Source organism: Brucella oryzae (assembly GCF_041929965.1).
GTDB lineage: Bacteria > Pseudomonadota > Alphaproteobacteria > Rhizobiales > Rhizobiaceae > Brucella > Brucella oryzae.
Genome location: NZ_JBHEEO010000008.1, coordinates 1 through 115343, shown reverse-complemented (window position 1 = coordinate 115343; position 115343 = coordinate 1). Strand labels below are relative to the sequence as shown.

Sequence of the window (115343 nt, the reverse complement as noted above, 5' to 3'; positions counted from 1 at the left end):
CGGCGCGAAACCTTCTGCTATTGCCAACCAAGACGGCAGCGCAGACCGTTGCGGATGAATTTACCGCTCAGGAAAAGGTCATTGATCCGGCAAAGATGCCTGCTACCCGCCTCGTCAATACAGCGATTGACGGAATTGCGCAGGATCCGCAAGCAGTATTCGAGGATATTTTGCGTTTTGCAGGGACTGACATGCTTTGCTATCGCGCCGATAGCCCACAAGAGCTCGTTTCTCGTCAGACCCTGCAGTGGGATCCGCTTATCGACTGGATGGAAGGCCTTGGCGCTCGTTTTTCACTTGCGGAAGGTGTGATGCATATCGCGCAATCGCGTGAAACGATAGCGGCATTCGGTGTTCATCTGACCGCCTTCAAAGACCCAATTGCGCTGGCGTCGTTGCATACGATGACGACGCTGACCGGGTCGGCGATCATTGCACTGGCTATAGCGAAGGGTGAAGTTACCGCGGAACAAGGCTGGAAGCTGGCACACCTCGATGAGGATTGGACCATTGAACACTGGGGATCGGACGCGGAAGCCGTGGAGCGGCGCAAGAACCGCGAAATCGAAATGATGATGGCCGCCCGCGTGCTTGAAGCACTTTAACTATCAGGTCTATCGCATTGGTCTAATGAAGAAAACCCGGCGATGCCGGGTTTTCTTTTGCGCGCGCAATCATCAAAATGTTGCGCGTCGTTCCCCTCGGTGAAAACAAAAGAAACCGCGCGGACGGATTAGCGCCCGCGCGGTTTTCTTAAACCGAGTAGTACATGTCGTACTCGACCGGATGCGGCGTCGTTTCATAACGCATCACTTCGGCCATCTTGAGTTCGATGAAGCTGTCGATCTGATCGTCGTCGAAAACGCCGCCGGCCTTGAGGAACTCGCGATCCTTGTCGAGCGATTGCAGGGCTTCGCGCAGCGAACCGCAGACGGTCGGAATCTCCTTCAGTTCCTTCGCAGGCAGATCGTAAAGATCCTTGTCCATGGCCTGACCCGGATGAATCTTGTTCTTGATGCCATCAAGACCAGCCATCAGCAGGGCAGCAAAGCACAAATAAGGGTTTGCAGCCGGATCGGGGAAGCGAACTTCCAGACGTTTCGATTTCGGCGAATTGCCAAACGGAATGCGGCAGGAAGCTGAACGGTTGCGAGCCGAATAAGCCAGCAGGACTGGAGCTTCATAGCCTGGAACCAGACGCTTGTACGAATTTGTCGACGGGTTAGTGAATGCATTCACAGCCTTGGCGTGCTTGATGACGCCGCCGATGAAGAACAGGCAGTTTTCCGAAAGACCGGCATATTCATTGCCGGCAAATGTTGGCTTGCCGTCTTTCCAGATCGAGAAGTGAACATGCATGCCTGAGCCATTGTCGCCGAAAATCGGCTTTGGCATGAAGGTTGCTGTCTTGCCATAGGCATTGGCAACCTGATGCACCACGTATTTGAATATCTGCATCTTGTCGGCGTTGCGAACGAGTGAGTCGAACTTTACACCGAGTTCGTGTTGTGCCGCCGCCACCTCATGGTGGTGCTTTTCAACCGTTACGCCCATTTCCGTCAGAACAGTGAGCATTTCGGAACGCATGTCCTGAGCGCTGTCGATCGGCGGAACCGGGAAGTAGCCGCCCTTGACGCGCGGACGGTGGCCGAGATTGCCGGTTTCATAGTCGGTGTCATCATTGGACGGCAGTTCGGTCGAGTCGAGCTTGAAGCCGGTATTGTACGGATCGGCTTTGTACTTCACGTCGTCGAAGACGAAAAATTCGGCTTCTGGACCGACGTAGACCGTGTCGCCGATGCCAAGCGACTTCATGTAGGCTTCGGCCTTCTTTGCGGTCGTGCGCGGATCACGACTGTAAGCTTCACCGGAGATCGGGTCCAGAATGTCGCAAAGAACGACCAGTGTGGACTGGGCGAAGAACGGGTCGATGTGGGCTGTCGTAGGATCGGGCATCAGAACCATGTCGGATTCGTTGATGGCCTTCCAGCCAGCGATCGAAGAGCCGTCGAACATAACGCCATCAATGAACATTTCTTCATCGACGAGGCCGATATCCATCGTGACGTGCTGGAGCTTGCCCTTCGGGTCGGTGAAGCGAAGGTCGACGAACTTGACGTCGTTGTCTTTGATTTGTTTGAGAATATCGTTGGCAGTCGTCATTTTAATTTCCTGTTTGCACGACGATGGATTGTACGCAGGTATGATCAGATGGCATCCACGCCGGATTCACCGGTACGGATACGGATAACTTCTTCGATGTTGGAGACGAAAATCTTACCGTCGCCGATGCGCCCTGTCTGGGCAGCCTTGCGGATGGCTTCGATAGCACCGTCCACGGTTTCATCAGCGACGATGACTTCAACTTTCACTTTGGGAAGGAAGTCGACTACATATTCGGCGCCTCGGTAAAGCTCGGTATGCCCTTTCTGTCGTCCAAAGCCTTTGGCTTCAATGACGGTGATCCCTTGCAAGCCGACTTCTTGAAGGGCTTCCTTCACTTCATCTAGCTTGAAAGGCTTAATGATGGCTTCGATCTTTTTCATCAGAGAATGGTCTCCGCTTTTCTTCGGAAATGGACATTGTGCCCGCTTCACCAATAAAGAAGCATGAAGTGTGCCAGTTTGAGGTCCTGTGTGAATTTTCTTCGATTTCACTCATCCGGACGCACAGTGGCACTATTAACAACGCTTGTGCAAGCGGGACTCCGCTGAGGGATAATGAAATAGATTCTACCATTCCAGTGAGGTTGGCTAAAAATTAGTCATATTGCATCAAAACAGGGCAAACTTGCATAAAGTTCGGCGCCGCGTATTTAATCATGCCTCGAAACCGTTTTGAAAAGAGACGTGATGTACGAGTTGCTGACACCGCAGGAAATGGCAGAAGCTGATCGCCAGACCATCGCGAGTGGAATCAAGGATGGATTCTCGCTCATGCTTGCGGCGGGACGCGCTGTCGCGGATGTGGCAGAACGGATGTTTCCGCGCAAAGCACCTGTCGCTGTCCTGTGCGGGCCGGGCAACAATGGTGGCGACGGCTATATCGCGGCACAGTTCCTGCTGGAGGCGGGTTTTGAAGTCGTATGTTTCGCGTCGGCATTACCTCGCAAGGGTTCTGACGCCATGCGCGCGTCGCTTTTCTACAAGGGAACCGTTTCCAATTTTAGCGAATTTTCAGCCGCGAGTTTTGGCGGTGTAATCGATGCCTTATTCGGTGCAGGATTGGATCGTGGCATTCACGGCGCCGAAGCTGTGGCGATCGATGCAGTCAATGCATCCGACCTGCCGGTCGTGGCGGTTGATTTGCCAAGCGGCATATCGGGAAAAAGTGGCGACATACTGGGAACGGCAATTCGCGCGCGGGCGACGGTCACGTTTTTTCGTAAAAAGCCGGGGCATCTTTTGCAGCCAGGAAGGGGACGTTGCGGTGTTCTTCATGTCGCGGATATTGGTATTCCCGATCACATACTTGCCGCGATCGAACCGCATGTTTTCGAGAATGCTCCGGAGCTTTGGGAAAGCACCCTGCCGGTGCTTGGTGTTGATGCTTATAAATATAGTCGCGGCCACGCAGCAGTATTTTCCGGTGGTGCTCATTCGACTGGCGCTGCACGTCTGTCAGCGCTTGCTGCGGCTCGTAGCGGGGCCGGTGCGGTAACGCTTTTGTCTCCCCCCGACGCAATGGCGGTCAATGCCGCGCATCTGACCAGCATCATGGTCCGAGAAACGCGCGGTTTAAAGGATGTTCGGCTGTTCTTTGCCGGACGCAAGGTCGCTGCCGCAGCACTCGGGCCAGGATTTGAAAATCCGGCATTCGCGCGTGACCACGCCTTGTTTCTCGCAAGTAGTGAACTGGAAGGATTTCACGGTCTGGTTCTGGATGCCGACGGGATTACGGCTTTTGAACAGAAACCAACTGAGCTGTTCGATAGGCGGCAACATGCTAAGACTGCGCTTGTCCTGACGCCGCATGAGGGAGAGTTTCGGCGACTGTTTCCAGATATCGCAAAGAGTTCTGCATCAAAGATCGGCAAGGCCCGTGAAGCTGCAAAGCGTGCCAATGCGATCATTATATATAAAGGGCCGGATACTGTGATTGCTGAACCGAATGGGTTGGCGGTGGTCAACGCCAATGGAACCCCTTTGCTGGCCACAGCGGGGTCAGGTGATGTTTTAACGGGTATTGTATGCGGTTTACTTGCGCAGGGCATGCCTGCATTTGCGGCTGCCTGTGCATCCGTATGGATACATGCAGATGCCGCACGCCGCTTCGGTCACGGTCTTATCGCCGATGATTTGCCTGCTCAGCTTCCGAAGGTACTATCGGCGTTAGAACGGTCTTCTCGGAATTAACGACCGGATATCCTGCTGTTCTTGGTGCCGACATCTATTGTGATACTGCCAGAAATCGAAACGTCAGTATTGCCCACACGAAAATTCTTCCAATTACCGTTTGGTGCCTGATCCGGTTCAGGAGCAGCTGGCGGAGCGGATACGATGGGTTTTTGAGCCTTAACGCCCGGCAGGCCCGGTGAGCCATTATTTGCAGACGCTGTTGATAGTATCGACGAGAAAGCGATGCCAAATATAAGAAAACGTTGCGCTATCATGTGCCATTCTCTCTCTATACAGGGTCTGTGACCGCCTCGATGAGTTGTCGGGCCATTTCGAGGGTGAACTCGTCAAAATGCGAAATAACGCGGCTCGGATCGTAATGCTGCACGGGAAGATCGGTATATCCGAAGTCAACGGCAATAACGGGGATACCGGCCGCTTTTGCCGTATCTATATCGGTGCGGCTATCTCCAACCATGATGGCGCGTTCGCGATTACCACCCGCCCGCGCGATTGTTTCGGTAAGATGGCGCGGATCAGGCTTGCGATAGGCGAAGGTATCAGCGCCGCAAATCGCCGCAAATCGCCCCGCTTCACCCATTGAAGTCAGGAGTTTGACCGACAAGGCTTCAAACTTGTTGGTGCAGACGGCCAGTTCGTAACCATGTGCCGAGAACCGGTCCATTACTTCCAGTGCGCCTGGAAAGAACGTCGAATGTCCCGGCATATGATCGGCATAATGTTCGCGGAACTCTTCTACCAGATTGTCGAGTTGCACTTCATCGGCCTGTTTTTGCTGCGCTGCGAAAGCCCGCTCGATCATAACACGACCACCTTGGCCGACGAATCTTCGCAACGATTCACGGTCGGCTGTTTGCAGGCCTGATATGGCGAGGCAGTGGTTGAGGCTGTCGAGAAGGTCGGGTGCTGTATCGATGAGGGTTCCGTCGAGATCGAAAACGATGATGGGCTTGAGATTAGCAGCGGACATTAGCTTCTCGTGTTTGAAATGAGGAATAAGGAATTCCTATCTGATTGTCGTCTACGGCTCAACCTCGTGATCAGATTTGCTTAAAACCCGAAATTCTGCGTCATAGTTCGAATAGGCGCTTTGTTGTGCTGCGCCCGCATGCTAGAGGCGAACCGGATGATAATGAGAATCCGCAGGGATTATCGGGAACTTGGGTATGGATGAAGCTCGCAAGCTGAAAATTGCAGCCGCCGCAGAAGCACTTACGCACGTCAAGGATGGAATGCGGCTGGGGATCGGTACCGGTTCAACTGCCGAGGAGTTCGTTCGTCTGCTTGCCGAAAGGGTAAGTAGCGGCTTCAAGATCATTGGCGTACCCACCTCTGAACGCACTGCGAAGCTTTGTAAGGAGCTGGGCGTTCCACTGACGACACTCGATGAAACGCCTCATCTCGATCTTACCGTGGATGGTGCCGATGAAGTCGACGCCGATCTTTCGCTCATCAAGGGCGGCGGTGGAGCTCTTCTTCGTGAAAAGATTGTTGCCGCCGCATCGGATGCAATGATCGTTATTGCTGACAGCTCGAAGGTGGTGGAGACGCTTGGGCGTTTCCCTCTACCTGTGGAAGTCAATTGTTTCGGTCTCGGCGCAACCATGCGCGCGATTGAAGAAGCAGCTGCAAAGTGTGGTCTTGCAGGCCCGCTGGCGCTGCGTTTAAAGGATGGCTCGGCCTTCGTAACAGATGGTGGCCATTATATCGTGGATGCATCTTTTGGCCGCATTCCCGATCCAAAGACACTATCTAACGCTCTCTTCGCAATTCCAGGCGTTGTCGAGCACGGACTTTTCATCGGACTGGCGCGTGCGGCAGTGATTGCTGGCAACGACGGCATCCGCACCATGAACCGGTCTTGAACTGATTGAACGGAGTATTGACCTATGATCCCGGCAACTGGCTTTCGCCGTCTGATTGCACCGTTTTCCGCGCTCGTACTGATGTCGGGCATTCATGCGGCATCTGCACAGGAAATCAGCGAATCTCATCTGGAAGCTGCCCGCGCTGCTATTTCTGCAATTGATGCTACCGAGCAATTCGACGAAATTCTACCGAATGCTGCCCGCGCCCTGAAGGGCGAACTGATCCAGAAGGATCCAAATCTGGAAGCCCTCATCACCAAGACGGTCGATGACAAGGCTCTTGCTCTTGCTTCCCGTCGTGCCGATCTCGAAACCGAATCCGCCCGAGCCTATGCGAAAGCTTTTTCTGAAGATGAGCTGAAAGCCATTGCAGCATTCTATACGTCGCCCGCGGGAAAGAAGCTCCTGTCGGAAGGTCCGATCGTAACGCGTGAAGTGGTGAAGGCTGCGAATATCTGGCAGAACGGCATCGCCCGCGATCTGGCAACCGGCGTGGCCGAAGTTCTGGCCGCTCAGGCTGGCGCTGCAGCTGCTCCAGCACAGCCTGCACAGCAGTAATTTGGTGCGGTAACGCTGAATTTGAAAGCCCGGTCTCTTGGCCGGGCTTTTTCTTTTGCCTACATATTGGCCAACGTAATATTTATTGGAGAATTCCATGACCGGCTATGACTACGATCTTTTTGTTATTGGCGGCGGTTCCGGTGGTGTCAGGGCAGGACGTCTTGCCGGGGCAATGGGGAAAAAGGTCGGTCTTGCGGAAGAATATCGCATGGGTGGGACCTGTGTTATTCGCGGTTGTGTGCCAAAGAAACTTTTCGTCTATGCTTCCCAGTTTCCCGAATATTTTGAAGATGCAGCCGGTTACGGCTGGGATGTTGGCACTTCGACATTCGATTGGAAGAAACTAATCGATGCTAAGGACAGGGAGATTGCTTGGCTTGAGGGGCTCTATACCAGAGGGCTCGAGAAATCCAATGTCGAGATTTTCACTGGCCGTGCCGAACTAATTGATGAACATACGATCGAATTAAAGGCAGACGGTCGCCATGTCACGGCTGACCAGATATTGATTGCGACAGGTGGGCATCCAAGCATGCCTGAAACTCTGCCTGGCCATGAATATTGCATCAGCTCCAATGAAGTATTCCATCTTGCTGAACTGCCTAAAGCGATTGCCATTGCGGGTGGCGGATATATTGCTGTTGAGTTCGCAAACATATTCCATGGCCTTGGTGTCGAAACGACACTTGTTTATCGAGGCAAAGAAATTCTCTCCCGTTTCGACCCGGACCTGCGCCATCTTTTGCATGAAACGATGGAAACGAAAGGTATCCGCGTCATTTGCGAAGCCGTTTTCGAGAAAATCGAAAAGCAGTCCAACGGCACTCTGAGAATTTCGCTGAACAATGGCGAAACATTAGAAGTCGGTCAGGCAATGATGGCTATTGGGCGCAGGGCCAATACGACTGGTCTTGGGCTGGAAAGAGCCGGAGTGAAGACGGACGAAATCGGCGCTATACCGGTCGATGATTATTCGCGTACCAATGTCGCGAACATCTGGGCGGTGGGTGATGTTACAAACCGCGTTCAACTAACGCCAGTGGCAATTCATGAAGCCATGTGCTTCCTCGAAACTGCCTTTAAGGATAATCCGACAAAGCCGGATCATGAGTTGATCGCAACAGCCGTATTTTCGCAACCGGAGATCGGTACGGTTGGCTTGCCTGAAGATGAGGCCGCGAAGAAGTATCCAGAGATCGAGGTTTATAGAGCGCTGTTCCGCCCGATGAAGAACACGCTGTCCGGCCGCAATGAAAAAATGCTGATGAAACTCATCGTCGACGCGGCGAGCCGCCGGGTCGTCGGCGCCCATATTATGGGACCTGACGCCGGTGAAATGGCTCAACTCCTGGGCATTTCGCTCAAGGCCGGTGCCACCAAAGATGACTTCGATCGCACTATGGCCGTGCATCCGACCGCAGCCGAAGAGCTGGTCACGATGTACAAGCCGACCTATCGTGTCGTGAATGGCGAGAAGGTCGAGGGTTGAATCTTTCGCCACCGGTTTCTTCGGTTAACGAATATTGCTGGCATAAAGTCTCAGCCTGCATTATATCAGCCCGATCACGCGCGCCGGATTTCCGGGGCAGGCTGTCATCCTTGTCAGATGCAGGCTGCCGCTCAAGGAATTCCGGCTTTCGTGTAAGGAGGATATAATCCGAGAGAAATCGAGCGGATAGAAGCAACAGGTGCTCAAATGACGAAGAACTGGACCCCACATTCCTGGAGAAACAAGCCGATCAAGCAAGTGCCATTTTATCCGGACGCACAGGCTTTGAACGACGTTGAGTCCCGTCTTCGCACCTATCCGCCGCTGGTTTTTGCAGGTGAAGCGCGCAAGCTCAAGCAGCAACTGGCCCAAGTGGCGGAAGGCAAGGCTTTTCTGCTCCAGGGCGGCGATTGCGCCGAAAGTTTCGCCGAACACGGCGCGGATAATATCCGCGACTTTTTCCGCGTCTTTCTTCAGATGGCTGTCGTGCTCACATTCGGTGCTTCGAAGCCAGTCGTGAAGGTAGGCCGTATTGCGGGTCAGTTTGCCAAGCCACGCTCATCGGACATGGAAACGCTGAATGGCGTGGAACTGCCGTCTTACCGTGGAGACATCATCAACGGTATTGAGTTCGACTCGGCATCGCGCATTCCCGATCCGCAGCGTCAGGATATGGCATACCGCCAGTCGGCGGCTACGCTTAACCTGCTGCGTGCATTTGCGCAGGGAGGCTATGCTAATCTGGAGAATGTTCATCAGTGGATGCTCGGCTTTGTCGGCAAGAGCCCTCAGGCAGAACGCTATGCAGCTCTGGCGCAGCGTATTTCCGAAACCATGCACTTCATGCGTGCGATCGGCATTACGGCTGACAGCAATCATTCGCTGCGTGAAACGGATTTCTACACCAGCCATGAGGCTCTGCTTCTTGGATATGAAGAAGCGCTGACCCGCGTGGACTCCACTTCCGGTGACTGGTACGGCACGTCCGGCCACATGATCTGGATCGGCGACCGCACACGTCAGGCCGATCATGCCCATATCGAGTACTGCCGCGGCATCAAGAATCCGCTCGGTCTCAAATGTGGCCCATCTCTGCAGCCGGATGATCTCGTTCGTCTGATCGATCTTCTGAACCCGGAAAATGAAGCTGGGCGATTGACGCTGATTGCACGCTTTGGCTACGATAAGGTTGGCGATCATTTGCCGCAGCTTATTCGTGCCGTCGAAAAGGAAGGCCGCAAAGTCGTGTGGTCATGCGATCCGATGCATGGCAATACGATCACCGCCGGTGGCTACAAGACGCGTCCGTTCGACCGCATCCTCAAGGAAGTGGAATCGTTCTTCGCGATTCATCGCGCTGAAGGTACGCATCCGGGCGGTATCCATGTCGAAATGACCGGCAAGAATGTGACGGAATGCACCGGTGGCGCGCGTGCGATCTCGGCAGAAGATTTGCACGACCGCTATCACACGCATTGCGATCCACGACTCAATGCCGATCAGGCACTGGAACTGGCGTTTCTGTTGGCTGAGCTTCTCAAGAAGGAGCGTGATGCTGGAGTTGACAAGCAGGTCGCGAGTGCCTGACCTGTTTCTAACATACTAGAGCTTGCAGGGCGGAGGTTACGATCTCCGCCCTGTTGCATTTCGGAGAAACTCACCTATTGATTGCCTTAGGGGGCATGCCTCCGAACGGTTGCATAAGTGCCTTTATGCTTTCCGTAAATCGATCCCGATCTTTGAACTGATGCTATAACCAATTTGATTGAGGGTAATGATGCAGCGCATTTTTCTGGCTTTTCTCAATTCCATGCGAGCATTGAAGTATCTTGCGGGACATGAAAAGGCTGTTCAACAGGAACTGGTGCTGTTTCTTCTATCTCTGCCGGTGGCGTTCTTTCTCGCACCGACCTGGCTTGCATTTCTCTTCATGACCGGATCGATCCTCTTCCTAATCCTTGTGGAAGTACTGAACACGGGTATTGAGGCGACGTGTGACGCCGTTTCGCGGGATTTTCACAAGGAAATTCAGATTGCAAAGGACTGCGGCTCGCTCGCTGTTCTGATTTCCATTGCGTTCGTCGTCGCGATCTGGGGCTATATTCTCGTCAATACATATCTGGCCTGACAAACAAAGGGATCGTTGTTTGCTTCCGTTGCATTTGCTCGCCCAAGCGCGCTAAAGCTTGGGCATGTTAGCCTCTCACGAGAATCTTGCCATGCTCCGTATTGCCATCGCGCAGCTTAATCCCGTTATGGGCGATATCGCCGGAAACCTCACCAAGGCACGCGCGGCACGCGCAGAGGCCGCCAGGATGAAGGCCGATCTTATTTTATTCACCGAACTGTTCATTTCCGGTTATCCGCCGGAAGATCTGGTTCTGAAGCCGTCCTTCCTCGAAGCTTGCGAAAAAGCCATACGTGAACTTGCAAGTGACACGGCCGATGGCGGGCCAGGTGTCATCATCGGAACACCACTCAATCGTGAAGGCGGACTTCACAACTCCATCGCAGTTCTGGATGCCGGAGAGGTGATCGCTGAACGGTTCAAGGTTGATTTGCCCAATTATGGCGAGTTCGACGAGAAGCGCGTATTTCAAGCTGGCCCAATGCCAGGACCGGTTAATTTCCGAGGTGTTCGAATTGGGATTCCCATCTGTGAAGATATTTGGGGTGAACTCGGTGTAGCTGAAACGCTGGCTGAGAGTGGCGCAGAGATTTTGCTCGTACCGAACGGTTCGCCTTATCACCGCGCCAAGATGGATCGACGTCATCAGATTGTCCTGAAGCAGGTAATCGAAACCGAATTACCGATGGTCTATGCCAATCAAGTTGGTGGACAGGATGAACTTGTTTTTGATGGTGGATCGTTCGCATTTAACGCCGACCGATCGCTCTGCCTGCAAATGCCGCAATTTGCGGAGCAGATCACGCTGATCACCTGGCACAAAGAGATTGATGGCTGGCGCTGCGAAGAAGGTGAGAAGGCCACTCTTCCTGAAGGGCTCGAAGCTGATTATTCCGCGTGCATGCTGGGTTTGCGAGACTATGTGAACAAGAACGGCTTCAAGGATGTAGTACTGGGCCTTTCCGGCGGCATCGACTCGGCAATCTGTGCAGCTTTGGGTGTAGACGCCTTGGGCAAGGATCGCGTGCGCTGCATCATGCTGCCTTACCGCTACACATCCGACGAATCTCTGAAAGACGCCGCTGATTGTGCAAAAGCGCTCAGTGTACGATACGATATCGTTCCAATCTCTGCGCCAGTTGAAGGTTTTCTGGAAGCATTGCAGCCGCTCTTCGAGGGAACCGAGAGCGGGGTGACGGAGGAAAATCTGCAGAGTCGCGCACGTGGCACCATTTTGATGGCCGTTTCGAACAAGTTCGGTTCGATGGTCGTCACTACTGGCAACAAATCGGAGATGTCGGTGGGTTATGCGACGCTTTATGGTGACATGAACGGCGGCTTCAATCCAATTAAGGACGTCTACAAGATGCAGGTCTATGCGATGTCAGAATGGCGCAACAGCCATATGCCGGACGGAGCTCTTGGTCCGTCAGGCGAGGTGATTCCGCATAATATCATTTCCAAAGCGCCGTCTGCCGAACTGCGCGAAAATCAGACGGATCAGGATAACTTGCCACCTTATCCGGTTCTGGATGATATTCTTGAATGTCTCGTCGAAAACGAAATGAGCAACACTGAGATTGCCGAGCGTGGGCATGCGCTCGAAACCGTCCAACGGATCGAACATTTACTCTATCTGGCTGAGTACAAGCGTCGACAATCGGCGCCCGGTGTCAAAATTACCAAGAAGAATTTCGGACGTGATCGCCGCTACCCTATAACGAACCGCTTCCGCGACCGCTGAAAGACAATGAAATGACCGTAACCGTTCGTTTTGCTCCGTCGCCGACGGGCTATATTCATATTGGCAATACGCGTACAGCGCTTTCAAACTGGCTTTTCGCGCAGAAAAATGGCGGCAAATTCATTTTGCGCTATGACGATACTGATGTTGAGCGCTCCAAAGAAGAATATGCGCAAGCAATTGCCATCGATCTCGACTGGCTGGGCGTTAAGCCTGATCGTGTCGAATATCAGTCGAAGCGTTTTGACGTTTATGGCGAGGCGGTGGAGAAGCTCAAGCAGGCTGGTCTGCTTTATGCCTGCTATGAAACTGCCGACGAATTGGAGCGTCGTCGCAAATTACGCTTGGCTCGCCGTCTGCCGCCGGTATACGGCCGCGAAGGTCTAAAGCTGACGGAAGAAGAGAGAGCAGCCTTTGAAGCCGAAGGGCGCAAACCACACTGGCGTTTCCTGCTGCCAAATTTCGATACCGATCCGTTCGATACCAAGCGTACGGAGGTCCATTGGGACGATCTGGTTCGCGGTCCTCAGACTGTTGATCTGGCCTCAATGTCCGATCCAGTGCTGGTGCGCGAGGACGGCACATATCTCTACACGTTGCCGTCGGTGGTCGATGATATAGATCTCGGCGTTACGCACATCATCCGCGGTGACGACCACGTAACCAACACCGGCGTGCAGATTTCAATCTTTGAAGCTCTTGGAGCTAAGGCACCCGTTTTCGGGCACCACAATCTGCTGACGACGATTTCGGGCGAGGGGCTTTCCAAGCGAACCGGCGCCTTGTCAGTCGAATCGCTCCGCGAGGCCGGATTCGAGCCGATGGCAGTCGCCTCGCTGGCCATTCTGATTGGCACGTCGGAAAATGTTTCGGCAGCACCCAATATGGCAAGTCTCGCGGAGCGTTTTGATCTGGCTTCGATATCGAAGTCCTCGGCAAAGTTCGATCCGGCGGAACTGGATACGCTCAATCGATCCCTTCTGCACGAAATGTCCTATTCGGATGCTCAATCGCGTCTGGCCGCGTTGGGTATTTCGGGCGATAAGGCCGAGCCGTTCTGGTTGGCCGTTCGAGGCAATCTCGATCGTTTCAAGGATGTTACGCATTGGTGGTCTATCGTTGATGGTGATCTGCAAGAAATGCCGGACTTCTCAGAAGAGGATCGCGCTTTCCTGAAAGAGGCTTTCGCTCTTCTGCCACCCGCCCCGTGGGACCGACAAACCTGGAAAATCTGGACTGAAGCCGTGAAGGCTGCGACGGGACGCAAGGGCAAAAATCTTTTCATGCCTTTGCGGCTGGCGCTTACGGGACAGCCTCATGGACCGGAACTGGCTGACTTGTTAATGCTGATTGGTCGGGAAAGAATTCTGACCCGACGACCCTGACTTTTGCATTCGCCGTATAGGGGCGTTCCAAAGGTGGGGTTATTGCAGCGGGTGCAACATAGACTGGCGCTGTCGAAATTGGCACTGTTGAGGACGGTGTGTGGTCCACTTCTTCGGCTTCAATCGGTGTGGGAATTTCATAGACAGGCCGTACAATCGCGCTGGCCATTTTGACGTGCGATTGGGCTATTGCCTTAGGCTTCCGCTGTGGTACGTGAACAATTTTTGATTGCGGCTTCTGAGGGGATACTACCCACGAGGCTTTGCACGATTTGACATGCTTAGACGGTGACGTACGCCCAACAAGCGCCAGATCCAGTTCGTTGAGGCGCTCACGCAGAATTTTTGTTTCAGTTGCAAGCCGCTTTGTTCTCACCAGCAGTTTCGTGCATCGGGCTGATTTGACAGCTGGCGTAAGCAAACTCCCCACGCAATGATCCTCAGCCGCGTCTTTTCGCGAACGAGAAAGTTCGGCTTCCTTGCGATCTATGAGTGATTGGGTGGCGAGGAGTTGCCTTTTTAGCTGCCTCTGTTCGGTCGGTGTACAAAGTTTTGTGGAGGGTATAGTTGTGCAGCCTGTCAATAGCCCCGCAAACATCAGGAGTATAGGGTAAGATAGTCTTCTATTATGTTTAAATGAAATACTAGACATAATAACCTCGAAAATGGTGTGAGTGTTATCATGCTTTTAAAATATAGTTAATTAAATATTAACGGCGAGTATATTTAGTTGTACTCGCCGTTAAAGGTTTGTATTTGTTGTTTCTAACTCAGTATGCTTGATTTATCTCTTCTTCCGAAGAGTTTCTCCCGATTTCTGCAAGGCTTCTACAACCGCTAACGCAGTCATATTGACCACACCACGCGAAGTGACGGAAGGGGTCAGAATGTGTGCAGGGCGTGCCGCGCCAAGCAGAATTGGGCCCACATGCAGAGCGTCCGTAACCGTCTTGACCACATTCAACGTGATGTTTGCAGCATCGAGGTTCGGGAAGACAAGAAGGTTGGCTTCGCCTTTCAAGCGCGAATTCGGGAATACACGATCGCGCAGCGCCTGCGAGAGAGCTGAATCACCATGCATTTCTCCATCAGATTCTAGCTCTGGCGCCTTCTCGGCGAGAATTGCCGCTGCTTCACGCATCTTTTCTGCGCTGACCGACTCTTTCGATCCAAAATTCGAATGCGATACCAAAGCTGCCTTTGGCTCAATACCGAAGCGGCTGATTTCCTTTGCCGCAAGGATTGCCATTTCGGCCACTTCATTTGCGCTGGGTTCTACGTTGACATAAGTGTCTGTGAGGAAGAGGGCACCACGCTGAGAGATGAGCAGGCTCAAAGCGGAATAGTCGCGGATGCCAGGAACCTTGCCGATAATCTGGCGCACCACGCGGAGGTGGCGTTCGAAGCGACCTTCAAGACCACAAATCATGGCATCAGCTTCGTCACGCATAACGGCAAGAGCGGCAATTGCGGTCGAATTCGTGCGGACAATGGTACGTGCCGCTTCCGGTGTTACCCCCTGTCTGCCGGTGTAGGATAAATAGAGATCGACATAGTCGCGATAGCGTGGGTCATCTTCAGGATTGATGAGCTCGAAATCTGTTCCCGGGCGAATCTTGAGCCCGTAGCGGCGTAATCGCGTTTCAATAACCTGCGGGCGTCCGACGAGGATGGGAGCAGCGATGCGCTCTTCGATTACGACCTGTGCAGCGCGTAACACCCGCTCATCTTCGCCGTCAGCATATATGACGCGCTTCGGCTTTTCCTGCGCGCGGGCTGCGGCAAAAACCGGCTTCATGATGAGACCGGAGCGGAAGACGAAGCGGTTCAGACGATCAAGATAGGCTTCCATGTCTTCGATCGGGCGCGTAGCAACGCCTGTGTCCATAGCCGCCTTGGCGACTGCCGGTGCAATGCGCAGAATCAGGCGCTGATCGAATGGCGACGGAATGATATAGTCGGGTCCGAAAGTAGGCGTATCGCCAGAATAAGCCCGCGCCGCGACGTCCGAAGGCTCCTCACGGGCAAGGGCAGCGATCGCTCGAACGGCTGCAAGCTTCATTTCCTCGTTGATAGCAGTCGCGCCAACGTCGAGGGCACCGCGGAAGATATAAGGGAAGCAGAGAACGTTGTTGACCTGGTTCGGATAATCTGAACGTCCGGTGCAGATCATGGCATCAGCGCGGGCCGCACGAGCCTCTTCCGGCATGATCTCCGGCTTCGGGTTGGCGAGAGCCATGATGAGCGGGTTCTCAGCCATCTGCTTCAGGAGTTCAGGCTTCAGCACACCGGCCGCCGAAAGGCCAAGGAAAACGTCGGCACCGCCGATGACATCCGCCAAAACACGCGCATCCGTCTTCTGTGCGTAAACTTCCTTCCAGCGATCCATCAGCGTGTTACGGCCTTCGTATACAACGCCCTCAATATCGCAGACCCAGATATTCTCGCGCTTGACACCGAGTTTGACAAGAAGATTGAGGCAGGCAAGGGCTGCAGCGCCGGCGCCTGATGTAACAATCTTGGCATCACTGATTTTCTTGCCGGCAAGCTCCAAACCATTTAGCACTGCCGACGCAACGATGATGGCTGTGCCATGTTGGTCATCATGGAAGACAGGGATGTTCATTTTCGCGCGAAGCTGTTCTTCAACCTCGAAGCACTCAGGCGCTTTGATGTCTTCAAGATTGATGCCGCCGAAGGTCGGTTCTAAAGCGGCAACGACGTCGACAATGCGACCGATTTCATGCGCATCGATTTCGATGTCGAATACGTCGATGTCGGCGAATTTTTTGAAAAGGACGGCTTTGCCTTCCATGACCGGTTTGGATGCAAGTGCACCAATATTGCCGAGGCCCAGAACCGCGGTGCCGTTCGACACTACAGCAACGAGATTGCCGCGGGCGGTATATTCGGCGGCAGTTGCGGGGTCTTCGTGAATTGCGAGGCAGGGAGCGGCTACGCCGGGCGAATAAGCCAACGCTAAATCTCGCTGGTTGCCAAGGGGCTTTGTCGCCTGAATTTCCAGCTTTCCGGGCTTAGGATAACGATGGAAGAACAGGGCTGCTTCATCAAAATCTGAACGGGAAGTGGAAGGTGTTTTTTTGGTCATGGTCGCATCGCTTTCCAAAATTTCTCGTGCAGAGCTAGAGCTCGTTTGCACGTGGAGCGGCGTTCGCATACAGGTTCTGCATGTAGATTCCGCACACCGGGCCATTATTGTTCTTAATCTATCGGCTCAAATCTCAGTAGGCCCGTTTTCGAGAATGAGTTTTTCCAAATCTGCTGATCTATCGGTTGTTGCTGTTAAAATGCACTCTGATATGCGCCGCCATCGATAACGAGATTCTGCCCGGTAATGAACCCGGAATGTTCCGAGCAAAGGAAGGCGCAGGCTTGACCGAACTCTTTCGGCTGGCCAATCCGTCCCGCAGGAATCGCCGCTGCCCGCTTCGCAGCTTCCATCTCCGCTGTTGTGCCATTTTTCTCGGCTGAGAATGCAAAACCACCGCGAAGACGGTCCGTATCGAACGCACCAGGCAGCATGTTGTTGATTGTCACATTTGAGGCAGCGACCGTGCGGGCGATGCCAGCGAGAAATGCTGTCAGGCCCGCGCGGGCTCCCGACGAGAGATCAAGACCGGGAATAGAGGCGTATACCGATGTCGATGTGATGTTGACGATGCGGCCAAAACGGCGCTCGACCATCCCATCAATAACAGCCTTGATCAGCTCGATGGGTGTAACCATGTTTTGTGTCACACCTTGAAGGATGGCGTCGCGATCAAGAAGACGGAAATCCTTGAAAGCCGGACCACCATTATTATTTACGAGAATGTCTGGTGTCGGGCAGGCGGAAATCAGTTTAGCCTGCCCTTCAGCGGTAGATACATCTGCAGCAACGACTACAACCTTTACGCTAAATGTCTTGTGAATTGCGTCTGCTGTCGCAGCGAGCGTTTCTTCATTTCGTCCATTAAGAACAATATCGCATCCAGCTTCGGCAAGCGCCTCAGCGCAGGCTCGTCCAAGCCCTTTGCTGGAAGCACACACAATTGCTTTTCGACCCTTCAGGCCCAAGTCCACAGCTTGATCCTCGCATTTTGTTCAAGTTTTAGAGACATGCCACCAAGCAAGCGGTTCGATCAACCGGATTCTGGTTCATGGGTGCATATGTCCACCTTTTACAGGTGAAAACGCTATCCAAGTGAACAATACTTGGTGAACATTTCTATTCCAGGGGCGGAGTGAATTCCGCTCTCGGTCTTATAAACGATCCGTTATCGACCTGCTCCAGCGCATGAGCCAGCCAGCCAACAACACGCGCTAGAGCAAACAGAAGCAGCGGCGCATCCAGAGGCAAATCATAGACTTCTGTTGCGGCTGCGAGCGCGAAGTCGACATTGGGTTTCTCGCCGAGAATATCCGTAGCGCTTCGTTCCAGATCGCGGTAGGGGGTAGGCAACTCCAGATGTTCCAGCAATGCGGATGCGCGAGCATCGCCTGTTTCGCGATAGAGTGGGTGACCGAAGAAGTGGAATTGTGCCCCTTGTCTAAGCTTGTCTTTGATTGCTGCTTCCGCTCCTATTTCCCGGGCCTGTACAACAATTGCGGCAGATGTGGCAGCAGCGCGTCCGTGTCGCGGGCCGATCAATGTTGATAGTCCGGCGAGAGTCGCCGCAGACAGTGGCGCGCCCGTCGACGCCGCGACGCGGGCGGCGAATGTTGATGCATTGAGTTCATGGTCTGCAAGAAGAACCAGTACACGCCGGATCAGATCGCTTGCCCGTGGCCTTTGCCAGGCTAGCGCAATGCGCTCGTGTATTGGCATATTGGATGACGGTACACCAAGTACAGTATTATGGAAAAGTTGTAACAGGCCGAAAGCCTCCCGCTGCAGAATCGCTGCGGAACGTCCAGAACTCGGCAGATCGTTAGCGGCGCGAAGACCAAAAACAGCAAACAACCGTTCTAGTGGCGTGGTACCGATTTGGTTGCCAACCATATTTGTTTCATTGTTGCCGATGGTTAAATTGTCGAAATCCATCTGCCACAACAGTGCCGCCACCTCTTCCAGTGTGGCAGTTTCAGATAGTTCGGCAGCGTCACATCCACGATAGAGAAGCCGGCCATCGATAATAGTAGAAATGCCCGAGCGCATGATTGGCAGCCCCCAGCGAATGGTATCAGCGGCAACCGCACTGTCTCTCTTGCGTCCGGGACGCCTGCTGGCAAGGCGATGCACGTCCTCTGATCGGTATAGGCTGCGTCTGGGATCGTCAGGCAATGGTTTGGAACGGATGCGTCCCCGACTAACGTTTGCATAAAGTGTCTGCGGCTTTGTCTGAAGAACGGCGAGGGCTTCTTCCGCTGTTAGCCAGTTCATTATTGCACCCTATATTGATCTATTTCATCAAGATTGACGTCAATTATACTTGGATTCAATGTCCGAAAGCAAACAAGGAGAATTGCCATGAACAGCGGACTTGAAGATGTAATTGCTGCCGAAACCGTGTTGTCAGACGTTGATGGGCTTGCAGGCAGGCTGGTTATTCGTGGTCGATCGCTGGACGATTTGGTTCCGCAAAGCAGCGTTGAGGATGGGATCGAGCTTCTGTGGAACGGTTTTTTTGAAGACCTACCCAAGGGTGTCGAACTACAGAAAGCGCTTGGCGAGGCGCGCTTGCAGGTGTTTCATCATGCGGATGCGCTTGATGATACATTGATGGAACTATCACCTGTGGAAGCGCTTCGCGCATTGATGGCTCGTATCGCTGACGAGGATGATCTGACTGCAGCCTTGTATCTGATGGCAGCGCCGGCTGTTTTTACAACGGCCATTTTGCGCGCGCACAAGGGACGACGTCCTGTTCGTCCTGACCCGGCGCTTCCGCACAGCGCAGACATTCTTCGCATGATGAATGCTAGAATGCCTAATGAAGCAGAAGTCGCTGCGTTAGACACTTACCTCATGACTGTTTCTGACCATGGATTGAACGCCTCGACTTTCGCCGCGCGCGTAGTCGCCTCGACGCGTGCCGGTTTGACCTCTTCGCTACTTGCGGCGATTAGTGCCTTGAAAGGGCCATTACATGGCGGGGCTCCAGGTCCGGTACTCGATATGCTGGATACTATCATGAGTCCTGACAACGCTGAACGATGGCTCGAAACCGCCGTCGCCAATGGAGAACGGTTGATGGGGTTCGGTCACCGGGTTTATCGTGTACGCGATCCCCGTGCAGATGCCTTGAAAGGTGCTTTGAAACGCATCGAAATCGTTGGGAACGAACGCGAAAAACATCGCGTGGAATTGGCCGAAGCGGTGGAGAAGGCTGCTATTGCGGTTCTCAAACGCCACAAGCCGGACCGCTCTCTCGAAACGAATGTCGAGTTCTATACCGCTCTGTTGCTTGAACAATTAGGTTTCCCGCGTGAGGCGTTTACCTGTGTATTCGCAATGGGAAGAACGATGGGTTGGATAGCACATTGTCGTGAACAGATGGCAGCGAACAAGCTCATTCGTCCGCAATCGCGGTATGTCGGCGCAAAGGTAGAACTCGTTGCTTAAAACGGGTGTTGGGAGCGGTGCGGAAGCCTGTCCGCGTGTTAAAATAAGCCGTCATATCTTTGTGACATGAATCGGGTTTTCTGTGCTCAGATCAGGTTGCCGTCGAAAGGGACAACCAAATGAGCACCGACGCTCCACAACACAGAAAACTCCGGACTCTGTTTATTTCGGATGTACATCTGGGTTCCAAAGCCGCACAGGCCGAATTGCTTCTGGACTTTCTCCGTTATCATGAAGCTGAGACGATCTATCTCGTAGGGGACATTGTCGATGGCTGGCGTCTGCGGCGCAACTGGCATTGGCCTCAGGAACACAATGATGTGGTCCAGAAGCTGCTTCGCAAGAGCCGGAAGGGCGCCAATATCATCTACATCGCCGGTAATCACGACGAATTCCTACGAAATTTCCAAGGGACGCACTTCGGCGGCATCGAAGTCATGAACCGGGCGATCCACGAAACGGCGGATGGCCGCAAGTTTCTCGTTATTCACGGCGATCAGTTTGACGTGGTGGTGCGCAATGCCCGCTTCATCGCTTATCTGGGCGATTGGGCTTACGATACGGCGATCTGGATAAATACGATTATGAGCCGGGTCCGCTCGATGTTCGGTCTGCGCTACTGGTCATTTTCAGCCTGGGCGAAATTCCGCGTAAAAAAAGCAGTCAATTTCATCGGTCAGTTCGAGAATGTGGTTTCGGAAGAAGCGCAGCGGATCGGAGTGGATGGTGTGATTTGCGGACATATCCATCATGCCACGATCGAAAGCATGAATGGCGTCGAGTACATCAATACGGGTGACTGGGTGGAGAGCTGCACAGCGGTGATCGAGCATTTTGACGGACGGATGGAACTCCTCGAATGGACGGAACGCCGTGATCGCCGCCCAACGACAGGGAGCGTTGTTTCTGATGGCGAAGAGCGTGACGAGGGCAGTGTGATCCAGCTGCCTCGCCCGGTTCGTGAATTGGCGATTTTTCGCTAATGAAGAAAATCGTCATCGTCACCGACGCCTGGCACCCTCAAGTCAACGGCGTTGTACGCACGTTGACCAAATGCCGCGATCTGATGATTGAGCGGGGATACGATGTCACAATCATATCGCCGCTTGATTATCGTTCAGTCCCGTGTCCGACCTATCCGGAAATCCGCCTTGCCTTGACGACGCCAGGTAGCCTAAGACGGCGTTTGACGGCTATGAGGCCGGATTATGTGCATATCGCAACCGAGGGCCCGCTGGGGGTCATGACGCGGCGTGCATGTCTGAAAATGGGCTGGTCCTTCACGACGAGCTTTCACACGCGGTTTCCAGAGTATTTGGAGGAACGCTTTCCTATTCCGCCGCGCTGGACCTACGCATTTCTACGACGTTTTCATAATGCGGCTCAACATACGCTGGTGCCGACTCAATCCATTCTGGATGACCTCAAAGGGCAAGGTTTTACACGGCTGGAACTCTGGACGAGAGGTGTTGATCGTACACTGTTTTATCCTCGCTCGGAGAGGATTAAGGAGCTGCCGCGACCGGTGTTCATCTGTGTGGGGCGCGTTGCTGCGGAAAAAAACCTGCCAGCATTTCTGGAACTTGATCTTCCCGGCACGAAACTCATCGTCGGAGACGGCCCCTCTCTGAACGATTTGCGTGCGCGGTTTCCAGAAGCAGCGTTCGTCGGTAAACGGGAAGGTGAAGCATTGGCAAACACTTATGCCGCAGCCGATGTGTTTGTTTTTCCAAGCCGGACAGACACGTTCGGTCTCGTTTTGCTTGAAGCGATAGCCTCTGGCTTGCCGGTTGCAGCCTATCCGGTGCCAGGATCGCAGGATGTTGTCGGAGCAACCGGTGCGGGTATCCTCTCTGAAGATCTGAGAGAGGCATGCCTGGCGGCTCTGCAAATGGAGCCGTTTGAACCCGCACAAGTGCTCAAATCATTCACATGGGACGCTTGTGCGGACATTTTCGAAGGCGCTCTCGCTCCTATCCATGAAGCCGTGGACGAGAGCTGTCAACGTGCAGGTCAACCCCAAACGGCGGCTTTTGGCGGATAAACCAGCGCGCCTTCATAGCGTAGTCCCGGGTCACGATCATGTGCGAGAAGCAGCGGGCCATCAAGGTCAACCACATCAGCTTTCTGGGCAAGCAGGACCGCAGGTGCCATGCCGAGCGACGTTCCGACCATGCAGCCCACCATGATCTGAAGGCCGAGATCGATTGCCTTATTTCGCATAAGAAGGCCTTCAGTTAGTCCACCTGCCTTGTCGAGCTTGATATTGACGGCGTCATAGCGCTTGGCCAGTTCCTCAAGTCCAATCGATGTATGAACGCTTTCGTCGGCACAGATAATGACAGGTCGTTCGATTTCGCTGAGAATATGATCATTATTTGCGGGTAAGGGCTGTTCGATAAGAATGACGCCCGCGTCCGCTGCTGCTCGCATGTTCCCGGCGATATTCTCCGCTGTCCAACCTTCATTCGCATCAATGATTATGCGGCTATTCGGTGCCGCATTGGTGACCGCGTGGATTTTTTCGATATCGTTTTCGCCGCCCATTTTTACCTTGATGAGCGGATAGTGAGCGACCTTTGCTGCTGATTCCGCCATCTCGGAAGGTGACCCGAGCGAAACGGTGATTGCGGTTTCAAGTGGACCGGTTGGAGTGCCAAGCATCGCGGCGACACTTTTGCCCGTTTTCTTGGCTTCAAGGTCCCATAAAGCACAATCCACAGCATTGCGGGCAGCACCTGCTGGCATCAAATTCTGGATATCCTGCCGCGAGGCTCCATGCTCGATAGCAGGGCGAACGGCTTCTATCTGTGCGAATACACTTTCGATGCTTTCCCCATAACGTGCATAGGGGACGCATTCGCCGTGCCCTTGATGGGCACCGTTGCCGATCACACACACAACGACAGCCGCTTCCGTCTTGGAACCTCTGGAGATTGTGAATTTTCCGGCGATGGGATAGCGTTCTACGATGATATTCAAGGTATTGTGCATAGAGATGCCCTCAGGGACGCAGTATTTCGGTCGTTCAACGACTCGTATATGAGGTAGGCCATGTTGACCGACACTGCCGACAAAGCAAGAGCTACCGATAATCCTGCGCCGAAGATTGATTTGGTGGAGGAGGATGGTGCGCGGCGTATTCGGTTGAGTGGTCGCTGGGTCTCGCAGAGTGTCAATCTTGTTGATGACAGAATGCGCAGTCTCGAAAACGCAGACGAACACAAAGCCACGATAATTGACGTCTCTGGCGTATCCAGTCTTGATACGGCCGGTGCTTGGCTAATTGAACGGATGCGGCAAAGGCTGGAGACAAAGAGTGCTGATGCGCAACTCGAAGGTGTGCATAAATCCTGGCTTCCTCTAATGGAGGAAGTGGGGCAGGCCGTCCAACGCACTCTGGATACTCCGCGTCAGAAAAAGCCTTTCTTTTTCATTTCGTTTCTGGCTGCGCTTGGCGGTGGCGTTATCTCTATGGGTAACGACTTCAAGATGGCAATGCACATCCTTGGGGCCACGATCCGCGGAGCCCAGCTGAAATATGGACGTGGAAGTGGTATTCCCGTTGCAGCTATCGTCACGCAAATGGATCGTATGGGTGTTGGAGCGATTCCCATCATCATTCTGATGTCGACGATCGTTGGGGCCATCATTGCTCAGCAGGGTGCATTTCAGCTGCGCTATTTTGGCGCGGAAATCTTTGTTGTCGATCTGGTGGGCATTCTGGTCTTGCGCGAACTTGGCGTTCTTCTGACAGCAATCATGATTGCAGGCCGTTCCGGTAGTGCGATTACAGCGGAAATCGGCTCCATGAAAATGCGCGAAGAGACCGACGCTTTGACGGTTATAGGCCTCAATCCTGTGGGGGTTCTCGTGTTCCCCCGCCTTGTTGCGCTTGTCGTGGTCTTGCCATTGCTCACGATCATTTCAGATATTGCCGCCTTGGTCGGGGCAGGTGGGGTTGCCTGGTTCTACTCGAATATTTCCCCTGATGCTTTCATCAGCCGTTTACATGACGCCGTTGCGTTGAACACCTATTTTGCGGGTCTTATCAAGGCTCCGTTCATGGCCATGATCATCGGAATCCTCGCTTCGGTAGAGGGGATGAAGGTCGGCGGCAGTGCAGAATCACTGGGTCGTCGCGTTACGGCTTCCGTTGTGAAGGCAATTTTTGTGGTTATTGTCGTGGACGGTTTGTTCGCGATGTTCTACGCGGCGATTAATTTTTAGAAGCGGCTTATACTCTTTGTTTTTAATGGGTTCTTTGAGACACAGTTGCACAAAAAATTGACCCCTCAATCGTGTTCAACGGTTCAGTCCGAAGTCAAGCTCGGTTAAAGAATGGTTATGGAGAACGGCATCGACCACCGGTCGCAATCGCAGGACGAAGACAACCGCCAGACGGCCGTACCGATGATCTCGGTGCGCGACGTGACGGTTTCTTTTGGGCGTCAGACGGTGCTCGACAAGCTGTCGCTTGAGATTTACCAAGGCGAGGTTCTGGGCTTTATTGGTCCTTCCGGATCGGGCAAATCCGTGCTGATGCGGACCATTCTTGGTCTCAACAAAAAGCAGTCGGGTGAGATCGAGATTCTTGGCCGGGACATCGATCAGCTGAATGAGCTGGAAAAAATGTCTATCGACATGCGTATGGGTGTCTTATTCCAGCACGGAGCGCTATTTTCGGCGCTGAATGTTCTTGAGAATATTCAGGTTCCGATGCGCGAATATCTCGATCTGTCACCGAAACTGATGGACGAGTTGGCGCGACTGAAAATAGACCTTGTCGGTCTGAAGCCGGATACGGCAGAAAAGTTCCCGTCCGAACTGTCTGGCGGCATGATCAAGCGCGCCGCCCTTGCGCGTGCTCTGGCGCTGGACCCGGACATACTGTTTCTTGATGAGCCGACATCGGGTCTCGATCCTATCGGGGCCGCAGAATTCGATGATCTGATTGCCAATTTGCGGGATACGATGGGACTGACCGTCTATATGGTTACTCATGATCTCGACAGTCTTTTTGCAATTTGCGATCGGATTGCTGTTCTTGGAAACAAGAAGGTACTTGTCAGCGGCACCATTGAAGACATGCTGACGGTAGACGATCCGTGGGTTAAATCCTACTTTCGGGGCAAGCGTGCGCGCCAGATCGATCCATCGGCGCCAACGAGACGGCGGCCCGGCAGCCGCTTGCAAACTGGATAAGATATGGAAACTAAGGCCAATTATGTACTGGTGGGTGTCTTTACGCTGATCGTCAGCCTGTTGGCTTTCGCATTCGTGTTCTGGATTGCCCGTTTCGGGGAAGCACGCGATTCTTTGGAGCTCGATGTTCGTATCCCAGGTTCTGTTACCGGCCTTTCGATCGGAAGTCAGGTTCTGTTCAACGGTATCAAGGTTGGTGATGTTCGGGCGCTGCATCTAGACGAGACCAATCCGGAAATGGTGATCGTCAAAACGCGCGTCAACGCGACGACGCCTATTACTCGATCAACCGCCGCAACTCTTGGTTTTCAGGGGCTGACCGGGCAGGCTTATATCGAGCTGAAGGGTGGTCGTCTTGACGAACCCAATCTTCTGACCGAGGCTGCGAAGGTAGACACGGTTGCCCGTATTGATGCCGATCCATCTGCCGTCAACAATCTTCTTGCCACCGCTCAGGATATCGCAGCACGTGCAAATTCGGTGCTCAGTCAGCTGGAAGGCTTCGTAAAGGATGCGCGTGGACCACTGACGGATACGATCAACAACACAAAGACCTTTACCGATGCTCTGGCAAAGAATGCCAACATCATTCAGGAACTTGGCGAAAACACCGGAAACATCAACCAGATCGTCACTGACGCAAAGGACATGATGGCTCGCTTGAACGCGGCTTCCGTTCGAGTCGATGCCATTCTGGCGAAGACCGATAAGCTTTTGTCGAGCGACGACAAGAATGGTGTTGTCGCACAGGCAAAAGCAACGCTGGAATCGATCCGTCAGGCTTCCGACAATCTCGACAAGCGGCTTGGGCCAATTGCGGACAATCTGCAACGGTTTTCCGGTCAGGGTCTGCGTGAAGTGCAGGGCGTGGTTCTTGATAGCCGCCGTGCCATACAGCGCATAGAACAAGCCGTTACCGAACTTGAGCGTAACCCCCAGCGCCTTATCTTCGGCGGGCCGGGTAGCGTGCCTCAATATGATGGGAGGAAGCGTCATTGATTTCCAAAGCTAGGTCCAATGACATGAAATCACGAGGCATGTTCCGTCATAAAGGTTCCGTTTCGATCTTGTTAGTCGCGTTTCTGGCGGGGTGTGGCACTACTACGCCGCTGGATACGTTCAATCTGTCAGCGCCACAGCCCGGCGTGACTTCGCCAAGCCGCAAGAGCACTCAGTTGCTGGTTCCGACGCCAACAGCTCTCAAGGCGCTCGACAGCGAGAATATCGTTGTCAGTTCCGCGCCCGGCTCTATCGAATATCTCAAAGGCGCCCAATGGGGTGACAGGCTGACGAATATCGTACAGTCCCGTCTGGTACAGGCCTATGAGAACACGGGGGTCTTTGGCGGAATTGGCCGTCCGGGAGATGGACTGGCGATCAACTATCAGATCCTGACCGATCTCCGCATGTTCGGCATTCAGGCCTATGCTTCACCAAAGCTTGCCGTGGTCGAACTGGCCGTGAGGTTGATGAACGACAAAACCGGCGAAGTTCGCGCGACCCGCGTGTTCCGTACGGCCATCCCGGTGAGCGGTACAACAAACGCAGCCTACGTGAAGGCGCTCAATGCGGCTTTTGAACGGACTGCTAGCGAGATTGTGAGTTGGACAGTGACAGCGCTTTAAACCGAGGCAAGATAAACAATAAAAAGGTCGGCGTGTTGCGCCGACCTCAGATTGATTACAAACCCCTCGATTTTTGGAAGCAGTCAAAAACGAGGGGTTTTGATTCCGATTTGTTCACGTTCTGAATATGGGACGTTCCGTGAATCTGAGGTCATTTTGACCCTGCCGGAGGTTTGTCAGCAGCTTGAGGTCGGCGTGTTGCGCCGACCTTTTTTCTTGAACGGAACCAACCGTTGTAATTTCTGTCAGTCAAGCAAAAACGCGACCCGAAGGCCGCGTTTTCTTTGAGTTCTGGTCTTAGCGGAGACGACCGCTTGCATGAGCAAGCATGGTGTAGACCTTGCCGGTGTCCGAGGTGAGATAGGTCCGCGTTACCATGTTATCCCGGTCATTGCGGGCTACATCTTCAAGCAGGCGCTGGAAGTCATCCATGTAGCGGTCAACAGCGCGGCGGAATTCACCATCTGTCTGATACTTGCGCTTGATATCGTCAAACGTCTGCTGACCCTTCAGCGTATAGAGACGACGGGTAAAGACATTCCGTTCGCCGCGACGGTAACGGTCCCAAAGTTCCACCGAAGCTTCGTGGTCGATAGCGCGAGCAATATCCACCGAAAGCGAATTCAGCGATTCAACGACATGGCTCGGTGAACGAGGCGTCGCGGTCGGCTGAGCCTTTGGCTGGGCTGCTTCTTCCTCCTCGCGGGAAGCGCGGGCAAGGAGATCGGACACCCATCCGCGCGGCTTTTCCGCCTGCGTGGCTGCCGGAGCAGGTTGAGCCTTTGGCGCATCGTAAGCGCGCTGACGGATTGCAACATCTGCCTGCGCTACCGGTGCTTGAATCGGAGCTGAACGAGGTGCGACCGCTGCCGGACGCGAAACCGGACGATCTGCACGGCTTTCGCCGACATCGACCAGACGACCAGACTTGTTGACAATTTCGGCCAGTTCCTTGAGCGCGTTGATCTGTTCGCTCACGGCCTTGCGCATGGCGGTCGTGGTTTCCTTGGCTTCTGCAGGCATGTCGAGAACACCGCGCTTCAGCTCGCCACGGGTCGTGTTGAGCTCGTTGCGGATTTCGCTTGCCGTGCGACGGATATCGTCGGTTGCCGCAGAGAATTTCTGTGCAGCCTGCTCGACGATTTCCGAAACGCTTTCGCGCATCTTCTCGGCAGACGAACGGGTCTGGCCTTCGGCGCGCTGGAAAGCAGAAGTCACCAGCTCCTCGAAGGACTGCATCAGCTTTTCGACGCCTTCCGACTTCTCGACCAGGCCCGATGCTAGTTTGTCGAGCGCCTGATGGCGATCTTCAAGCGTGCTGACGAGGCCGTTCTGGGCCGTATTGATCATGTCGGAAGCCGAGGAGAGAACCTTTCCGTGCTCTTCGAAGCGGTCGGCAATGTCTGCGATCTGCGACAGCGTACTGTCGGAGAGTGCGCGCAAAGTACCGATATTGTTGTCGATCAGACCGGTGGAAGCCTGGAACATCTGCGCTGCACGATTGGTGTTCTCAACGAAGCTGGAAGTCGTGTCTACAAGACGACCATCGATATCCGTGAGATTGCGCGTTGCGGCATCGATCAGCTTGCCCAGTTCGCCGTTCGACGCAGCAAGGCGGTCGATCAGCTCGCTAACATTGTCGGAGAGACCAGTCTTGGCCTGCTGAACGGCGGCAATTGTTTCTGCCGTGCGGCTTGCAAGTGCATTGACCAGAGCGGCATTTTCCGAACGAAGTCTGTCAGTAGCAGCGTGGGTTGCTTCTTCAAGCTGCTGTGCCAGTCCACGACCGCTATCAGCCAGCCGCTGTACAAGCGGTTCTGCCGTATCGTTAAGAATCTTGGTGATTTCCTGCGAACGGGCTGCGAGAACGGCATTAAGTTCACGGGTACGTTCTTCCAGCGTCACCGCAGTCGTGTCGGTGACCTGTGCAATACGTGCCTCGACGGAACCCAGTTCCATCGTGATGCGCGAACCGATATCACCCAGACGGGTTGCAATCGCATCTGCGCGTTCTGCAAGGCGCGTTTCGGTACCGGCGAGATTGTCGGCAACGCTGGCCGAGAACGACTCGCTATGACCCGCAAGTGTTTCGCTCGTCTTGGATGCCGTATCTGCGATCCGGGCCTCAATCGAGCTAAGTTCGCCGGTGAGGCGGCTTTCGATTGCTTCAAGACCGCTGGCGATGGCACTGGCGCGTTCGTTGAGGCGTGTTTCCGTGCCAGCCAAATTGTCGGCAACGCTCGCAGCAAAGGCTTCGCTATGGCCAGCAAGTGTTTCGCTCGTCCTGCTTGCCGTGTTCGCAATCCGGGCTTCGATCGAGCCGAGTTCGCCGGTGAGACGGCTTTCGATCTCGCCAAGACGACCGGCAATCGCATCGGCACGGTCGCCGAGACGGGCCTCGGTGCCCGACAGGTTGTCGATCAGGCGGGCGCTGAATACTTCGCCGAAACCGTCCAGAGCTTCACCAGCCTTGGCTGCTTCAGCCGAAAGCGTGCTCGCGGCTTCACCAATCTTCTCGCGCAGCGAGCCAGCAACGATGCCAGCGCTCTGCTCTAGCGCACGACGAACATTGTCGACGCCGATGGTGAGTGCCTTTTCCATCGTCTGTGTGCGTTCTTCAATAATGCCGGTCTGGCCTTCGAAAGCGCGGCTGATGGTCGAACTGCTGTCGGCGATTGCATTGTGCAGGCTGGCCGTGCGCTGTTCCAGAATGTCGCTGTGATCCTGCAGTGTCTTGCTCAGCGATGCTGTGCTGTCGCTCAAAGTCGAGCGGATTTCGGCAGCACGGGTTTCGATGGTACGTTCGTGACCGTCCAGAATGCCGGAGAGGGTATTGTTGTGGTCATTCAGGACAGTGTGAAGGCCGTTCGTGTGTTCCTCGACCTGACGGACATGTTCGCCGATAGCGGCGGCGAATGCATTGCGACCGGCACTGATGGATTCATTCATACTGCTTGCGCGTTCATCAAGAATACGTGCGAGCGTGTTCTGATTGTCTGCAATAAGCGCCTGTAGTGAATTTACTCGTTCGTCGAAGGTACGAGCGAGAACTTCACGGTTTTCATTGAAGTTATCGCGCATTGCAGCGGCGCGCTCATCCATCAGTTGAGCAAGCATGGTCTGATTGCCAGCAATGACGCCATGAAGCGCGGTCGCGCGCTCTTCCAGGGAACGGGCATGGTCTGCAAAGCTCGCATCAAGCAATGCGGAGTGGCTTTCCATCGTCTGGCGCAGTGCGTTGGTCCGCTCTTCCAGAATTGCCGCATGATTGTCGGCAACCGAGTTGAGGGCTGACGCACTGGCATTGACCGCATTTTCGATGTCGCTCGTGCGTGCAGCAAGCGTATCGGCATGGCCGCGGATGACGGAGGAAACGCGTTCGGTTTCGCCTTCCAGCGACGCAGCGAGTACGTCGCGGCTTTCAGCAAGCTTGCCTGCAAAGGCATCGGCCTTTTCACCAAGAATATTGCCGACGCTTTCACCGATAGACGTCAGATCTTCGCCGATCTTCGTCTTGGTTTCGTCGATCATCGTGCTCAGAGACGTGCGACCGCTGGAGAAAGTTTCCGCGATTTCGCGAGTACGAGCGATCAGGTTTTCGTTGATCTGGCGCGAACGGGTTTCGAGAGCTGCATTGAGTTTTTCAGTGCTGCTGTCGAGAGCATGCGCGCGAGCTTCAAACTCGGTTAGAAGCGACCGGCCGCGCTCGGAAAGGGTGCTTTCCAGATTGGCAAGACGGGTATCGAATTCGCCGACCATCGACTGCGTCGCATTGCCGAGCAGATTGGCGATACCGGTGGTACGTTCGTCCAGAGCCTCGGCGAGACGATCGGACACCGTGCGCGACTGTTCGTCGAGCGTCGCGATCCGCGTATCGAGCAGATTTGCGAAAGCTTCGCCCGATGTCGTAATGCGCGAACCGATGTCGCCTGTGCGGGTTTCGATGGCTTCGGCAATGGCGCCGCCGCTTTCATTGATGCTGCCAATCAGGCGCTCGCCCGATTCGCTGAGCAGGGTGCTCAATTGCTGCGAAGCTGAAAGAACGTTGTCGCGGATGATGTTGGAAGCGCTCGAAAGCTCTTCCTTCAGCTGTTCATGGGCACCGGAGATGGACGAGCGCACGCGCTCGGCATGGCTGACGACGGCTTCGCGCTCATTGCCAAGGTCGCTTACCAGCGAACGAATACGAACCTCGTTATCACTATAGGCGCGTTCAAGCTGGTTGACTTCCGACTGGACGAGTGTTTCCAGCTCGACGGCCCGCGCCAAAGTGCGTTCAATGCCTTCGTTCATGGCGGCGACTTCGCGGCGCACAGCCTGTCCAAGGGTCGAAACGCGGTCACCGGATACAGCTTCCGGCTGGAGCAGCCGCATGGCAGCTTCCGACATGCTACGAGCTGCCGTATGCATTTCCTGTGCACGTTTCACGAGCTGTGCAAAGCCCCAGAACATTGCGACGGGCAGCGCAACACCCGCAATGACGCCGAGACCGGCAGGCGAGGTGAAGAAGTCCTTGGTAGCCTGAAAGCTTGCGAAGACATCGGGATTGATGGCCTTGCTCAGTGCAACGCCGCCAGCAGCCCACAACACGCTGATTGCGGTTGTTGTCCAGAAAAGCTTCGAGGAGTTTTCCGTCGCGCGGCGTGGAGCAGCAATAATCGTCTTTTTGCTGCGGGAATCGTCATTTGCTGGCGTGAAAGTAGGAGATGCGACGTTGGCGGCGGTCGCGGCAGGTGTAGCGGCAACAGGCTTGCTGACAAGAGGTTCAGGCGTCGGCGCTGCAACATTCGACGTGTTGGCAGGCTTGTGCTGAACGCTGGCCGTGGCTTGCGAAACTGGTCCGGCGGCTTTCACAACCGGCGGGACCGGTGGTGCTGCTGGCGTTGCAATCACTGAAGCAGTGGTGACGGCTACTTTCGCAGCGGTCTCCACAGGGGAGACAGCAGCCGGTTCGGCTGTCTTGGTCTTCTGTTCGGCAACCAGTTCTTCAGCTGCGCGCGAAATCTGCTCTTCCAGATCGTCGACCGAGAAGCCGTCATCGAACGCACTCAGGTCCATGTCGATATCAAGATCGTCGCCGAAATCGATATCGAGTGCCTGTTCCAGTGCCTTTTCAACCTCAAGATCGAGCTTCTGTGCCTTGGATTTGGAAGCCATTGTTTGCCTACCTCGTACTCAATACTGCGACGGCCGGACCATAAAAAGGCCGTTACAAAACTTTCTCCGCCATTTTGCATCGTATCGGCTCGGGCTTGTTAAGGAAATAGGCGACTTCTGCCGATACCTAAAACTTTAAATACAAGGTTAACGGAAACCGGCTCAATTCGTGAAAATTCGACATTTCCGGGCTTTCCGCGTTTACCAGCAAGTTGTGGAAATCGGTTCAGGCTGTTTCCTTCATCCGACAATGCTCTACGGATTTATTAATAAAAATACCCGTATAGAATGCCTGAGTAATATTCTCTCACTTCATGGTTGCGCCGACCGAATGCGGGATTCTATCCATCATTCCTCACTGTCTCTCAATTCACATCATATGATGCACTTCCTGCAGACGGCAAGGAAGAGTTTACCGGCTTTAGGCGCAACTGTCAGATTTGGCAGGCATGCAAACTCTCAGTTGATGCACGGCATATTGGCGCAGTTACAGGCTTGAGTGCGGTCAAGGTTGAAACTATTTGCAGAACGCCGTATCTGCCATTCCGAGTTTACTTGCGTTTTCCGTCGGAACGGTGACGAACGCCAAAGATGAAGATCGCGCGGAACTTGCGTGTTTCAAGGAATGAAAATGACGAAGATCGTATTCGTATCAGCTGATGGCGCGACCCGGACCGAGGTTGAAGCCGACAACGGATCCAGCGTGATGGAAGCTGCCATTCGCAACGGCATTCCAGGCATCGATGCGGAATGCGGCGGCGCTTGCGCCTGCGCAACCTGCCATGTCTATGTTGATGAAGACTGGAGTGACACTGTCGGTGGCCCCGACGCGATGGAAGAGGATATGCTGGACTTCGCCTATGAAGTTCGCCCTACCTCGCGCCTTTCATGCCAGATCCGCGTGTCGGATGACCTTGAAGGCCTCGTCGTGCAGGTACCTGAGCGCCAGAACTAAATTATTGAAGAAATGGTGATGCGATGGGTGTAGAACCGCATAATGATATTGTCATTATCGGCTGCGGGCCCGTCGCACTTTTCTCTGTTTTTCAGCTTGGGCTGTTCGGATTCAGGTGCCATCTCATCGATGCCAGTGATCGGCCCGGTGGTCAATGTACGGCGCTCTATGCCGACAAGCCGATTTACGACGTGCCCGGTTTTCCCGAAATCATGGGCGGGGAACTCGTAGAACGGCTTCTCAGGCAGATCGAGCCGTATAATCCCGTTTTTCATTTCAACAAGATAGCGGCCAGCATCGCAGTCGATGACGACAGTGTGGCCGTTGGCATTCGTAATGGTGACAAGCTAAAAGCGCGCGCAGTGGTGATTGCATCCGGTCTTGGTGCGTTCAACGGGGACGGACAGGTCATCCGTCCCGACCCGCTGGCCGAGCTTTCTTTTATTAAGACGGGTAACATGCTGGCTGTGAGCCCCGAGACCTTCAGAACTTCAAGTCCGATGGTCTACGCTATTGGGGATGCCTGCCATTATCCGGGGAAACTGAAACTCATCCTGTCCGGATTTCATGAAGCCGCTTTGATGACGCAGGCTATAAGGCGCGAATTGTGCTAGTTTCGGCACATCGTTACTTGGAAGCCTGCTGGGCGCGTTCCATGCGATAAGTCAACAAACGTGCGAAACGATTTTCAAAGTTGATCGTCTCAACCCGGTCAAATCGCTGCTGCTCCTTGTCATGCGCTTCCATAAGGCGCGCAGTCACCTTGTCGATATCAGCGCGAAGCACAGCACAATCTGCGCGGGTGCGCAGCCCCCTTATGTCCCGTTCCATCCGGCTTGCAAAGCTGCGGGCGATAACGATGTGACTTTCTTCGTGGCGGCGAATGTCCTGCAACAACGTATCCCAGATCAGCGCCAGTTCCGGCGTTGCCTTGCGACGCTGTTTCCAGCGGGGCAGGGAAACCTTTGCGTGAACATTCACATAGACGTCTTGCACCTTGCATGCTTTTCCGGGCTCGCGACCGTAACGTACTTTGGCATCGAAACGGATTTCGGCGGCGCCGGGATGATGCTGGCCAGTCTTCTTGAGGAAAGGGCCGTTACGGGAAAGAGCCTTGTCGAGGTCGGCTGCTGTTTTGCCGCTCACGGTATAGTAGCTGAATTCGCGAAAGATTGCCGCTGCCTCAGCCTGGGGAGCTACGATAGCGAGAACTGTACTAAGAGCCAGAACCTTCTTCCTCAAATTCATGTCCTGGCACCTCTTTCTAAAAAACCAGTAAGAAATTCGCTTTTTGTTGCCGCGAGCATGGCATGCAATCGTCAAGAGAACTATAACGCCCTTCACAAAATGACTTCAGACGAAGTTGGTTGCAACCTCGCCGCAATGAAATGCCCCGGGCACATGACACAGGAACAGTCCGCTATGACCAAAGAATGGCGTCTTGCGCATGGACGGAGCCTTCAATTGGGGGATAGGTCCGTAATCATGGGCATACTGAATGTCACGCCGGACTCATTTTCCGATGGCGGTCAGCATGACGAGCTGGAAAAGGCCATCGACGTGGCCGGCCAGATGCTCGCCGACGGAGCGACGATCATCGATGTGGGCGGGGAATCCACTCGTCCTGGAGCCGCTGCCGTCGATTCCGAAATGGAGATCGCGCGTGTTGTTCCGGTAATCGAGGCGTTGGCGAAGAAATACGATTGCATCATCTCTATCGACACTTACCGTGCGGTGACAGCGCAGGCCGCAGTCAATGCCGGGGCACATATTGTCAATGATGTCTGGGGGCTGCAACGAGAGCCTGAAATCGCTCATGTTGCCAAAAGCAGCGGCGCAGGATTGGTCATCATGCATACCAGCAGGGATCGATCAGTTCTTGCCGATGTCATCGAAGATCAGTTCTCGTTCCTGAATGTTTCGCTGGATATAGCGAAAAAGGCAGGTATTGGAGAACCTCGCATTGTGCTTGATCCGGGTTTTGGCTTCGGCAAGAACAAGGATGAAGATATTGCGTTGTTGGCCAGAGCCGGCGAATTGCAAAAATTCGGATTTCCGTTGCTCGTCGGCACGTCGCGCAAACGTTTTATCGGCGGCATGACAGGCAGGGACAATCCGCTCGACCGCGACATAGGAACCACAGCAACGTCGGTCGCACTGCGTTTGGCAGGTGCCGACATCTTCCGTGTCCACAATGTCGCTTTTAATAGAGATGCACTTGCCGTTGCAGATGATATCCTGCAATCCAGACGTAGTGAAAACAGAAAGTGAAGCCGTGTACACGATCCGAATGATGAATTGCGCATTTTTCGCGCACCACGGCGTTTTCGATGAAGAGCACAAGCTCGGTCAGCGTTTCTACGTCGATGCTATTCTCGATGTCGATCCGGGCAATGCGCTGGAGAATGACAATATCGACGGTACTGTGCATTACGGTATCGCCTTTGCTGTCATTGAAGACATTATCACCGGTCGTCAGCGCTATCTGATCGAAACGCTGGCTCTCGACGTCGCCAAGGCGCTGACTGCACGGTTTCCGCAGGTAAAGCGGACTGAAATTACCGTTCGCAAGCCGAATGCGCCTGTTCCGGGTGTACTGGACCACGTTGAAGTGACTGTGGTTTATCCGCAGTGAAAGCAGACAGCCATTATCGCGCTTGGCTGGGGCTTGGCGGAAATATCGACGATCCTGTCGCTTCGATGGGCAAAGCGTTGCGCCTATTGGGCGAGAGAGCCGACACGAATGTCGTCGCGGTTTCTCCGGTCTATCGCACGCCGCCATGGGGAAAGACGGATCAGGCGTGGTTTCACAATGCTTGTGCTGAAATCGAAACCACGTTGCAACCTTTGGAACTGATTGCGGCCTGTCTTGATGTAGAGCGTTCTTTGAAGCGCGTCAGGCTCGAGCGATGGGGGCCACGTATCATCGATATCGATATACTGGCAATGCAGGATGATGCTGGAAAGGCTATCGTTATGACAGATGCTGCTCTGGAGCTTCCACACCCGCGCATGCACGAACGAGCCTTCGTTCTCGTGCCCTTGAACGATATTGCACCATCACTCAAAATTGCAGGCAAGACGGTCGCTGCCTGGACTGCCGAAATCGAACGATCCGGAATAGAAAAAGCCCGCACGAATACGGGCTGGTGGCGTGAATAGACTTTCTCGTCAGTTTTTGGCGATGCTGCCGACAGCAATATTATCGACACGCTTCAGGCTCATGCCGATGACAGGAACCAGTTCCTTGTCAACGCGAACGGAAACCGTCACATTCATCGTGTTCTGATCGGAAACACGCGCCAGCATGGCACCGTTGAGTTGCTTGCGATTCAGGCCGAAGACGACCTTGTTGCCGCTAACGGAACCTGATGTAACGTCAAGTCCCTTGCCCGCTGCGCCATCGTTGAACTTGCCTGAATAGGCAGAGCCCACACGCGTCACGGTGGCTTTCATCGGTTGTGAAAAGACGCCAACGCGGCATGTGCCGTCAAGCGTCATGCCAACTTCTTCATCCGGTGTCGAGCCAGCAAGATTGCAGACGAACTTCGTGCCCTTGTACTTTCCGGCGACGATTTCACCTGGCCCCGACCATTGGCCTTCGATCGTTTGAAAAAACTGCTTGTCCTTGTCGGCAGCCAGAACCGGCGCGGCAGAAAATGACACGGGCAGCAGCGTCAGGCAGGCGGCGATGCAATTCTTCATATTCAGCTCTGTCCCGGATTCACGACCTTGATCGGACGTCATTCCTAATCGTTGTTTTTCAGCATGTCACGACCAAAAGCTGGTCGCGCCTTGCAAACCGTCGGATATTCCGACGCTGCCATAAGCCGATTGAAAGGTAAGGGCACGATTCAGGGGAGTGTGCCAATACACCGGATCGCTCGATTCTGGCGCTGATTTCTATCCGCTTATAATCGACGCGAATGGTTAACGCTTCGGAAATGTGTTACTCTTTTCTAGGATACTTTCTATCAGTTCTCTCGCCGCTTATCTTCGCAAGATCGCCGATAAAGTCGCCGATTCCGGGGCGCTTTTCCGAATTAAAGGGGAATGGACGCACCACATCCATAGCTGCGATACCGATACGGGCTGTCATCAGACCGTTGACGACACCTTCACCAAGCTTGGCCGAAAGCCGTGATGCGAGGCCATGACCGACAAGCTGCTGGATGACGCTGTCGCCCATGGCCAACGTTCCCGTCACCGCCAGATGAGCAATGACACGGCGGGCAAGTTTCACAAAACCCAGTGTACCTGGTCGACCCCCGTAGAGCTGTGAAAGCCGGCGGATCAGCCGGGCTGATTCAAAAATGACATAGCCGATATCGACGAGCGCACGCGGGCTGATTGCAGTGACAATCGAAACGCGTTTTGAAGCATTCAAAATGAGTGCGCGCGCTTCGCGGTCGAGAGGACGAAGGATTTCCGTTTCGGCAAGCTGGATCAGATTTTGTCCGTCAATGATATCGTCGGTCAGACCGTCCAGAAGCTGCCGCCCGCGCGCTGTCTCGGGCAACCCCGCCGCAATCGAGCGCAACGAGTCCACTGCTTTTCTGGCTGCCGCCATATCGTCTCGCTCTGCCGCATCTGCGGCGTCCTTGCGAAGGTGCTGCACAGACGCAAGGCGACGCAATGCGATCAGTTCACGAACGACGATGGCTATAAAGGTGGTAAGCGCAATTATAGCGACACCCAGAGCGGTCCATCCCAGCCATTCTGCGCGGGAGAACAACGCCCGAATAAGATCTTCGGTCCAGATACCGATTGCGAATGAAACAAGAATACCGAGCGCGCCAAAAAGTATTCTGCTGAGCGACCAACTCCTTCTTTCAGGAGTTTCAAACGACGGATCAAGAATTTCCAGCTCTGCCGCTTCCTCCTCACTCAATGCAAAAACATCCGGTTGGGGGATAACAGCATCAAGATCCCGCACCGCACGAGGGCGGCGCGGCTCTTTATCCTCCGTTTCAGGATGGGTGGATGGCTGGTTTATCGTGAACGAAGCCGGTTTACGCGGCGTCTTCTCTGTCATGCGAGACGATCCCCAATCAAAAACTGCAAGGCGCGATCCAGCCTTATATGAGGTAAGGACAACGTGAGGCCTTCGGCGTTGCGCTCGAGCCGGGGTGGCCGAAAACGGACAAAACGGATGGCCGGATCATCCTGTGCAAAAGACTTTTCAAAGATTGTATTGGGATTTTTAGGTAAGTCACCGGGGAATATGGCAGTTTCGGTTTCGCCATCGAATAGCTGGCCGTCGATTCTCTCGCCTTTCAACGGCGTGCCGACGATGACGGGAAGAGTTTCCTTGCCCTGCGTGACGGTTGCCTCGCGGGTGGCGCGAACTGCGGCCATTGCCAGCACATCGATATCCGCACCGGAAAAATCGGCGCGCTCGATAGCCCGCTCCACGAGACGCCGCACGATGGCCTGCAAACGGTCGTGGCTTTCATGATGCAGATGATCGGCTTTGGTAGCAGCGACAAGAATACGCCCGATCCGACGCTGGATCAGGCCGGTCAGCAGGTTCGAACGGCCCGGACGGAAGCAGGACAGGATATCGGTGAGGGCGCGTTCCAGATCGGCAACGACTGCGCCGCCTGCATTCATCGCCTGCATGGCATCGATAAGCACGATTTGCCGGTCGAGCCGTGCAATATGTTCCCGAAAGAACGGCTTGATGACATAGGTTTTATAGGCTTCGTAGCGCCGTTCCATCATGGCGCCCAGAGAACCGGGCTTCAAATCGTCCGGTTTCAGATTGGGCAATGGAGCAAATGTCAGTGCCGGTGAACCCTCAAGGTCGCCCGGCATCAGAAACCGCCCCGGCGGCAAGGTCGACAAAGCGCGTTCATCGGCTTTACCGGCCCGCAAATAAGCCGTGAAGCTCTTGGCCAGACGCTGCGCGGTCAGTTCGTCTGCCTTTTCGGAAGGGACAATGAAAGAAGCTTCGGCGATCCACGCCTGAGCCAAATCCTTGTGCGTCGGCTCATGGGCCAGAGCAAAAGAATCGGCGCTGAATTCTGCATATGATTTGCCAAGCAAGGGCAGATCGAGCAGCCATTCACCGGGATAGTCGACAATATCGACCGAAAGCTTGCCCGGTGACAGCCAACGCCCCCAGGCAGAGGCTGATTCATATTCTATTGTCAGACGCAATTGCGAGATAGCGCGGGTGGAATCGGGCCAGATGCGCTCATCGATCAAAGCCGATAGATGCTCTTCATATTGAAAGCGAGGGACTGCATCATCTGGTTGCGGTTCGAGCAACGCGCGTGAAATGCGGCCTGATTTATAGGCTTCGAACATGGGGAGCCTGCCACCATGCAGCATGTTGTGAACGAGGGCTGTGATGAAGACCGTCTTTCCCGCACGAGACAATCCGGTTACGCCGAGCCGCAAGGATGGAGACAATAACCCGGTCGCACGGTCTGCCAATGTATCGAGTGCGATCTTCGCTTCGTCGCCAATACTTGTCAGCTTAGCCAATTATCCCTCGCCGAATTCAGTGGTCTGCCAGCACTATAGATAGGGTCGCGTCTGTCATCTTGACAAGGAATGCCGTTGCACTTGCGGAAAAACTACTGGGGCAGCATGAAGCTTTCGAGATAACCCGCGCCAGATTCAAGCTCGCTTAGCGAATCGGGGAAGGTGATGTTCGCCAGTGCGGCTGTCGGAAAACCGGCGTGAAGTTTCAGAAGACTGTCTTTTTTGCCGTCGCCACACAAGGCAAGCGCCAGATCTTCTATGCTGGGATTGTGCCCCACGAGCATGACTGTCGGCACATGGTCATATTTACGGATGGATTGCATGTAGTCGGCAGCACCGCCGCTATAAATTGTGTCATCAATAATGGTCTCGACCTCGATACCGAGACGCTCAACAATGCCGCAGGCTGTTTCCCTGGTTCGGCACGAGCCGGAAACGATCACCAGGTCAGGATAAAGGTCGAGTGATTTCATGGCTCTTGCAAGCTGGTCGAGCGAGGCTTTTCCCTCTTGATCCAAGGGGCGATCGAAGTCCTTCATTCCGGGTTTTGCCCACATGGCTTTGGCATGTCTTAGGAGAAGCAAACGACTCATCTCTAACGTTCCAAGTTGAATGTTCGCGGCGATTCTTGTCATAGTTTGAGCGCGAATGAGCAAGCTGTTTGCTCATTCTCCCGATTTTTTGATATCTGTCAGCATTATTTACAGGGGATGTCTGCCTAATTATTAGGCTCGTTATGCTGCTATAGGTTGATGCTATCTGTGAGTGGAAAATATATCCATTTTATTGGCAATTGATTGAAGTCATTCTGGAAATTCTAAGAACAACTATTCGCATGCATTTTCAAACTGCATAATTTTAATGCAAAATCATACAAAATTGATGCACTAAAAAGTAGTGAAGTATGCTTGTTTGATGTTGTGTCCTTGTTGCTATGGAACTATATAACCGCTCGCGTCTCCTAGATGTGGGGTAATTCAAAATGAGTGAATTGATTGACCTTGACTATAGGCCCACTGAAGACGAGCCGTTCATGAATGAGCGGCAGAAGTCTTACTTCCGCACGAAACTGGTCGCGTGGAAGAATGATATTCTGCGAGAAGCGCGTGAAACGCTTGAGGCGCTACAGCAGGAAAATGCCAACCACCCGGACCTGGCGGACAGGGCATCCTCCGAAACGGATCGGGCAATCGAGCTACGAGCTCGCGACAGACAGCGCAAATTGATATCCAAAATCGATGCAGCATTGAGCCGCATTGATGAAGGAACATACGGCTTCTGCGAGGAAACGGGAGAACCTATTAGCTTGAAGCGGCTTGATGCGCGTCCGATCGCTACGCTATCCATCGAAGCGCAGGAGCGCCACGAGCGTCGTGAGAAAGTTTATCGCGACGACTAAGCTTCGAGACGGTTTAAAAAATTATAGGCTGCGGTTTCCGCAGCCTATTTTCTTTGGGTTAGGATAAATCCCAACCGAGATATCAGCTTCGGCGAATTTCATCCTTGGTCAATTCGCCGAGAAGCTTTTCCATCTCATCCTCGATGTCATCCTTGGCCTTGTCTTCAATAGTGTCGTCCGTAGCGGAAATATCAAGTGAACTCAGAAGTTCATTTTCGAAGAACTCTGCGTCAAACGAAATGGCGTCATTGGCGTCATCGCTGGCGGCACTGTCCGAATTGACGTCCGCGGTGATCGAGCTGTGCAACGCACCGCCGAGGTTGGTCAGATCGTCGCTCGACGTTTCGGCTGTAACAGCTTCGGATTCTACCGGCTTTGGCTCTGCAAGCGTGATTTCAGGCTCGATGCGGTTCGGTTCCGAAGGAGTGCTGAACGCAGGTGCCGCGGTTGAGGAGACCGTGGGCCCGGTCACATCAACCGAGGGAGATTTATCCGTGGCCGTTGTTTCACGCTCGGGAACGATGCTGCCAAGATTTGCAGAAGTAACCGATGCGGCGGCGGCAACACCAGCAGCGGCGGTTGCGCCGGAAGAGGTTGAACTCAGAACGCCGCGTGAAACCTGGCTCAACGGATAAGCCGGGTGGGCGCGGGTTGACTGCGGCTGAGCTGGAGCGGGACGGGGCGGCAATACGGTGCGGGGCTGTGGCGGATAATTGGGCGCGGGGCGTGGTTGTGGTCGAGACTGGACCGGCTGAGCGGATTTCGGCTCGACAGGCGAGCGCGGTGGGATTGGGGCAGCCGGCGGGGCCTGTGGCGGAACACGAACAGGCGCAGCAGCCTGCTGGACAGGCTCTTCCCGCGCTGGCTCTGGCTTGCGATAAGCCGGTGTTTCGATCGCGGATGTAAGCTGGATCGCTTCGTCTTTCTCTTCAACTTGCGGTGTTTGCAGCGGAAGAGCAGGGCGCTCTGCCTTTTCATTGGTCAGGGTCGCTTCATGCTGCTTGAAGCGTTCAATGTGCTCCGGCTCTATGCGTGCAGCCTGCACGCGCGCATGGGCGCGCGATTCCATGACGATGTTTTGTTCCACTACAACGTCGGTCGGCCCACCGATGAGCAGCAGATGTTCCACATCGTCACGGCGAACGAGAACGAGCTTGCGCCGACTGTCGACTGCTGCAGCATCCATTACCGAAAGACGGGGCTGCCGTGTGCGCCCGTTCGAGACGAAAGTACCTCCGCTGAAACGACGAATGATACTGAGAACAACGAAAATTCCGCCAAGAATGATCGCAAATATTAGGATAAAGCCGACAATATTAGCCGCGCTCTCTCCAACGATGCCGCTGAGCCATTCTTTCATGCGGATACCCTCTTATACAATAAACGAAAAACCTGTGACGAATGGAGACTGCGCTTCCCCCGACATTTCGCATCATCACATGTTTGGTACATTAATTGAATTTCTATGCCTTGGGAATGTTTCTTGGAAATGCGAGAAATATATGATCCCCAGGCAAAACGGTGCAAAAAAGTCCAATTTGCACCGTTTCAGTGCAGCAATGCTTGTACTGCTCGCCGATTAAAGCATTCTGCGAATCGGATATACCCTGACATATTGGCTGCGCGTTCTCACGCGATGGCTGAACTGCGCAGAAAAGTGCATTCGGGAAAATCGGATATGCGGATGATTGAAATGACGTCCTGGCTGATCGAAAAAACACATGGCACGCCGATGCCTGTTGGTGAGCGGCCACGCAACATGGAAGGGCAGCAGGCTTGATGTCGCGACAGACGGACAACGCTTACCCGAAACCGCTCGTAATGCCCAAGCGCAATCGGAGCGGTGCCCTTCGCCTGTTGATCGTCGGCATTTTGCTGACCATCGCCGCAATCGCCTATTTTGTGTTCCGCGACCAGTTGGGGGACGGATTTGCCCTCGTTCTGATGGGCATTCTTTCGATGGTTGGCGTTTTCTATCTTTTCGGCGCTGCAACCGGCCTCATTCAGTTCAGCCAGAAGAACGGTGAGCAGGACCTCGCTCATTCGTTCATGGATTCGCAGCCTGAAGGAACGGTTATTTCCGATGCGCGCGGCCAGATCGTTTATGCCAATCAGGCTTATGCCGTGATGACCGGCGTTGCGAATGCGGAAGGGGTTCGCTCACTGGATAATGTGCTGACGGCGGAGTCGGCGGCCTCCGATGCCATTTATCGCCTGACGAATGCCGTTCGCGATGGTCTGTCAGCACAGGAGGAGGTACGCCTTTCCGGCGGTCTCTCCCGCGAAGGGCATGGTTCTCTGGCACCCGTCTGGTATCGCATCAAGGCGCGCCCCATCGAGGCGGGGCAGGAATTCAAAAGCCCGCTCGTTGCCTGGCAGATTGCGGATATTTCCGACGAGCGCGCGGAGCAGGAGCGATTCTTTCAGGAACTGCAAGAAGCCATCAATCATCTGGACCATGCACCTGCGGGCTTCTTTTCCGCCGATCCTTCGGGCCGGATCATCTATCTCAATGCGACACTGGCCGAATGGCTCGGCGTCGACCTGACTCAGTTCACACCGGGATCATTGACGCTCAACGATATCGTGGCGGGCAGTGGGATGGCGCTTATCAAGGCCGTGAAAGCCGAACCGGGCACAAGCCGTAACACCGTTATCGATCTTGATCTCATCAAGCGCAATGGACAGAGCCTTGCCGTGCGTTTCTATCATCGTGTTCAGGCTGCGCGCGATGGAACACGCGGTACGAGCCGTACCATCGTACTGGATCGTGCGGAGGGTGAAGATTCATCAATGGCGCTGCGCTCCGCAGAAGTACGCTTCACGCGTTTCTTCAACTCGGCTCCGATGGCTATCGCTGCGGTCGATTCTGGCGGACATATATTGCGCACCAATGCGCGTTTCCTCGATATTTTCGCTCCCGTTGTCGATCGTGATGCGATCGACGGCAATGCAAAGCTTGAGATCGTCGTGCACGAGCGCGACCGTGAGACTTTCAACAGAGCACTTGCAGCCGCCTTTGCAGGGCAGGCAAGCATTTCGCCTGTCGATACGGTTTTGCCGAGCAATGAAGAGCGGCATATACGTTTTTATATGAGCCCCGTAACCGACCTGGGCGGCGAGCGTGCCGAAGAGGCAGCGATTATCTCGGCAGTCGAAACGACCGAGCAAAAGGCCCTCGAAAACCAGATGGCGCAGAGCCAGAAGATGCAGGCGGTCGGCCAGCTGGCGGGCGGCATCGCACATGACTTCAACAACGTTCTGACCGCTATCATCATGTCGTCGGATTTGCTGCTGACGAACCATCGCGCATCGGATCCGTCCTTCCCAGATATCATGAACATAAAGCAGAACGCCAATCGCGCTGCCTCGCTTGTGCGTCAGCTGTTGGCATTCTCGCGCCGTCAGACACTTCGCCCCGAGGTGCTCGATCTGACGGATGTTCTGGCTGATCTGCGCATGCTGCTGGCACGTCTGGTTGGCAAGGACATCGAGCTGAAGATCGATCACGGACGCGATCTATGGCCGGTCAAGGCAGATCTCGGACAGTTTGAGCAGGTTGCCGTCAATCTGGCAGTCAATGCGCGCGACGCCATGCCGGAAGGCGGTGAAATCACGTTGCGCACGCGTAACGTATCAATGCAGGAAGCTACAAAGCTCCATTATCGCGATCTGCCTGAAGCGGATTATGTGGTCTTTGAAGTGGAAGATACAGGAACGGGTATTCCTGCAGACGTGCTTGAAAAGATTTTCGAGCCGTTCTTTACGACGAAGGAAGTGGGCAAGGGCACCGGGCTTGGCCTGTCCATGGTCTATGGCATCATCAAGCAGACCGGTGGTTTCATCTATTGCGATTCCGAAGTCGGAAAAGGTACGACTTTCAAGATCTTCCTGCCGCGCCTCATCGAGGAAAAGCGCGCCGACGATGCACCTGTGGTCGTGAAGGAAAAGAAGGTCGAGAAAGCAACCGATCTTTCCGGCTCGGCGACAGTTCTTCTGGTGGAAGACGAGGATGCGGTCCGTATGGGCGGCGTGCGCGCGCTTCAATCACGCGGATATACGGTTCACGAAGCGGCTTCCGGTGTGGAAGCGCTTGAAGTCATGGCTGAGCTGGGGGGTGAGGTCGATATCGTCGTGTCGGATGTCGTCATGCCTGAAATGGATGGCCCGACGCTTCTGCGCGAACTGCGGAAGACCTATCCTGACATCAAGTTCATCTTCGTATCGGGTTATGCGGAGGATGCATTTGCACGCAATCTTCCAGCTGATGCCAAGTTTGGTTTCCTGCCAAAGCCGTTCTCACTCAAACAGTTGGCTACCACAGTTAAGGAAATGCTGGAGAAGCAGGATTAATGCCTCGTCGAAGCTTTGATCGTGATGCCTAAGGGCAATATCGCCATTCTCGGAGGCGGCCCATCTGGTCTGATGGCCGCCGAAAGATTGTCCGCACGGGGCTACCGTGTAACGGTTTACGAGCAGATGCCCACGGTTGGTCGCAAGTTCCTGCTTGCTGGCAAGTCCGGTCTGAATATTACGCATTCGGAAGATTTTGCAGCTTTTGCGCAGCGTTTTGGCTCAAGCCGTGACCGCATATTGCCAGCCTTGACGGCGTTTGGTTCAACCGAACTGCGTGCCTGGGCGGATGAACTCGGCGCCGAGACTTTTGTCGGTTCATCCGGTCGTGTTTTTCCCAAGACAATGAAGGCGTCGCCGCTTCTGCGCAGCTGGAAAAAACGACTGGAAGATCAAGGCGTCCGCATCCTCACCCGACATCGCTGGCTTGGCTTCGAGGGCAATGGTCTCCGTATCGAGAACCCGGATGGTGTTCAGACGATTACATGTGACGCTGTGCTCTTTGCTTTTGGCGGGGGAAGCTGGTCGAAGCTCGGTTCCAACGGCCTCTGGATCGATGAATTTTTACGACAATCAATCGATATAACGCCGTTTCAACCCGCTAATTGCGGCTTTGATGTTGCCTGGAGTGATTTCTTTGCCGAACGCTTCGCCGGTGAGCCGGTGAAGTCGGTCACCGCGACGTCCAGTGCAGGCACGACACAGGGCGAGTTCGTTATTACACGCGGTGGAATTGAGGGAAGCCTCGTCTATGCACATTCCGCAGCTCTGCGCGACAGCTTGCAGGAAAACGGAACGGCGTTTTTTACACTGGATCTTGTTCCGGGACGAACTCTCAAGCGGCTGGAAAGCGATATTGCAAGGCAGAACTCAAAGCAAAGTTTCGGCAATCTTTTACGAAAAGCCGCGGGGCTCACCAGTGTCAAAGCCGCTCTGTTGACAGAGTTCACGCGTGATAGAAGTCCGCGAGCGCTGGCCGCAACGATCAAGGCACTTTCCATTCCACTCCTTCGTCCACGCCCACTGGACGAAGTGATATCGTCGGCAGGCGGTGTTCGCTGGCTTGAAATCGACGAGAACTACATGCTGCCGAAGCTGCCCGGTATTTTTGTTGCCGGAGAGATGATCGACTGGGAGGCACCGACCGGCGGCTATCTCCTGACTGCCTGTTTCGCAATGGGCCATGCGGCGGCGGCGGGTATCGACGCATGGCTTAAGGCAAGCAACACGCTCCGCGAGAAATAAGCCAGCACTGAGTTTTAAAACTTGATCTTCTGTGGCGGATTTACTGGAAATGGACATACTGACAACGACTATCATGCTGGTCGTGAGTATTTGGGAAAGGCGCAACAAGCGGCTACGTCGTGCCGTGATCTAGCAGGCGGACTTTCAGTGACGTCGTCCAATACTTACCTACGGATCAGATCATATTTTGAAAGTTTATCGCACATCATGTCAGATACACAGCCCGTCGATCAGAAACCAACTCACAATGTCCATGTGAAGGTCGCCCGCAAGGTCGACATTGTGGTCATCGGAGCCGGGCAGGCAGGGCTCTCATCGGCCTATCATCTAAATAAGCTCGGGCTTGCAGAAGAGCAGCAATTCGTGGTTCTCGACAAGGCCACGGGGCCGGGTGGAGCCTGGCAATTCCGGTGGCCTTCGCTGACGCTCAGCACTGCGAATGCCATTCACGATCTCCCCGGCATGAAGTTTGAGGACATTGTTGAAACGACCAACGGCGAAGTGCGCGCATCAGTTGCCGTCCCGCAATATTATCGCGCATATGAAGAAAAGTTCGATCTTCCGGTGCACCGCCCTGTTACGGTGAAGGTGGTTTGTGATCGTGGCGAGCGGCTTCGTGTGGAAACGGATCGGGGCAACTATTCGGCACGCGGGATCATCAACGCAACGGGTACGTGGGAAACGCCCTATATTCCGCCTTATCCCGGTGCAGAACTGTTCAAAGGCCAGCAACTTCACACACGTGATTATCAAACAGCGGATGCCTTCAAGGGCAAACGCGTTCTGGTCGTCGGTGCAGGCATTTCGGCTGTACAGCTTTTGGACGAGATATCACGCATTACAGAAACTGTATGGGTCACGCGGAGGGAGCCTGCTTTCCGCGAAGGCCCGTTCACGCCGGAGTTAGGCCGCGCTGCTGTAGCCCTGGTCGAGGAGCGAGTGCGCCGAGGTTTGCCACCAGGATCAGTGGTTTCAGTAACAGGTTTGCCGTTGACGCCGGCAATCGAAGCAGCCCGCGCTCGGGGTGTGCTCAAGAGGTTGCCCATGTTCAGCGAGATCACGGAAACCGGTGTTCGATGGGAAGAGGGAACCGAACAATCCTTCGATGTTATTTTGTGGTGTACGGGGTTTCGTAGCTCGCTGGACCATCTTGCTCCGTTGCAATTACGTAATGCGGAAGGCGGCATCCTGATGACCGGTCGTCTTGCAACACAAGTAGCCGCCGATCCCCGGATACATCTGGTTGGTTATGGTCCGTCGGCGTCTACGATTGGTGCAAACAGGGCAGGCGGTGCCGCCGCGCGGGAGTTGGCAAGCTATCTTGGCCTGATATGATCTGACATACGATTATTTGCGAGGGGCAGCATGAAGCGTATTTTGAAGTTTGTCGGTGGTCTTCTGCTTGCCATTGTGCTTGGAGCAATTCTCTGGCTGGCCATTAAACCGCCTGAACTCTTGCGTGTGGGAACCGGCTATGCCGCAAAGATTATTTGCTCGAACGTTTTCGTTGCAGGCCGGGATGCTGATGCCGTCCTTGCAGATGATGTTCAGGCACCGGGAAACCCGCTTCTGCGATTTCTGAACGCCTCTCTCGACGAGAATGACACCAGCGTGACGGTGCGTATTTTTAGCTTTTTCGCACCGAGTACTGCAACTTATCGCCCCGCGCTTGGATGCGCGAATATCCAGAAACACGATTTGCGTGTTGAAATTCCAACAGGCCCGCAGGTACCGGCGGAGCCGATCCGGATCGAGCCCGATCCGACGGTGCAGACTGTGATTGAGGATCAGGCACTTGCTGGTCCAGGTATGCGTGCGATTGCGGTCATCCACGACGGCAAGCTGATCGCCGAGAATTACGGTTCAGGTTTTAATGCCGATACGCCTTTGCTGGGTTGGTCCATGACCAAGTCCGTCATTGCGACATTGATTGGTATGCGGATTGCCGAAGGGCGCATGAGTTTGGAAACCACCGCGCTTCTGCCGGAATGGAAAAGTGATGAACGGGCGAAGATTTCTCTGGCAAACCTGATGGCGATGAATAGCGGCCTGCGCTTCGATGAAGATTATGGCACTGTTACTGACGTCACGCGCATGCTTTATCTGGAGCCAGACATGGCCGGTTTTGCCGCGTCTTTACCGCTGGAGGCTGCGCCTGGGACGAAATTCAATTATTCCAGCGGAACGGCCAATATTCTGTCAGAGCTATTCATGGACAGTTTCAAGAGCCGTGAGGAAGCTCTGGCCTATCCGCGATTAGCGCTTTTCGGTCCGCTTGGTATGAGTAGCGCCATTCTGGAGACGGATGCATCGGGTGTCTTTGCCGGCTCTTCCTATATGTACGCTACGGCCCGTGACTGGGCGCGGCTCGGTGCATTTCTCGCGGATGGCGGAAATCTGTACGGAAAGCCTGCTCTGCCAGCGAACTTTATTTCATTTATGCGCAAGCCCAGACCAGAGTCCGAAGGACGCTATGGTTCGGCACAGGTCTGGCTGCAGATTAGTGGTGTGAAAGCAGGCCAGGACGGCATTCCCGAAGATGCCTTCTGGATGTCAGGTCACGACGGGCAAAGCGCGATGATTGTTCCATCGATGCGTCTTGCCGTAGTCCGTCTTGGCCTGACACCATCTCGCACTCGCTACAATGTTCAACGCCTGAACGCCAAGGTTATTGAGGCTGTTCAACAGGCGCGCTGATCGTCAGTTTGCGAAAATCATTGCCGCTCGGATTCTGGAAGGCGCTGAGGCCAAACTCCGGCAAAACCGCATAAAGGTGATCGAAAATGTCCGACTGGATCTGTTCAAACGACGCCCAGACAGTTGTGTTCGTGAAACAGTAGATTTCAAGCGGCAGGCCTTCAGGCGTGGGATCCATCTGACGCACCAACAGCGTCATGCCTTTATGTACACCAGGATGATTGCGCAGATAATTGTCCACATAGGCACGAAATGTACCAATATTGGTGAACTGTCGCCTATTGACCGGGTTATTGGCGCGCTCGCCGAGCTTCTGGTTCCATTCGGCAATTTCCTTGGCTTTTTTCGGCAGATAATCCGCGAGCCAATTAACTGTGCCAAGTCTGGTTCGCTCCTCATCCGACAGAAAACGAATAGTGTTCTGATCGATATAAAGTGCGCGCTTGATGCGACGCCCACCGGATTCTTGCATACCGCGATAATTCTTCATCGGCTCGGTTATGAGCTTGCGGATTGGAATGGTGGTGATCGTCTTGTCGAAATTCTGGACTTTGACGGTATAGAGCGCGATTTCCGTGACATCGCCATTGGCGTCGAGGTTTTTCATTTCGATCCAGTCACCGACGCGGACCATGTTGGAGGAGGCGATCTGCATACTGGCGACCAATGAAAGCAACGTATCCTGAAAGACCAGGATGAGCACGGCTGCCATGGCGCCGACACCCGAAAGAAGGATAACCGGCGATTTATCCAGTAATGTCGCGATGATGAGAACCGTCGCGATGATATAGACTGCCAGCTTGGCGACCTGAATATAGCCCTTCATGGGGCGGAATCTTGCCTCTGGACGGCGATGATAAAGGGTGTCGACAAGCCCGAACACTGCGTTGACCGCCAGAGCCAACGTCAAAATGATGAAGGCTATCGCCACATTTCGGATGACGGTAATGACGCCCTCGGGAAGACCCGGCACCGCCATGATTCCAGATGAAATGATCAAGGCCGGAACGATATTGGCAAGGCGGCTGATGACGCCGTGTTTCTTTAGCTCTTCGTCCTGCCCGAACGATGTTTTCTGGACAATACGATCAAGCAGTTTCAGCAAGATCGCCTTGATCAGAAAGTTTGCAATGAAAGCTGAAAGAAATAATCCCCCGAGTGCGCTAAGCGTTTCCGCCCAGGGATTAGCAATAAAAAATTCCGACAATAGACTTTCCTGAGATTAACCTGCGGAGATTTTAAGGGCTGTGTTACGACGTCTGTATTGCGTTCTATCAGGAATTAAAGCAGCCGTATGAAGATTTCAACCGCGAGCAATGACTATCTGCATCAAAACCCCGACCAAAAGGCCGGGGTAGACTTGTTGTATTGGATATCGAGACGATATTACTGTGCTGGAGGTGGCGATGTGGGAGCCGTATCGCTTGCCGGCGCGTCAGTCGTCGGAGCATTCGTCTCGTTTGCTGCTGAAGGATCGGCTACACCATCCGCAAAAAGTTTCGAACGGTCAAATGCCGGTGCATCGGTCAGCTGTTGTTTGGTTGCCTTGATGACCAGCCATTTTTTGCCGTCACTGCGCGTTGCGAGCTGCAACTGGTCCGGGCTTACTGCAACGTCCTTTTCACCGATGCCAAGAAAACCACCCACACCGATCACTGCAGCCTCAATTTCACCTTCGGGGCTGACGATGAGGTCATTCAGCTTGCCGACGGTTTGTGCGTCGGCCGCGTCACTTTCATAGACGTTCTGGCCTATGAAAGAGGAGACGAGAAGCTGGCCTTCTTTGGGTTCAAGAAAACCGACCTTGTTGGTCTCACCCGATGTGGGATTGCCAAACATGTCCTTGGATGAAACCGGCATCTCTTCTGCGGCAGCCGGTGGCTCGGCAGGGGCGGGCGCAGGCGCGGTTGTCTGAGCATAAGCTGCGCTGCCAACCAGCAATGCGCACGTCGTCAGAAGTGTAGTCCTGAACATAACTATCTCCTTTATACGTTCGGTTGCTTAGGATGAACGTCGGAATAGTCAGTTCGTTCCGAGTTTCATTAAATGTTACATGAGGCCATACGATTACAATCGGTGTGCAACTTGTCTTTCTATAGACACAAAATACAGAAAAGCCCGCACCAGGCGGGCCTTTCTTACCCGCTTTTATATCAGCTAATCTTAGCTACAGCCGCTCGTTGCGCCACAAGTGTCACACTTCAGGCAAGTGCCATTACGAACCATGGTAAAGTTCTGGCACTCGGTGCAGCTATCGCCCGTATAGCCCTGCATCATTGACTTGATGCGGCGATCAGCTTCCAGCCTCTTGGCGGCATTTGCACTTTCGGCCCGAGCTGAGGCAGCATCCGCTGCAGCCTTATCCGAGAAAAGTTCGGTGGCCGATGAACTTTCCTGCTGTTGCGCTGGAGCAGGCTGTTCCTCGAACTCGCGCTTGAACGCCGTCGCACCGTCCGTCACCAGACCGATCGTTGCCGGGCGGTGGTTGCCCGTCGGAGCGGTCGACTTCAAGGTTGTGACATTGGAAGCCTGCGGTGCAGAATTCGTAGATCCCTTGGCTTCGTTACCCGAGTTCGTCACCAGCGTAGGCTTGTAACCGCGCGTCCAGCCGGTCGAAACCAGATTGGTCTTGCCTTCCTTTATACCCTTGCCGAGCGCGGTATTGCCGAAATCGCTTGTATCGACATGGGCGAGGTCATTGCGACCGAGATAGGACACGGCCAGTTCGCGGAAGACATAGTCGATGATCGACGTTGCGGTCTTGATGGCATCGTTGCCGATGACCATGCCAGCCGGTTCGAATTTCGTGAAAGTGAAAGCTTCCACATATTCTTCGAGTGGCACGCCATATTGCAAACCGAGCGATACGGCGATGGCGAAGTTGTTCATCATCGCACGGAAAGCAGCGCCTTCCTTATGCATGTCGATGAAGATTTCGCCGAGGCGTCCGTCACCGAATTCACCGGTGCGCAGATAGACCTTGTGTCCACCGACGACTGCCTTCTGGGTATAACCCTGACGACGGTTCGGCAGCTTATCGCGCTCATGCACGATCTTCTCAACAACCTTCTCGACGATGCGTTCCGTTACCTGAACGGCACGAGCAGCTGCCGGTGCTTCGATCAGCGCTTCAACTGCATCATCGTCGTCTTCATCATCCGCAATAAGCGCGGCATTGAGCGGCTGCGAAAGCTTGGAACCGTCACGGTAAAGCGCGTTAGCCTTAAGAGCCAGCTTCCAGGACAGCATATAGGCGTTCTTGCAGTCTTCGACGGTTGCGTCATTCGGCATGTTGATCGTCTTGGAGATCGCACCCGAAATGAACGGCTGCGCCGCAGCCATCATGCGGATATGGCTATCCACCGACAAGTAACGCTTGCCGATCTTGCCGCACGGATTGGCGCAATCGAACACCGCGTAGTGCTCTTCCTTAAGGAACGGCGCACCTTCGAGGGTCATCGCGCCGCAAACGTGGATGTTGGCAGCTTCGATGTCCTTCTTGGAGAAACCCAGCGTCGGCAACATTTCAAACGAGAAGTCGTTCAGCTGTTCGTCGGTGAGCTTCAGCACGTCCTTGCAGAAATCTTCGCCCAGCGTCCACTTGTTGAAAGCGAACTTGATGTCGAAGGCGCTCTTGAGCGCTGCATTCAGTGCTTCGATCTTCTCATCGGTGAAACCCTTGGATTTCAGCGACGAAGGATTGATGCCTGGAGCCTGATTGATGTTGCCGTGACCGACAGCATAGGCTTCGATTTCGGCGATCTGGCTTTCCGAATAACCGAGCGTACGGAGTGCTTCCGGTACGGCACGGTTGATGATCTTGAAGTAACCGCCACCGGCCAGCTTCTTGAACTTCACCAGTGCAAAATCAGGTTCGATGCCGGTCGTGTCACAGTCCATGACGAGGCCGATTGTACCAGTCGGCGCGATGACAGTGGACTGTGCATTGCGGTAGCCGTGCTTTTCGCCAAGTTCCAGCGCCTTGTCCCAGGCCGCGCGGGCATGGGCGATCAGATCCTGGTCCGGGCAATCCTCGGCAATCAGCGCCACCGGATTAACGGCGAGGCCTTCATAACCTTCTGTCTTGCCATGGGCGGCCAGACGATGGTTGCGAATGACGCGCAGCATATGCCCGGCGTTTGGCTCATAGCTTGGGAAGGTTCCGAGTTCCTTTGCCATTTCGGCAGAGGTCGCATAGGCCACACCGGTCATGATAGCCGTCAGCGCGCCGCAGATTGCACGGCCTTCGTCGGAGTCATAAGGAATACCGGAAGTCATCAGCAGGCCGCCAATATTGGCGTAGCCGAGACCGAGTGTACGGTATTCGTAGGACAGGCGAGCGATTTCCTTTGAAGGGAACTGCGCCATCATCACCGAAATTTCGAGAACGATGGTCCAAAGGCGTGCCGTATGTTCATAGGCCGCGATATCGAACGAACCGTCCTTGTTGCGATATGTGAGCAGGTTGATCGACGCCAGGTTACAAGCCGTATCGTCGAGGAACATATATTCCGAGCACGGATTGGAGGCGCGAATCGGACCGGCAGCCGGGCAGGTGTGCCAGTCATTCATGGTCGTGTTGTAGTGCAGTCCCGGATCGGCGGACGCCCATGCGGCATAACCAATCTTTTCCCAGAGATCGCGCGCCTTCAACGTCTTCATGACGCGACCGTCGCGACGAGCCGTCAGGTCCCAGTCGCCGTCGTTTTCGACCGCGCGCAGGAATTCGTCTTTCAGCGAGACGGAATTGTTGGAATTCTGGCCTGAAACGGTGAGATAGGCTTCCGAATCCCAGTCTGTATCATAGGTCTTGAACTGAATGTCGGTGTAGCCCTGACGCGCGAACTGGATCACGCGCTTGACGTAGTTTTCCGGAACCTGATTCTTCTTCGCGGCCTTGATTTCGCGCTTCAGGGCAGGGTTCTTCGAAGGGTCGAAGCAATCATCATTATCGGCTTCGCAGTTGACGCAAGCCTTCATGATGGCAGTCAGATGCTGCTTGACGATCTTGGAGCCGGTGACAAGCGAAGCAACCTTCTGCTCTTCCTTCACCTTCCAGTCGATATATTCCTCGATATCCGGGTGATCGATGTCGACCACCACCATCTTGGCGGCGCGGCGGGTCGTGCCACCCGACTTGATGGCACCCGCAGCGCGGTCGCCGATCTTGAGGAAGCTCATCAGGCCGGAGGACTTGCCGCCGCCGGAAAGCTTTTCACCTTCGCCGCGCAGATAGCTGAAATTGGAACCTGTGCCGGAACCATATTTGAACAGACGGGCTTCGCGGACCCACAGATCCATGATGCCACCTTCATTGACGAGATCGTCGCCAACGGACTGGATAAAGCAGGCATGCGGCTGTGGATGTTCGTAGGCCGACTTGGACTTAGTCAGTTTACCGGTCTGCCAGTCGACATAGAAATGGCCCTGGCCAGGACCATCGATACCATAGGCCCAGTGGAGACCTGTATTGAACCATTGCGGGCTGTTCGGCGCCACGCGCTGGGTCGCGAGCATATAGGCAAGCTCGTCGCGGAAGGCGAGGGCATCTTCTTCAGACGCGAAATAGCCGCCCTTCCAGCCCCAGTACGTCCAGGTACCGGCGAGACGATCAAAAACCTGGCAGGCATCCATTTCGGAGCCGTAGCGTTCGTTTTCAGGCAGTTTGGCAAGTGCCTCCTCGTCGGCGACCGAGCGCCATAGCCACGAAGGAACGTCGTTTTCCTCGACCTTCTTCAGCTGCGCGGGAACGCCAGCCTTGCGGAAATATTTCTGCGCGAGAATGTCAGCGGCAACCTGGCTGAACTGCGCGGGTACATTGATGTTTTCGAGGCGGAATACGATGGATCCATCGGGATTCTTGATCTCGCTGGTCGCAGTCCGGAACGCGATGTCCGCATAGGCCGACTGATTCTCTTTCGTGAAACGGCGTTCGATCTTCATCTGTCCCATCCAAACGTTCTATATATAGTAGCTCTAGTGACGGTTTTCAGCCACGGCCTGTCTGTATCGCGTCTCTGTCAAAACTGCTCTTCTGCGAGGAGGAGCGTCTTGTTGGGGAGAAAACTCCCGAAAATCCGCTTCTGCTTCATCTAGAGTTCACGAAAAAACGCCTCAGGGGAGCCCAATTGCAACCTTGCTGGCACTATCGCGGTCCAAAATCAGCAGAACGGAAAATACCTTATCTTGTACGAAGCATGAGCGCAAATACTAAATCTAGTGTTAACGCTGTTTCTGCTTGATGCTGCATCTGCTGCCTCAGAGAAGGTTGAGCCCAGAATCTGGACGCGAAAAAGCACCGAGCGACAACCACACTTTCAAAGCGTAACGCCCGTTCGATACTCAACTTGACCGAAAAAAAGATCGGCAGATTACAACACCCGATCACGTTACTTCCGCAACGATAGCCTCATAAAAAACGACTCGGCTTCGAGCGTCAAGCAATGGTTTGCTGCAACGCTTAAGCATCTAGATATTGTGCGTAACCGCATGGGGCAAATGTGGATAACGGGGAGAAGCGATGCTTTTATGAACCAAGCCGGCTATATGGTTTTGCGAGTTGAGGCCGGCGCTTCTATCGCCAGCCTAGGGGATAAAACCAGCAGCATCCACCACCTAAAAGGGGAAATCTCCGTAATACGACGACGATCCAGAGCTATATTGCGCAACAAGCGGGCAGCATGCAGTCTACTCGGCAGCTGCGGCGATCCCCGAATCACCAAATTGATTCAATATCTGCTTTAGTTCTGTCTCTTCGACACGCTTGGCCGCTTCCTGGGGCGACACCCATTCGCAGATGCGCTGATCCCGTTCAGGCCAGTCTTTCTCCTGCCCGGTGAACTGGACCGCGAATACCGCTGCCGTGAACTGGTTTATGCGTTCGGGTGGAAGGTCCGTCTTGCAGTAGCAGAAGCTACCGATCGGGATCGGAGAAATCTCACCACGAATGCCAGCTTCTTCATATGCTTCACGAAGTGCGGTTTCCGCAAGCGTACGCCCGACCTGTGGCCACCCCTTCGGTATGATCCAGCGGCCCGTTCCGCGACTTGTGATGACAAGAACCTTGAGAGAGCCCATATCGCGACGATAAACAAGCGCTGCAACCTGCTGCAAACGACCGGAAGGCGTCAAAATACGCTTCTCGGTTGCAATCAGTTGTTTTACTTGCGACTTCACCGCGAAAATCCCCTTTTTCTTTATAACATGATCCGATTCGCCAAAATAACAACTGGTTAGTTAGGCCGCAGACCTTTGAGAATATCTAAAAAAATCTTTTATTTTAAAGGTATTACTGAAATTTCGGGGTAGGAATAGCAGCTTTGAAAATGCAATCCGCCCTTAACCGGCGTTAATTCGATACGTTTTCCATAAGACGCGATTGCGGCGGAAATATCACCGCAATCGCGTTCGTTTGCTTTCGTTTTGTGGTATTTGAGCTGGCGGGTGGAAGACCGCATCAGGTTTACCTGAGGCACAACTGATGGGTTGCCACTTCAATCTGACTAGGTCGGACTTCAGCCGCGCTTATCGCCTGCGATCGGCTCCTGATAAGTGAAACCCATATCCCAAGGGAAGTAGATCCAGGTGTCCTGAGACACTTCCGTTACGAAGGTATCGATCAGCGGACGACCTTTGGGCTTGGCATAAACGGTAGCGAAATGTGCCTTTGGCATCATTTCGCGAACGATGGCTGCGGTCTTGCCGGTATCAGTGAGATCGTCAACGACGATGACGCCTTCTCCGCCGTTGTCCAGCAATGTCTCACTTACACCCTTGAGAACCTGCATCTCGCCCTGCGACGTGTAATCATGATAGGAAGCGATGCAGACAGTTTCGATGAGGCGAATGCCAAGCTCACGGCAAACGATGGCAGCAGGGACCAGACCGCCGCGAGTGATGGCGACAATTGCGTGCCATTCACGACCCATGCCGGAAATCCGCCAGGCGAGGGCGCGGGCATCGCGGTGGAACTGATCCCAGGAAACGGGAAAGGCTTTATCTGGCAAGGACATCGAAACGCTCCGTGGAACGATCCGGAGTTCGTTCTCCGGACCTTTAGAAACCAAAAATGCGCTGTGACGGATTGCCAAGCGCTGTAACTGTCAGGATCTGCAGCTTTTCTTCATCCGTGCCCATTTCAGGCGGGCGGCGGGAGAGGAAAAGGCTCTCCACCCGGCACAGTCAGCGCCGGGTGATGCTGATAACCGCAAAAATGGTGTTCTTGCAAGCGTGTCGTGTCATCAGATGGCAGTTGTGGGCCAGTTGTCGGATCAAACTGGCTTTAATCGTGTCTTCTAACGCGAGAAAAGCGTGAGAATGGGAAGCTCGTTCAACATGGAGCGCGTTACACCACCAAAGACCAGCTCTCGCAGCCGGGAATGACTGTAAGCGCCCATCACAAGAAGATCGGCGCGTTCCGCGATGATATGTTCCCGCAACGCATCCTGCGCATAGCGTCCGTTGGATGCGATAGCCGTAGGAGTTACGTTAATGCCATGCCGCGATATTGACTCTGCAATATCATGGCTCGCCAGAGCTTGATCCTCCCCTTCGATTTCCGGCGGATCAATCCAAACGATTTCCGTTCTGTCCGCATGTTTCATCAAGGGCAGGGCGTCAAAAGCGGCTCGGGCTGCTTCCCGCTTGCCATTAAAGGCAACGACGATGCGGTCAAGTGAAACCATCTGCAGTACAGGCGCATAGGGAACCAGCAAAACGGGACAGCTCGAATTGAAGACTATCGTATCGGCGGTTTCGTCATTGGTGGCAGGGTCGTCCGGATCGGGTTGCCCGGCGACCAGCAGCTCGGCTCCAAGACATGCAGTGAGCACTCCGTCTGCAGCTGTGCCCGTTTCCGAGCGTGTGATGCGATACTCATAGCCGATGCCCTGGCGACGCATCTCTTCCTCAAAGACATGTTTCAGTCTTTCGGAAAGTTCCTTGTGCTGCTTGTCATGCAGTTCGAACATTCCCGGATCTATGAAGCCGTTAGGATCGGCATAAACGATGGGGGAAGGGATTGAATATAGCCCGATGACATGAATGTCCGGCACCTTCTGCTTCAAAAGTCCAACGGCGGACACGACCCGTTTCAACTCGGATTCACTGCGAGAATAGGCAACCACCGTCTTGTAGGACATGACCGAACTCCTTCCAGCTGTGTTTCTATTTTAGCATATAGTGCAACGAGTTGCGCGGGCAAAAGGTTGCAGAGGATTAAGCAGCCCCTTCAGTCTCGAGCGACGAGATCATTTTTTCGATTGCAAGGATTGCTATATCGATTTTTTCAGGATCGCTTCCGCGTACGACGAGTTCAGTGCTGAAACGTCCATTCTCGAATTTCGGATAGGAGCCGATGATCGTGTCGGGGTTTTCTTTCTGGATTTCCGTCAGAGGAGCGCCGATCACACCCTCGCCAAAAGGACAAAATACTGATCTGGACAGAAGTTTGCGGCCCGTCTTCAATGTGGGCAGCACATTGTCGAGCATCGCCTGAAAGACGGACGGCACGCCCGCCATCACATAGACATTGCCGATATGAAAACCGGGAGCAGCGGAGATGGGGTTCGCTATATGCTCCGAACCTTGCGGCATGCGCGCCATGCGCTTGCGTGAGTCGGTGAATTCCAGTCCGCGCTTTGCATAATTGTCGCCGAGCAGCTTCATGGCTTTCTCGTCATAGATGCATGGGACGCCAAAGGCTGCGGAAACCGCATCGGCGGTAATGTCATCATGGGTAGGGCCTATCCCGCCTGACGTGAAGACATAGTCATAATGCGGCCTCAATGCATCGAGAGCCGCTACGATGGCCGCTTCCTCGTCCGGAACGATCCGCACTTCCTTGAGATCAATGCCTGCTGCTGTCAGGACGTCAGCCAGATGCCCGATATTCTTATCCTTGGTGCGGCCCGAGAGAAGCTCGTCGCCAATTGCCAGCATGGCGGCTTTGACGGCTTGCTGCGGATTGTTGGTCATATCCAGACTCCATTTCTGACATCAGTTAAGCGCCGGCAGGACGAGGCTGCAACTGCTTTATTTCAGCATTTCTTCCGTTTGCGAGAAGTTGTGTCTTTCCAAAGGAGGTCACCCCCCTAATTGATCCTGTCGAGGTTGAGCCTCACAAAACGGGATATGGAGACGTCACATGGTTAAAGTGCTGGTGCTGTATTATTCGGCCTATGGTCACATGGAACAAATGGCCAAGGCCGCCGCTAAAGGCGCGCGCGAAGGCGGTGCGGAGGTTACCATCAAGCGGGTTCCCGAGTTGGTACCGCCCGATGTCGCGAAAGCCTCGCATTATAAGGTTGACCAAGATGCACCAATCGCCACGCCAGCTGAGCTTGCGGATTACGACGCCATTATCATCGGTACCGCCACCCGCTACGGCATGATGGCGGCCCAGATGAAGAATTTTCTCGACCAAACCGGCGGACTTTGGGCAAAGGGCGCGCTCATCAACAAGGTGGGATCGGCGATAGTTTCAACAGCCACCCAGCATGGTGGGGCGGAACTGGCGCTTATTTCCACGCAGTGGCAGATGCAGCATCACGGTATGATTATCGTCCCGCTTTCCTATGCTTACCAAGGGCAGATGGGTAACGATGTGGTGCGCGGCGGTGCTCCTTATGGGATGACGACAACCGCCGATGGTGATGGTTCTCGCCAGCCTTCGGAACAGGAACTGGACGGAGCCAGATTCCAGGGTAAACGCGTTGCGGAAATAGCAGAGAAGCTTCACGGTTGATTGCGTTTCAAATAGAGAAGCCGCTATCTGATAGCGGCTTTCCAACTTGTTTATGATGCCGCGTTGGCCTGCTCCGCCTTATCCGGCGCTGCATTGTGATAAGTTACCTGCGGATAGGGAATATTAATCCCGGCTTTGTCGAATGACGTTTTCACGGCTTTCACCGTATTCCATGAAACTTTCATGTAATCTGCACTATTGATCCAATACCGACAGCACAGGATGACCGAACTGTCGGCCAGTTCCGATACAAAGTAGACTGGTTCCGGTTTTGCAAGAACGCCTTTCTGTGCCTCGACAATCTCCTTGATGATGGACAAGGCTTGGCCAATATCGTCCTCGTATCCAATCCCAACCTTGAAATCATGCATCCGAGATTTCATCCTGCTGTAATTGGTGACAGGCGTATTCCACAGCGTAGAATTGGGCGCAAGGATGTACAGTCCATCGTAAGTCTTCAGCTCGGTGGCAAAAAGGCCAATTTCCTGCACGGTCCCAACAACTGTTCCGGTGCTGATGTATTCGCCAACGCGAAATGGTCTGAGAACCAGAAGCATAATGCCGGCAGCAATGTTTTGCAGTGTGCCCTGAAGGGCGAGACCGATCGCAAGACCGATTGCTCCAAGGGCAGCGAGAATGGAAGCGGTCTGGACGCCGAATTGTCCGAGGACCATTACCAAAATGACAATCAGCACGGCATATCGAACCATCGTTCCGAAAAAGCCAATGAGTGTCGGGTCGAAACCGCGAATTTTTGATAGCGACTGTATCGTCCATTTCTGAAGGATTCCGGCCAGTATCCAGCCGACACAAAGGATAATCAGCGCCCCCAGTGTGGAGACCGAATATCGTATGAGAAGGTCGTAGATCTGGAGAACGAATGCGTTGGTATTTGCGATAATCTGTGTGGCTTGCTCTTCCATTGTTCCGTCTGCATCTGTTTCGATAAGGGGAAGACAGGAGGATAGGGCAGCAAACCGCCAAGACGAGGTTGTCCGAGACCGATAAGGGAAAAACAGAGGCAAAAAAGGAAAGATGGTGCGGTCGGCGGGACTTGAACCCGCAAGTCTAAAAGACGACGGATTTTAAGTCCGTTGCGTATACCAATTTCGCCACGACCGCAGCAACTGCCATTGTCTATGTCATGATTTGTATCATGAATTCAAGCCACAAAGCCTGCTAACATCAACAGTTAGCATTGCCGAATATATGCTTACTCTAAATCGTTGAATTAACGGCCTGACCAGCTTCAACCTTGTCTGCATTGTCAAACCCATGTAGCGATGGGCAAAATCCCGCAGGAAATGCAGAAAGTCGAATAATGACCGCCTTCGTCAAATCCGTATCTCAGGCCGAAAAGGCAATGCGCGCGCTGTTTCCCGAAACGCCGCTGCAGCTCAACGATTACCTGTCGCGGAAATACGGCGCGGAAATTTGGCTGAAGCGCGAAGACCTGACGCCTGTCCGTTCCTACAAGATTCGCGGTGCCTTCAATTTCATTTCCAAGGCGGTCGAAACAACCGACAAGAATGTAGTGTTCGTTTGCGCTTCCGCAGGCAATCATGCGCAGGGCTTTGCATTTGTCTGCCGCCATTTTGGCCGCAAGGGCGTCGTGTTCATGCCGGTTACAACGCCGCAGCAGAAAATTGACAAGACCCGCGCTTTTGGCGGCGAATTCATCGAAATCAAGCTGGTGGGCGATATTTTCGACGTTTGCTATGCCGCCTCGCAGGAATTTGCCGCAAGCCATAAGGGCGTGATGGTGCCACCTTTTGATCATCCCGGCATTGTCGAAGGACAGGCCACGGTAGCGCTGGAGATCGAACGGCAATTGCCGGAAGGGAAGAAGCCCGACTTTATCCTGCTGCCTGTCGGTGGCGGCGGGCTGTCCGGCGGCGTTACACAATATGTTTCCGATCGCGGTTGGAAGACGAGTTTCCGCTTTATCGAACCACAGGGCGCGGCGAGCCTGAAAGGCAGCCTTGAGGCAGGCAAGCGTATCAAGCTCGCCCATGTCGACAATTTCGTCGATGGCGCGGCTGTTGCCGAGATCGGCAAGGAAAACTTCAAGCTTCTCAAAGGCTTTGATCCGAAAACTGTCATAACGGTTCCGGAAAACCGGCTTTGCGCGACCATCATCGAGATGCTCAATATCGAGGGTGTCGTGCTTGAACCTGCGGGCGCACTCGGCATCGATGCGCTGAAGGATTTCAAGAAGAGCGATATCAAGGGTAAGCGGGTTGTCATCGTCGTTTCAGGTGGCAACTTCGATTTCGAACGCCTGCCGGACGTTCGTGAACGTGCGCTTCGCTTCGAAGGCCTGAAGAAATATTTCATCTTCCGCTTTCCGCAGAGGCCGGGCGCGCTGCGCTCGTTCCTCGATCTTCTGGGACCGGAAGATGATATCGCGCGTTTCGAATATCTGAAGAAATCAGCGCGCAATTTCGGTTCTGTGCTGATTGGCATCGAAACGAAAAACGCGTCAAACTTCAAGCTTCTGGAAAAGAAATTCGCAGAAGCGGGCTGGGCCTATCAGGACATCACGGACAATCAGGTACTTGCTGATTTCATCATCTGATTTCGGTGGTTTAAGCAAAATCGGTTGCTTTTTCGGTGAAAACACCCCATATGCCGCGTCAGGCGCATGGGCCGACGTGTTCGTCGGCTTTCCCGGCATTGGACTTGTTGCGTCTCGCCTCTGTCTTCCGGAATGGTCCGGAAGCGGGGAGACCCGAGAAAATGTTCGGGCACGGCAGCGCAAGTCGCCAGGAGTTTACAAACTTCGGCGTCCCGTCGTTATCATTGAACAGATAGAGTTCGGCAAGTTGCGCTTGACCGGCATTTGGATGCGGACCATGACATCATGGTGCCGCCGAAAGAGATTGAATTGACAAAAGAAATTACGGGCGGCTTTGCCGCTCTCGGCGTTACCGGCATTTTGCTCAAGGGCGTCGAAGCCGCTGGCATGACCGAGCCGAAGCCTATCCAGTTGCAGGCGATTCCACACCAGCTTGAAGGTCGCGATATTCTTGGTATTGCGCAGACGGGCTCCGGCAAGACTGCGGCTTTCAGCCTGCCTATCCTGCAGAAAATCATCGGCCTCGGCGACAAGCGCCGTCCGAAGACGGCACGCGCTTTGATCCTGGCGCCGACGCGTGAACTTGCCGTGCAGATCGAACAGACAATCCGCAATGTTTCCAAACACGCGCATATCTCGACGGCACTTGTTCTTGGCGGCGTTTCCAAACTGTCGCAGATCAAGCGTATCGCGCCGGGCATCGACGTTCTGATCGCCACGCCCGGCCGTCTGACCGATCTGATGCGTGACGGTTTGGTAGACCTTTCACAGACGCGCTGGCTCGTTCTCGACGAGGCTGACCGTATGCTGGACATGGGCTTCATCAACGACGTGAAGCGCATCGCAAAAGCGACCCATTCCGATCGTCAGACCGCATTGTTTTCGGCAACAATGCCGAAGGAAATCGCATCGCTGGCTGGAAGCCTGCTGCGTGACCCGGTTCGCGTGGAAGTTGCTCCGCAGGGAACGACGGCTGCAGAAATTACGCAGGTCGTCCATCCCGTGCACACCAAGGAGAAGCGTCGTCTTCTTTCGGCACTGCTGGGTGACAAGGCCATGCGTTCGGTCATCGTCTTCACCCGTACGAAGCACGGTGCCGATGCAGTCGTCCGTCATCTGGAACGCGATGGCTATGAAGTTGCCGCCATCCACGGCAACAAGTCGCAGAATGCACGTCAGCGCGCGCTGAACGGATTCCGTGATGGATCGCTGCGGATTTTGATAGCAACCGACATTGCTGCACGCGGCATCGACGTGCCGGGTATCAGCCACGTCGTGAACTACGATCTGCCAGATGAGCCCGAAACCTATGTGCATCGTATCGGACGCACTGGCCGTAATGGCGCCAGCGGCGCATCGATTACGCTCTACGACCCGGCAGCGGAAGAATCCAAGCTGAAAGCGGTCGAGCGTGTGACGCGCAATAAGCTTCCGATCAAAGATGCACCTGTGGAGCTTGCGCCGGCTCCAGCTCCGCGAGCCGCTACTCCGGGCGAGCGTCCGCAGAAGACCGGGCATCGTAAAGGCGGAATGCCACAGAAGCCGCGCCGCGCCGCGCCGAAGGCTGGGGAACATCGCGGAAGCGCTCACGCGAGCGGTGAAGGTGCTCCGAAAGCGAAGCGTCCGTTCCGCCGCAAGCGTCGCAATGCCAATGGCAATGGCGGACAGCGCGCAGCATAAGCTGCTCACCTCAAACATTTTTCCAAAAAGCCGCCCATTTCGGGCGGCTTTTCTATTTATAGCCGCAAAACGGGTTTCGATTTGCGTATCGGACAGGAAAAATATTCCATGCTTGCTTGAAGGGCAGGGCGCTTCCTCATAACTTCCTCTGCGAAACAGGAAGGACGTAAGCCATGTTCCAATCGGTGCTCGACGCTATCGGCAATACGCCATTGATCCATTTGAAGAAAGCGTCCGAGCTGACTGGCTGCGCAATTTACGGCAAGGCTGAGTTTCTCAATCCCGGCCAATCGGTGAAGGATCGGGCAGCGCTCAATATTATTCGTGATGCCGAAAAGCGCGGGCTTCTGAAACCCGGCGGTGTCATCGTTGAAGGCACGGCTGGCAATACCGGCATTGGACTCACTATGGTCGCGAAAGCACTTGGCTATCGCACCGTTATCGTTATTCCCGAAACGCAGAGTCAGGAAAAGAAGGACGCCCTGCGTCTGCTTGGCGCGGAACTGATCGAAGTTCCAGCTGCACCCTATCGAAACCCGAACAATTATGTGCGTCTGTCCGGACGCCTGGCCGAACAACTGGCAAAGACCGAGCCTAATGGTGCGGTATGGGCTAACCAGTTCGACAATCCGATCAACCGGCAAGCCCATATCGAAACAACGGCAAAGGAAATCTGGCGCGATACCGATGGCAAGGTCGATGGGTTTGTCGCCGCTGTCGGATCGGGTGGAACGCTTGTCGGCACAGCATTTGGCCTGAAGGACCACAATGCCGGTATCAAGGTCGCACTTGCCGATCCCTATGGAGCCGCACTCCATTCCTTCTATACGACAGGCGAACTGAAAGCCGAGGGCGACTCGATCACCGAAGGCATAGGGCAGGGCCGCATCACCGCCAATCTTGAGGGCTTCACGCCCGATTTCTCCTACCGCCTTTCTGACGCGGAGGCGCTCGATATCGTGTTCGATCTCGTGGAAAATGAGGGGCTTTGCCTTGGTGGTTCCTCAGGCATCAATATTGCAGGCGCAATCCGGCTTGCAAAAGATCTCGGGCCGGGCCACACAATTGTGACGGTGCTTTGCGACTATGGTAATCGTTACCAGTCCAAGCTGTTCAACCCTGCCTTTCTGCGTGGCAAGAACCTGCCCGTACCCGGATGGCTGGAGAAGAAGACCGAGATAGACATACCGTTCGAGGGATAATCATGGCATACGAGACCGAAGCGCTTTTCCGCGAAGATTCCTATCTTTCAACGGCGGAGGGCACGGTGCTCGCCATGACCGACACCGGCGGGATCATTCTCGACCAGACGAATTTTTATGCGACCTCCGGCGGCCAGCCGGGGGATATCGGTTTTTTTGAGCGCGCTGACGGTTCCCGCATCGAGATAGCGGCGACTGTCACCGGCGAAAACAAGAACGAAATCATTCATGTTCCGGCAGAAGGGCAGGCTGCTCCCACAATCGGCGAAAAGCTGGTCCTGCATGTCGACTGGCCGCGTCGCTACAAGCTGATGCGTATGCACACGGCCTGTCACCTGCTTTCCGTGGTCTGCCCGTTCCCGATCACCGGCGCAGCCGTGGGGGAGGATGAAAGCCGCGTTGATTTTGACCTTCCCGACCCGACCTACACCAAGGAATTCGTGACCGAAAAGTTGATGGAGCGCGTCAACGCCAATGACGCGGTTGCCATTCGCTGGATTAGCGATGAAGAGTTCCTTGCAAATCCTGATATCGTAAAGTCGAAGAATGTGCGCCCGCCGGTAGGCCTTGGCCGCATACGCCTTGTCCTGATTGGTGAAAACGGCGTGGTGGATTCGCAACCTTGCGGCGGCACGCACGTTTCCGAGACACAGGAAGTGGGTGAAATCCACATCGGCAAGATCGAAAAGAAGGGCAAGGAGAACCGCCGCTTCCGCATTCGGTTCGGTGCCTTGCCAGAAGCTTAGTTTTCGTTTTTCGCATGTTTCCGTCTTTGGAGGCGCATGCTGCAGGAGTGACCCATGGTTGAAAAAAGCGCTTTCGTTGTTTCGCGGGACTGGTTGAAAGAACGGCTTGGCAAGCCCGGCATCGCGATTGTCGATGCTTCCTGGTATCTTCCCACCGCTGGGCGCGACGGCGAGGGCGAATACAACGCCGCGCATATTCCGGGCGCTGTTTTTTTCGATCAGGACAAGATCGCCGACAAGGAGTCCGGTCTGCCGCACACGCTGCCCTCGCCTGAGCTTTTCGCCCAGCATGTCGGTGCAATGGGCATCACCGCCGATGAAACAGTCGTTGTCTATGACGGGCCGGGCATGTTTTCCGCGCCGCGCGTCTGGTGGATGTTCCGGGTTATGGGCGTGAAGAACGTCTATGTTCTCAATGGCGGCTTCGACAGATGGAAAAAGGCCGGTTATCCGGTGACTGATGAGCCGACGAAGATTGCATCCACGCTGTTCACGCCATCCTTCAACGAGAAGGCAGTGGTCGATTTTGTGGAGATGCGCGAAATCGTGGATGAACGCCGCTCGCAGATCGCCGATGCGCGTGCAGCCGGACGCTTCACCGGACGTGACGCGGAACCGCGTGCCGGTATGCGCTCCGGCCATATGCCCGGTGCGCGCAACGTGCCTGTCGGCACTTTATCTGAAAACGGTGAATTGAAGGATATTGCTAGCCTGCGCAGGATTTTTGATGAGGCCGGTGTCGATCTTTCCAGGCCGGTGGTGACAAGTTGCGGGTCGGGCGTCACCGCCGCTGTCATCACGCTGGCATTGACGTCGCTCGGCCACACGGATAACCGTCTTTACGATGGTTCCTGGAGCGAATGGGGTAGTAGGCAGGATACGTCCGTCGTGACCGGTGAAGCCGAATAAGCATGTCCGAAAAACTGACTGCCCGCATCACGCATCTGGAAATGTCGACCCGTCAGGCCGTTGCTGTGCCGGTACCTTCCGGTATCCGCCTGGCAATCATGCGCGCAGGCGATATGCCCGTCCACTATTACCGCTATCTCTATGAACGGGTTGGCCGCAAACATCACTGGATGATGCGGCGTGTTCAGACGGATGTTGAGGTGGCGGCTGCGATTCATGCCGATACGACCGAAATTCACATCCTCTATGCAGAGGGCTGCCCGGCAGGTTTTGTCGAACTTGACCTCTCGGCTTTGCCGGAAGCTGCCGAGATCGTCTATTTCGGCCTTATCGATGACTTTCAGGGACGAGGGCTCGGCAAATTCTTCCTGAGTGAAGCCATTTCCGCGGCCTGGGCGCATATGCCGGAAAAGGTAACGATCCACACCAATACGCTCGACAGCCCGCGCGCATTGCAGCTCTATCAGAAGATGGGATTTGTGCCGGTTGGATGGTCCGAAGAGGTCATCGAACCCTGGAAATGAAGTCGGCGCTATCCGCGCGCTACTTCACGAGCACTTGCGATCGAGACGACAGACGCGCTGGCCAGGCGCCCACTTTCCTCATCGAAGACCACACAATTGCGTCCGCGCTGCTTGGCCATATAAAGGCAGCGGTCTGCGCGGCTGAGTACTTGCGAGTTCGTCTCGTTTTTCGGTGCAGATGCAACACCGATACTGATCGTCAACGGATAGACTTGGTACTCGGTGGTGTGAAACGGCGTGTTTTCCACTTCCGCGCGTATGCGCTGTGCAACGCGCATACCGGTTTCTCCACTGGCCCCCGGCAGAAAAACGCAGAATTCCTCTCCACCGATGCGTCCGACGAGGTCACCTTTTCGGGTTACATTTTGAAGCGCGAATGCGATCAGTTTCAAGGCGCGATCGCCAACGCCATGGCCGAACGTGTCGTTGATCGCCTTGAAGTGATCTGCGTCGACGACGAGCAATGTCCCGGTCTCAATACGGGAGCGGCTGATCTTCATAGCCTCGAAAAGCGCCTCGCGATTGAGAAGACCAGTCATGTGATCGATTCGCGAGCGTGCCTGCAGTTCGACATGCGCTTTCTCGAGCTGGAGATATGCATCTCTCAGCTTGCTGTGCTGATGAAAAATATAGGCAAGGGATGGGAACGCCGTAGCCATGGGGATGCCTGCGCTTAGAGTAAGTGCAACGACGCCCGGGCTTACGCCAGCGGAATAAGCCGCTATCGATGTCGCTCCTACCGAGAACAGTACGACAGACAGCGTTATCAATGCTGCTTTCAAAAGAGCAGTCTTCTTCATGCCCTCGCACTCCCAACCCTGAGTGAGGATGATCAACGACCCCGCCTGAACCCCAGATGAACGGGCTCTATTTTGCGGGCCTTATAAAAGGAACGCCTGAGAGGGGAAAGGTATCACCATGCGCCTCCTACAATTTTTTGTTTATGAGTGCCATTAATGACACAATCATAGGTAGCATGATGGTTATATGTTACGAGAAAATGTAATTAAGCACAACTATGTTTAAAAGAAACGCCTCAAGAAGACATAAATCATAACTATCTAATATAAATCAGGAATTGCCTTCAGCAAGGCATTATAAAGAATCCCGGAGCGGCGAGGGACCTGACACTCCGGGATTTTGGCCGGTATTGTGGCTGTTGATGGCTTGAATCAGAAGACCGCCAAGTATTTCAGAAGCGAAATGATGCCGATGATGATCACGATAACTTGAGCGATCTGTTTGACCTTGGCATCCAGAGGCAGCATGTTGATGAGGTAAAGTACGAGGAAGATAACAAGAATTGTTATCAGAAGGCTGATGAGGATGGACATAGGCGGTCTGATCCTTCCCGGAACTTGGGGTTGCGTTGCTTAACCGGCGACCGTTCCTCCGCGCCGCCCGATTGAGCCCGTTCAAACCGGAAGGAAGAGCAGGGCTCTTGCAACCGGCACATCGTCTCCAATCCAAAAACAATGTGCTGGTCAACGTCTCAAGGAAAAGAAGGTTCCGCTTTATAAGCAAGAACTTAAATCAAGCTGGCACCAGGCAGCGCAGGACCTTCCAGATAATCAACTGCGCATGCTGCCCGTCTCGCGGCGGCGATGATGCCAGCTGAAAGCCTCTTCGATCAGGTGAGGCGTGTGTCCGCCACGCGCGCATGCACGGTCGAAATAATCGTTGAGCTGTGGGCGATAATCCGGATGTGCGCAGTTATCAATGATGACACGTGCGCGTTCGCGCGGGGCGAGGCCACGCAGGTCGGCGAGACCTTGTTCAGTGACAAGAATATCCACGTCGTGTTCGTTGTGGTCAACATGCGTAACCATCGGAACGACAGACGATATGGCGCCGTTCTTGGCTTCGGATTTGGTGACAAAGATTGAGATAAAGGCGTTACGGGCAAAGTCGCCTGAACCACCGATCCCGTTCATCATATGTGTGCCGTCAACATGCGTGGAGTTCACATTGCCGTAAATGTCGAATTCCAGCGCGGTATTGATGCCGATAATGCCGAGACGGCGGATGACTTCCGGGTGGTTGCTGATTTCCTGCGGGCGCAGAATGAGCTTGTCCCGGTAACGGTCGATATTATTAAAGACACGCTCTCCGCAGGCGGGGCTGAGCGTGATCGATGATCCGGATGCAAAGTCGAGCTTTCCGGCATCGAAGAGATCGAAAGTGCTGTCCTGCAGTACTTCGCTATACATACGCAGATTGTGGAACGGGCTATCGGCAAAACCGTTCAATACGGCATTGGCAATGGTGCCGATACCGGCCTGAAGCGGGTTGAGTGTCAGGTCGAGACGTCCGGCAGTCACTTCCTGCATCAGAAATTCGATCAGATGGCCCGCAATGGCTATCGTTTCGCCGTCGGCCGGTTCCACGGTCGATGCGCTATCATTTTCCTGCGTGATGACGATGCCTGCGATCTTTTCCGGCGGAATGGGAATGTAGGGCAGGCCGACGTGGCTGTCGCATGCCGTGACCGGTATCGGATCGCGGGAAGGGCGCTTCGTTGGGATATAGATGTCGTGCAGACCTTCAAGGGCCATGGGCTGGTTGAGATTTACCTCAACGATCACCTTTTCAGCCAGAATGGCAAAACTTGCCGAGTTGCCGATCGATGTCGTGGGAATGATCCCTCCGCTTTCGGTAATGGCAAGAGCCTCGACTACGGCGTAATCAATCGGACCTATCTGGTTCGAGCGCAACTGCTCGACAGTTTCGGAAAGATGCTGGTCTATGAACATCACTTCGCCGCGATTGATGGCGGCACGCAGAGTTCTGTCGACCTGAAATGGCATTCGCCTTGAGAGCACATGGGCTTCGGTGAGAAGCTTGTCGACGTCGTGACCGAGCGATGCACCAGTAATCAGCGTGATCTTGAAGGGATCCGTTGCAGCACGGGCGGCCATGGCAACTGGCACAGCCTTGGCGTCACCGGCGCGGGTAAATCCACTCATGCCAACGATCATGCCGTCATGGATAAGACTCGCGGCTTGTTCCGCGGTAATGATCTTGTTCCGAAGCGAAGTGTTTCGAATACGTGCTTCCAGCATCTTTAAATCTACCTTCCTTCCCATCCGGGCCGTCCCATTCGGGTTTGAGCCGGAAATGGCGCTCGCCGTCTCGAAAGCAAGATACTGCTACCGACCATTTGCGAAATACGCCGTCGCTCGGGTAATAGCGCATATGAACCGTCAGCACACGCATGCTTTGGTCTTAGATACCAAGACGGATTGCCCTGATACGGAGTGTATTTCTCACGCCGTACGATTCTTCGAAATGATTGAAATCAACAATGCAAAGCGGGCTGGTGCACGGTCCAGTTGGCATGAAGAGCAGGATATAAAGGGCTGATGCTCGATGATACATATTGATCGCATAAGATAGATTATGGAACTATCCGATATCAGTCCGGCTTTGAGTATGCCAAACTTATGCGTAGCTGAACTTCTTCAAGGCTCGATGTGTGCCCTGAATTGGCAGCCGAAGATACTAGTGTGGCGAATCCGAAAATCGCCTCACTCGGGAGCAAGATTTTGTACAAATTTCGGATTCAAATCCACCACACTAGCGGTGTCGAGCGATATAGAGATGTCCCGGAACTGGCGATCCTTGTTCGCTGCGCACGACAATATCTTCACAACGCACGCAGTCCATTCCGTGATTGTCGAGCATTGCTCGGACATAGGATTGTGCGTGCGCAAAGCGCTGATAGTCACCAACCATGAATGCGCGCCCGGCCAGTCGCGTATCGTCGAGCGTCTCGCTGGAAAAGCCGAAATGTCCGCCCGACGACAGATGTGCGGCTACACCTGCGAAGAACTTGTCGAGTTCGCCCATATAAGGCAGAACATCCGTGGCAATGATCAGATCCCAATCCGGTTCGTCGGTGGTTTCAAGGAAACGCACGGCCTCACCAACGAATAGCGCCTGATAATCGCCTTTCTCGTAGGCCACTTCGATCATGTTCTCGGAAATATCGACGCCGGTTTTATGTTCAGCCATGTCATCGAGTGCATCGGCGGACAGCCCCGTACCGCACCCCAGATCGAGCATGCGTTCTGCGAAAAACGCTTCATTCATCTCAAGAAGCATTTCGCGCAGCTGCAATGGAACGTCGTAACCGAGCTGATCAACGAGGATCGTATCGAACATTTCTGCATGCTGGTCGAAAAGTGTAGAAACATAGGCATCCGGAGCCTTGAGCGGAACCGCGCCGCGTCCCATGCTGGCAAGCCGCACGGCAGCGCCGCCGTGATCCTCGGGATCGATCCGCAGCACATCTTCATAGGCCTTGGCAGCAGCGTCGAAATCGCCGGCTTTTTCCAGCGCAAGCGCCCGGTTATAGGCTTCTGCAAGCGCTTCCTGATCGAAAGCCGCCTTGTCGTTCTCAGCCATAAAGGTAGGCCCTTCTTCTGTCCGTGTCACTCGTTAGGTTCGGCATGTAACTATTTGTAAAATCAGAATTTAGTTCAAAGAACATTCGATAGCGTAGGGCAGGAAGAATGTCCCTGCCCGTTTCCTACGCTTATCCGGTAAACCTCGCAAGCGGTTCCGCTCTGATCGGAAAACCTTGCCTATTCCGCAGCAGCAGCGACGCGCTCCTCATGCCCTTTGTGATCAGCAAGTTTTCGGGCAATCACGGCGCAAGCCATAAGCTGAATCTGATGAAAAAGCATCAAGGGCAGAACGATGCTGCCGACATTTGCACCAGCGAAAATCGCGCTTGCCATCGGTGCACCGCTGGCGAGGCTCTTTTTCGACCCGCAGAACATAATCGTTATGCGGTCCGGACGGTTGAAACCGAGCCATTTACTGCCGTACCAGGTGGCGAGCAGTATGGCGACCAGCAGGATAATATTGACGCCGACCATCATGCCGAGATCATCCCACGAAACGGTACGCCATAGGCCTTCGACCACGGCTTCGCTGAAGGCCAGATAAACCACCATCAGGATCGAGCCGCGATCAACAAAGCCGAGTGCCTTGCTATGGCGGCGCATGAAATTGCCGATCCATGGCTGGAGAATCTGTCCAAGAACGAATGGTGCGAGCAGTTGCAACAGGATGGATTCCAGTGCGTCGATCGATATTCCGCCGCCGCCTTTGACAGCGAACAACAGGCCTACCAGAAGCGGTGTGAGAAACATGCCAAAAATGTTCGATGCTGACGCCGATACGATTGCGGCTGAGACATTGCCGCCTGCAATTGATGTGAAGGCGATGGACGACTGGACAGTCGAAGGCAAAACGCAAAGAAAGAGAATGCCTGTGTAGAAAGCTGATTGCGACAATCCCGGAATGGACCAGCCTGCGGCCAGGCCGAGGATCGGAAACAGGATGAACGTCGAGGAAAGGACTACCAGATGGAGTCTCCAATGCGTTATGCCTGCAACCACAGCCTCACGCGACAGCCGGGCCCCATGCAGGAAGAACAAAAGCCCGACCGCGAATTTCGTCGCCAGTGCGAACCAATCTGCAAATTCACCGTGCACGGGAAGCACCGACGCAATCAAAATGGTCACGATCAGCATGCTTGTGAATTTGTCAGGCAGGAAACGCATCATATCGTCCAATCTTGCAGGCATCGCGGAACGCGACGCCCGCTTCATTCATAAAGCTATTTCGGCCCGATTTGGTTCACTCGTAGCCGTTCGGATTCTTGGATTGCCAATGCCACATATCCTGGCACATTTCGCGCAGGTTCTTCTCTGCCGACCAGCCCAGGAAATCCCGTGCGAAACTCGGGTCAGCGTAGCATTCCGCAACGTCGCCCGGACGGCGTGGTGCAATCTCGTATTTGATCTCGCGGTTCGAGACATGTTCGAATGCTTTGACCACATCCAGAACACTATAGCCCTGCCCTGTACCCAAATTCACTGAGAAACACTGCGGCTCGTCGAGCTTCTTGAGTGCCTTCAGATGGCCTGCAGCCAAGTCTACCACATGGATATAGTCGCGAACTCCAGTGCCGTCGGGCGTCGGATAGTCATTACCCCAGACATTCAGCTTTTCGCGACGACCGGTGGCGACCTGCGCGATGATCGGCATCAGATTGTTCGGAATGCCCTTTGGATCTTCGCCGATCAGGCCGCTCTCATGCGCGCCGACCGGGTTGAAGTAACGCAGGATGGCAATCTTCCAGCTATTGTCGCCATTGTAGATATCACGAAGCATATCCTCGATGATCAACTTGGTACGGCCATAGGGGTTCGTTGCCGATAGCGGCTGATCCTCGGTGATCGGCAGTTTTTGCGGATCGCCGTAAACTGTGGCCGATGAGCTGAAAACCAAAGTCTTCACGCCCGTAGCTTCCATCGCCTGCAGCAGACGGAGCGTACCCACCACATTGCAATCATAATAGAGCATCGGCTTTTCGCTCGATTCTCCAACTGCTTTCAGACCTGCAAAATGAATGACGGCGGTGCATTTGTGATGCCTGATCACCTGTTCCAGAAAGGCACGATCTCGAATATCACCTGCTTCACGGCGCGGCGTGCGCCCTGTAATCTGTTCGATGCGATGCAGGGCTTCCGGGTGGCTGTTGTCAAAATTGTCGACCACAACGACGTCGTGGCCTGCTTCCAAGAGCTGAACGCAAGTATGTGAGCCGATATAGCCAGCGCCGCCAGTCACAAGAATTGTCATCGTTTATGTATCCGCTTGTTGAACATACCGCCCCGATATGCGATCCCCGGCTGACTATGCAAAATCAGTAACAGACTTCAAGCCATCCGGCGCGATTCTCTCGAATTGACAGCCACGGATTAGCCAAGTTTGATGGAGCAAAGATGAAGCCATCCCGCAATATTGATCGCCTTCTGGAAATTATGGCAGCGCTTCGCGATCCGAAAACCGGCTGCCCGTGGGATGTGGAACAGAGTTTCGAATCCATCATGCCTTATACGCTTGAGGAAACCTATGAAGTCCTTGATGCCATAGAGCGCAACGATATGGACGATCTGCGCGAGGAGCTTGGCGATCTGCTGTTGCAGGTGGTGTTCCATTCGCGCATGGCCGAAGAACAAGGCAGTTTTGCATTCGGTGATGTTGTCGAAGCCATCACGCACAAGATGATACGACGTCATCCTCACGTCTTTGGCGATGCTGAAGCCAGAAGTGCAGGCATGGCCAAGGGTTCGTGGAATCGCATCAAGGCCGAAGAAAAGGCCGAACGAGCCGAGCGACGCTCAAAACTCGGGCTGGAAACAACCGAGAAGAATGGCTTTCTGGACGATATTCCACAGGCCTTCCCCGCTCTGCTTCGTGCGCTGAAACTCCAGCAAAAAGCCGCAAAGGTCGGCTTCGATTGGTCGGAAGCTGTACCTATCCTCGACAAGATCGCTGAGGAAACTGCAGAGCTGAAGGAAGCCATGGCGGCGAAGGAACGCGCGGATATCGAAGAGGAATATGGCGACCTGCTGTTTGCCATGGTCAATCTCGGTCGCCATCTTGAGATCGATGCAGAAACTGCACTCATCGCTGCCAATGAGAAGTTCAGGCGGCGTTTCCATTTCATCGAAAAGACGCTCGTTGAAACCGGAAGCGATCTCGATGCCGCGACCCTTGATGAAATGGAAGCAATCTGGGGTGAAGCCAAGAAAAAAGGCCTCTAATGATGCCTATTTCTCGTCTTCCCATTTCGGGCGGAACATCTGGTAGACACTTTCCGTTGTGGCAAAATCCATATAACCGAGCCTGCTGACCGGTCTGGCTTTCGCAATATCGATGAGACCGTCGGTCAGAACCTGTTCATCGATATGCACGCCGACGACTTCGCCAATCACCATGTAATTGTCGGTCGGCCTGCCCTCCTTGTCCTGCAGTCGCTTGATTTCCACCGCAACACATTCAAGAGCGGCATAGGCTTCCTTGACACGCGGCGCTGCGATAAGCCTGCTTGGCGCTCTGGTGAGCCCGGCATATTCAAACTCACTGATCCCGCGAGGTGCGTTGACGGATGACGTATTCATCTGGGTTCTCAAATGATCGCTCACCAGATTTGCGGTGAACTCGCCGGTTTCCTCGATGAACGAAACGCTGTCCTTCGCACCGCTCGATGAAAACATGACCATAGGTGGCGTATCGCAGATCGCGTTGAAGAATGAATAGGGCGCGAGGTTAACAGCGCCCTCCTTCGACTGCGCCCCGATCCAGCCTATGGGGCGTGGTGCAACAATTGCCTTGAACGGATTATGGGGCAGCGAATGCCCCTCCCTCGGTTCGTAAAACATATTTTTATCCGTTGATTAGCAAGTCTTGTTGAAGTCGGTTCTAAGCTTGCGTCCATGGCCCGGAATAATCAGTTACGATCTTGTCCATATCGGCTCTCGGACGTTCCGGCATCTTGTTTGCTGCCGTTCCGATATGAACGAATCCGGCGACACGTTCATTGGGCGCCAGCCCCAGAAAAGCGCGGGCGGGAGCGTCGTCGGCATACCAGTTGGTAATCCAGTTGCTGGCATATCCAAGCGCGTTGGCAGCCGTGCAAAGGTTCATTGCGACAGCTCCAGCGGAAAGGAATTGTTCCCATTCCGGAATTCGTTCGTGCGCGACGGGCGATGACACCACGCCGACAACAAGGGGCGCGCGTGAAAAGCGTGTCAACTCTTTTTCCTTCCGCCCTTCAGGCATCGGACCTTCAATTTCTTCGGCACGATGGGCCAGATACTCGCCGACTTTGAGGCGCGCATCGCCACGGTACAGGATAAAACGCCAGGGCGTCAGGCGTCCGTGATCAGGCACGCGTGCTGCAACTTTCAGCAAGGCTGCAAGTTCCTCGCCCTCTGGCGCTGGCTCGGAAATCGCCGAAATCGGGGTGGAACTGCGCTGCGCCAGAAAATCAAACACTGGGTGGGCCACGGATAACCTCGTTATTAAAATGCTGCTTATATTGCTCCACTTATTCGGAGCTGCCTCTTCTCGCCCGTTGCATCTGAACTGTAAAGTCAAAATTCAGGAATGAATTAAATGCTGGAAGTTGGAAAAATGCGAGCACGGGAAGCGATTTGGCCTTGAATTCGCCACCCGCATAGGCTCAAAAATACAGCATGTCGGATTGCTTGAACCTGTTTTATCCAAAGAGAAAAATCGCCCTGCACGGCGGATCGTTTGTAACAGCGGTTTTGCTTGCCGTCAGTGCAGTGCCATCGGTGGCTCAGGGCCTTGATCCGCAGACAAATATTCCGCAATTGCAGACCACCACGACCGGCCTGCCCGATCTGCCGCAGCCGACGCTCAATCTCCCGACACTGAACACTTACGCCTCTCCGTCCAGCCCCGAGAACAATCCGCTTGTCCAGACGCATGAACTCGATCTCAAGGCGCGATTGAGTGAAAATGGCGGTGACATTCCGACAGGTCTCGTATGGCGCGTATTCTCGCCCGATGTCGGAGCTGACGGTCAGTTGCCGCTGATCGCAAGCGCGCAAGGCGGCAGTGCTGTTTTCAATCTGCCCGAAGGCAGCTATCTGGTGCATGTGGCCTATGGGCGTGCAGGCGCCACCAAGCGGATTACCGTCGGCAATGCGACCCGTCATGAAATAATGATGCTCGACGCAGGTGGAATGAAGCTCAGTGCGATTCTGCCGGACGGCGGCAAGATCAATGACGATCTCCTGCGTTTCTCCATCTATGCCGACGAAGACAATAACGACCGTTCGCTGATTGTACCTGACGTCAAGCCGAACACAGTCATTCGCCTCAACAGCGGCACCTATCATGTTGTTTCGAACTATGGCACGGCAAACGCCACCATTCGGGCCGATATTCGTGTGGAAGCGGGAAAGCTGACCGAAGCCACCGTGCAGCATCGCGCCGCGGAAGTGACGTTGAAGCTGGTGCGCGAGCGCGGTGGCGAAGCGCTTGCTGATACCTCGTGGTCTATCCTGAATGCTTCCGGCGACGTGGTTCGCGAAAGTGCGGGCGCTTATTCGTCGATGGTACTTATCGAAGGCGATTATGTCGCCGTCGCCAAGAACAAGGACCGAATCTATCAGCGGGACTTCAAGGTTTCGTCCGGCAAAAATGAGGAGGTCGAAGTCGTCGCCAATGGCGAGTCCGAATCCGTCGTAGACAGCATGGATTGAACTTAAGCTATCTGCAAAAGCAAAAGGCCGCGCAATGCGCGGCCTCAGACTGCTGACAAACCTCCGGCAGGGTCAAAATGACCTCAGATTCACGGAACGTCCCAGATTCAGAACGTGAACAAATCGGAATCAAAACCCCTCGTTTTTGACTGCTTCCAAAAATCGAGGGGTTTGTAATCAATCTGAGGCCGCGCAATGCGCGGCCTTTTTATTGTCAGCCACCATTCTTGAGGCGGAGCAGATCGGGTGGTGTCGCCTCTTCCACCAGCCGCGCGATGGCTTCATCGAGCGTCATGGATTCCTGATCCCGCGAACCGAGACGGCGCATATTGACCGTGTTTTCTTCCGCCTCGCGCTTGCCGCAGACGAGGATCACCGGAACTTTCTGCAAGGAATGTTCGCGAACCTTGTAGTTGATCTTCTCGTTGCGCAGATCGGTCGCAACCTGCAGTCCGGCGGCTTTCAGCTTGGCTGCAGCCTGCGCTGCATATTCGTCGGCATCCGAGGTGATCGTGGCAACGACGACCTGCACCGGGGCAAACCACAACGGCATGTGACCGGCAAAGTTTTCGATCAGGATACCAAGGAAGCGTTCCATCGAGCCGCAGATCGCGCGGTGGATCATGACCGGCTGGCGCTTTTCCGAATCCTTGTCGATATAGAAGGCGCCAAAGCGTTCCGGCAGGTTGAAGTCCACCTGCGTGGTGCCGCACTGCCATTCACGCCCAATGGCGTCCCTCAGCGTATACTCAAATTTCGGACCGTAGAACGCACCCTCGCCCGGCAGAATGCCGGTCTTGATGTTGTTCGACTGCTGTTGAATCTTTTCCAGCACCGACATCATCACGCTTTCGGCGCGATCCCAGAGATCATCCGAACCGACGCGCTTTTCAGGACGAGTCGAGAGCTTGATGGTGATCTCTTCAAAACCGAAATCCTTATAGACCGACAGGATCAAGTCGTTGATGCGCAGGCATTCGGCCGCCATCTGCTCTTCGGTGCAGAAAATGTGCGCATCGTCCTGCGTAAAGCCGCGTACGCGCATCAGGCCATGCAACGCGCCCGAAGGCTCGTAGCGGTGCACATTGCCGAATTCCGCAAGCTTGATCGGCAGGTCGCGATAGGACTTGAGGCCGTGCTTGAAGATCATCACATGGCCGGGGCAGTTCATCGGCTTCAACGCAAAGACGCGATCGTCGTCGGTTTCTTCACCGGCGACGGTCACCTTGAACATGTTGTCGCGATACCAGCCCCAGTGGCCCGAGGTTTCCCAGAGCGACTTGTCGAGCACCTGCGGCGCGTTCACTTCCTGATAGCCGTGGCTGTCGAGGCGGCGACGCATATAGCTCACCAGATTCTGGAACATCTTCCAGCCCTTGGCGTGCCAGAACACAACGCCCGGCCCTTCTTCCTGAAAATGGAACAGGTCCATTTCGCGGCCAAGACGGCGATGATCGCGCTTTTCGGCTTCTTCAAGCATATGGAGATAGGCCTGAAGATCGTTATCATTCGCGAAAGCGGTGCCATAGATGCGAGTCAGCATCGGATTGTTGGCATCGCCGCGCCAGTAGGCACCGGCAACCTTCATCAGCTTGAAGGAATTGCCGATCTGGCCGGTTGAAGCCATGTGCGGCCCGCGGCAGAGATCGAACCAGTCACCCTGATAATAAATCTTAAGGTCCTGCCCGGCGGGAATGGCATCCACCAGCTCGACCTTGTAGTTCTCGCCCTTGTCGCCAAAAACCTGCTTGGCCTTTTCACGCGACCAGACTTCCTTGGTGAAAGGCTTGTTGCGCTGGATGATCTCGCGCATCTTCTTCTCGATCACCGGCAGATCGTCGGGCGTGAACGGTTCATTGCGCGCGAAGTCGTAGTAGAAGCCGTTCTCGATGACGGGACCAATGGTGACCTGCGTGCCCGGAAAAAGCTCCTGCACAGCTTCGGCCAGAACGTGCGCTGTATCGTGACGGATGAGTTCAAGCGCGCGCGGATCTTCGCGTGTCAGAATCTCAATCTTGCCGGAAGCGCCGAGAGGATCGGAAAGATCGCGCACGGTGCCATCGACGGCATAGGCCACAGCTTTTTTGGCAAGAGATTTGGAAATCGATTCCGCAAGGCCTGCGCCGGTCATCGACGCATCGTATTCACGCACAGAGCCATCGGGAAATTGCATGGAAACGGTATTCGACATTCTAATCATCCTTATCCAGTCCCGCCAACGATTGCGGGTGGGTTCATGCGTATGAAAATGAAGGTTGGGTTCTAGTCTTTTTTGCCCAGCCAGTAAAGCGCAACAGACTGACAGCGTCAGCTCGCGCCTGTTGACGGGAAAATGATAGAATCAGTTCCGGATCGGAAGGCAGTCGATCTTCTGCTGCTTCAGCTGAGCACATGCCTTTTCGGCGGACGCCGAATCCTTGAAACCCGAGAAACGCGCGCGATAGACCTTGCGGCGCTTTTCGGCAGGAGAAATTTCGGCCTTCAAACCCGGCGCGACCTTGTCGACCGCCGGACGATACTTGGCTAGCAGCTCCTTCGCACCGGCAAGCGTCGGCGGCGCGCCAAGCTGGATCGTCCAGGCCGACGCACTCGCGGTCGAAGCAATCAGGAAACCGCCGTCGCCCTGCTCAATGCGGGAATCATCGATCAGGTCGGCGACTGCATCTACCTTCGGCTGAGCGGCGGCAACGTGCTTTGCGACCTGCTGCGGCTTGGCCATAGCAACCAGCTGTCCCTTGGCCTCAGCGCTTTCGGTGCCAAAGCGTGTCAGCAACTTGGCCATCTGGTCGTCGCGCTGCCGCGCCGATCCAGCACCCAGAACGACGCCGACAAGATGCTTGTTGTTGATGATAGCAGACGAAACGAGGTTATAGCCGGATACATCCGTATAACCGGTCTTGATGCCGTCCACACCCTGATAGCGATACATCAGATTGTTGTGGCCGTTGCGAACACGGTCGCGGAAAGTGAAGGAGCGCTGTGAAAACAGCTCATATTGTTCCGGGAAGTCGCGGCGCAGTGACATGCCAAGCACGGCCATGTCGCGCGCCGTGGTCAGCTGGGTTGACTTCGCCGTCAGTCCCGACGGATTGACGAAGAAAGTGCTCTTCATGCCGATCTGGCGCGCACGCTGCGTCATCAATCGGCCAAAAGCCGCTTCCGATCCGGCGATATATTCTCCCATCACCGTTGCGGCATCGTTGGCCGATACGATAATCATGGCATTGACGGCATCGCGGACTGTGATCGTTTCACCCGGCTTCAGCCAGAGCTTCATGCGAACCTTTGCAGCGGCGTTTTTCGACACAGGCATTGCATCGTCCCAATGCAATGTGCCGGTCTTGAGACCTTCAAATGCAAGGTAGAGCGTCATCATCTTGGCCAGCGAGGCTGGCGCGCGCTGCACATTGGCATCGTCCTGCCCGAGGATTCGCCCGCTATCGGCATCGAAAACAACCCATGACGTGTTTGCCATCGCCGCAGACGTACAAAGCACACTCGCACCGAGTGCCAAGGATGCAATGAGACGCGAAAGGCGGGACGATGAAATCAGCATAACAGCTCACAGGAATAAGGACGCCGGGGGGACATGCAGGCAAATTGCGGCCCGAAAAAGACCACAGCACTGCCTTAAATTCCAATTCTCAATGAAACGTTGATATCGTTAATGATTTATAATCAGCTAAATAAAAAACCGTCAGAATTCACAGCTGCGTTCACTACGTTAGAGCGCCGTGCAACGCCAATACCGCCAGGGCAGATACCATTTTAGATCGCTGGAGAGTGTGCGAGGTACCGGATCGAAACCGTGGGTTCCGAACGGTCCGCAACGCATCACGCGAAAAAGCCCCATCCAGCCGCCGCTCCAAAGGCCATGGCGGGCAATCGCTTCATAGGCATATTCGGAACAGGTCGGCAGATGGCGGCAGGAATTGCCGATGAGCGATGACAGCGTGATCTGATAGAGCCGCACGAACGAAGTGCCGATCAGCCTGCCCGGCGTCTTGCGCCACGGATCGGTAAAATTCCGGCTATAGCGCTTTCGCCCACCCTCGCTCGTGTGATTCTTATCGCAGACACACATCAGGCAGCTTTGGCCTTTTCCTCGATCTGTCGGATGCAATCGACAACCGCGTCGAAAGTAAGCAATGTGGAGGCGTGGCGGGCTTTGTATTCGCGAACAGGCTCGAAATATTTCAGGTCGGCAAAACGTCCTTCCGGCGCCGGGCCTTCTTCCTTGAGCATTTTGTACATCTCATCGCGAACCGCTTTCAGCTCTTCCGCTGAAGCACCGATGATATTGCGCGCCATCACGGAGGAAGAAGCCTGCCCAAGCGCACAGGCTTTCACCTCATGCGCGAAATCCGTCACGATACCGTCAGCCATTTTCAGATAGACGGTAACGGTCGACCCGCACAGCTTGGAGTGCACCTTGGCAACTGCATCGGGTTCAGGAAGACGCCCCAGGCGCTCCATGTTTCCAGCGAATTCCAGAATACGTTTGTTATAAATATCATCGATCATGGAGGCGAACCTTCCGCTCTGCCGGAGAAAAACAAAATTTTGTCGCGCGGCTGCGGTTTGAAGTTGCAATTTATTGTCTATATAATAGGCAGGTAGCGTCTGCGCCATGGGTAACATTAGCACAGACCCGGGGGCAGTCGCACGAAAACCTGTCCGGTGGCCTCAAGCACCGGATCAATACATCGCCCGCTCGCAAAGCGCATCGTTGTATTGTCCGTTTAACTCGTCTCCTCCTTGAAGGAGACTACTGGAGAATACTGATGGACGCTCGTATCCTCAAAGAAGATGATGAATCCGGCCTGCCCAACAAGCAGGCAGATGTAACTCTTTTGCATGGCAAGCCGACGCAAGCCGATGCAGAAGCCGCTGTACGCACGCTGTTGCTCTGGGCCGGAGACGACCCGGAGCGTGAAGGGCTTCTGGAAACGCCGAAGCGCGTCGCCAAGGCCTATAAGGAACTGTTCGCAGGTTATACGGAAAGCCCGGAAGAAGTCCTCGGCACGGTGTTCGAGGAAGTCGGCGGCTATAACGATCTTGTCCTCGTGAAGGATATTTCGTTCCATTCGCATTGCGAGCATCATATGGTACCGATCATTGGCAAGGCGCACGTCGCCTATCTGCCTGATCACAAAGTGGTTGGCCTTTCCAAGATTGCACGCGTCGTGGATATTTTTGCGCGTCGCCTGCAAACGCAGGAAAGTATCACCGCGCAAATCGCCGATAGCATCCAGCGTATTCTGAACCCCCGCGGCGTTGCCGTCATGATTGAGGCCGAACATATGTGCATGGCCATGCGCGGGATCCGCAAGCAGGGTTCGACGACCATCACCACCACGTTTACCGGCGAAATGCAGGTGAATGCGGAGGAACAGGTTCGCTTCATGACCCTGACTCGCAGATAAGCAGCAGACAATGAGCTTCTTTCCCGCCCAGCCTTCTGACAAGAAGGCCATTGAAGAAGGCGCGGCATTCATGCCGCGTTTCGATGCATCGGGGCTCATTACAGCAGTCGTTACCGATGTGCGTGACGGCGAATTGCTGATGGTTGCCCATATGAACGAGGAAGCGCTGCGCCTCACCCTGGAAACGGGAATTGCGCATTACTGGTCCCGCTCGCGGGGCACGCTTTGGAAGAAGGGCGAGACGTCGGGCAATCTGCAAAGCGTGGTCGAGTTGCGGACGGACTGCGATCAGGATGCGCTTTGGCTCAAAGTACGTGTCGCTGGTGATGGACCAACTTGCCATACGGGCCGCCGTTCCTGTTTTTATCGGCAGGTTCTCTCCGAAAATGGCGATATATTGCTGGCCATTGAAGGCACCTGCGATCACGAGCATTAACCTTGGTCAAAAGGATGTGATGGCGCGAATAAGAGTCGCGCCATCAATTCGCAGCATTTATTCTTTGGATACTATGTTTCGCTAATCTGAAGCGGTTCCTGTCGGATGGAATTGTCGGAATCGCTTTAGCTATTTGTTCTACGCATTTCCTGACGCAAGCCGCTTTAGTCTTTTGCCGGGAATGCTCCAAATCGAGACGAAGAGGTGTCCATCGTGATGCTTGCATGGGGGCAGAGGCGCAAGACTACGAATATCGACCTTGCACCGCCGGCAGAAGAAATCGTCGAAAAGCCTGAAATGAAGCGTGAGCCGCGCCGGATTGCCTTGGCGCTGGGCGGTGGAGCTGCGCGCGGTTGGGCGCATATCGGCGTTCTGCGCGCACTGGACGAAGCCAATATCGATATCGAGATGATTGCCGGGACATCTATCGGCGCGCTCGTGGGCGGCTGTTATCTGGCCGGAAAGCTCGATGAACTGGAAGAGTTCGCGCGCAGCCTCACTCGGCGGCGCATGTTCAATCTTCTCGATATCACATTTCGCGGCAGCGGACTGTTCGGCGGCATGAAGCTCGACGGACGTCTGCGTGAACATCTCGACGGGCTGCGCATCGAGGAGTTGGACCGCCCCTTTGTTGCCATCTGCACCGAATTGCGCACCGGTCACGAAATCTGGCTGTCCTCCGGTCCTCTGGTGGAAGCCATGCGCGCCTCCTATGCCCTGCCCGGTGTTTTCGAGCCTGTGCGCTGGCAGGAGCGTGTTCTGGTCGATGGAGCGCTCGTCAATCCCGTCCCCGTATCCGTGTGCCGTGCTTATGAGCAACGCCTGGTTCTGGCCGTGAACCTGCATTACGACCAGTATGGTCGCGCTGCCGTCATCAAACATGCGCAAACACGCCAGGAGGGGCTTGCTGACGCCATTCATGGAGAGAAGGAAGCGCGCCTTGGTATTACCGGGGTGATGATGGAGGCCTTCAACATCATCCAGGACCGCATCTCGCGTGCCCGAATGGCTGGCGATCCGCCAGATGTCACGCTGATGCCGATTGTGGGACAGATCGGGCTTGCCGACTTCCATCGCGCATCCGAGGCAATCGATGCCGGTTATGCGGAAACATTGAAGCGCCTTGAGGATATCCGACGTCTACAAGGCATTGCGGGCTGAATTTTTCAAGTTTTGAGACGAATCCGAATGAAACGGATTCGCCGGATTCGTGCTTTGATGCCCTTTGCAGCCCTCCGTTCCGTCACCACGCTCTCGTTCGATGACGTTTTTCGGAAAAATTTCCAACTTATGGAAGTCTTTGAAAAAGCCCTGAAAATCGGGGTTTCGACTGTGTCTTCGATGATTGAACATCAGCTTTTTCACATTCTTTTCCAAAAAGATTGCCGGAAGATGCAGATGGGGCTTGTGCACCCCAAAGTGATTTGCTAAATGCCCACTCGCCGACGGAGTTCGGCTCCTACCACGGGCGGTCGTGGCGGAATTGGTAGACGCGCAGCGTTGAGGTCGCTGTGGGGCAACCCGTGGAAGTTCGAGTCTTCTCGACCGCACCATCTTCTCTTAAGAACATACAAAAATACTTTCCCCGCAAGGGGTTAAAGTTGTTTCTTGATTAGAGATATTCACTTCTCATCGATACATGAAAAACAAAAACGCGCCCTTCGATGAAGAGCGCGTTGATAGAATGACTGTCCTTTCAATCAGCTTTTGCCGATTTCCGACAGGATCGTGTCGCTGTGCTCTCCAAGCTTCGGCGAACGCTTGTCGAGCTTTAGTTCGGCATCGGAGAAGCGAATAGGTGTCCGCAGGCCGGGAACCCCTTGAGGGGCGATTTTCATCGCCCTCGCCGCAAACTGCGGGTCTGCGAACACATCGGCAACCGTGTTGATCGGACCGGCAGGCACGCCGATTCTGGCAAGCTCAGCCAGAAGATTGTCGCGCTTCCACGCACGAGTCTTTTCTTCCAAAAGTGCCGTGAGAGCCGCCCGGTTAGCCACACGCGCCGAGTTGCTGACGAAACGCTCATCAGCGGCAATGTCGTCAATGCCAAGCAAGGCCGTCAATTTTCCGAACTGTCCGTCATTGCCGCAGGCGATGATGAAATAGCCATCGGAAACAGGCAGCGTCTGATAGGGCGCGATGTTCGGATGCGCATTTCCCATACGCTTCGGCGAAACACCTGATGCCAGATAGTTCATGGCTTGATTGGCCAGCACCGCCGACATGCAGTCGAACAGAGCCATATCGATATGCTGGCCGATGCCGGTGCGCGCGCGCATGATGAGCGCCGACTGGATCGCGATCACGCTGTAAAGCCCGGTGAAAATGTCGGCAAAGGCCACGCCGATCTTCTGCGGCTCACCGTCAGGCTCGCCGGTGAGATCCATGATGCCGCCCATGCCCTGGATCATGAAATCATAGCCTGCGCGCTCGGCATAAGGGCCGGTATGGCCGAAACCGGTGATCGAGCAATAGATCAGGCGCGGGTTGATGGCTTTCAGGCTCTCATAGTCGAGGCCATATTTGTCGAGCCCGCCCAGCTTGAAGTTCTCGATGACCACATCGGCCTCGGCCACCAGCCGGCGCACCAGTTCCCTGCCCTCTTCTGTGCGGAAATCCGCCGTAATCGAGCGCTTGCCGCGATTGCAGGCGTGGAAATAGGCAGCCGACTGTTCGCCCTCCACATCGATGAAGGGCGGGCCCCATTTGCGCGTATCGTCGCCCTCAGGGCTTTCCACCTTGATGACATCGGCACCGAGGTCCGATAGCGTCTGTCCTACCCATGGCCCGGCAAGAATGCGCGCCAGTTCTACCACCTTGAGACCATCAAGCGGCGTGTTCTGCATTTTCAGCAATCCCATGTAAAAATATAAGAGCCCGCCCGCGAACTGCGAACGGGCCCGAATCGAAGGCTTGGCGATATAGCGATCAGAAGAAAGCCTGAATGCCGGTCTGAGCGCGGCCCAGGATCAGCGCATGAACGTCATGCGTGCCCTCATAGGTGTTCACCGTTTCCAGATTCTGCGCGTGGCGCATGACGTGGTATTCGATCTGGATACCATTGCCGCCGTGCATATCGCGCGCCTGACGGGCAATATCGAGCGCCTTGCCGCAATTGTTGCGCTTGACGATGGAAATCATCTCCGGCGCCATCTTGCCTGCATCGAACAGGCGGCCAACGCGCAAGCTTGCCTGAAGGCCGAGAGCGATTTCGGTCTGCATGTCGGCAAGCTTCTTCTGGTAAAGCTGCGTGCCGGCCAGCGGCTTGTTGAACTGCTTGCGGTCAAGACCGTACTGGCGGGCGCGGAACCAGCAATCTTCCGCCGCACCCAGCACGCCCCAGGAAATGCCGTAGCGGGCGCGATTGAGGCAGCCGAACGGACCCTTGAGACCGGAGACATTCGGCAGAAGTGCATCTTCCGAAACCTCGACGCCATCCATGACGATTTCGCCGGTGATCGATGCGCGCAGCGAAAGCTTGCCGCCGATCTTCGGTGCCGAAAGGCCCTTCATGCCCTTTTCGAGTACGAAGCCGCGAATGGCGTTGTCGTGCGCGGCGGACTTCGCCCAGACGACGAACACATCGGCGATTGGCGAGTTTGAAATCCACATCTTGGAGCCGCTGAGGCGATAGCCGCCGTCGATCTTTTCTGCGCGGGTCTTCATGCCTGCCGGATCGGAGCCAGCATCCGGCTCGGTCAGGCCAAAGCAGCCGATCAGTTCGCCGGAAACAAGGCCCGGAAGGTATTTCTTGCGCTGCTCGTCGGAGCCATAGGCATAGATCGGATACATCACGAGCGAGGATTGCACGCTCATCATCGAGCGATAGCCGGAATCGACGCGCTCTACCTCACGTGCCACCAGACCGTAGGAAACATAGCCCGCATTGGCCGCGCCATATTCTTCCGGAAGCGTCACGCCCAGGAGACCGGCCTGCCCCATCAGGCGGAACAATTCCGGATCGGTGGTCTCATCCAGATAAGCCTTTTCAACGCGGGGCAGCAGAACGTCCGTTGCGAATGCCTTGGCCGAGTCGCGGATCATGCGTTCGTCTTCAGTCAGCTGGTCATCCAGCAGAAACGGGTCTTCCCAGCTAAAAGCCGCACGTGACATCAGTGTATTCTCCTCAATGAAAATTTGCAGGAAATATGAACCGTGCCGGAGTTCGGCGCAATCGACGTTTACTCATTGATCTATTCCGTTTAGTAATGGATCATGACTTCGATATCGCGACGCTTGCTTCCCTCCACCAGTGCGCTTGCCGCCTTCGATGCGGTTGCGCGGCATGAAAGCTTTTCGGCGGCGGCTGAGGAACTGTCGCTGACGCAAGGTGCTGTGAGCCGACAGATTGCAACGCTGGAAGAACAGCTCGGGACAGCATTGTTCGACCGCACCAGCCGCCATGTGGTTCTATCCGATGCCGGGCGCGCCTATCTGAAGGCGGTAAGCCCGGCGCTGGCGTCGATCCGCGCCGCTTCGCTGCAAGTCATGTCGCAGATGCGAGGCACCACACTCAATCTCGCTTTTCTGCCGACGTTCGGGACACGCTGGCTGATACCGCGCATACCGCGCTTCGTGGCGAAATATCCCGATATCATCCTCAATTTCGCAACCCGTATCGGGCAGTTCGATTTTGATCGCGAAGGGCTGGATGCGGCGATCCATATCGGAAAGCCGGACTGGCCCAATGCCGACAGCGTCTTCCTGATGGATGAAACGGTGGCGCCGGTATGCAGCCCCGCTTTTCTCCAGCGAAATCCGGTTCAGGCTCCGACCGATCTTCTGCCGCTGCCCCTGTTCAACATGGCTTCACGCCCCGGCGCATGGGATCACTGGTTCAAAAGCCTCGACATGGCTGCACCAGTTTCTCCGGGCATGCGCTTCGAGCAGTTTTCCAATGTCTCGCAGGCCTGCATTGCCGGTCTCGGTGTCGCCCTGATGCCGCTATTCCTCATTCGTGCCGAGATTGAAAACGGCCAACTTGTCGTTGCCTGTCCGTATACGGTCAAAAGCCCGAGCAGCTATTATTTCGTAACGCCAAAGGCGCGTTCGAGCACTCCGGCGGTATCGGCTTTTCGGGACTGGCTGCTGGCAGAAATCAAAAGCGAGCGCTCAGGCGATTGATCGACTTGCAATCTCGTATGAATGCAGGCGCTTCCTGTGATCGTGGATCATGCCGGTCAGCATCAGTTCATCGGCTCCGGTGCTCTCCGCAAAGGCCTTGATGCCCTTCGCCACAGTTTCCGGCCCGCCGACCACGCGGCATGACAGCATCTGGCGGACGAGTGCCTGCGCTGGCGGATCAAGCCGCTCCATATAGCCTTCGACGGGCGCGGGCAGCTTGCCGGGGCGACCGCTGCGTAAGTTTACGAAAGCCTGTAGCTGCGACGTGAAAAGATAGTTCGCCTCTTCGTCCGTATCCGCTGCAATTACATTGAGGCCCAGCATCACATATGGCTTCTGCATATATTCCGATGGCTCGAACCGCTCGCGATAAAGCGCGATGGCGCGTTCCATTTCCGCAGGCGCAAAGTGCGAGGCGAATGCGTAAGGCAGGCCAAGCATGGCGGCAAGCTGCGCACCGAACAGGCTGGAACCGAGAATCCAGACGGGCACGTTCAACCCCTCGCCCGGCACTGCGCGCACGCGCTGGCCGGGTTCGGCAGGTTTGAAATAGTTGAGCAACTCGACCACATCCTGCGGAAAGGCATTGGCATCGCTGTCGAGATTGCGGCGCAGCGCGTGGGCGGTGATCTGGTCGGTGCCGGGCGCGCGCCCCAATCCAAGATCGATACGCCCCGGAAACAGGGAAGCGAGCGTGCCGAATTGTTCGGCAATGACCAGAGGAGCGTGATTGGGCAGCATGACGCCGCCAGCGCCGACACGAATGGTCGAGGTTCCGTTGGCGACGTAGCCGATAACCACGGATGTCGCGGCACTGGCGATGCCCGGCATATTGTGGTGTTCGGCAAGCCAGTAACGGTGAAAGCCAAGCCGTTCGGCATGTTGCGCAAGTTCCAGCGTATTGTGCAGCGATTGTGCTGCATCGCTGCCTTCGGGAACGGGCGAAAGATCAAGAACGGATAAGGGTATCATACTGGCTCATATGGGTTGGAACGCGGCGTTTGCAACGCCGGAAATATAAAGGGCGACCTATTTCTAGGCCGCCCTTTATTATTGGTTCAACGCAAGTTTCAGTGATGTTGCGTCGAAACCGGTCCGGTCGGTTCGCCGCCCTCTTCGTGCGGCGCCACGAATTCACCCTCCACATCCTTTTTCGCGATGAAGGTGTAGAACATCGGCACCACGAACAGGGTGAAGATCGTACCGATCACGATACCGGTGAAGATCACCAGACCCATCGAGTAGCGGGCGGCGGCACCCGCACCCGTCGCGATGATGAGCGGCACAACGCCAAGCGCCATGGCGGCAGTGGTCATCAGGATCGGACGCAGGCGGGTTTCAGCCGCGACGATGATCGCGTCCCGGCGGGAAAGACCATGCAGACGGCGTTGCTGATTGGCGAATTCCACCATCAGAATGCCGTGCTTGGTAATCAGCCCGACAAGGGTGATGAGACCGACCTGCGTATAGATGTTGAGCGTACCGAGACCGATATTCAGCGGCACGATGGCGCCGAAGATCGACAGCGGAACAGACATCATGATGATGAACGGATCGCGGAAGCTTTCAAACTGCGCCGCCAGCACGAGATAGATCACGATGACGGCGAGGCCGAAGGCGATCAGAATCGTGTTGCCCTGCTCCACTTCCAGACGCGACTGGCCGGAATAATCCAGGAAAAAGCCTTCCGGCATCTTGGATTTGGCCAGATCGACCAGCGTTTGCAGGCCCTGCCCGGTTGTAACGCCTGGCAGCGGCAATGCCGAAATCGTTGCCGAGTTCAACTGGTTGAACTGTTCGATTGCAGCAGGCGATGCATTCTGGTTGATCGTGATGACCGAAGACAACGGGATCATCGAGCCGGACACGCTGCGCACATAGAAATCGCCGAGCTTTTCCGGGTTCGAACGATAGCTATCTGGCACCTGCGTGATGATGTCATAGCTGTTCGAATCACGGTCGAATTTCGCGATAGATGCGCCGCCGGTCAGAAGACCAAGTGTCGAACCGATATCGCTGATCTGCACGCCCAGTGTCGCCGCGCGGTCACGGTCGATTGTGATCGTGATTTGCGGTGCATTGAACGAGAGCGAGTTCTGCACGATGATGTACTGGCCGGAAGCCTGTGCCTCGTTCTTGATTTCTTCAGCAAGCGCGAAGACCTGATCGGCCGGGCCGGTCGACTGCAGCGCAATCGAGATCGGCAGACCGCCGCCCGTTCCCGGCAGGGATGGAGGCGCGAAGATGAAAGCTTCGACGCCTGCGACCTTGGAGATACGTGCGGTCAGGTCTTCCTGAATCTGCTTCTGCGAACGGCTACGCTCGTTCCAGTCCTTCAGAACCCACAGCGCGATACCCGAGGTCGTACCGCCGTCCATGCCGACGATCTGGAAGCGGGTCTTCAGTTCCGGAAGATCCTTGGTCAGTTCGTCGATCTGTTCGGCATAGAGATTGGTATAGGCCGAGGTAGCATATTGCGGAGCCTGGAACATCGAGAACAGCGCGCCGGAATCTTCTTCCGGTGCCAGTTCGCTCGACGTGTTCATGAACAGGAAACCTGTCAGTCCCATCAACGCTATAACGATCATCAGCGTGATGCCGCGATAGTTGAGCGAGTTGGAAACGCGGCGGTGATACCACTTCTCGAAGCGCGAGAAGGTCCGGTCGATGAACTTCTGGAATCGCGTCTGGTCGCCATGCTTGAGCATGCGCGCGCACATCATCGGCGAAACCGTCAAGGCGGCAACGCCTGAGATGATAACGGCACCGGCCAGCGTGAACGCGAACTCGCGGAACAGTGCACCCGTCAGACCGCCTGTGAAGCCCAGCGGTGCGAACACCGCCGCCAGCGTGATCGTCATGGCGATGATCGAGCCGGTGATTTCCTTCATGCCCTTGAACGCGGCATCCATGGGCCGAAGGCCCTCTTCGATATGCCGGTGTATGTTCTCCAGAACCACGATGGCGTCATCGACCACAAGACCGATGGCGAGAACCATTGCAAGGAGCGACAGCAGATTGATCGAGAAGCCGAGCGCATAAAGGAAGAAGCATACGCCGATCAGCGAGATCGGGATCGTGACAATCGGAATCAGTACCGACCGGAACGAACCGAGGAAGACGATGATAACCAGAATGACGATAGCCACGGCTTCGCCGATGGTCGTGAAGACTTCCTTGATCGAAGAGCTGATCTGCTCGGTCGCGTCATAGACGAGAACAAGCGACATGCCTTCCGGCAGCGACGCCTGGATAGACGGCAGCTCCTTGCGAACGGCAGCCGCCATGTCGATGGGGTTTGCCGCCGGTGTCGGGAAGACGCCAAGGAACGTACCGGCCGAACCATTGAACGAAACGATGGTGTCCGTGCTTTTCGCCGCCAGTTCCACCCGCGCCACGTCACGCAGACGAACGACATCGTCACCCGAAGCCTTGATCGGCATGGCGCCGAAGGCTTCCGGGGTCTGCAAAGTTGACTTCAGCGTGATCGAAGACGCGACATATTCGTTCTTCGTCGTGCCGGGCGCCGACAGGAAGTTGGAGGCTTTGATTGCCGCCAGAACTTCCGGCGCCGTGATCTGGCGGGCCGCAAGCTGGATCGGGTCGAGCCAGACGCGCATCGAATAGACCTGACCGCCGAGAATTTCAGCCTTCGCAACGCCCTGAATGGTGGACATGCGCGGCTGGATAACGCGCTCCAGATATTCGGTGATCTGTTCGCTCGTCATGTTCGGGTTCTGCGCTGCCAGATACATGGTAGCGAAGTTCTGGCCCGTTCCCTTGACGATGACCGGGTCGTCGGATTCGTCCGGCAGGTCGCCGCGAACCTGATTGACCTTGGCGATCACTTCCGTCAGCGCCGCATCAGGATTTGCGCCGAGCTTCATCTGCACGGTCACGGTGCTCGACGACGGACGGCTCGAAGAGGTCACATAGTCGATGTTTTCAGTGGTTGCGACCGCTTCGGCGATCGGTGCGGTGATGAAGCCCTGAATGAGATCGGCACTCGCACCGGCATAGTTCGTCGTGACCGTGATGACGGTTTCGTCGACCTTCGGATATTCGCGCACCGTCAGCTGCGCAATACCCTGAAGGCCCAATAGAATGATCATGAGGGCGACCACCGTGGCAAGCACGGGGCGCCGGATGAAAATATCGGAAAAGCTCATCGGGATCGCCTATTGCTTGTCAGCCGGTTGGCCGGCTGGAATCGGATTGACGGTGTTGTCGATTTTCACCGGAACACCGGGCGAAAGCCGGTTCTGGCCTGCCGTGATGATGATGTCGCCAGCCTTGAGACCGCTCGTCACTTCGACAAGACCGGAATAACGGCGTCCAAGCTTGATGAAGACCTGCTGCGCGACCTGCTTCTGGCCTTCTTCCGGCTTAGCATCGGCTGCAGGAGCCTTGGCGGCGTTTTCGCCTTCGGCAGCCTTCGCGCCTTCCTGCTTCTGTTCCGGACGAACCGCATAGACGTAGTCGCCATAAAGGCTGGAGATGATCGTAGTCTGCGGAAGAGCGATGACATTCTCTTCTTCCGGCAGTTCGACGCGAACCTGCACAAACTGGCCCGGTGTCAGCTTGTGATCCGGGTTCTGCACTTCGGCCCGCACCGAGACGAGACGGGTCGCAGGATCAATCTTCGGGTCGATACCGACAATCGTGCCGGTGAAGTCGAGCGCATCCGCGCTTGAGCCGACCTTGACGGTCTGTCCGAGCTTCATCGATGACAGCGACTGTTCGGGAACGGTGAAGTCGATACGCATCACGTCAGTGTTCTGCAGCGTGGCGATGATCGTGCCGGGGGTCAGATACTGGCCCAGATCGACCTTGGAAATGCCGATAACGCCGGAGAATGGAGCCTTGACGGACTTCTGCGCCAGCGTTGCACGCATTTTTTCAACGCGCGCGTTTGCAGCATCGGCAGCCGAAGCTGTCGTATCGACATTCGACACAGCGCCGACGCCGCGCGTGCGCAGTGTATCGGCACGCTTCAGGTTCTGCTGGGCAAGAACAGCTTCGGCTTCTGCGGCTGCAAGGTCAGCCTTCTGGATGCTGTTTTCCATTTGCAGCAAGACGTCGCCTTCCTTGACTTCCTGATTGGCCTTGAAGTTGATTTTCTCCACGAGACCGTCAAGCTGCACGGTCAGATCGACGCCGTTGAGCGCATTGGCCGTGCCGATGGCTTCCACACCCGGCTTCCAGACGCCCGGCTCCACGGTAACGGTCGAAACCGTCTGGGCGGGCTGCTGCATATTTGCGAAAAAGTCTTTGATGGCCTGTGATCGGAACAGGTTAAAGCCAACAAGGCCTCCAACGACGATCACGAGGAATATTATTGCCAGAATAAGGCGCTTGATCATTGCGGATGCACTCCAGATGGCTCCCTGATCGATCAGGGTTGGGGGATTGACCGCGGCGCCTTCTTTCGCATTCACGCAAAGGTCGCGCGTATTTTACTTGAATGAAAGTGGCGAATAACTGTACCGTCTGGACGGTATTGTCAACATACGAACTGTCAGGAGACACCAGTAAATTGCTAACAAAAAAGAAGGTCTCGTCGCGTGAACGTATTTTGCGCGCTGCTACCGAGCTTGCCCGTGAGATCGGACCCGCTCATCTCTCTCTCGATGCTGTAGCAGCCCGTGCGGGGCTTTCAAAAGGCGGATTGCTTTATTCTTTTCCGACAAAGGCCAAACTGCTCGAAGCGGTGGTCGAAGAATATATGAAAGAACACGAACACGCTATGGAGGTTCAGGAAACACTCCAGAAAGGTGACAAAAATCGTGTGGCGCGGGCTTTCCTCGATGTTTACCGGGTTCAGGCCGACGATGAGCCGCCCGCTTGCGGCGTTCTGGCCGCGCTTGCCGAAGACCCCGGCTTCATGGTGCCGGTTCGGCAATATCACAGGACTTTTCTCGACCGCATGATCAAGGACACAACCGATTCCGATACGGCGCTGATCGTCTATCTGGCCGTCGCGGGTCTCGAATGCTCCAAACTGATGGAATGTGAAATTCTGAATGATGAGGAACAGCGCGCTGTTCTCGTCCGTTTGGAAGACATGCTGACAGAAAACTGACAGCTATAATGAAAAAGGACGCCGGGCGCCCTTCATTCTGGCAGTTTGCGAATCAGAGCGGGGCTATATCGCCCCTCGCCCATCCTTCCGAGGTTTCAGCGGCAAAATCATTGAACCGCCCATCGGCAATCGAAGCACGGATGCCCTTCATCAGATATTGATAATAGGCGAGATTGTTCCAGGTCAGCAGCATTGCGCCAAGCGCTTCACCGGACTTCACCAGATGATGCAGATAGGCGCGGCTATAGTCGCGTGACGCCGGGCAATCCGATTCCGGATCGAGCGGACGATGATCGTCTGCATGGCGCGCATTGCGCAGGTTCACCTTGCCGAACCGCGTGAAGGCCAGGCCATGTCGGCCAGCACGCGTCGGCATCACGCAATCGAACATGTCGATCCCGCGTGCTACCGACTTCAAAATATCGTCTGGCGTGCCGACGCCCATCAGATAGCGCGGCTTTTCCGAAGGCAGGATCGGGCAGACCACTTCCAGCATGTCGAGCATGACCTGCTGCGGCTCGCCGACCGCAAGCCCACCGACGGAATACCCCTTGAGGTCCATCGCTTTCAGCGCTTCCGCCGATTTCTCGCGCAGCCGTGCGACGTCGCCGCCCTGCACGATGCCGAACATCGCCTTGCCCGGCTGGTTGCCGAAAGCGACCTTGCAGCGCTCGGCCCAGCGCAGCGACAGTTCCATGGCGCGCTCGGTGTTCTTTTCCGGCGACGGCAGCGCCACGCATTCATCAAGCTGCATCTGGATATCGCTATCGAGCAGCCCCTGAATCTCGATGGAACGTTCCGGCGTCATTTCATAAGGCTTGCCGTCGATATGCGAACGGAAGGTCACGCCATGCTCGTTCAGCTTGCGCAACTGCGCGAGCGACATGACCTGAAATCCGCCGGAATCGGTCAGGATCGGGCCTTGCCAGCCACCGAATTCGTGCAGGCCGCCCAGTCGGGCCACGCGTTCGGCGCCCGGCCGCAGCATCAGGTGATAGGTATTGCCAAGGATGATATCTGCGCCAAGTTCTTTCACCTGGTCCATATACATGGCCTTGACCGTGCCAGCTGTACCGACCGGCATGAAGGCAGGCGTGCGCACCACGCCGCGCGGCATGGAAATCTCGCCCTGACGCGCCGCGCCATCGGTAGCCAGCACCTTGAATTCAAAATTTTCTGTTGTCATGCGGGGTCTTTAGCTTTGTCGGCTCGCTCAAGCAAGCTGCCATCACCATAGGAATAGAAGCGATAGCCGTTGCTGATGGCATGGTCATAGGCGGCGCGCATCGTCTCGAAGCCGCTGAAGGCCGATACCAGCATGAACAGCGTCGAGCGCGGCAGATGAAAATTGGTCATGAGAAGATCGACGGCCCGGAAGCGGTAGCCGGGCGTGATGAAAATATCGGTCGGGCCTGCCCATGGACGGATGATGCCATCCTCGCCCGCCGCACTTTCGATGAGGCGCAGCGATGTCGTACCGACACAGATGATCCTGCCGCCTCGCTCATGCACAGCATTGAGCGCATTGGCAGTTCGCTGCGACACATATCCGATTTCCGAATGCATCTTGTGGTCGGTGGTGTCATCGGCCTTGACCGGCAAGAACGTCCCTGCCCCCACATGCAGCGTTACGAAATGTTCTTCAACCCCTTTCGCCTTGATTCTTTCAAGAAGGTCAGGCGTGAAATGCAATCCGGCAGTGGGAGCCGCGACAGCGCCTTCTTCACGCGCGTAAACCGTCTGGTAATCCTTGCGATCACGCTCGTCTTCAGCCCGCTTCGAAGCGATATAGGGTGGCAGCGGAATGTGTCCGACCGAGGCGATGGCTTCGTCCAGTATGGCACCGGAAAGGTCGAACACAAGAAGCGCTTCGCCTGCATCGCCCTTTTCTGTCACGGTGGCATCAAGCGTGCCAAGGAAGCAGCTAGAACCGGAATGACCGAAACGAATACGGTCGCCTTCCTTCACGCGCTTTCCTGGACGCAGGAATGCTTTCCAGCGATCAGGTCCGGTGCGCATATGCAGTGTTGCGCTGACCTGCGAAATATTGCCGTCGCGCTCGCGCATGCCTTCAAGCTGCGCCGGTATTACCTTGGTATCATTGAAAACAAGGGCATCGCCCGGCTGTAACAGATCAGGCAGCTCGAACACCTGTCGATCCTCGAATGGCTGGCCGGGGCGGACACGCAGCAGCCTCGCATGGTCACGCGGCTCTACTGGACGCAGAGCAATGCTCTCTTCCGGCAAATCGAAATCGAAAAGATCAACACGCATTATGAACCTCTAAAGCATTTCCAGCAAAAGTGCGAAGCGGTTTTGCGTTCGGAAATGTGGTAAACAAATTACGGCCCCGGCATGAACCGGAGCCGTAATTTCTCAATGGAATCGGCAGGATCAGATGTCGGCAGCGATGCGGGCCGTCACGATCGTGTCCGGATCGGATACAGGCTCACCGCGCTTGATCTTGTCGACATTGTCCATGCCTTCGATGACCTGGCCCCAGACGCTGTACTGGCGGTCGAGCCACGGAGCGTCGGCAAAGCAGATGAAGAACTGCGAATTGGCCGAATTCGGGTTGGCCGAACGTGCCATTGAAGCCGTACCGCGCTTGTGCGGCGTGTTGGAGAACTCAGCCTTCAGGTCCGGCTTGTCCGAACCGCCCATGCCAGCGCGCGAGCCATTGAAATGAGCGCCGCCGGTCTTGCCGAACTTGACGTCGCCGGTCTGCGCCATGAAGCCGTCGATCACGCGGTGGAACACGACGCCGTCATAAGCGCCTTCGCGAGCCAGTTCCTTGACGCGTGCAACATGATCCGGCGCGAGGTCGGGGTAGAGTTCGAGAACGACATTGCCCTTGGTGGTTTCAAGAACGAGCGTGTTTTCAGGGTCTTTGTAAGCCATTGGGCCTCTCCTTGTATTTTACTTCTTGTCGGCCTGAAGCGTGGCCTTGATGATCTTGTCAGGGTTTTCCACGGCGCCATTATCGGCTTCGCTACCCTTCTTTATCTTGTCGACGACATCCATGCCGCTGACAACCTTGCCGACCACAGTATATTGGCCGTTAAGGAACGCGCCGTCCGCAAACATGATGAAGAATTGCGAATTGGCCGAATTGGGGTTCTGGCTGCGGGCCATGCCGACCGTGCCGCGCACGAAGGGTTCCTTGGAAAATTCTGCCGGAATATCCGGATAGTCGGAACCGCCAGTGCCCACGCGAGACGCATTGAAACCCTTGTCCATGTTACCGAACTTCACATCGCCGGTCTGTGCCATGAATCCTGGGATGACGCGGTGGAATGCAACGCCGTTATAGGCGCCGTCGCGCACCAGTTTTTCGATCTGTGCCACATGCTTCGGTGCGAGGTCGGGGCGAAGCTGGATGGCAACGTCGCCGTCCTTCAGCTTGAGAACCATGGTGTTCTCGGCATTGGCGGCGAAAGCCGTCTGGACCGCCCCTTGCGACAGCGCAAAAAATGCAACGGCAGCAACCGCTGAACGAATGAAAGACATGATCGAAAAACTCCCTGTGGTCAGGATTTGAATTTGGCGTTCAAGGCAGCGGCAACAGCTGCAGGAACGAAGGGCTTTATATCGCCGCCCATGGAGGCAATCTGGCGAACCAATGTGGCGGTAATCGTGCGCACTGCCGGGTCCGCCGGGAGGAACACGGTCTGCAATTCCGGTGCCATGGTGCCGTTCATGCCTGCCATCTGCATTTCATAGTCGAGATCGGTGCCGTCGCGCAAACCGCGCACCATCAATTGTGCGGCATGCTTGCGTGCCGCATCGATGACCAGCCCGTCGAAGGAAATGACCGAAACCCGACCTGCATCTTTGCCCAATATAGCCTTGGAGCTTCCACCGATGAGCGCCACACGCTCCTCGAAGGTGAAGAGAGGTTTTTTGCCGGGATGAACGCCGATTGCGACAATAACCTCGTCGGCAAGGCGCAGGGCACCTTTGAGGACATCCATATGGCCGTTTGTCACCGGGTCGAAGGAGCCCGCATAGATCGCGATCGTCATTTCTTCCAGCTAGCCTTTTCTGAACAGATTTTCAACAAGAACCACTGCGATAAGAAAACAGAAACCAAGAAAACAGATGAACGCGATATGAACAGCGATTTCACGACAAGTTCACAACCGATTTACCAAGATAGGTGCAAGTTTGGTGCAACCTTTTCGCTTCTGAAGCGTATGTATGTCGAAAGGATAACACGATGATGATCTTTCTTCTGGCATTATCCATGATGGTCGCAATGGCTGCATCGGCAATCATACTGCTTCTCGAAGAGAATGAAGCAAAGCGTCAGCGCGTGCGTCAGGTGGCATTTGACATCAATAGCTTGCGCAACATGCGTTCGCGCTGAATATTACCAGCCGAGTTCACGCAACAGCGTTGGAGCTTGCTGGCAAAGAGTTTGTGTGATCGCCAATTCCTCCAGTCTTGGCATCTGAAAAAGGCCGATGGTTCCCGCCATCGGCCTTTTTCATTGTTCAGAACAAAGAGTCCGGCTCCTTGATCATTCCTCGGTGTCGGCACCCGGCGTTTCGCCTTCGGAAGCTGCCTCGCCGCCATTGCCGTTCTCTTCGTCGCTATCGGCTTCGGATATGCGTTCGACCGAGACGACCTTCTCGCCGTCCGCCGTGTTGAAGATCGTGACGCCCTTGGTGGAGCGCCCGGCAATGCGAATACCGTCAACAGGCACGCGGATGAGCTGTCCGCCATCGGAAACGAGCAGGATCTGGTCGCTCGCCTCGACCGGGAACAGGGCGACCAGCTTGCCGATTTCGTCGGTCTTCGACGTATCGGTGGCGCGGATGCCCTTGCCGCCACGGCCCGAAACGCGGAACTCGTAGGACGACGAGCGCTTGCCGTAACCGTATTCGCTGACCGTCAGCACGGTTTCTTCGCGCGCTTTCAGTTCCTGATAGCGTTCATCGTTGAGCTCGGTTTCGGTTCCGACTTCCTCACCGACGACCACGATATCATCCGCATCATCCGCCCCTTGCGCCCGGCGCTCGGCGATCGAACGCTTGAGATAGGCGGCACGCTCGGACGCATCGGCATCGACGTGATGCAGGATCGCCATGGAGATGACCTTGTCGCCATCGGCCAGATTGATGCCACGCACACCAATCGAGTTGCGGCCCGCAAAGACGCGCACATCGGTGACGGGGAAGCGGATGCACTGGCCGCCGGCACAGGTCAGAAGCACGTCGTCGAATTCCGTACAGGTATCGACCGAGAGGATTTCATCGCCCTCGTCGTCGAGCTTCATCGCGATCTTGCCGTTACGGTTGACCTGAACGAAGTCCGACAGCTTGTTACGGCGAACCGTACCGCGCGTGGTCGAGAACATGACGTCGAGGTTTGCCCAGGATTCTTCATCCTCCGGCAGCGGCATGATGGTGGTGATGCGTTCACCCTGCTGCAAAGGCAGCATGTTGATGAGCGCCTTGCCACGCGACTGCGGCGTGCCAACCGGCAGGCGCCAGACCTTCTCCTTGTAGACAATGCCACGCGAGGAGAAGAACAGAACCGGCGTATGCGTATTGGCGACGAACAGGCGGGTTACGAAATCCTCATCCTTCGTCGCCATGCCGGAGCGACCCTTGCCGCCACGGCGCTGCGCACGGTAGGTCGTTAGCGGAACGCGCTTGATATAGCCTGCATGGCTGACGGTGACGACCATGTCTTCGCGGGCGATCAGGTCTTCGTCGTCCATTTCAGCGCCGCCGAAACCGATTTCGGTGCGGCGTGGCGTTGCGAACTCGTCGCGAACCGCAATCATCTCGTCCTTGACGATCGTCATCACGCGCAGGCGCGACGAGAGGATGTCGAGATAATCGCGGATTTCCTCGCCGATTTTGTTCAGTTCGTCTGCTACTTCGTCGCGACCGAGCGCGGTCAGGCGCTGGAGACGCAGATCGAGAATGGCACGGGCCTGTTCTTCGGAAAGGTTGTAGGTGTTGTCTTCATTGATGGTGTGGCGCGGATCGTCGATCAAACGGATCAGCGGTGCGACATCGGCGGCAGGCCAGCGGCGCTCCATCAACTGTTCACGCGCGGTCGTCGGATCGGGCGCACGGCGAATGAGTGCGATCACCTCATCGATATTGGCGACGGCAATCGCAAGGCCGACCAACACATGCGCGCGGTCGCGCGCCTTGTTGAGCAGGAATTTTGTGCGGCGCGTCACCACTTCCTCACGGAAGACGACGAAGGCGCGCAGCATATCGAGCAGATTGAGCTGTTCCGGCTTGCCGCCATTCAGCGCCACCATGTTGCAGCCGAACGAGGTCTGCAGCGGCGTATAGCGGTAAAGCTGGTTCAGCACGACATCGGCAACGGCATCGCGCTTGAGTTCCACCACGACGCGATAACCTTCGCGGTCGGATTCGTCGCGCAGATCGGAAATGCCTTCGATGCGCTTGTCGCGCACCAGTTCGGCCATCTTCTCGATCATCGAAGCCTTGTTCACCTGATACGGGATCTCGGTGATTATGATGGCTTCGCGGTCGCCGCGCATCGGCTCGATGGTGGCGCGTCCGCGCATGACCACTGAACCGCGGCCGGTCGTATAGGCGGAATTGATGCCTGCGCGTCCGAGGATGATGCCGCCGGTCGGGAAATCCGGACCCGGAATGATTTCCATCAGTTCGGCAAGCTCGATAGCCGGATTGTCGATTAGCGCAATGCAGCCGTCGATGACTTCTCCGAGATTGTGTGGCGGGATATTCGTCGCCATGCCGACGGCGATACCGCCCGAACCGTTGACAAGCAGGTTCGGGAAGCGCGCAGGCATAACCACAGGTTCCTGCTCGCGACCGTCATAATTGTCCTGGAAGTCGACCGTATCCTTGTCGATATCCGACAGGATGGATTCGGTAAGCTTTTCCAGACGGCATTCGGTGTAACGCATCGCTGCCGGCGGATCGCCGTCGATGGAGCCGAAATTGCCCTGCCCGTCGACCAGCGGATCGCGCATGGAGAAATCCTGCGCCATACGCACGAGGGCATCGTAAATGGAAGAGTCGCCATGCGGGTGATACTTACCCATGACCTCACCGACCACACCCGCCGACTTACGGTAGGGGCGGTTGTAGGCGAGGTTCATCTCGTTCATGGCGTGGAGAATGCGGCGATGCACGGGCTTCAGGCCGTCGCGCACATCGGGCAGCGCACGGCTCACGATAACGCTCATCGCGTAATCGAGATAGGAGCGCTGCATCTCCTCGATAATGGAAATCGGTTCGATACCGCTAGGGCCGCCGTTTGGGCCACCATTCATATCGTCGGAACCGGGTGGAGGCGTTTGATCTGACACTATTCAGATTTCTTTCTCAACAGAATCGATAAAGTCACTTTATAACGGAAACCAGCAAAAAACGCCAATTTCGCGACCGTTTCGGCGGCCTATTTCCGTTTGTCAATTCAATGACTTAAAAGATATTCACATAAAGATTGAGCAATGATGTTGCCCGTCATTGCGCTTTGCGTCGACCATGTGCCGTCGATCGTCTACAATTCCTGTATCCGATCGAGCATAACATGCCAACAAGAAGGGCGCTTGCAGTATGGGTTTCTACGATACGGTTTTCAGCGCGTTCGTCACCCTGCTTGTCACAATCGATCCGCCCGGGCTGGCGCCATTGTTTCTGGCCCTGACGCCCGGCATGGAGCGGCACCACCGCGGACAGGTGGCGCTTCGCGCCTCGATCATCGGCTTCATCGTGATGGCGCTCTTTGCGATTGCGGGCGCGCAGATCCTCGGCATGTTCGGCATTACCATTGGCGCGTTCCGCGTTGCCGGTGGTCTTCTCCTGTTCTGGATCGCTTTTGAAATGATTTTCGAGAAGCGAACGGAGCGCAAGGAAAAGAGCGCGGAGGTCGCCATCACCAAGGACCATATCCGCAATATAGCCGCCTTCCCGCTCGCTATTCCGCTGATCGCCGGTCCGGGCGCGATTTCGGCTATCGTGCTGACGTCGGACTCATTCCACGGTGTCGGACCGCGTTTGGCGCTGCTTGGCGTTATCTTCGTCTGCCTGCTGATTACCTATCTCGTGTTGCTGCTGGCGGAGCGCGTCGACCGGTTCCTTGGCGAAACCGGTCGTTCCATCCTGACCCGCCTTCTCGGCGTCATTCTGGCAGCGCTTGCCGTTCAGTTCGTTGCCGACGGCATCAAGACACTCATCAACGGTTAAGCCGATTTCTGCGCCTTCTTGCCGATCATGGCGTGACGAAGCTTGGACGAGAACCAGTCGATGACGGCGACGGCGATCAGGATCATGATAATCAGGAAGGAAACATCCTGAAGGTTCAGGACCTTGATCTGTTCTGCCAGATGCGCGCCAATGCCGCCTGCCCCGACAATGCCGATGATGGTGGCCGAGCGGGTATTCGACTCGAAGAAGTAAAGCACCTGACTGCCGATCAGCGGCAGAACCTGCGGCAGCACGCCGAAGCGATAACCGTGCAGCCTGCCGCCGCCCGATGACACCACACCTTCGACCGGCTTCTTGTCAGCCCCTTCAATGGCTTCGGAGAAAAGCTTGCCGAATGCCCCGAAATCCGAGCAGGCGATGGCGAGAATACCGGCGAACGGTCCAAGCCCCACCACCGACACCCAGATCAGCGCCCATATCAGCGTATCGACGCCGCGAATGGTGTCGAGGAAGCGGCGAATGCCGAAATGCAGGAAGACATTCGGGATAATGTTCTTCGCCGCCAGAAAACCGAACGGAAAGGCGAGGATTGCCGCCAGCAATGTGCCGAGATAGGCGATTGCCAGCGTTTCCATCATCGACCACAGATAAAGGTTGAAACGTCCGCCGGACGATGGCGGCATCATCATCAAGGCGAAATCGCCAAGGCGACCGAGACCGTTCAGAATGCGCAGCAGCGAAAAATCGAGCCAGTAGAAGGCGAACCAGACCGAAGCGATAAGAGCTACGCTTAAAATCGCCAGATTGCGCCAAGTGCGCCCATTGCCGAACAATTCGGCATGTTCCGCCCGGAGTTCCTTTTCGTGCGCGTGTGCCTCGCGGGAGAGACTTTGTGCAATATCGGTCATAATTCTCTCTTCTGTTTGAGCATGATCTTTTTCTGATCGAAGCGGGATTAGAAATTAGTCCAGTGGACTAATTTCCCCGCGTAGGCGGTTCCCACTTTTCGGGATCATGCTCCTCAACCAATACGGCCAAGCAATGCGTGACGAATGCGCTGCGTAATGAGATCGATGACAACAATGGTCACGATAATCAGAAGCAGGATGGCGCTGACATCGCTGTAATAGAACTGGCGGATGGAGGTGAGCAGTTCCTGCCCGATGCCACCTGCCCCGACAAAGCCCATGACGGAAGCGCCGCGCACATTGATTTCAAAGCGCAGCAGGCCGTAGGAAGCGAAATTCGCAGCCACTTGCGGAAGCACGGCAAAGCGAATGACCTGCAGGCCGGAGCCGCCCGAGGCGCGGATACCCTCCACCGGACGCATATCGATGTTCTCGACCACTTCGGAGAACAGCTTGCCCAGCGCACCTGTTGTGTGAAGCATCAGCGCCAGCACACCGGCCATCGGTCCAAGCCCGAAAGCGATAACGAAAAGCAGCGCGAAGACGATTTCAGGAACCGTACGCAGCAGCTCCAGCCCGCGACGAACAATGAAACGCACCGTCGAATTGGGAGCCATATTGGATGAAGCCGCAAATGACGCGGCGAAAGCAACGGCTGCCCCGATCAGGGTAGCCAGATAGGCGATCAGCAGCGTCTCAAACAGCATCTTGAGCCAGCCGCCGAGGTTCCAATACCAGGCAGCAAGGTCGCCCCGGAAATTGGCAATGGTCAGATCCGGCAGAATACGACCGAGATAGCTTGTAAAGCGAAAGAGATTTTCGACCAGCGTGCCCGGCCGAACATCGGCAACGACGGAGGCAGCAATGGCGACAACGACAAGCGCGAGAAGAAGCGCGATACCGTAGAGACGCCGTTTGCCGACCTCCCTGCGATAATCGGCAAGCAGGCTTTTTGCTCCACTGCCGTCAAGTGAGGATATCGTCATGCAATCTTTCCTATGAAAATGCCCGGAACGGGTTAGGTTCCGGGCACTTCAATTTCTCACGGATCAGGACTTGCGAGCCTTGTCGTTGAACTTGAGCATCTCGATGATCGGCTCATAATCCTTGGCTTCGGTCGCTACAAATTCCTGATCCTTACCGTCGGAAAGCGCGTCAAAGCCGGCCTTGTCCTTCTTCGGCATGTCGAGGAAAGCCTGCTTGATATCGGCCTTCAACTGGTCCGGCAGGGTGCTGAGAACAGCGAATGGGCCTTCAGGAAGGAAGTCCGACTTGAAGATGATGCGGAAATCGTCCTTCGTCATTGCCTTGCCGTTGGCATCTTTCAGAACGCCGCGGCTGACCATGCGGGTCAGGTTGGAATCGTCTTCCGAGTTCCAGGAATTCGCAGCGGCATCAGCGGTACCCTGCGCGAGAGCGAGCACGGCGTTTTCATGACTGCCAGCGAAGAAGTTCTTACCGAAGAACGTATCGACGCTATAGCCTTCGCGGTTGAGGAAGAAGCGCGGGGCGTTGTTGCCCGAGGTCGAGTTCGGATCGACGAGAGCAATGGTCTTGCCCTTGAGGTCTTCCATGGTCTTGTACGGGCTGTCGGCGCGCACATAAACAACCGAGTAATAGCCGTTGACGCCGGTGTCATGGCGCTGGTTGACAAGTGGCGTGGTTTCAACGCCGGTCATCACGGCACGGGAGTAGGAAGCCGGGCCATAGAATGCGATCTGGATGTTACCGGCGCGCTGGCCTTCGATGACAGCGGCATAGTCGTTGGCGACGCGCAGCGTGACCTTGGTGCCAAGTTCCTTGCCGAGATAGGCGGCCAGAGGCGCATAACGGTCAGAAGTGGTCGAGGCGTTTTCGGCTGGAATCACACCCAGAACGATTTCCGGATAATCCTTGCTCCAGTCGGCAGCCTGAGCGGTGGAGGCCATCATTGGCATGGTCAGCGTTGCGGTAAGCGCAGCAGCCGCCAGAAAGTTTCTACGGTTAAGCATAGGTATCTCCTGTTAATCCTGAGTTTGGAGCGTGTTTTTTTCCGGAGCTTTGTGCGCTCAGGCGGAAAGCTGGCGCAGAACGGCTTCGGCCGACTGCGGAACCGGCATTGGCATTGTTTCGTCCTGCTCATCTGCATCGATGACGTCAGCAGCTTCCATGCCGTAAAGGTCTCGCGCCGCCATTTCGGTCAGCATTGACGGTGTGCCGCGGAATACGATCTTGCCAGCCGACATACCGACGAGACGGTCGCAATAGCTGCGCGCAATATCGAGCGAGTGCAGATTGCAAAGAACCGTAATGCCATATTCGCGATTGATGCGACGCAGAGCGTCCATGACGCTGCGGGTGTTGCGCGGATCGAGCGATGCAATCGGCTCGTCTGCGAGAATAATGCGGGGTTGCTGAACCAGAGCGCGGGCAATCGCCACACGCTGCTGCTGGCCACCCGAAAGTTCATCGGCGCGATGCGCTGCAAGATGCGCAATGTCGAACTGCTGCAAGGCGGAAAGCGCGATCAGACGTTCTTCATCGCTCCAGATGCGCAGGAGCGACTTGGGCGTCGAAACATAGTTCAGGCGCCCCATCAGGACGTTGGTCAGGACATCCAGACGGTCGACCAGATTGAAATGCTGGAAAATCATGGCGCATTGCGCGCGCCAGTCCCGCAGGCCTGAGCCTTTCAGCCCGGTAACGTCGCGGCCATCCCAGTGAATGGTTCCCTCTGAAGGCTCGACAAGGCGATTGATCATGCGCAGAAGCGTCGATTTGCCCGCGCCTGAGCGCCCGATAATTCCCACAAACGTGCCCGGTTCGATTTCGAGGTCCACGCCCGAAACCGCCACCTTGTCATTATAGCGGCGCGTTATGTTTTTCAGTTGAAGCATGAATTCGTCTCCATTCATGCTTAATCTGAATTGCTTCCATGACACTGCGATGAAAGCATAATGACGTTTGTGTAAATTTACACATCGCTATAGAGAATTTATTTAAGCGACTGTTTTTACAGTTATTTCCTTCAAATGTTGAAGGAAAGACTCTGTGGACGCACTGACATTGCCGGAATTGTCAATTGTGACAACATCCCCGGCACCGTCATCGAAGCTCACTTCGCGCTTAAGCCGCGCCGCGATTTCCTCCCGGCTTTCGCGACCGCGTAAGGCAAGCCGTTCTGCCAGAACGTCCGGTCGGGCCGTTATCATCACCACTGAGCGCGACGTGTAGAGCCTGCGGATATCGCTCAAGACCCGACGCGAGACATTGGCGATCACCACCGTACCGTCAGCGATTTCATCCTCGAGCGATTTCGGCAATCCATAGCTCAGACCATGCGCCTGCCAGTGCAGGGCGAAAGCGCCCTCACCTGCCGACTTTGCAAAGCTCGCTTCATCCAGACTGTCATGATCTTCCGTTCCCGGCATTTGCGGACGCGTGATGATACGGCGTACGAAATGAAAACGCGTGTCGCCCGCAAGAGCCACACGCGCCGCATCCATGATCGTGTCCTTGCCGGCCCCGCTGGGGCCGACGACGGCAACGAAACAGCCTTTCGGCATATCGGATTGCATCTGCATCAAAGCACCCGCTCGCCTTCGCGCCAGACAGTGCGGACAACCGGAATTGCACCTTTCGGACGCACGCGAACCAGGTCGGCTCGCTTTCCAATAGCGATCTCGCCGCGATCATCCATAGCCATCGCGTCAGCAGGATTCTTGGTTACAAGTCGGATCGCATCCGGCAACGCAATCGGGCGTTCGCCGGAAGCCAGACCGAATGCCGACTGAATAAGGCTGAACGGAATATAATCCGACGACAGGATGTCGAGGCTGCCATTGTCCACCAGATCGCGCGCGGCGATGTTGCCGGAATGCGAGCCGCCGCGAACGATGTTCGGCGCGCCCATCAGAATGGAAAGCCCTGCACCTTTCGAGGCATTGGCGGCTTCTATCGTGGTCGGAAATTCGGCGATCCGCACACCGTGGTCGAGTGATTCATCGACATGCGCGCTGGTCGCATCATCATGGCTGGCCAGAACGATGCTGCGCGCTGCTGCCAGTTCCGCAATGGCGCGGCGATGTTTGGCCGAATAGGCGTCCGAATCCGCCATGCGCTTTTCACAATGCACCCGGAACTCCTCATCCGTGAGCTTCATCTTGCGCATGTAATAGGTGCGATAGGTCTCAAGATCAACGAATTGACGCTGGCCAGGCGCATGATCCATCAGCGAAGCAAGTTTTACGCGGTCGTCACCTGCGAAAAGCTCGAATGTCTCAAGGCAGTCCGCTGAGGAAACTTCACAGCGCAGATGCAGGAAGTGGTCGGCACGTAGGCGATTCTCGCGAACACCGCTTTCGATGGCATCCGCAAGCATCCGCATATCCGTGCCCACGAAGTCGCGGTCATAGTCCGTGCCGACGCGCATCGCATCGAAAACCGTCGTGATGCCGGACGCTGCGACCTGCGCATCATGCGCCTGAACCGCTGCATCGACATTCCAGCGCACTTTCGGACGCGGCGCATAATGGCTTTCCAGCTGATCCGTGTGCAGCTCGATCAGACCCGGAATGACATAATCGCCATCCATGTCATCGCCGCCATTGGCATTGCCTTGATCGATGGCTGCGATTTTGCCGTCACGGATCAGGATTGAACCGGAAACAATCTCGTCAGCGAGTACGATCTGCGCATTTTTCAGAACGATTTCATTAGCCATTGGATAGCTCTTTCATCACCGCATTTGCATTGGCGGGTGTTTCATATTTCGAGAGGAAAGCTTCGATATCGAGCGCACGGAAATCATCGAGCGCTTCGCGCAGACGCTCATGGTTCCAGTCCCACCAGGCCAATCGATCCAGACGATTACCGGTCGCTGCATCGAAGCGCTCACGAATGAGGTGCGCAGGCACACCGCCCACGATCGTATAGGGGGCCACATCCTTGCTCACCACCGCACCAGCACCGACAACGGCACCATTGCCAACCGTCACACCCGGCAAGATGGTGGAGCCATGGCCGAGCCAAGTGTCGTGACCGATCTTCACCGCATTGCCGCGACGCCACTCGAAAAACTCCGTCTCATCCTTTTCCTCCGGCCAGTAATCACCGGCACGATAGGTGAAATGATGCAGCGTCGGACGCCATGTCGGATGGTTGGTGGCGTTGATGCGCACATGGCTTGCGATATTGGAAAACTTGCCGATCTCCGCGCACCAGATTTCGCAATCGACGCCGAGATAGGAATAGTCGCCCAGCACGGTTTCCGAAACGCGGCTGCGCTCACCAATCTCCGTATAGCGACCAAGTGTGCAACCGCTGACGATAGCGGTTCCTTGCACCAGCGGCTCCACCGAGAGTTTGGTCATGCCAGCCCCCTCGGAGAGAAAGCCGTCACGTCGATAATCCGGTCGGCAACTTCCGTGCGCACGTCTTCATCGTGGAAAATGCCGAGCATGGCGACGCCCTGCTCCTTCTTGGCCTTGATGAGATCGACCACGACCGCACGGTTCTTCGCATCGAGCGAGGCGGTAGGCTCATCAAGCAGCAACACCGGATGATCCGTGATGAAACCGCGCGCGATGTTCACGCGCTGCTGTTCACCGCCGGAGAAGGTCGCCGGCGGCAAGGCCCACAGCCGTTCGGGCAGATTGAGCTGCGCCAGAAGTTCGCGCGCGCGATTCAGCGCCGCTTCACGATCAACGCCGCGCGCAACCAGCGGTTCGGCAACCACATCGATTGCCGCAACGCGTGGCAGCGTGCGCAGAAACTGGCTGACATAGCCAATCGTGTCACGACGCACCGCCAGCACTTCACGCGGATCGGCGGTGGCAAGATCGACAACCGCGTCGGCATGACGGATCAGGATTGAACCGCCATTGACCGCATAATTACCGTAGACCATTTTCAGGATCGAGCTTTTGCCCGCGCCCGAAGGGCCACCAAGCACGGCGCATTCACCGGCATGGAGTTCGAAATTCACGCCGCGAACGACCGGAAGTTCGATGCCGCCTTGAAGATGCATGACGAAGGTTTTCGTGACATCGGTGACGGCGAGCGGGGTTGATGTTTGCAACATAGACATTTTTCACCTCGCGCATGAAGTTCGGCTAATTTAGGGACAACATGCTACAAATATCTGTTTTAGTTTACTAAACCTGCAGAATTGACGACACGAGTAGCTGCGTATATGGCGCCTGCGGATCGTCCAGCACGCGGTCGGTCAGGCCCTGTTCGACAATATGGCCGTCTTTCATGACCATGATGCGATGGGACAGAAGACGCGCCACTGCTAGATCGTGGGTCACGATGACAACCGAAAGGCCGAGATCGCTGACAAGGCCGCGCAGAAGGTCGAGAAGGCGCGCCTGCACAGACACATCGAGACCGCCGGTCGGTTCATCCATGAAGACAAGACGCGGAGCGGTCACCAGATTGCGGGCAATCTGCAAGCGCTGGCGCATACCGCCGGAGAAGGCGCGCGGCTGGTCGTCGATACGGTCTGAGGCAATTTCAACACGACCGAGCCATTCCGTGGCTGTCGAGCGGATATTGCCATAATGACGTTCACCGACGGCCATCAGGCGTTCGCCGACATTGGCACCCGCCGAAACGGTCATGCGCAATCCATCTGCCGGGTTCTGGTGAACAAAGCCCCAGTCCGTCCGCATCAGAAAGCGGCGTTCCGCCTCGCCGATCTTGTAGAGATCGCGGAATTCACCGTCGCGCATCCGGTATTCAACCGTGCCGGAAGTCGGTTCCAGGCGGGTTGCCAGACTGTTCAGGAGCGTCGTCTTGCCAGAACCGGATTCACCGACGATGGCCAGCACTTCGCCCGGCCACAGATTGAAGGAAATGTCTGCACAGCCGCGACGATTGCCGTAAAACTTCGACAGGCTGTTTACTCTCAGCAGAGGTTCGTTGTTCATTCTGCTGCCTCCTTATTCGCAGCCAGATGGCCGAAATGGCCGTTGGCCTGACGGTCTTCGCAAAAATCGGTGTCGGAGCAGACGAACATCGAGCCGCCACGATCATCCAGCACGACTTCATCCAGATAGACGCCCTTCGCGCCGCAGAGCGCACATGGGTCCTTGAACTTCTGCACTTCGAACGGATGATCCTCGAAATCGAGGCTCACCACCTGCGTGTAAGGCGGGACGGCATAAATGCGTTTTTCACGACCGGCACCGAACAGCTGCAATGCCGGAGACATATGCATTTTCGGATTGTCGAATTTCGGCGTGGGCGACGGTGCCATCACATAACGCCCCTCGATCATCACCGGATAATCATAGGTCTTGGCGATATGGCCGTGACGCGCAATATCTTCGTAGAGCTTCACATGCATGAGGCCATATTCGGCCAGCGCGTGCATCTTGCGCGTCTCGGTTTCCCGCGGCTCCAGAAAACGCAGCGGTTCCGGGATCGGCACCTGATAGACGATCACCTGCCCTTCGGTCAGCGGATATTCCGGAATGCGGTGACGGGTCTGAATGATCGTCGCCTCGCCCGTATGGGTGGTCACGGCAACATCGGCAGTCTTCTGGAAGAAAGCGCGGATCGAGACGGCGTTCGTCGTGTCGTCCGCCCCTTGGTCGATGACCTTCAGCACATCATCCGGCCCGATGATCGAGGCGGTTACCTGCACGCCGCCGGTGCCCCAGCCATAGGGCATCGGCATTTCACGACTGGCGAAAGGCACCTGATAGCCCGGAACGGCAATTGCCTTCAGGATGGCGCGGCGGATCATCCGCTTGGTCTGTTCGTCCAGATAGGCGAAGTTGTAATTGGCCAGATCGCTCATTCGGCGGCCTCTTTGTTCTGGTGCTGCGCTTCTTCATATTCCGCCCGCATGCGGCGGATGAGATCGAGTTCTGCCTGGAAATCCACGTAGTGCGGCAGTTTCAGGTGCTCGACAAAGCCGGTGGACTGCACATTGTCGGAATGGGAAATGACGAATTCCTCGTCCTGTGCGGGAGCGGTCACATCCGTATCGAACTCGCGAACACGCAGCGCACGGTCGCAGAGCGACATGGACATGGCCTTACGCTCACTCTGGCCGAACACCAGCCCATAGCCGCGCGTGAATTGCGGCGGCTGCTTGGCCGACCCCTTGAACTGGTTGACCATCTGGCATTCGGTCAGCTGCACGCGGCCGAGCGAGACGGCAAAGCCGAGTTCCGGCACGTCGAACTCGACATCCACTTCGCCAATGCGGATTTCGCCAACAAACGGATGGTTGTTGCCATAACCGCGCTGGGTGGAATAGCCGAGCGCCAGCAGGAAGCCTTCGTCGCCACGCGCCAGTGCCTGAAGGCGTAGGTCGCGTTCCATCGGAAATGTCCAGGGTTCGCGGGTGAGATCGCCCGGTTCATGATCGTCCGGCAGGGAACCGTCATCCTCGATCATCCCGTTGACGCCGAGAATATCGGTTACGCGCGGGGTTTCCTGGATTTCAGCTTCACGCATTTCCGGTTCCGGCACGACCACATCGCCTGCCAGATCCGGATCAAGAAGCCGATGCGTATAATCGAAAGTCGGCCCCAGAAGCTGGCCACCGGGCAGATCCTTATAGGTCGCCGAAATACGGCGCTCGATCAGCATCTGGGCGGTTTCCATCGGACGGGAGTAGCCAAAGCGCGGCAAGGTGGTGCGGTAGGCGCGCACCAGAAAGATCGCCTCGATCAGATCGCCGCGCGACTGACGGACGGCAAGTGCGGCCAGTTCGCGGTCATAGAGCGAACCTTCGGCCATGACGCGATCAACCGCCAGCGCAAGCTGCTCGACAATCTGATCGAGACGTAGTGCCGGGACCGAACGGTCGCCGCGACGGCGATCATCAAGAAGACGGTGGGCATTGCGGATGGCTGTTTCGCCACCCTTTACGGCAACATACATTTTCAGCCCTCCAGATTGCTTACGCGCGTTGTGCGGGGAAGCGCTGCAACAGCACCGTCGCAGACCAGAACAAGATCAATGCCCAGCGGATATTGTGCACCGTTCTCGCGCCATTGATTGATGAAGTCCTGCGGCAGACCTTCGACGTGAAGCGCACGTTCACCATCGATACCGGGGCCTTTGAGTACAAAACCCTGCCCGCTTGTCAGCGATGCAACAGCGAGAACAATGGTTGTCGAACGATCAGGAAACTCGGCATCGCCCTGCGAAAACTCTGCCAGGGACGGCAGCAGCGATAGATTGCTGACCAGAGCAAATTGCGCCGCGTCGGCTCTATCGACACGCGGCGCGCCGGTGTGAAAAGTAAGCCAGGCGGTTGCATCTTGATCGGTAGCTATCGCTGCATCGCACCAGACCGTCGCGTCATGATCGAGCAGGGTTGCTGCAATAGTACCCAGTTCAGGCGTCAGTGGCTGCGGCGGTGTGGCTGCGCGAGCCAGCGGATAGATGCGGCCGGGATTGGCCATGGCGTGCATGACGGCATGAAAAGCCGATTGCGCATCCGTCACCGGATTGGCGAAGCCACCCTCGAAAGCTGGAGAATTATGGAGCATCAATTGTCTCCCCGGACCATTGTGAAGAAATCAACCTTGGTGGCGGCAGCTTCGCTGCGCAGCGTGGCGTCGGCGTCGTCGAGCCGCTGGCGCAAGACGTTCAGCACTTGCGTTTCCACCGCATCGCGGCGGCCTCCATCCAGCCACAGCGCATCGAAAAGAGCGGCAAGGCGCGCCTTTTCCTGATCGCGGCCAAGTGCGTAGGAATGACCGACCGAACCATCGGCAAGCCGCACCGTCGCGCGCGTGACCGTTGCCTCGCCGACATTAAAGGGGGCACCCCCGCCGCCGATGCGGCCTCGCAGCATTACGAGACCGGTTTCCGGCCCGCGCAGAACTTCGAATTCCGGCTTGTCGGACCATGCCTGCCAGAAGGCTTGCAGTTCTTCGCCACTTGCACGCGCAAGAACTGCCATGCTTGCCTGCCGTGCAATCTGCACGGCATCCGGTGCCTTTCCGCTTTCAGTGGCGGAACCGGCTCCGCCTCCCTTCGCACTCTGCTCCGTACCGTACATGAGCTTCCCTGCCCTTTGAGATCTTGTTGACTTGCTCTTCCGATTTGTCTAGTTATATAGACAACTATACAATATCAGAATGGATACACCCTGCCAATGACAGGACGATGACAGTTGATGACAAAGACGAGACGAATTGAGAGAAACAGCGGCGTTGCCATCTGGCGGCAGATTGCCGACGAGATACGCGGCGAGATCAGGGCCGGGAAGCTTCAGTCCGGTGCTCGGATGCCTGCCGAGATGGAACTTGCCGACAGGTTTGGGGTCAATCGCCATACGGTGCGCAGCGCCATTGCAGCACTCACGCAGGAAGGCGTGCTGCGTGCCGAACAAGGGCGCGGCACTTTCGTTGCCAATGCAAGGCGCCTCACCTACCAGATCGGGCGGCGCACCCGCATTTCGCAATCGCTGGCTTCGCAGGTGCGGGATATGCGGGGGATTTTGCTGGCTTCAGGTATCGAACCCGCCTCTCCGGATATTGCTCATGCGCTGGCGCTGCATCCCGGTGACGACGTGATCCGGCTTGAAACGATGCACAATGCCGATGGCTACTCCATTTCGATTGCGACCCACTGGATCGATGCCGCACGCTTTCCTTCCTTTGCGGAGGATTATGCGGAAAGCGGCTCGATCACGGCTGCGTTCAAAGCAGCCGGCATTGCCGATTACCTGCGAAAATCGACCGTCATATCGGCCCGTCATGCCGACCCGGAAGACCTTGGAAACCTGAAACTGTCTCCCGGCGCCATCGTGCTTACGGCGCGCGCGGTAAACATCGACACGGAAGGACGGCCGATCCAGTATTCGCTGACCCGTTTTTCGGCTGACAGGATGGAATTTTCTATCGAGAATGACGAAAACAGCTAAAAACATGATTCCTTCATTCACTGGCCACGGCGGAAAGTTTCGATGACCATCACTATTTTCCATAATCCGAAATGCGGTACTTCACGCAATACGCTGGCGATGATCCGCGCCAGCGGTGAAGAACCTGTCATAGTCGAATATGTGCAGACCCCACCCACGCGCGAACGCCTGGTCGGTTTGCTGGCCGCAATGAATCTGACGCCGCGCGAGCTGCTGCGTGAGAAAGGCACACCCTATGCCGAACTCGGGCTGTCCGATCCGAAATGGACCGATGACGAGCTGATCGATTTCATGATGGCTCATCCGATTCTGATCAATCGGCCGATTGTCGAAACGCCGCGCGGCACCCGGCTGTGCCGTCCCTCCGAACTGGTTTTGCCGCTTCTGGAGAACCCGGTTGCTTCATTCACCAAAGAAGATGGCGAGCAGATTTCATCTGCGGACAAGTCGCGCTGACAGAACCGGCGAAGTCGCAAGCCGACACTGCGCATTCAGCGGATTTAGAACTATGACCAATAGAAAAGGCGCTGTAAAACAGCGCCTCAGGCTGCTGACAAACCCCTGGCTATGCCTGGGGTTTTGTGATTCATTGGGATATGTTGAAGAAACCAGCC

At 55.3% G+C, this 115343-nt stretch carries 104 protein-coding genes and 2 tRNA genes (1 of these 106 running past the window's edge); 47 read left to right on the top strand and 59 right to left on the bottom strand.

The window, feature by feature from the left end; translation table 11 throughout:
* A protein-coding gene (locus JNC70_RS10860) for an ATP12 family chaperone protein (protein ID WP_104756311.1) crosses the window boundary here: on the top strand, window positions 1–605 show its 3' portion. The gene continues 178 nt to the left of window position 1, outside the view; 605 of the gene's 783 nt are visible here — the last part of the coding sequence; its start codon lies off the left edge, out of view; it ends in the stop codon at window positions 603–605.
* Window positions 606–753: 148 nt separating this feature from the next.
* Here the strand turns inward: JNC70_RS10860 and glnA are convergent, their stop codons facing one another.
* Window positions 754–2163 (bottom strand): type I glutamate--ammonia ligase, encoded by a 1410-nt coding sequence (glnA, locus tag JNC70_RS10855; protein WP_104756310.1) that lies wholly within the window; start codon window positions 2161–2163, stop codon window positions 754–756.
* Window positions 2164–2207: 44 nt separating this feature from the next.
* Window positions 2208–2546 carry a P-II family nitrogen regulator gene (locus tag JNC70_RS10850; protein ID WP_007874909.1) on the bottom strand — a complete coding sequence of 113 codons (339 nt, stop codon included), beginning with the start codon at window positions 2544–2546 and terminating at the stop codon, window positions 2208–2210.
* A 306-nt stretch (window positions 2547–2852) separates the two neighbouring features.
* Here JNC70_RS10850 and JNC70_RS10845 point away from each other — a divergent pair, with 306 nt between their 5' ends.
* Window positions 2853–4355, top strand: coding sequence for an NAD(P)H-hydrate dehydratase (locus JNC70_RS10845; protein WP_104756309.1), 1503 nt, complete (start codon window positions 2853–2855; stop codon window positions 4353–4355).
* Between the two features lie 271 nt (window positions 4356–4626).
* On the opposite strand, the gene JNC70_RS10840 is transcribed toward JNC70_RS10845, so the two are convergent.
* Window positions 4627–5328, bottom strand: coding sequence for an HAD family hydrolase (locus JNC70_RS10840; protein WP_104756307.1), 702 nt, complete (start codon window positions 5326–5328; stop codon window positions 4627–4629).
* A 196-nt stretch (window positions 5329–5524) separates the two neighbouring features.
* Here JNC70_RS10840 and rpiA point away from each other — a divergent pair, with 196 nt between their 5' ends.
* The 7 genes from rpiA to gltX all read left to right on the top strand — a co-directional run bounded on the left by rpiA (window position 5525) and on the right by gltX (window position 13533).
* Complete coding sequence (rpiA, locus tag JNC70_RS10835) at window positions 5525–6223, top strand: ribose-5-phosphate isomerase RpiA (RefSeq protein WP_104756306.1); 699 nt, start codon at window positions 5525–5527, stop codon at window positions 6221–6223.
* Between the two features lie 24 nt (window positions 6224–6247).
* A complete protein-coding gene (locus tag JNC70_RS10830; protein WP_104756305.1) occupies window positions 6248–6784 on the top strand; it encodes a DUF2059 domain-containing protein in 537 nt (178 codons plus the stop codon).
* 97 nt (window positions 6785–6881) lie between these two features.
* Window positions 6882–8276, top strand: coding sequence for a glutathione-disulfide reductase (gor, locus tag JNC70_RS10825; RefSeq protein ID WP_104756304.1), 1395 nt, complete (start codon window positions 6882–6884; stop codon window positions 8274–8276).
* A gap of 207 nt (window positions 8277–8483) precedes the next feature.
* Entirely contained in the window at window positions 8484–9863 is a 1380-nt protein-coding gene (locus JNC70_RS10820) for a class II 3-deoxy-7-phosphoheptulonate synthase (protein ID WP_104756303.1), read from the top strand.
* Between the two features lie 190 nt (window positions 9864–10053).
* A complete protein-coding gene (locus JNC70_RS10815) occupies window positions 10054–10404 on the top strand; it encodes a diacylglycerol kinase (RefSeq protein ID WP_104756302.1) in 351 nt (116 codons plus the stop codon).
* A 64-nt stretch (window positions 10405–10468) separates the two neighbouring features.
* Window positions 10469–12148: an NAD+ synthase gene (locus JNC70_RS10810; protein ID WP_104756301.1), complete on the top strand. Its 1680-nt coding sequence runs from the start codon at window positions 10469–10471 to the stop codon at window positions 12146–12148.
* A gap of 11 nt (window positions 12149–12159) precedes the next feature.
* Window positions 12160–13533 carry a glutamate--tRNA ligase gene (gltX, locus tag JNC70_RS10805; RefSeq protein WP_104756300.1) on the top strand — a complete coding sequence of 458 codons (1374 nt, stop codon included), beginning with the start codon at window positions 12160–12162 and terminating at the stop codon, window positions 13531–13533.
* A gap of 784 nt (window positions 13534–14317) precedes the next feature.
* On the opposite strand, the gene JNC70_RS10800 is transcribed toward gltX, so the two are convergent.
* From JNC70_RS10800 to JNC70_RS10790, 3 genes are all read right to left on the bottom strand, one after another.
* A complete protein-coding gene (locus JNC70_RS10800) occupies window positions 14318–16642 on the bottom strand; it encodes an NADP-dependent malic enzyme (protein WP_104756425.1) in 2325 nt (774 codons plus the stop codon).
* Between the two features lie 194 nt (window positions 16643–16836).
* The gene (locus tag JNC70_RS10795; RefSeq protein WP_104756298.1) at window positions 16837–17616 is read right to left on the bottom strand and encodes an SDR family oxidoreductase; all 780 of its coding nucleotides are present in this window, start codon (window positions 17614–17616) and stop codon (window positions 16837–16839) included.
* Between the two features lie 145 nt (window positions 17617–17761).
* Window positions 17762–18916, bottom strand: a complete 1155-nt coding sequence (locus JNC70_RS10790; protein WP_104756297.1) for a citrate synthase — start codon at window positions 18914–18916, stop codon at window positions 17762–17764.
* Between the two features lie 87 nt (window positions 18917–19003).
* On the opposite strand from JNC70_RS10790, the gene JNC70_RS10785 reads away from it, so the two are divergent.
* The 3 genes from JNC70_RS10785 to JNC70_RS10775 all read left to right on the top strand — a co-directional run bounded on the left by JNC70_RS10785 (window position 19004) and on the right by JNC70_RS10775 (window position 22142).
* Entirely contained in the window at window positions 19004–20098 is a 1095-nt protein-coding gene (locus JNC70_RS10785) for a citrate synthase/methylcitrate synthase (protein WP_104756296.1), read from the top strand.
* Between the two features lie 119 nt (window positions 20099–20217).
* The gene (locus JNC70_RS10780; RefSeq protein WP_104756295.1) at window positions 20218–21081 is read left to right on the top strand and encodes a UDP-2,3-diacylglucosamine diphosphatase; all 864 of its coding nucleotides are present in this window, start codon (window positions 20218–20220) and stop codon (window positions 21079–21081) included.
* A complete protein-coding gene (locus JNC70_RS10775) occupies window positions 21081–22142 on the top strand; it encodes a glycosyltransferase family 4 protein (RefSeq protein WP_104756294.1) in 1062 nt (353 codons plus the stop codon). Before JNC70_RS10780 ends, JNC70_RS10775 begins: the two co-directional genes overlap by 1 nt.
* Here the strand turns inward: JNC70_RS10775 and dgcA are convergent.
* Complete coding sequence (gene dgcA, locus JNC70_RS10770; protein ID WP_104756293.1) at window positions 22112–23092, bottom strand: N-acetyl-D-Glu racemase DgcA; 981 nt, start codon at window positions 23090–23092, stop codon at window positions 22112–22114. The genes JNC70_RS10775 and dgcA overlap by 31 nt on opposite strands.
* Window positions 23093–23152: 60 nt before the next feature.
* Here dgcA and JNC70_RS10765 point away from each other — a divergent pair, with 60 nt between their 5' ends.
* The 4 genes from JNC70_RS10765 to JNC70_RS10750 all read left to right on the top strand — a co-directional run bounded on the left by JNC70_RS10765 (window position 23153) and on the right by JNC70_RS10750 (window position 26928).
* Window positions 23153–24328, top strand: a complete 1176-nt coding sequence (locus JNC70_RS10765; protein WP_104756292.1) for an ABC transporter permease — start codon at window positions 23153–23155, stop codon at window positions 24326–24328.
* Window positions 24329–24439: 111 nt separating this feature from the next.
* Window positions 24440–25303 carry an ABC transporter ATP-binding protein gene (locus JNC70_RS10760; RefSeq protein WP_104756291.1) on the top strand — a complete coding sequence of 288 codons (864 nt, stop codon included), beginning with the start codon at window positions 24440–24442 and terminating at the stop codon, window positions 25301–25303.
* A 3-nt stretch (window positions 25304–25306) separates the two neighbouring features.
* Window positions 25307–26302: an MlaD family protein gene (locus tag JNC70_RS10755; protein ID WP_104756290.1), complete on the top strand. Its 996-nt coding sequence runs from the start codon at window positions 25307–25309 to the stop codon at window positions 26300–26302.
* Window positions 26303–26325: 23 nt separating this feature from the next.
* Window positions 26326–26928 carry an ABC-type transport auxiliary lipoprotein family protein gene (locus tag JNC70_RS10750; protein WP_425350164.1) on the top strand — a complete coding sequence of 201 codons (603 nt, stop codon included), beginning with the start codon at window positions 26326–26328 and terminating at the stop codon, window positions 26926–26928.
* A gap of 297 nt (window positions 26929–27225) precedes the next feature.
* Here the strand turns inward: JNC70_RS10750 and JNC70_RS10745 are convergent, their stop codons facing one another.
* Window positions 27226–32085 carry an apolipoprotein A-IV repeat region-like domain-containing protein gene (locus JNC70_RS10745; protein ID WP_104756288.1) on the bottom strand — a complete coding sequence of 1620 codons (4860 nt, stop codon included), beginning with the start codon at window positions 32083–32085 and terminating at the stop codon, window positions 27226–27228.
* Window positions 32086–32716: 631 nt separating this feature from the next.
* Between JNC70_RS10745 and JNC70_RS10740 the strand changes: the two genes are divergently transcribed.
* Complete coding sequence (locus JNC70_RS10740; protein WP_061346270.1) at window positions 32717–33040, top strand: 2Fe-2S iron-sulfur cluster-binding protein; 324 nt, start codon at window positions 32717–32719, stop codon at window positions 33038–33040.
* A gap of 23 nt (window positions 33041–33063) precedes the next feature.
* Complete coding sequence (locus tag JNC70_RS10735; protein ID WP_104756287.1) at window positions 33064–33654, top strand: FAD-dependent oxidoreductase; 591 nt, start codon at window positions 33064–33066, stop codon at window positions 33652–33654.
* Between the two features lie 13 nt (window positions 33655–33667).
* Here the strand turns inward: JNC70_RS10735 and JNC70_RS10730 are convergent, their stop codons facing one another.
* The gene (locus JNC70_RS10730; RefSeq protein WP_104756286.1) at window positions 33668–34288 is read right to left on the bottom strand and encodes a DUF922 domain-containing Zn-dependent protease; all 621 of its coding nucleotides are present in this window, start codon (window positions 34286–34288) and stop codon (window positions 33668–33670) included.
* Between the two features lie 174 nt (window positions 34289–34462).
* Here JNC70_RS10730 and folP point away from each other — a divergent pair, with 174 nt between their 5' ends.
* From folP to folK, 3 genes are all read left to right on the top strand, one after another.
* Window positions 34463–35311 (top strand): dihydropteroate synthase, encoded by an 849-nt coding sequence (gene folP / locus JNC70_RS10725; protein ID WP_104756285.1) that lies wholly within the window; start codon window positions 34463–34465, stop codon window positions 35309–35311.
* A gap of 4 nt (window positions 35312–35315) precedes the next feature.
* On the top strand, window positions 35316–35675 hold the full coding sequence (gene folB, locus JNC70_RS10720; protein WP_104756284.1) for a dihydroneopterin aldolase: 360 nt from the start codon (window positions 35316–35318) through the stop codon (window positions 35673–35675).
* Between the two features lie 65 nt (window positions 35676–35740).
* The gene (gene folK / locus JNC70_RS10715) at window positions 35741–36202 is read left to right on the top strand and encodes a 2-amino-4-hydroxy-6-hydroxymethyldihydropteridine diphosphokinase (RefSeq protein WP_245414776.1); all 462 of its coding nucleotides are present in this window, start codon (window positions 35741–35743) and stop codon (window positions 36200–36202) included.
* A 9-nt stretch (window positions 36203–36211) separates the two neighbouring features.
* Here folK and JNC70_RS10710 read toward each other — a convergent pair whose 3' ends face one another.
* The 4 genes from JNC70_RS10710 to JNC70_RS10695 form a co-directional block, all read right to left on the bottom strand.
* Window positions 36212–36745, bottom strand: a complete 534-nt coding sequence (locus JNC70_RS10710) for a hypothetical protein (protein WP_104756424.1) — start codon at window positions 36743–36745, stop codon at window positions 36212–36214.
* Between the two features lie 244 nt (window positions 36746–36989).
* A complete protein-coding gene (locus JNC70_RS10705) occupies window positions 36990–38075 on the bottom strand; it encodes a YcjF family protein (RefSeq protein WP_104756282.1) in 1086 nt (361 codons plus the stop codon).
* Window positions 38072–39532: a YcjX family GTP-binding protein gene (locus JNC70_RS10700; protein WP_374788591.1), complete on the bottom strand. Its 1461-nt coding sequence runs from the start codon at window positions 39530–39532 to the stop codon at window positions 38072–38074. Before JNC70_RS10700 ends, JNC70_RS10705 begins: the two co-directional genes overlap by 4 nt.
* Before the next feature lie 92 nt (window positions 39533–39624).
* Complete coding sequence (locus JNC70_RS10695; protein ID WP_104756280.1) at window positions 39625–40125, bottom strand: SixA phosphatase family protein; 501 nt, start codon at window positions 40123–40125, stop codon at window positions 39625–39627.
* A 389-nt stretch (window positions 40126–40514) separates the two neighbouring features.
* Between JNC70_RS10695 and dksA the strand changes: the two genes are divergently transcribed.
* The gene (gene dksA / locus JNC70_RS10690) at window positions 40515–40931 is read left to right on the top strand and encodes an RNA polymerase-binding protein DksA (protein WP_104756279.1); all 417 of its coding nucleotides are present in this window, start codon (window positions 40515–40517) and stop codon (window positions 40929–40931) included.
* A gap of 82 nt (window positions 40932–41013) precedes the next feature.
* Here dksA and JNC70_RS10685 read toward each other — a convergent pair whose 3' ends face one another.
* Window positions 41014–42291 carry a flagellar biosynthetic protein FliO gene (locus JNC70_RS10685; protein ID WP_104756278.1) on the bottom strand — a complete coding sequence of 426 codons (1278 nt, stop codon included), beginning with the start codon at window positions 42289–42291 and terminating at the stop codon, window positions 41014–41016.
* Between the two features lie 276 nt (window positions 42292–42567).
* Between JNC70_RS10685 and JNC70_RS10680 the strand changes: the two genes are divergently transcribed.
* The 5 genes from JNC70_RS10680 to JNC70_RS10660 all read left to right on the top strand — a co-directional run bounded on the left by JNC70_RS10680 (window position 42568) and on the right by JNC70_RS10660 (window position 49226).
* Window positions 42568–42711 (top strand): hypothetical protein, encoded by a 144-nt coding sequence (locus tag JNC70_RS10680; RefSeq protein WP_167394071.1) that lies wholly within the window; start codon window positions 42568–42570, stop codon window positions 42709–42711.
* Complete coding sequence (gene cckA, locus JNC70_RS10675; protein WP_104756277.1) at window positions 42711–45284, top strand: cell cycle histidine kinase CckA; 2574 nt, start codon at window positions 42711–42713, stop codon at window positions 45282–45284. Before JNC70_RS10680 ends, cckA begins: the two co-directional genes overlap by 1 nt.
* Before the next feature lie 24 nt (window positions 45285–45308).
* Window positions 45309–46529 carry a TIGR03862 family flavoprotein gene (locus JNC70_RS10670; protein WP_104756423.1) on the top strand — a complete coding sequence of 407 codons (1221 nt, stop codon included), beginning with the start codon at window positions 45309–45311 and terminating at the stop codon, window positions 46527–46529.
* A 207-nt stretch (window positions 46530–46736) separates the two neighbouring features.
* A complete protein-coding gene (locus tag JNC70_RS10665; protein WP_208623469.1) occupies window positions 46737–47864 on the top strand; it encodes an NAD(P)-binding domain-containing protein in 1128 nt (375 codons plus the stop codon).
* Window positions 47865–47894: 30 nt separating this feature from the next.
* Entirely contained in the window at window positions 47895–49226 is a 1332-nt protein-coding gene (locus tag JNC70_RS10660) for a serine hydrolase domain-containing protein (RefSeq protein ID WP_104756276.1), read from the top strand.
* On the opposite strand, the gene JNC70_RS10655 is transcribed toward JNC70_RS10660, so the two are convergent.
* The 7 genes from JNC70_RS10655 to JNC70_RS10625 all read right to left on the bottom strand — a co-directional run bounded on the left by JNC70_RS10655 (window position 49198) and on the right by JNC70_RS10625 (window position 59201).
* Window positions 49198–50433, bottom strand: coding sequence for a mechanosensitive ion channel family protein (locus tag JNC70_RS10655; protein ID WP_104756275.1), 1236 nt, complete (start codon window positions 50431–50433; stop codon window positions 49198–49200). The genes JNC70_RS10660 and JNC70_RS10655 overlap by 29 nt on opposite strands.
* Before the next feature lie 179 nt (window positions 50434–50612).
* On the bottom strand, window positions 50613–51200 hold the full coding sequence (locus JNC70_RS10650) for a PRC-barrel domain-containing protein (protein ID WP_104756274.1): 588 nt from the start codon (window positions 51198–51200) through the stop codon (window positions 50613–50615).
* A gap of 189 nt (window positions 51201–51389) precedes the next feature.
* The gene (locus tag JNC70_RS10645) at window positions 51390–55169 is read right to left on the bottom strand and encodes a vitamin B12-dependent ribonucleotide reductase (RefSeq protein WP_104756421.1); all 3780 of its coding nucleotides are present in this window, start codon (window positions 55167–55169) and stop codon (window positions 51390–51392) included.
* A 744-nt stretch (window positions 55170–55913) separates the two neighbouring features.
* The gene (locus JNC70_RS10640; RefSeq protein ID WP_104756272.1) at window positions 55914–56402 is read right to left on the bottom strand and encodes an NUDIX hydrolase; all 489 of its coding nucleotides are present in this window, start codon (window positions 56400–56402) and stop codon (window positions 55914–55916) included.
* A gap of 338 nt (window positions 56403–56740) precedes the next feature.
* Window positions 56741–57238, bottom strand: coding sequence for a xanthine phosphoribosyltransferase (gpt, locus tag JNC70_RS10635; RefSeq protein WP_104756271.1), 498 nt, complete (start codon window positions 57236–57238; stop codon window positions 56741–56743).
* A 282-nt stretch (window positions 57239–57520) separates the two neighbouring features.
* Window positions 57521–58366 (bottom strand): universal stress protein, encoded by an 846-nt coding sequence (locus tag JNC70_RS10630; RefSeq protein WP_104756270.1) that lies wholly within the window; start codon window positions 58364–58366, stop codon window positions 57521–57523.
* 76 nt (window positions 58367–58442) lie between these two features.
* On the bottom strand, window positions 58443–59201 hold the full coding sequence (locus JNC70_RS10625; protein WP_104756269.1) for a competence/damage-inducible protein A: 759 nt from the start codon (window positions 59199–59201) through the stop codon (window positions 58443–58445).
* 169 nt (window positions 59202–59370) lie between these two features.
* Here JNC70_RS10625 and wrbA point away from each other — a divergent pair, with 169 nt between their 5' ends.
* Window positions 59371–59970 carry an NAD(P)H:quinone oxidoreductase type IV gene (gene wrbA, locus JNC70_RS10620; RefSeq protein ID WP_104756268.1) on the top strand — a complete coding sequence of 200 codons (600 nt, stop codon included), beginning with the start codon at window positions 59371–59373 and terminating at the stop codon, window positions 59968–59970.
* A 50-nt stretch (window positions 59971–60020) separates the two neighbouring features.
* On the opposite strand, the gene JNC70_RS10615 is transcribed toward wrbA, so the two are convergent.
* Both JNC70_RS10615 and JNC70_RS10610 read right to left on the bottom strand, forming a co-directional pair.
* Window positions 60021–60893 carry a mechanosensitive ion channel family protein gene (locus JNC70_RS10615; protein WP_104756267.1) on the bottom strand — a complete coding sequence of 291 codons (873 nt, stop codon included), beginning with the start codon at window positions 60891–60893 and terminating at the stop codon, window positions 60021–60023.
* 113 nt (window positions 60894–61006) lie between these two features.
* Window positions 61007–61092: transfer RNA gene (locus JNC70_RS10610), tRNA-Leu, on the bottom strand.
* A 196-nt stretch (window positions 61093–61288) separates the two neighbouring features.
* Here JNC70_RS10610 and ilvA point away from each other — a divergent pair.
* The 6 genes from ilvA (at window position 61289) to JNC70_RS10580 (ending at window position 67609) form a co-directional block, all read left to right on the top strand.
* Complete coding sequence (gene ilvA / locus JNC70_RS10605; protein ID WP_167394075.1) at window positions 61289–62548, top strand: threonine ammonia-lyase IlvA; 1260 nt, start codon at window positions 61289–61291, stop codon at window positions 62546–62548.
* Between the two features lie 285 nt (window positions 62549–62833).
* A complete protein-coding gene (locus tag JNC70_RS10600; RefSeq protein WP_208623468.1) occupies window positions 62834–64228 on the top strand; it encodes a DEAD/DEAH box helicase in 1395 nt (464 codons plus the stop codon).
* A gap of 173 nt (window positions 64229–64401) precedes the next feature.
* Window positions 64402–65430 carry a cysteine synthase A gene (locus JNC70_RS10595; protein WP_104756265.1) on the top strand — a complete coding sequence of 343 codons (1029 nt, stop codon included), beginning with the start codon at window positions 64402–64404 and terminating at the stop codon, window positions 65428–65430.
* Window positions 65431–65432: 2 nt separating this feature from the next.
* Window positions 65433–66176 carry an alanyl-tRNA editing protein gene (locus tag JNC70_RS10590; protein WP_104756264.1) on the top strand — a complete coding sequence of 248 codons (744 nt, stop codon included), beginning with the start codon at window positions 65433–65435 and terminating at the stop codon, window positions 66174–66176.
* 54 nt (window positions 66177–66230) lie between these two features.
* Window positions 66231–67085: a 3-mercaptopyruvate sulfurtransferase gene (sseA, locus tag JNC70_RS10585; protein WP_104756263.1), complete on the top strand. Its 855-nt coding sequence runs from the start codon at window positions 66231–66233 to the stop codon at window positions 67083–67085.
* Between the two features lie 2 nt (window positions 67086–67087).
* Window positions 67088–67609 carry a GNAT family N-acetyltransferase gene (locus tag JNC70_RS10580; RefSeq protein WP_104756262.1) on the top strand — a complete coding sequence of 174 codons (522 nt, stop codon included), beginning with the start codon at window positions 67088–67090 and terminating at the stop codon, window positions 67607–67609.
* Between the two features lie 8 nt (window positions 67610–67617).
* On the opposite strand, the gene JNC70_RS10575 is transcribed toward JNC70_RS10580, so the two are convergent.
* The 6 genes from JNC70_RS10575 to galE all read right to left on the bottom strand — a co-directional run bounded on the left by JNC70_RS10575 (window position 67618) and on the right by galE (window position 74266).
* On the bottom strand, window positions 67618–68409 hold the full coding sequence (locus JNC70_RS10575; RefSeq protein ID WP_104756261.1) for a GGDEF domain-containing protein: 792 nt from the start codon (window positions 68407–68409) through the stop codon (window positions 67618–67620).
* A gap of 372 nt (window positions 68410–68781) precedes the next feature.
* Complete coding sequence (locus JNC70_RS10570; protein WP_010660091.1) at window positions 68782–68943, bottom strand: Thivi_2564 family membrane protein; 162 nt, start codon at window positions 68941–68943, stop codon at window positions 68782–68784.
* A gap of 237 nt (window positions 68944–69180) precedes the next feature.
* A complete protein-coding gene (scpC, locus tag JNC70_RS10565; RefSeq protein ID WP_104756260.1) occupies window positions 69181–70671 on the bottom strand; it encodes a succinyl-CoA:acetate CoA-transferase ScpC in 1491 nt (496 codons plus the stop codon).
* A gap of 514 nt (window positions 70672–71185) precedes the next feature.
* Complete coding sequence (locus JNC70_RS10560; protein ID WP_104756258.1) at window positions 71186–72016, bottom strand: class I SAM-dependent methyltransferase; 831 nt, start codon at window positions 72014–72016, stop codon at window positions 71186–71188.
* Window positions 72017–72195: 179 nt separating this feature from the next.
* Entirely contained in the window at window positions 72196–73182 is a 987-nt protein-coding gene (locus JNC70_RS10555) for a bile acid:sodium symporter family protein (protein ID WP_104756419.1), read from the bottom strand.
* 76 nt (window positions 73183–73258) lie between these two features.
* Window positions 73259–74266 carry a UDP-glucose 4-epimerase GalE gene (gene galE / locus JNC70_RS10550; RefSeq protein WP_104756257.1) on the bottom strand — a complete coding sequence of 336 codons (1008 nt, stop codon included), beginning with the start codon at window positions 74264–74266 and terminating at the stop codon, window positions 73259–73261.
* Window positions 74267–74409: 143 nt separating this feature from the next.
* Between galE and mazG the strand changes: the two genes are divergently transcribed.
* The gene (mazG, locus tag JNC70_RS10545; protein WP_104756256.1) at window positions 74410–75234 is read left to right on the top strand and encodes a nucleoside triphosphate pyrophosphohydrolase; all 825 of its coding nucleotides are present in this window, start codon (window positions 74410–74412) and stop codon (window positions 75232–75234) included.
* Between the two features lie 6 nt (window positions 75235–75240).
* Here the strand turns inward: mazG and JNC70_RS10540 are convergent, their stop codons facing one another.
* Both JNC70_RS10540 and JNC70_RS10535 read right to left on the bottom strand, forming a co-directional pair.
* Complete coding sequence (locus JNC70_RS10540) at window positions 75241–75852, bottom strand: flavin reductase family protein (protein WP_104756255.1); 612 nt, start codon at window positions 75850–75852, stop codon at window positions 75241–75243.
* Window positions 75853–75892: 40 nt separating this feature from the next.
* Window positions 75893–76480 carry a nitroreductase family protein gene (locus tag JNC70_RS10535; RefSeq protein ID WP_104756254.1) on the bottom strand — a complete coding sequence of 196 codons (588 nt, stop codon included), beginning with the start codon at window positions 76478–76480 and terminating at the stop codon, window positions 75893–75895.
* Window positions 76481–76668: 188 nt separating this feature from the next.
* On the opposite strand from JNC70_RS10535, the gene JNC70_RS10530 reads away from it, so the two are divergent.
* On the top strand, window positions 76669–77706 hold the full coding sequence (locus JNC70_RS10530; protein WP_104756253.1) for an RgsD C-terminal domain-containing protein: 1038 nt from the start codon (window positions 76669–76671) through the stop codon (window positions 77704–77706).
* A gap of 214 nt (window positions 77707–77920) precedes the next feature.
* On the opposite strand, the gene thrS is transcribed toward JNC70_RS10530, so the two are convergent.
* From thrS to JNC70_RS10510, 4 genes are all read right to left on the bottom strand, one after another.
* Entirely contained in the window at window positions 77921–79897 is a 1977-nt protein-coding gene (gene thrS / locus JNC70_RS10525; protein WP_104756252.1) for a threonine--tRNA ligase, read from the bottom strand.
* Window positions 79898–80047: 150 nt separating this feature from the next.
* Complete coding sequence (locus JNC70_RS10520; RefSeq protein ID WP_104756251.1) at window positions 80048–81262, bottom strand: D-alanyl-D-alanine carboxypeptidase; 1215 nt, start codon at window positions 81260–81262, stop codon at window positions 80048–80050.
* 168 nt (window positions 81263–81430) lie between these two features.
* On the bottom strand, window positions 81431–81790 hold the full coding sequence (yidD, locus tag JNC70_RS10515; RefSeq protein ID WP_104756250.1) for a membrane protein insertion efficiency factor YidD: 360 nt from the start codon (window positions 81788–81790) through the stop codon (window positions 81431–81433).
* Window positions 81790–82230, bottom strand: coding sequence for an iron-sulfur cluster assembly scaffold protein (locus JNC70_RS10510; protein WP_104756249.1), 441 nt, complete (start codon window positions 82228–82230; stop codon window positions 81790–81792). The genes yidD and JNC70_RS10510 overlap by 1 nt, the downstream gene beginning before the upstream one ends.
* A gap of 260 nt (window positions 82231–82490) precedes the next feature.
* Here JNC70_RS10510 and folE point away from each other — a divergent pair, with 260 nt between their 5' ends.
* The 5 genes from folE (at window position 82491) to JNC70_RS10485 (ending at window position 85121) form a co-directional block, all read left to right on the top strand.
* The gene (folE, locus tag JNC70_RS10505; RefSeq protein ID WP_104756248.1) at window positions 82491–83132 is read left to right on the top strand and encodes a GTP cyclohydrolase I FolE; all 642 of its coding nucleotides are present in this window, start codon (window positions 82491–82493) and stop codon (window positions 83130–83132) included.
* 10 nt (window positions 83133–83142) lie between these two features.
* Window positions 83143–83568 carry a phosphoribosyl-AMP cyclohydrolase gene (gene hisI / locus JNC70_RS10500; protein WP_104756247.1) on the top strand — a complete coding sequence of 142 codons (426 nt, stop codon included), beginning with the start codon at window positions 83143–83145 and terminating at the stop codon, window positions 83566–83568.
* Between the two features lie 216 nt (window positions 83569–83784).
* A complete protein-coding gene (locus JNC70_RS10495; RefSeq protein WP_249127026.1) occupies window positions 83785–84729 on the top strand; it encodes a patatin-like phospholipase family protein in 945 nt (314 codons plus the stop codon).
* 27 nt (window positions 84730–84756) lie between these two features.
* A complete protein-coding gene (locus tag JNC70_RS10490; protein WP_245414775.1) occupies window positions 84757–84999 on the top strand; it encodes a hypothetical protein in 243 nt (80 codons plus the stop codon).
* Window positions 85000–85036: 37 nt separating this feature from the next.
* Window positions 85037–85121, top strand: a tRNA-Leu gene (locus JNC70_RS10485).
* 147 nt (window positions 85122–85268) lie between these two features.
* Here JNC70_RS10485 and JNC70_RS10480 read toward each other — a convergent pair.
* Window positions 85269–86414, bottom strand: a complete 1146-nt coding sequence (locus tag JNC70_RS10480; protein WP_104756416.1) for a CaiB/BaiF CoA transferase family protein — start codon at window positions 86412–86414, stop codon at window positions 85269–85271.
* Between the two features lie 82 nt (window positions 86415–86496).
* Window positions 86497–87681 (bottom strand): acyl-CoA dehydrogenase, encoded by a 1185-nt coding sequence (locus JNC70_RS10475; protein ID WP_167394070.1) that lies wholly within the window; start codon window positions 87679–87681, stop codon window positions 86497–86499.
* Window positions 87682–87783: 102 nt separating this feature from the next.
* Between JNC70_RS10475 and JNC70_RS10470 the strand changes: the two genes are divergently transcribed.
* Entirely contained in the window at window positions 87784–88692 is a 909-nt protein-coding gene (locus tag JNC70_RS10470) for a LysR family transcriptional regulator (RefSeq protein WP_104756245.1), read from the top strand.
* Here the strand turns inward: JNC70_RS10470 and JNC70_RS10465 are convergent.
* From JNC70_RS10465 to JNC70_RS10455, 3 genes are all read right to left on the bottom strand, one after another.
* Window positions 88681–89664, bottom strand: a complete 984-nt coding sequence (locus tag JNC70_RS10465; RefSeq protein ID WP_104756244.1) for an LLM class flavin-dependent oxidoreductase — start codon at window positions 89662–89664, stop codon at window positions 88681–88683. The two genes, JNC70_RS10470 and JNC70_RS10465, sit on opposite strands and share 12 nt — an antisense overlap.
* Before the next feature lie 98 nt (window positions 89665–89762).
* Window positions 89763–92861, bottom strand: coding sequence for an efflux RND transporter permease subunit (locus JNC70_RS10460; RefSeq protein WP_104756243.1), 3099 nt, complete (start codon window positions 92859–92861; stop codon window positions 89763–89765).
* Window positions 92862–92870: 9 nt separating this feature from the next.
* Entirely contained in the window at window positions 92871–94055 is a 1185-nt protein-coding gene (locus tag JNC70_RS10455; protein ID WP_104756242.1) for an efflux RND transporter periplasmic adaptor subunit, read from the bottom strand.
* A gap of 101 nt (window positions 94056–94156) precedes the next feature.
* Between JNC70_RS10455 and JNC70_RS10450 the strand changes: the two genes are divergently transcribed.
* Window positions 94157–94774: a TetR/AcrR family transcriptional regulator gene (locus JNC70_RS10450; RefSeq protein ID WP_374788590.1), complete on the top strand. Its 618-nt coding sequence runs from the start codon at window positions 94157–94159 to the stop codon at window positions 94772–94774.
* A 52-nt stretch (window positions 94775–94826) separates the two neighbouring features.
* On the opposite strand, the gene tgt is transcribed toward JNC70_RS10450, so the two are convergent.
* From tgt to coaD, 5 genes are all read right to left on the bottom strand, one after another.
* A complete protein-coding gene (gene tgt, locus JNC70_RS10445; RefSeq protein ID WP_104756240.1) occupies window positions 94827–95960 on the bottom strand; it encodes a tRNA guanosine(34) transglycosylase Tgt in 1134 nt (377 codons plus the stop codon).
* Window positions 95957–97048, bottom strand: a complete 1092-nt coding sequence (gene queA, locus JNC70_RS10440; protein ID WP_104756239.1) for a tRNA preQ1(34) S-adenosylmethionine ribosyltransferase-isomerase QueA — start codon at window positions 97046–97048, stop codon at window positions 95957–95959. The genes tgt and queA overlap by 4 nt, the downstream gene beginning before the upstream one ends.
* A 120-nt stretch (window positions 97049–97168) precedes the next feature.
* Window positions 97169–97675 carry a peptidylprolyl isomerase gene (locus JNC70_RS10435; protein WP_104756238.1) on the bottom strand — a complete coding sequence of 169 codons (507 nt, stop codon included), beginning with the start codon at window positions 97673–97675 and terminating at the stop codon, window positions 97169–97171.
* Window positions 97676–97693: 18 nt separating this feature from the next.
* Entirely contained in the window at window positions 97694–98284 is a 591-nt protein-coding gene (locus tag JNC70_RS10430) for a peptidylprolyl isomerase (protein WP_104756237.1), read from the bottom strand.
* Between the two features lie 20 nt (window positions 98285–98304).
* Complete coding sequence (gene coaD / locus JNC70_RS10425) at window positions 98305–98799, bottom strand: pantetheine-phosphate adenylyltransferase (RefSeq protein ID WP_104756236.1); 495 nt, start codon at window positions 98797–98799, stop codon at window positions 98305–98307.
* A 194-nt stretch (window positions 98800–98993) separates the two neighbouring features.
* Here coaD and JNC70_RS10420 point away from each other — a divergent pair, with 194 nt between their 5' ends.
* Window positions 98994–99143 (top strand): hypothetical protein, encoded by a 150-nt coding sequence (locus JNC70_RS10420; protein ID WP_162929761.1) that lies wholly within the window; start codon window positions 98994–98996, stop codon window positions 99141–99143.
* Between the two features lie 153 nt (window positions 99144–99296).
* Here JNC70_RS10420 and gyrA read toward each other — a convergent pair whose 3' ends face one another.
* Window positions 99297–102068: a DNA gyrase subunit A gene (gene gyrA / locus JNC70_RS10415; RefSeq protein WP_104756235.1), complete on the bottom strand. Its 2772-nt coding sequence runs from the start codon at window positions 102066–102068 to the stop codon at window positions 99297–99299.
* Window positions 102069–102354: 286 nt separating this feature from the next.
* Here gyrA and JNC70_RS10410 point away from each other — a divergent pair, with 286 nt between their 5' ends.
* A complete protein-coding gene (locus JNC70_RS10410) occupies window positions 102355–102984 on the top strand; it encodes a MarC family protein (RefSeq protein ID WP_104756234.1) in 630 nt (209 codons plus the stop codon).
* Here the strand turns inward: JNC70_RS10410 and phnE (JNC70_RS10405) are convergent.
* The 13 genes from phnE (JNC70_RS10405) to phnG all read right to left on the bottom strand — a co-directional run bounded on the left by phnE (JNC70_RS10405) (window position 102981) and on the right by phnG (window position 113862).
* A complete protein-coding gene (gene phnE / locus JNC70_RS10405; protein ID WP_104756233.1) occupies window positions 102981–103853 on the bottom strand; it encodes a phosphonate ABC transporter, permease protein PhnE in 873 nt (290 codons plus the stop codon). The genes JNC70_RS10410 and phnE (JNC70_RS10405) overlap by 4 nt on opposite strands.
* A 113-nt stretch (window positions 103854–103966) precedes the next feature.
* Window positions 103967–104839: a phosphonate ABC transporter, permease protein PhnE gene (gene phnE / locus JNC70_RS10400; RefSeq protein ID WP_104756232.1), complete on the bottom strand. Its 873-nt coding sequence runs from the start codon at window positions 104837–104839 to the stop codon at window positions 103967–103969.
* A gap of 63 nt (window positions 104840–104902) precedes the next feature.
* On the bottom strand, window positions 104903–105844 hold the full coding sequence (gene phnD, locus JNC70_RS10395) for a phosphonate ABC transporter substrate-binding protein (RefSeq protein ID WP_104756231.1): 942 nt from the start codon (window positions 105842–105844) through the stop codon (window positions 104903–104905).
* Between the two features lie 57 nt (window positions 105845–105901).
* Window positions 105902–106729: a phosphonate ABC transporter ATP-binding protein gene (gene phnC / locus JNC70_RS10390; RefSeq protein WP_211693857.1), complete on the bottom strand. Its 828-nt coding sequence runs from the start codon at window positions 106727–106729 to the stop codon at window positions 105902–105904.
* Window positions 106730–106831: 102 nt separating this feature from the next.
* Window positions 106832–107410, bottom strand: coding sequence for a phosphonate metabolism protein/1,5-bisphosphokinase (PRPP-forming) PhnN (gene phnN, locus JNC70_RS10385; protein ID WP_104756414.1), 579 nt, complete (start codon window positions 107408–107410; stop codon window positions 106832–106834).
* Window positions 107411–107415: 5 nt separating this feature from the next.
* Window positions 107416–108555: an alpha-D-ribose 1-methylphosphonate 5-triphosphate diphosphatase gene (locus tag JNC70_RS10380; RefSeq protein ID WP_104756230.1), complete on the bottom strand. Its 1140-nt coding sequence runs from the start codon at window positions 108553–108555 to the stop codon at window positions 107416–107418.
* Window positions 108548–109204, bottom strand: coding sequence for a DapH/DapD/GlmU-related protein (locus tag JNC70_RS10375; RefSeq protein WP_104756229.1), 657 nt, complete (start codon window positions 109202–109204; stop codon window positions 108548–108550). The genes JNC70_RS10380 and JNC70_RS10375 overlap by 8 nt, the downstream gene beginning before the upstream one ends.
* Entirely contained in the window at window positions 109201–109920 is a 720-nt protein-coding gene (gene phnL / locus JNC70_RS10370) for a phosphonate C-P lyase system protein PhnL (protein ID WP_208623467.1), read from the bottom strand. Before phnL ends, JNC70_RS10375 begins: the two co-directional genes overlap by 4 nt.
* Before the next feature lie 67 nt (window positions 109921–109987).
* Window positions 109988–110764, bottom strand: a complete 777-nt coding sequence (gene phnK / locus JNC70_RS10365; protein WP_104756227.1) for a phosphonate C-P lyase system protein PhnK — start codon at window positions 110762–110764, stop codon at window positions 109988–109990.
* Window positions 110761–111639 (bottom strand): alpha-D-ribose 1-methylphosphonate 5-phosphate C-P-lyase PhnJ, encoded by an 879-nt coding sequence (locus JNC70_RS10360; RefSeq protein WP_104756226.1) that lies wholly within the window; start codon window positions 111637–111639, stop codon window positions 110761–110763. Before JNC70_RS10360 ends, phnK begins: the two co-directional genes overlap by 4 nt.
* On the bottom strand, window positions 111636–112733 hold the full coding sequence (locus tag JNC70_RS10355) for a carbon-phosphorus lyase complex subunit (protein WP_104756225.1): 1098 nt from the start codon (window positions 112731–112733) through the stop codon (window positions 111636–111638). The genes JNC70_RS10360 and JNC70_RS10355 overlap by 4 nt, the downstream gene beginning before the upstream one ends.
* A gap of 2 nt (window positions 112734–112735) precedes the next feature.
* The gene (gene phnH, locus JNC70_RS10350) at window positions 112736–113347 is read right to left on the bottom strand and encodes a phosphonate C-P lyase system protein PhnH (RefSeq protein ID WP_104756224.1); all 612 of its coding nucleotides are present in this window, start codon (window positions 113345–113347) and stop codon (window positions 112736–112738) included.
* Complete coding sequence (gene phnG, locus JNC70_RS10345; protein WP_104756223.1) at window positions 113347–113862, bottom strand: phosphonate C-P lyase system protein PhnG; 516 nt, start codon at window positions 113860–113862, stop codon at window positions 113347–113349. Before phnG ends, phnH begins: the two co-directional genes overlap by 1 nt.
* Window positions 113863–113976: 114 nt before the next feature.
* On the opposite strand from phnG, the gene phnF reads away from it, so the two are divergent.
* On the top strand, window positions 113977–114729 hold the full coding sequence (gene phnF, locus JNC70_RS10340) for a phosphonate metabolism transcriptional regulator PhnF (protein WP_208623466.1): 753 nt from the start codon (window positions 113977–113979) through the stop codon (window positions 114727–114729).
* A 42-nt stretch (window positions 114730–114771) separates the two neighbouring features.
* Window positions 114772–115185, top strand: a complete 414-nt coding sequence (arsC, locus tag JNC70_RS10335) for an arsenate reductase (glutaredoxin) (RefSeq protein WP_104756221.1) — start codon at window positions 114772–114774, stop codon at window positions 115183–115185.
* The last annotated feature ends 158 nt before the right edge of the window (window positions 115186–115343 follow it).

What these genes read in the sequence shown, in the direction of transcription:
- glnA (WP_104756310.1), bottom strand. Translation starts at nt 2,163, where the DNA reads ATGACGACTGCCAACGATATTCTCAAACAAATCAAAGACAACGACGTC.
- JNC70_RS10850 (WP_007874909.1), bottom strand. Translation starts at nt 2,546, where the DNA reads ATGAAAAAGATCGAAGCCATCATTAAGCCTTTCAAGCTAGATGAAGTG.
- JNC70_RS10845 (WP_104756309.1), top strand. Translation starts at nt 2,853, where the DNA reads ATGTACGAGTTGCTGACACCGCAGGAAATGGCAGAAGCTGATCGCCAG.
- JNC70_RS10840 (WP_104756307.1), bottom strand. Translation starts at nt 5,328, where the DNA reads ATGTCCGCTGCTAATCTCAAGCCCATCATCGTTTTCGATCTCGACGGA.
- rpiA (WP_104756306.1), top strand. Translation starts at nt 5,525, where the DNA reads ATGGATGAAGCTCGCAAGCTGAAAATTGCAGCCGCCGCAGAAGCACTT.
- JNC70_RS10830 (WP_104756305.1), top strand. Translation starts at nt 6,248, where the DNA reads ATGATCCCGGCAACTGGCTTTCGCCGTCTGATTGCACCGTTTTCCGCG.
- gor (WP_104756304.1), top strand. Translation starts at nt 6,882, where the DNA reads ATGACCGGCTATGACTACGATCTTTTTGTTATTGGCGGCGGTTCCGGT.
- JNC70_RS10820 (WP_104756303.1), top strand. Translation starts at nt 8,484, where the DNA reads ATGACGAAGAACTGGACCCCACATTCCTGGAGAAACAAGCCGATCAAG.
- JNC70_RS10815 (WP_104756302.1), top strand. Translation starts at nt 10,054, where the DNA reads ATGCAGCGCATTTTTCTGGCTTTTCTCAATTCCATGCGAGCATTGAAG.
- JNC70_RS10810 (WP_104756301.1), top strand. Translation starts at nt 10,469, where the DNA reads ATGTTAGCCTCTCACGAGAATCTTGCCATGCTCCGTATTGCCATCGCG.
- gltX (WP_104756300.1), top strand. Translation starts at nt 12,160, where the DNA reads ATGACCGTAACCGTTCGTTTTGCTCCGTCGCCGACGGGCTATATTCAT.
- JNC70_RS10800 (WP_104756425.1), bottom strand. Translation starts at nt 16,642, where the DNA reads ATGACCAAAAAAACACCTTCCACTTCCCGTTCAGATTTTGATGAAGCA.
- JNC70_RS10790 (WP_104756297.1), bottom strand. Translation starts at nt 18,916, where the DNA reads ATGAACTGGCTAACAGCGGAAGAAGCCCTCGCCGTTCTTCAGACAAAG.
- JNC70_RS10785 (WP_104756296.1), top strand. Translation starts at nt 19,004, where the DNA reads ATGAACAGCGGACTTGAAGATGTAATTGCTGCCGAAACCGTGTTGTCA.
- JNC70_RS10780 (WP_104756295.1), top strand. Translation starts at nt 20,218, where the DNA reads ATGAGCACCGACGCTCCACAACACAGAAAACTCCGGACTCTGTTTATT.
- JNC70_RS10775 (WP_104756294.1), top strand. Translation starts at nt 21,081, where the DNA reads ATGAAGAAAATCGTCATCGTCACCGACGCCTGGCACCCTCAAGTCAAC.
- dgcA (WP_104756293.1), bottom strand. Translation starts at nt 23,092, where the DNA reads ATGCACAATACCTTGAATATCATCGTAGAACGCTATCCCATCGCCGGA.
- JNC70_RS10765 (WP_104756292.1), top strand. Translation starts at nt 23,153, where the DNA reads ATGTTGACCGACACTGCCGACAAAGCAAGAGCTACCGATAATCCTGCG.
- JNC70_RS10760 (WP_104756291.1), top strand. Translation starts at nt 24,440, where the DNA reads ATGGTTATGGAGAACGGCATCGACCACCGGTCGCAATCGCAGGACGAA.
- JNC70_RS10755 (WP_104756290.1), top strand. Translation starts at nt 25,307, where the DNA reads ATGGAAACTAAGGCCAATTATGTACTGGTGGGTGTCTTTACGCTGATC.
- JNC70_RS10750 (WP_425350164.1), top strand. Translation starts at nt 26,326, where the DNA reads ATGAAATCACGAGGCATGTTCCGTCATAAAGGTTCCGTTTCGATCTTG.
- JNC70_RS10745 (WP_104756288.1), bottom strand. Translation starts at nt 32,085, where the DNA reads ATGGCTTCCAAATCCAAGGCACAGAAGCTCGATCTTGAGGTTGAAAAG.
- JNC70_RS10740 (WP_061346270.1), top strand. Translation starts at nt 32,717, where the DNA reads ATGACGAAGATCGTATTCGTATCAGCTGATGGCGCGACCCGGACCGAG.
- JNC70_RS10735 (WP_104756287.1), top strand. Translation starts at nt 33,064, where the DNA reads ATGGGTGTAGAACCGCATAATGATATTGTCATTATCGGCTGCGGGCCC.
- JNC70_RS10730 (WP_104756286.1), bottom strand. Translation starts at nt 34,288, where the DNA reads ATGAATTTGAGGAAGAAGGTTCTGGCTCTTAGTACAGTTCTCGCTATC.
- folP (WP_104756285.1), top strand. Translation starts at nt 34,463, where the DNA reads ATGACCAAAGAATGGCGTCTTGCGCATGGACGGAGCCTTCAATTGGGG.
- folK (WP_245414776.1), top strand. Translation starts at nt 35,741, where the DNA reads ATGGGCAAAGCGTTGCGCCTATTGGGCGAGAGAGCCGACACGAATGTC.
- JNC70_RS10710 (WP_104756424.1), bottom strand. Translation starts at nt 36,745, where the DNA reads ATGAAGAATTGCATCGCCGCCTGCCTGACGCTGCTGCCCGTGTCATTT.
- JNC70_RS10705 (WP_104756282.1), bottom strand. Translation starts at nt 38,075, where the DNA reads ATGACAGAGAAGACGCCGCGTAAACCGGCTTCGTTCACGATAAACCAG.
- JNC70_RS10695 (WP_104756280.1), bottom strand. Translation starts at nt 40,125, where the DNA reads ATGAGTCGTTTGCTTCTCCTAAGACATGCCAAAGCCATGTGGGCAAAA.
- dksA (WP_104756279.1), top strand. Translation starts at nt 40,515, where the DNA reads ATGAGTGAATTGATTGACCTTGACTATAGGCCCACTGAAGACGAGCCG.
- JNC70_RS10685 (WP_104756278.1), bottom strand. Translation starts at nt 42,291, where the DNA reads ATGAAAGAATGGCTCAGCGGCATCGTTGGAGAGAGCGCGGCTAATATT.
- JNC70_RS10680 (WP_167394071.1), top strand. Translation starts at nt 42,568, where the DNA reads ATGGCTGAACTGCGCAGAAAAGTGCATTCGGGAAAATCGGATATGCGG.
- cckA (WP_104756277.1), top strand. Translation starts at nt 42,711, where the DNA reads ATGTCGCGACAGACGGACAACGCTTACCCGAAACCGCTCGTAATGCCC.
- JNC70_RS10670 (WP_104756423.1), top strand. Translation starts at nt 45,309, where the DNA reads ATGCCTAAGGGCAATATCGCCATTCTCGGAGGCGGCCCATCTGGTCTG.
- JNC70_RS10665 (WP_208623469.1), top strand. Translation starts at nt 46,737, where the DNA reads ATGTCAGATACACAGCCCGTCGATCAGAAACCAACTCACAATGTCCAT.
- JNC70_RS10660 (WP_104756276.1), top strand. Translation starts at nt 47,895, where the DNA reads ATGAAGCGTATTTTGAAGTTTGTCGGTGGTCTTCTGCTTGCCATTGTG.
- JNC70_RS10650 (WP_104756274.1), bottom strand. Translation starts at nt 51,200, where the DNA reads ATGTTCAGGACTACACTTCTGACGACGTGCGCATTGCTGGTTGGCAGC.
- JNC70_RS10645 (WP_104756421.1), bottom strand. Translation starts at nt 55,169, where the DNA reads ATGAAGATCGAACGCCGTTTCACGAAAGAGAATCAGTCGGCCTATGCG.
- gpt (WP_104756271.1), bottom strand. Translation starts at nt 57,238, where the DNA reads ATGTCCTTGCCAGATAAAGCCTTTCCCGTTTCCTGGGATCAGTTCCAC.
- JNC70_RS10630 (WP_104756270.1), bottom strand. Translation starts at nt 58,366, where the DNA reads ATGTCCTACAAGACGGTGGTTGCCTATTCTCGCAGTGAATCCGAGTTG.
- JNC70_RS10625 (WP_104756269.1), bottom strand. Translation starts at nt 59,201, where the DNA reads ATGACCAACAATCCGCAGCAAGCCGTCAAAGCCGCCATGCTGGCAATT.
- wrbA (WP_104756268.1), top strand. Translation starts at nt 59,371, where the DNA reads ATGGTTAAAGTGCTGGTGCTGTATTATTCGGCCTATGGTCACATGGAA.
- JNC70_RS10615 (WP_104756267.1), bottom strand. Translation starts at nt 60,893, where the DNA reads ATGGAAGAGCAAGCCACACAGATTATCGCAAATACCAACGCATTCGTT.
- JNC70_RS10600 (WP_208623468.1), top strand. Translation starts at nt 62,834, where the DNA reads ATGGTGCCGCCGAAAGAGATTGAATTGACAAAAGAAATTACGGGCGGC.
- JNC70_RS10595 (WP_104756265.1), top strand. Translation starts at nt 64,402, where the DNA reads ATGTTCCAATCGGTGCTCGACGCTATCGGCAATACGCCATTGATCCAT.
- JNC70_RS10590 (WP_104756264.1), top strand. Translation starts at nt 65,433, where the DNA reads ATGGCATACGAGACCGAAGCGCTTTTCCGCGAAGATTCCTATCTTTCA.
- sseA (WP_104756263.1), top strand. Translation starts at nt 66,231, where the DNA reads ATGGTTGAAAAAAGCGCTTTCGTTGTTTCGCGGGACTGGTTGAAAGAA.
- JNC70_RS10580 (WP_104756262.1), top strand. Translation starts at nt 67,088, where the DNA reads ATGTCCGAAAAACTGACTGCCCGCATCACGCATCTGGAAATGTCGACC.
- JNC70_RS10575 (WP_104756261.1), bottom strand. Translation starts at nt 68,409, where the DNA reads ATGAAGAAGACTGCTCTTTTGAAAGCAGCATTGATAACGCTGTCTGTC.
- JNC70_RS10570 (WP_010660091.1), bottom strand. Translation starts at nt 68,943, where the DNA reads ATGTCCATCCTCATCAGCCTTCTGATAACAATTCTTGTTATCTTCCTC.
- scpC (WP_104756260.1), bottom strand. Translation starts at nt 70,671, where the DNA reads ATGCTGGAAGCACGTATTCGAAACACTTCGCTTCGGAACAAGATCATT.
- JNC70_RS10560 (WP_104756258.1), bottom strand. Translation starts at nt 72,016, where the DNA reads ATGGCTGAGAACGACAAGGCGGCTTTCGATCAGGAAGCGCTTGCAGAA.
- JNC70_RS10555 (WP_104756419.1), bottom strand. Translation starts at nt 73,182, where the DNA reads ATGCGTTTCCTGCCTGACAAATTCACAAGCATGCTGATCGTGACCATT.
- galE (WP_104756257.1), bottom strand. Translation starts at nt 74,266, where the DNA reads ATGACAATTCTTGTGACTGGCGGCGCTGGCTATATCGGCTCACATACT.
- mazG (WP_104756256.1), top strand. Translation starts at nt 74,410, where the DNA reads ATGAAGCCATCCCGCAATATTGATCGCCTTCTGGAAATTATGGCAGCG.
- JNC70_RS10540 (WP_104756255.1), bottom strand. Translation starts at nt 75,852, where the DNA reads ATGTTTTACGAACCGAGGGAGGGGCATTCGCTGCCCCATAATCCGTTC.
- JNC70_RS10530 (WP_104756253.1), top strand. Translation starts at nt 76,669, where the DNA reads ATGTCGGATTGCTTGAACCTGTTTTATCCAAAGAGAAAAATCGCCCTG.
- thrS (WP_104756252.1), bottom strand. Translation starts at nt 79,897, where the DNA reads ATGTCGAATACCGTTTCCATGCAATTTCCCGATGGCTCTGTGCGTGAA.
- JNC70_RS10520 (WP_104756251.1), bottom strand. Translation starts at nt 81,262, where the DNA reads ATGCTGATTTCATCGTCCCGCCTTTCGCGTCTCATTGCATCCTTGGCA.
- yidD (WP_104756250.1), bottom strand. Translation starts at nt 81,790, where the DNA reads ATGTGTGTCTGCGATAAGAATCACACGAGCGAGGGTGGGCGAAAGCGC.
- JNC70_RS10510 (WP_104756249.1), bottom strand. Translation starts at nt 82,230, where the DNA reads ATGATCGATGATATTTATAACAAACGTATTCTGGAATTCGCTGGAAAC.
- folE (WP_104756248.1), top strand. Translation starts at nt 82,491, where the DNA reads ATGGACGCTCGTATCCTCAAAGAAGATGATGAATCCGGCCTGCCCAAC.
- hisI (WP_104756247.1), top strand. Translation starts at nt 83,143, where the DNA reads ATGAGCTTCTTTCCCGCCCAGCCTTCTGACAAGAAGGCCATTGAAGAA.
- JNC70_RS10495 (WP_249127026.1), top strand. Translation starts at nt 83,785, where the DNA reads ATGCTTGCATGGGGGCAGAGGCGCAAGACTACGAATATCGACCTTGCA.
- JNC70_RS10490 (WP_245414775.1), top strand. Translation starts at nt 84,757, where the DNA reads ATGAAACGGATTCGCCGGATTCGTGCTTTGATGCCCTTTGCAGCCCTC.
- JNC70_RS10480 (WP_104756416.1), bottom strand. Translation starts at nt 86,414, where the DNA reads ATGCAGAACACGCCGCTTGATGGTCTCAAGGTGGTAGAACTGGCGCGC.
- JNC70_RS10475 (WP_167394070.1), bottom strand. Translation starts at nt 87,681, where the DNA reads ATGTCACGTGCGGCTTTTAGCTGGGAAGACCCGTTTCTGCTGGATGAC.
- JNC70_RS10470 (WP_104756245.1), top strand. Translation starts at nt 87,784, where the DNA reads ATGACTTCGATATCGCGACGCTTGCTTCCCTCCACCAGTGCGCTTGCC.
- JNC70_RS10465 (WP_104756244.1), bottom strand. Translation starts at nt 89,664, where the DNA reads ATGATACCCTTATCCGTTCTTGATCTTTCGCCCGTTCCCGAAGGCAGC.
- JNC70_RS10460 (WP_104756243.1), bottom strand. Translation starts at nt 92,861, where the DNA reads ATGAGCTTTTCCGATATTTTCATCCGGCGCCCCGTGCTTGCCACGGTG.
- JNC70_RS10455 (WP_104756242.1), bottom strand. Translation starts at nt 94,055, where the DNA reads ATGATCAAGCGCCTTATTCTGGCAATAATATTCCTCGTGATCGTCGTT.
- JNC70_RS10450 (WP_374788590.1), top strand. Translation starts at nt 94,157, where the DNA reads ATGAAAGTGGCGAATAACTGTACCGTCTGGACGGTATTGTCAACATAC.
- tgt (WP_104756240.1), bottom strand. Translation starts at nt 95,960, where the DNA reads ATGACAACAGAAAATTTTGAATTCAAGGTGCTGGCTACCGATGGCGCG.
- queA (WP_104756239.1), bottom strand. Translation starts at nt 97,048, where the DNA reads ATGCGTGTTGATCTTTTCGATTTCGATTTGCCGGAAGAGAGCATTGCT.
- JNC70_RS10435 (WP_104756238.1), bottom strand. Translation starts at nt 97,675, where the DNA reads ATGGCTTACAAAGACCCTGAAAACACGCTCGTTCTTGAAACCACCAAG.
- JNC70_RS10430 (WP_104756237.1), bottom strand. Translation starts at nt 98,284, where the DNA reads ATGTCTTTCATTCGTTCAGCGGTTGCTGCCGTTGCATTTTTTGCGCTG.
- coaD (WP_104756236.1), bottom strand. Translation starts at nt 98,799, where the DNA reads ATGACGATCGCGATCTATGCGGGCTCCTTCGACCCGGTGACAAACGGC.
- JNC70_RS10420 (WP_162929761.1), top strand. Translation starts at nt 98,994, where the DNA reads ATGATGATCTTTCTTCTGGCATTATCCATGATGGTCGCAATGGCTGCA.
- gyrA (WP_104756235.1), bottom strand. Translation starts at nt 102,068, where the DNA reads ATGAATGGTGGCCCAAACGGCGGCCCTAGCGGTATCGAACCGATTTCC.
- JNC70_RS10410 (WP_104756234.1), top strand. Translation starts at nt 102,355, where the DNA reads ATGGGTTTCTACGATACGGTTTTCAGCGCGTTCGTCACCCTGCTTGTC.
- phnE (WP_104756233.1), bottom strand. Translation starts at nt 103,853, where the DNA reads ATGACCGATATTGCACAAAGTCTCTCCCGCGAGGCACACGCGCACGAA.
- phnE (WP_104756232.1), bottom strand. Translation starts at nt 104,839, where the DNA reads ATGACGATATCCTCACTTGACGGCAGTGGAGCAAAAAGCCTGCTTGCC.
- phnD (WP_104756231.1), bottom strand. Translation starts at nt 105,844, where the DNA reads ATGCTTAACCGTAGAAACTTTCTGGCGGCTGCTGCGCTTACCGCAACG.
- phnC (WP_211693857.1), bottom strand. Translation starts at nt 106,729, where the DNA reads ATGCTTCAACTGAAAAACATAACGCGCCGCTATAATGACAAGGTGGCG.
- phnN (WP_104756414.1), bottom strand. Translation starts at nt 107,410, where the DNA reads ATGCAATCCGATATGCCGAAAGGCTGTTTCGTTGCCGTCGTCGGCCCC.
- JNC70_RS10380 (WP_104756230.1), bottom strand. Translation starts at nt 108,555, where the DNA reads ATGGCTAATGAAATCGTTCTGAAAAATGCGCAGATCGTACTCGCTGAC.
- JNC70_RS10375 (WP_104756229.1), bottom strand. Translation starts at nt 109,204, where the DNA reads ATGACCAAACTCTCGGTGGAGCCGCTGGTGCAAGGAACCGCTATCGTC.
- phnL (WP_208623467.1), bottom strand. Translation starts at nt 109,920, where the DNA reads ATGTCTATGTTGCAAACATCAACCCCGCTCGCCGTCACCGATGTCACG.
- phnK (WP_104756227.1), bottom strand. Translation starts at nt 110,764, where the DNA reads ATGAACAACGAACCTCTGCTGAGAGTAAACAGCCTGTCGAAGTTTTAC.
- JNC70_RS10360 (WP_104756226.1), bottom strand. Translation starts at nt 111,639, where the DNA reads ATGAGCGATCTGGCCAATTACAACTTCGCCTATCTGGACGAACAGACC.
- JNC70_RS10355 (WP_104756225.1), bottom strand. Translation starts at nt 112,733, where the DNA reads ATGTATGTTGCCGTAAAGGGTGGCGAAACAGCCATCCGCAATGCCCAC.
- phnH (WP_104756224.1), bottom strand. Translation starts at nt 113,347, where the DNA reads ATGCTCCATAATTCTCCAGCTTTCGAGGGTGGCTTCGCCAATCCGGTG.
- phnG (WP_104756223.1), bottom strand. Translation starts at nt 113,862, where the DNA reads ATGTACGGTACGGAGCAGAGTGCGAAGGGAGGCGGAGCCGGTTCCGCC.
- arsC (WP_104756221.1), top strand. Translation starts at nt 114,772, where the DNA reads ATGACCATCACTATTTTCCATAATCCGAAATGCGGTACTTCACGCAAT.